Consider the following 115343-nt stretch of genomic DNA (forward strand, 5'->3'; position numbering starts at 1 on the left):
CGGGTACGGGCCACGCAGTGGACGCCTGCACGCCGGAGTCGACCTGTCGGTGCCGCGCAACACCGTCATCCTCGCCGCGGCGACCGCCCGGGTCATCTGGGCCGGCTGCGACCCGAGCACCGGCAACTGCAACATCGACGGCAGTCCGAACACGCGCGGCTGTGGCTGGTACGTCGACCTGATCCACGCCGACGGCTACGGCACCCGATACTGCCACCTGGTCCGACGCCCCGATGTCGCCGAGGGCGAAACCGTACAGGCCGGCCAGCCGATCGGCCTGGTCGGTACCAGTGGCCACTCGTCCGGCCCGCACCTGCACTTCCAAACCCATGAACACGCCTGCACCGCCGATGGCGGCTGCGACCTGGACAACAGCAACTCGGTCGACCCGGTCCCGTTCATGGCGACGCGTGGCGCCCCATTGGGGAGCAAGACGACCTGACCTTTCGACGTCAACAACATGGGGGACACATGTGTGAGGAAACCGGGGAGCCACGGCGACCCGTACCGCAGCCACCGCCGCGCGATCGGGGCGGACACGTCGGCCGCCGCCGTCACCGCCTGCCGATCCGTCGGCCGAGGTGGCTGCGATGAGCGCCGACACCAACCGGCGGCCCCGCCGGGTCGCCGGCGTCTACCGACCCCCGGTCAACAGGGCACCAGGGCCACCACCACGGCCAGGACCACTGGCCCAACTGGTACGCGCGGCCAACACCATCCGCGCGCAGCTCGAACGCACCGTGCTGCGCGCCGACGGCATGACCTGGACCGCCTACGACGTGCTCGTGCTCGTCTGCGCCCGCCGCGCGGTGGACACCCGCACCACCGCCGCCGAGATCGGCATCGCCAAGGCCACGCTCACCAGCGTCCTGGTGACCCTGGTCGATCGCGGTCTGGTCCGTAGGGATCTCCACGAGCACGACCGACGCCGGGTGATCCTGCGCCCGACCCAGGCCGGCATGGATCTGGCGCGTCAGATCCAGCATCGGGTCGACGCCGAGCAGGCCCGACTGTTCGGCGGGCCCGGCCTGCCCCCGGGGGACAGCCTGGCACGGGTCCTGCGCACGGTAGCGGTCCGTTCCCAACAACGCACCGCCGCCGACACACCCCCGGCCAGCTGATCCGAACGCTCCCCGGGGCGTCGATCAAATCACCATGCAGGGCACGAAGTGCCCTCTACCCGGTCGCCCAGCCGGAGGCGATCGACGCACCCATCGCTGGGCACGGGCGGAGGACCGTGACCGTCGCCGTTCGCCGGCGCCTTCGCGGCCCGCCGCTCCGCACCCGCATGCCCATTCATCGACGAGGAGTTCGCGTGTCCGCGACCGTACGATGCACCGCACCGCCACTTCCTGCCTCGCCGATAGCCGGCTGGCGGCTCGGCCTCCTGTACGGTCCGGCTGTCTACGGGGTCAGCGCCGCCGCCGTCGCGCTGCCCGCCGCCGCCCAGGGCCTCCATGTCGACCCGGCAGCAGCCGTATGGATCCTGGCCATCCACGCCTTGGGGCTCGGGGTTGGTGCTGCGGTCGCCGGCCGCGCCACCGACATCTGGGGTACGCGCAGCGTGCTCGCGGTCGGCGCGGCACTCCTCGTCATCGGTACGGCGGTCTGTGCCGTCGCGCCCGCGCTGCTCGTGGTGATCAGCGGGCGGGCACTGTTGGCCATAGGTTCCGGGGCAATGACCGCGACCGCGCTCGCCCTTGCCGCCGGGGCACCAGACGCCATCCGGCCGAGGGTGCTCACCCACCTCGGTACGGTGATGACGCTGTTCTCCGCCACCGCCCCGCTCGCCGGGTCACTCGCCTTGGTCGCCGGATGGCGCGTCGCCCTGGTGCTACCAGCGCTGTCGGTGGTGGCGATTCCAATGTGCTGGATCCTCACCCGGTCAGGGGGGCCGCAGGGATCGGGTGACGTGGACTGGACGGGCGCGCTGCTGTTGGCGCTCGTCGCCTCTGGACTGCTGCTGGTGCTGGAGTCGACGACCGCTCCGATGGCCCGTCCGGTCATACCTATCCTGCTGGCGGCAACGTGCGCTGGCGGGTTGCTGCTCGTCGTCCACACCAAGCGGCATCCCACAGGGTTCCTCCCGGCGGTGGTGATCCGTGACCGGCGGTTCTGGCGCAGCGGGTTCGTCGGCGCGGGGGTGTACGGCGGCCTGTTCGCGGCCGTCTACGCGGTCCCGCAGCTACTGACCGGACTTGGACACACCGCGCAGGCCGTGGGTGTGCTGCTCCTACCCGGGGCTGTCGTGGGGGTGGTTGTCGCTCGTCTGGCCGCTGCGGTAGGCCGCCGCTTGCCGCCGCAGCAGGTTCTGGCTGCGGTAGCAGCTCTGTTCGGTGCCGCAGTACTGCTCGCGGCGACGGACCGGCGGCCGTTGACACTGGTCGGTGCCGCGAGCGTGGGCTTCGCGGCGTTCGCGGTCGCCCAGATGACCCTGACCACCGCCATCTCCCAGGTAGCCGACGTCAGTGTGCGTGGTGCTGCCCTGGGCTTGGCGAACCTGACCTTCTTCCTTGGTGGTGCACTCGGATCTGCGACCTGCGCAGCGCTCTGGGCCCCGTGGGGCCTGCCTGCCGCGTTCGCCGCGACCGCCGCCCTGCCGGCCTTGGCTGCCCTCGCCGCGTGGCAACTGCGCCCCTGAATTCTGACCGCCCGGCGAGCGGCCTGCTCATTGCGTTCTGCCGGCTCATCGAGGTTGCCGACCGAGAAGCACGGAACCTGGCCAAGCCCACTGGGTTGTGTCTGCGCCACCGGGAGTCCACCGTCTTCGACCAGCTCGCGTTCGACCCATCTCCACAGGGATCCGGACGGCCGGTCCGTCGGCTACAGGTCGTTCACAGCCTGCTCAATCTTCGTTGAGGCGGATGGCTTCACCTTCCCCGACACCCGCACCAGCACTCGCCCCTCGTCCGTCCGATAGTGGTACTCGGTGCCGAGGATTGGCATCGACTTCAACGACTCCTGAATGAACTGCGACCGCCGGTCGGCGTCGTCCTTCGTCGGGAAGACCTCGATAACCAGGCCCCGGTCGATGTCGAACCTTTCGCCGTCACGGTTGCCGCCCGGCAGATCGGCGGAGGCTCGGGAGGTGTAGCCGTTGGGGCGACCGAGCAGGTCGTTCGGGTCGGTGTCCTCGTTCTGCACAGCGCCACCGGTGAGGCCAATACTTGCCTCGGTCAGCTTGTCGAGGATCACCTTGGCGTCCTTCGGGGTGGCTGGTGGCGGAGGACTCGTGGACACGGCGGACTGGGGCGCGGGTGCACTGGTGGGCGCGTTGTCGCTGCTGCTACCGCTGCAGCCGGCGATAGCAAGGGTTGCGGCAGTGGCGGCCAACATGAGAACGCTGGTTCGGGTACGCATCCGAAAGATGATGCAGGCACGCGTAAGCGCAGGGCTGCAGCCGTTGCCGAGTGGCGGTGTCGCATGAACGACAGACGCGCCTCCGATCCACCGGTTCGCGTGGTCTGGCGCGGCGGTGATCGGCCTAGTCATAGCCGCGTGGTAGCCGCACCAGTAACAGAACTGAGATCTTGATCATCCAGCTTCGACGTTGTCATGGCAGGTCAGCAGGATGGAACGATCGATAACGAAATCCGGGGCTCCTGGGGTAGGCGTGTTGGACGGTCGGTCGATTTGTCTGCATGGGTTGCCTTGCCTGGGCCGGTGTCTGCCCTCACAAACTTACGGCCGGTGGGATCTAACTTCGAAAGCTCTTCCGAGCAGAACGGAGAACGATCATGGGTCCGACCACGAATGTCCCGCCTCCTGCGCCAGCCTCTTCGACGGCACCGTGCCCACCGCCGCGTTCGGTCTGGATCGCCTTGATCCTGCTCGCCGCAGTGAACGTTGGTGCGGGTGCCGCTCTGCTCGCATCTGTAGGAGGAGCTAACATCTCCACGGCTGTGCTCACTGGTGGCGGGGCTTTCGGGGGCGCGACACTGCTGCTGCTTGCTCTGCTGAACTTTGGCTTAAGTAAGCCATCGTAGCTGGGGCGCCGAGTCAGTCAGCGTCGGAGCAGACGTCACTGCTCGTGGAGGGCTGCCCCGCCCTCCTTCTCGTGTCCAGGGTCGCGTCGTCGCACCCGGGAAGGTAGACGGCTAAAAAATCTTGGCTGGCTTGCTCACATCCGCCGGCTCTGCGGGATCTATGTGGCAGCGCCGGCAGCAGGGTCTTCCGGCAACACTAGACGGATCGGAGGTGGCGCCCGAGTGGACGCCGACAATCCCCCATCACAACCGAGGGGCACTGCGTCGCCAGAGCTGGTCACATTTCTCAGAGGGAGTTACCGCCCGCTGATGAAGGTCGCGATGTATGCCGGTGCTAGCAAGGACGAGGCGCACGACGCGGTGCAGGATGCGTTTCTCAAGCTCGTAAAGCGCTGGGGCGCGATCAGCGACCCTATGCCCTACGCGCGAATGGTAATGATCAACAATCTAAAAAAGACCTGGCTATCGAGGCAACGCCGTGCGAATCGGCAGAAGGAGTATCAGGCGAAGAACTTCGAACGCCCGCGGGACGCGCCGAGTATCTGGGACAATCGCGCAGCGGTCGAGAAGATATTGAGCGAGCTTACCCCCAGTCAGCGGGACATTGCGTGCTGTCTTATGGAAGACCTTAGCCAGATCCAGATTGCAGCCCGGCTCGGACGCTCGTACGACGCTGTACGCACCGCGTTGACCGAGATACGAAAACGCCTGATAGCGGCCGGGTTGGCACCCACACCACCAGCCGAGAATTCCGATGACGCCGGTAGGTGCAGCAGCGAACCTTCAGAGAGGGAGGAGGACCGATGACCACCAACCAACCCGATCCGCCGCGGGACGAGCCCGATTCGCTCAGTAGCCTTTTGCGGGAGACGTTCGACTTGGTCGACGAGGTCGTCGCCGGCATCACCGACGAGGAGATCGACGACCGGCTGCGGATCATGCTCCGTAGCGCGGGTTACACCGACGTGGACGCCCCCGACGCTGAACAGCCACTGTCAGTGCCCGCGCAGCCCAAGGATCAACATGCGGATCCGAGGGGCGTTAGCGCCGGGAGTGGCAGCATAACTGAGCTGACCCTTGACGAAGTGGCGGCGTTGGCGACCAAGGCCCATGCTGGTCAGCTCGAGATGTACGGCGGACCGTACGACGGGCACCTTAGGACAGTAGCGAAGGCAATGAGACCCTTCGGTCGCCACATGGAGATGGCCGGTTGGTTGCATGACATCCTGGAGATGACTGACTGGACCGCCGATAAACTGCGGAGGGCCGGTGTCCCGGGCCCGGTGGTGAGTATCGTCGAGCGGGTGACCCCGATGCCTGACAGTGACTACCTGGACTCGATCCGCCGTATTGCTCAGGACCCAGAAGCCAGACTGGTGAAGATTGCCGACAACGCGGACAGCATCTATCCGGAGCGCACCGCCGTTCACCAGGATGCGGACAAACTGCTTGCGGAATTCGAACAGGCCCGCCCCATCCTCTGGTCGGCCGCGTCACGAGAGGACGTCATCGACATCGTCAGCCGAGTCAATCCACCTCTGCTTAGGCACTTGCCTGCTGCATGAGGGCGAGCAAGGTGAACTCCGAGCGACCCAAAGCCGTGAGGCATGTCAGCCAACGTCCGTCTCGACGTCGGGATGGGTGGTGATGCGCTGCTGCGCGTCGTGCGCGTGCTGACGGAGGTAGTCCGGCGCGGGCTTGCTGTGAGGCGCTGGACGGGTGTCGTGGACGGCCTGGACGCGGACCGTGGTGGCGGCTACTGCATCCGCGAGGTGACTGTTGCGGATGGCGGTACGCCGGGCTTGCTCAGTAGCGGCAGCAAGCCCGGCATACCGTGTCGGGAGGGCCGCGTCGTACCAGCGTTTCCATACGGAGCGGTCAGCCTCGACGCTGGCTACCCATCGGCTGAGGTCCAGGATCGGACGATCGGTAGCGGCAAGCTCCGCTTGCAGGTGACCTACCTGGATGGCGACCGTGGTGGCGTAGGCGCTCAGACTCCGCTGGGCCACCAGTCTTCGAGCACGCGGTGCGCCACGATGCCACCAGCGCGGCTGTAACCGCTGGAGGTGGCCGCCAGCGATGCGGTTGTCCTGCTCAGCGGTGACGAGGCGCTGCGCGAGGTCGTAGCGGTGGCGTTGGGCATCGATGAGCGCGCGGTGACTGGCCCGCAGTTCATCCCCGACGTAGGCCGGCGCCGCGCGGTCAGCGGCGTGCAGCGCCGTGACGAGACGGGCGAGTTCAGCGTCGGGCGCGGTGGTGAGTCGTCCGGCGAGGGTGGCGGCACCGAGGACGAGTCGGGCGCGGTGCCAGGCGTTCCATCGGGTGATGTCGTTGCTGGGCGGTTCGGGGCCGATGGGATGCGTGCAGCTGAGTCGGTAGGTGTCGCGGTAGGCGACGACGACGCCCACCCGGGTCAGCCATTGGCGTCGGCCGGCGTCGTCGGCGGGGATCTCGCCGAGGGCGCGACTCCAGGCGGGCCGGGTCTCGGCGGTGAGGTGGGCGAGAGCCTCAGCGCGGCGATCGCAGATCGCGGCCACCTGGCGTAGCGCATCGCCGACGTCGCCGGTGAGACCCTCCGGAAGCCGTTCGGTGTAGGTACGCCACTGGTCGGCGTGCTCGGCGATGGTGGGGTCGGCGGTGGTGTGCCGCATGAGCTGGTCGAGCCGCCAGCACAGGACGGCGGCGATGTCGTCGGCGGTGTCCAGCTCGCGCACACGCAGGACACGGCGGAGCAGTTCGTGAGGCTCGTGGCCGGCGGTGGCGTAGGTGGTGAGCTTACTGATGAGCGCCGGCAGCGCGAGGTCGCGGCTGAGCCGTTCGGCGAGCGCGGGCCCGTGGAGCTGCCGGACGGTGGCGAGGTACGCGGGTATGTGGGCCCGTGCGAGCAGGTCGTCGTAGACCGGGTTCCAGCTATGCAGCGCGTCGACGTCGGCCCAGAGCTGTTGTTCGGTCTCGGTGACGGAGCGGTCCGGAAGCACCCCGCGCATGATGTCGGCGAGCACGGCGACGCAGGCGGTCGGTGGGGCTGGTGGCGTTCCCTCGCGCGGTTCATCGTCGGTGACGACGTACGCCTCGTTGAGCGTGCGGGCGCGGGTGAGCATGACGTAAACCCGGGCCAGTGAGGTGTTGTTGTCGATGAGTGCGCGGGAGGTGTCCACGGTCTGTCCCTGTGCCGAGTCGGCGGTCTGGGCGTAGGCAAGGTGGGTGTGCCGGGCGGTGTACGCGGCGGGTAGTACGGCGGCGGTTCCGGTCAGGACGTTGGTGACGTGGAGCTGCCCGCCGACGGTGATGGCGTCGATCCGCCACTGGTCCCGGTTGGTGACGTAGTCGGGGCCGGCGTCGATCCGTCGGTCGTTGCGGCGGGTGACGATGAGGTCCCCGACGCTGGCGGCGACTCCGTCGCGGAGGCGGACCGACGGGCCGGGTTGGACGCGACCGGCAGCGATGAGCAGTGCACGGGCGCGCTCCGCGACGGCGACGGCCTCGTCGTTGGTGTCCACGAGGATCATGCTGCGGTGTCCGGCGGTGACGTCGGCGAGCCAGCGGGAGAGCATCTGGTCGATGAGGTCACTGCGGTGTCCGCCGACCAGGCGTCCGCGCTCGTCGTATTCGGCGAGGACGGTGGGGTCGCCGTGGCGTAGCCGCAGGGATGCCGGGCCTTCCCAGGGGTGGGTGAACCGGTGCACGTGGGTGAGGGAGCGGGTGACGCCGAGGGTGGCCAGGTAGCGCAGGAGTCCGCCGGGGCCGACGGCCGAGGTTTGCTGGGGGTCGCCGACGAGGATGAGCTTTCCGCGTGCCTGGTCGAGTTGGACCGTGAGGCGGGCTAGGTCGTGGCTGGAGACCTGCGACGCCTCGTCGATGATGACCCACTGTCCGGGGGCGAACCGCCAGTCGCGGGCCACCGATCCGGGTGGTGGCCGACGCTGGGCGTGGAACCACCGGGCGATGTTTTCCGTACGCAGGGTGTTGCCGTCGGGTTGGCGGGTGGCGTCGGCGAGGAGGTTCGCGGCGGACTGGCTGGTGGTGAGGCCGAGCACGGGTACGTCGGCGCTGGCTGCGGCGGCGACGACGGCCCGTTGCAGATGTGTCTTTCCGGTTCCGGCGGGGCCGATGACGCCGGTGACGCGGCGGTCGTCTCCGATGAGGAAGCGCAGGCTCTCTGCCTTGTCGTCGGTCAGTTCGGTCTGGTCGATGACGGCGTCGATGACCCTGGCCGGTGCGGGGCGTGCACCTCGTTGTCGGGCGTAGGTGATGACCTGTTGCTCGGCGGCGAGGACGCTGCGGGTGGTGATGTGCAGGTCCCGGTGTCGGGTGTATTCGCTGTGTCGGTCGCTGCCGCGTTGTAGGGCTGGCCCCCACTGCACGAGTGCCGGCGGGGTGAGGACACGTAGGCCGGCGCTCTGCTCGGTGATGGCGTCGACGGCGAGGCGCTGGACCCGCCGCCAGTCCTCGGCGGGTGACCCGCCGGCTGCGATGTCGAGGACCCGGCCGATGGCCAGTTCGAGGTGGTCGAGGGTGAAGACGGCACGCTTTCGGCTGAGGGTGTGCACGGCGCGGGCGACTGCCATTCGGTCGTCGGCGCGGACGGCGGCGGCGAGAACCCGCTCGCGGTGGTCGGGCGATACGCCCAGCCGTACGGCGGCATCGTGCAGCATCGCCTCGTCGACTGCGTCCGGATCGCCCGCGTTACGTCGGGCCAGGTGGAGGACGCGGGTAGCAGTCACGGTGGTCGTGTCGCGGGCCCGGCCAGCGAGCAGTCGACGGACCTGGCCGGTGGTGTCCAGGCCGTGCCTGCGGTCTTCAGCGCGCCACCGGCGTACGGCATCGTCGGTCGACTCTGCGCCCCTGTGCGGCCGACGGGTGCGCAGGGTGGCATCCTGCGCCCGGGCCCGCCAGCGGCGCGAGGACATCAGGTGCTGCGGGTTCGCCTGCCGGTGGATCGCCTGGGTGATGGCCGCGCGGCGCTTGGCATAGTGACGGATGGACTCGTCGCTGATGCCGACGATCTCCCGGATGCCGGAGTCGGGGCGGGTCGCGAAGGTGACCCCGCGTCGTCGGCGTAGCTCGACCTCGATCGCGCGTTCGTAGGCGACACGGGCGCCGATCGCTGCCCGGTAGAAGGCGCGGCCGTCGAGCGCGAGCCATTGGGGCGTCCCGTCGGGGGAGTGGGCGAGAACCTTCGCGCTGACCACGATGTGCGCGTGTAGTTGTGGGTCGCGTTCACGGCTGAGTCGGTGGTCGAAGACCATAGCGGCCAGGCCGGCGGTGTCGAGCTGGCGTACGCCACCAGCCCCGGCGCGGGCGTAGGCGCCGTGCCGTTGCAGGTGGTCGAGCGCGACGCGGACGCCGGCGTGGTGCGCCGCCATGACGTCCCGTTTGACTTCGGCGTCGCCGAAGGCCCAGAGCAGCGACACACTGTTGACCGGTGACACGGTGACGTCGAAGGCGGACACCGCCCGGCGTTCCGGCGCGGTCATGGCGTCGTGCCAGACCTTGTCGCGTTGTTCGATCGTCGCGTCGTCCGGGAGAGCCAGGAGCGCGCGCTGGGCGGCGGCAGCCCGGGTCGCGTCGGTCTGCGGTGCGTAGGTGCGCCACCGCTGCCCCAGTTGGTAGCCGGATCGAGGGTGACGGCCCTGACCGACGAGGAACCGCATCTGTTCTTCGGTAACCGGGCCGCTCATGCCCAGCACGGCGGCGCCGTCACCGGCCCACCAGCCGGGGCTCTCGCCGCGGGCGGTCGGGTCCACGTAGTAGGGGGTCGGACCGTTGTCGGTGGGGGCGCGCATGTCGTGCCGGCCGGCCGCGACCTGCTCCATCACGTACCGGTATCCGCTGCCGGGCGAGATTCTCGTGATGGACAACATGCTGAAACTGTAGAAGATCAACTTCATTGCTGCGGGGAAGAATGCAAGAGGGTGTATCGCCTTGAGAATTGCAAAGTGCGGTTGTTTGGCTGTTGTTGCAGGTGGTGGGCGGTACGGATTGTCCGAGCGGGAATCGAAGGTGGCTTCTGGGATTGCGGCTGCATTCGAACGAACTGGCAGATTCCCGTGGTGGAGGCTGTGTCGTTGACGGTGGATGGTCGTTACGGTCGCTGTATGGCGAGTAGAACGGGGAATGACGCGGTTCGTGCTCTTCGGGCGAGGCAGGAGGTGGAGCGGCGGGCGGTGCGGGCGGTCGAGCAGGCAGGGGCGGCGTTGGCGGACGTGGTGGAGCGGCGTCGTGAGCTGGTGGCGAGGCTCGACGGGGAGGTGCGGGAGGCGAGGGCGGCGCATGAGCTGTCGGTGGTGGTGTTGGCGACGGTGCTCCGTGACGACGGGTTGGCCGCTGAGTTGGCGGGTGTCGATGTGAGTAGGGTGCGGGCGTTGCGGCGTGGCTTTGACGGGAAGGTTGTGCGGGAGCGGATCGCGCAGACGGGGGTGGCGGTGTCGCGACGTCGGGGCCGGGCTCCGACGGAGGACGCTGCACCACGCGTGGGTCCGGTCGCAGGTGGGGAGTCCTCCGCCGGTGCGGCGGTTGGTGGGTGACTGGCGTTCGGTCAGGTCATGTCGAGTCCGCATCCGGTGCACACCAGGACGGTGCGGTGGGCGAGCCAGCGGCTGGCCGTTTCGTCGGCGGTGCACTGCTCGGGGATGGCGGCGGGCCAGGGTCCTTCGATGACCTGCCTTCCCGGGTAGACCCATAGCCGTTGGTGCGTCCCGTGGTAGGCGACGGGTGCGCCGGTGAGAGGGCTCGCGACGGTAAGCGTGTGCCGGTACCGCAGGTCGGTTCCGTCGGTGTGGGCGGTGACGATCGGCGGGAATTTGCGGTGGACGGTGGCCCGGTACTTGTCGAAGTCGGTGAACCGGGGCGAGCACATTTCTGCGCGGTCGATGAGTGCGAGGGCTTCGAAGGGGAGTTCCTGGCGGTGGTGGTGGCGGGCGGCGTCGAGGTGTGCGGCGGCGCGGGCGTCGCGTTCGGCTTGGCGCTGGTCGCGTTGTTGGGCGGTGGTGCGGGGCGCGGTCAGGGTGGCGGGGTGGTCCTGGAGGTGTGCCGCGACGGCCTGCCAGATGGCCTTCCGGCCGTGCCGCGCGCTGAGGTCTTCCAGGTGTCCGTCGCTGAGGTAGCGGACGGTGTCGTTGATGGTGAGCCTCAGCGGCCCGGAGTGGTACGTGGCTGCCCAGTCCTGGCAGACGTGGGCGATGATGACGCGTTCGGCGGGGCGGAGAGCGCTCACGGCGATGTCCTTTGCGTGTGAGGGAGAGCGGGATCGGCGGTGTCCGGCGCGGTGGCGCTGATCCGCGTTGCCCGGCCACATCGCGCGGCCGGGCAACGTCGGGTCGGCGGCTTATCGGAAGCGCCGCCGGTCGTTGTCGGTGCGCCTGCTGAGGTCGGTCAGGTCTGGGTGGTATTCGCGGACGCCTCCGCCTGCCTGCTTGGCCGCGTACATGGCGGCGTCTGCCTGTGCCAGGAGTTCGGTCGGGGTCCGGTGGCCGGGGCCGGTGGTGGCGAGGCCGATGCTGGCGTGGCAGTGGAATGGCTGCCAGCGCAGTGTGATCGTTGCGTTGGCGAGCGCGTTCGTGGCGGCCTGGGCGCACTTGCGGGCGGTGTCGGCGTCACCGTCGACGATGATGAGGAATTCGTCTCCGCTCATCCGGCCGACAACGGTCCGGAGTGGTGCGGTGCGGGTCAGGGTGACGGCGACGTGGCGGAGGACGGAATCTCCGGCGGCGTGGCCGTATTCGTCGTTGACTTCCTTGAAGTGGTCGAGGTCGAGTAGGAGCACGGCGACCCGGTGGGCGGGGTCGCGGAGCATGTGGTCGAGGTGGGCGAGCATGGCGCGGCGGTTGGGAAGGCCGGTCAGTTCGTCGTGGCGGGCTTCGTGGCGGGCGGCGACCAGATGGCCGCGTAGCCGGAGGCTGTACGCGATGAGCAGGAGGCAACAGCAGCTCGTACTGAACAGGAGTGCGAGAGTGGCCGATCTCGGCATGGACTACTCCCTTGGCTGGGGTGTGTGGTGTTGGTGCGGGGTTCGCCGTCCCGCAAAAAAGGTTGTTTCTATACAGCAACCTTGGCTGGTCGTTGGGCTGGATCCCAGCGGGTCGCTCGGCGGGGCCCGCGTCGTCGACCAGGTGTCACCGCGCGGGTGCCCGCTGCCGGGCCGGTGCGGTCGGCCAGTCACCCTGGACGACCTTTGTTGGCGACGCGACGTCCTCGGTGTGGAGGTTGGTCACCTGCGGGGCCCGGCGGCCGCAGTTGGTTCGCCGCCGGGCTCCGCAGGCGGTGGCTCAGGTGGTCGGCTCTGTTATGGGCCGGACGCGAAGGACGTCGCCGGGCGCGATCCGTGCGGCCGGCTGTTGCGTGCGTAGGTCGACGATTGGGCGGTACGTCTTCGCCCAGAGCAGGTGCCACGGGTGTGCCGGGTGCCCGGCGCGGGCGCTGTCCGGGCCGCCGGAGGTGGTGGGGTCGTCTGCCTGGTCATCGCGGTATCGGGGCATCCTGCCGGCGAGCATCGGGCAGGCGGTGGCGCTGTAGGTGGCGCACTCGGCGTGCATCGGCGGTTCGGGGGCGATGAGACGGGCGATGTCGACGTCGCGCATGGCGAACACGAACGGCGAGTGAGTCGGCCGACCGCAGATCTGGCAGCGTTGGTCGTGCAGGCATGCCATGAGGCGGTGGGTGTCGATTGCGCCGAACCGGTAGCGGCCGTCCGGCATCTGGACGGTGATCCACGGTACGACGAGTCCGCCGATCGTGGGCCTGTGCAGCAGGGCGAGCGGTTGCCGGGCGTCGGTGCCCTCGTGTGGGCTCGGTTCTGGCCGTTCGGGCAGGTTGCCGTGTTGCTGCGTCGGGCAGCGCGGCGGCGGGGCGGTGCTGGTGTCCTCCGGGGTGGCGAAGAAGACGTAGTGGTTCGAGTGTCCCAGGCCCTCCCGGTCGCGATCCGCCTGCAACGTGGCGTGCAGGTCGTCGGGGATGTGGGCGTACGGGCGGACGGCTTCGATGATCACAGCCGGGTCGGTGACCTGTTCGGCCGCTCCGAGGTGCAGGGGCGTTGCGCCTTCGGCGGTCTCGTCGTCGATGTCGGGGTCCGTGACGATGGCGAAGTACGTGCGCAGCGGCCGGTCCCAGCCGACGGCCACTTCGTGGCGCGCGAACTGCGGTAGGGGTGTGAGGTCGTGCCTGCTCATGAGCCCTCTTTCCTTGAGTTTGTGTGGTGTCCGGAGGGGGTTCGCCGTCCCCTCCTGAACAACTATTACTATACACCATTACGGGTTGGCTCGCCTCTGCCGGCGGGCTTTTTCAGACGGTCATGATGTGCGGGCCCGCCGGTTGCGCCTCGGACGGTGCGGGGGCCGGCAGCTGATGCACCCCCCACTTCTTTCGGCGGTGGGGGCGAGCTTGCTCGACCGTGGCGCGCGCAGGGGAGGTCAAGTTCGGGCGCGGGGTTTCGAGGAAAGATCATGCGGGGTGTGCATGATGTTTCCGAGCCGCGCCCGGACTTGACCGGAGCGAGCACGCCGCTAGCCTGTCCCGGCCCCACCGTTGGAAGGAGGGGTTTCGAACAGTGCGGCCGCAGGCCGCTTCCGGTTATGCGGCCCGCCAGGGCCGTGGCGGTGAGGCCGGATGGCTGCGGCGCGTACCGGCGGATGGGTTTGTGACGGCGGTGTGCTCAGGCGCCGCGTTCGTCGAGCATGGTCCACAGGGTTTTCCGCCGCCAGCGGAGCCGGCGGCGTCCACTCGGCCCGGTGCTCTGCTCGTCGGCGCGGTCCAAGGCCTGCGGTGGGAGGGCGTTGGGGTGGCTGTAGCCGAGCACCCGGGCGGCTTCGGCTCGTCCGACGAGTTCGTCCGGGTCGCCGGAGCGATCGGGGTGCCCGGCGGGGGTGCCGGTCGGACGGCCCGCAGTCGCTCTGGTGCCTCCTCTACCGATGCGGCTCTCGGCGATGGTCCAGACGGTGCTGCGCTTCCAGCGCCTGCGGCTGCGCCCTCCGGGGGTCAGCGAAACGTCGTCGGCGCATTCCTTCAGCCGCAGCCACACCGGGTTGTTGCCGTGCAGGGCGCTGCGTTCCCGGTAGCCGAGGATCTGGGCTGCCGTGGCGGCGTCCACCAGTTCGTCGGGGTCACCGGAGCGGTCGATGCTGGCCTGGGCGCTTCGGGTGACCTGCTCCGCCGGGGGCCGGTACCGGGTGATGTCGCTGCGGTGCCACGAGTGGCCGTCGTCCGCGCGGGACGGGAAGCCGGTGGTGGAGCGATCGTGGTACAGCCGGTCGAGGCGGCTGACGGAGATGCCGAGGATCGCTGCTGCTTCGGCCCGGTTGACGAGATCGGGGTCGGGGGAGCGGGTGGGCATGAGGTGATGATGCCGCACGCGCCGCGTGGTGGACCGGATGGCCGGGTGCCGGGTGGGTTGGCGGGTCACATTGAGCAAGCGTGTGCAGACGCTGTCGTACGATGGCGGGCACGTGTCCGGCGGTGATGGCTCTTGGGGCCTGTGTGGCGTCGGACGCCAGGCGGCCGGGGGGAGTTCGCCAAACTAACCCCCCGGTCGCCGCCTGGATCGTCGCTGTGTGACTTCACCTGTCCTACTCGCCGGACCTCGTGGGATGCCGCGCGTTCGGTAGGCACCGGCGAGCGGCGCGAGCCAGGACCCCGTACTGGGTGTCGCCGCTGGCGATCACCGTGCCGGCGGGCAGTCGGCGGGCGACGTACTCCTGGCGTTGGGTGTCCCAACCGCCGAGGCAGATCGGCGAGGGTTCGCCGACCAGTTCCCATCGTTCGCCGCTGGCGGTGGTGGCCCGGGTGTAGTGCTCCCGGGTGAGGCTCCATTGGCTTCCGTGGGCATCGAGCCGGAGGCCGTGCGGGTTGTTGTCTCGGAAGAGCCGCCAGCGGCCGTCGCGATCGAGTATCCGCGCGAGGTCGTCATCCGAGTCGAGCGGACATGGGGTTGCCGGTGCGGGTCTGATGTTCGGGCGGGTCGGCATGTGAACTCCTGTGTGGTTTGCTGCCGCCGGGGGTTCGCCATCCCCGTTAACGCAATTATTATACATCATTTTGTTGGCGGTGGGCGGAACGTGCATGGTCTGGTGGGCGCGGAGTTGGCAGGGCGGGCCGGCTGCGGGGAGTGCCGTGGCACCAGGCCGGCCGGCCCGGCCGATGACCGCGGGAGCAGCGGTCCGGAGTGCGACGAACCGAGGACAGCAGTGTCTTCCGGGTTGAGTGCGGTGCCCAGAGCGCAAGTCCGTGCCGGCGTGCGGGTGGGCCACCAGGAGCGGACCCGGATGGCTGTGGTGTCGCTACCGGCTGCGTTCTTGCGGCCCCCACCACGGTAGGAGTGGCGGTAGGTCCATCAGTGGTCGGGACGGCGGTTGCGGCGGTGACGATTCGCCGTCGTCGGCGTTCCAACGCCGCCCGTACTGATCGGGAAGGTCACCCCAGCCGAAGTACGGTATCGGTTCGGCGGGCAGGCCGCCGAACGTCTCCAGCGGGTCGATGCGGGACTCGGCGACCGTACACAGGTGCGCCCAGTCGTCACCGAAGTCGAAGACGTACGCGAACTGCTCGCCGTGACCCAGTCGACTCAACTTGGTCCTGGTGCTGTCGATGCTGTGCTCCGGGGCCTCGCCGTCCCACAGCTCAAGGGGAATGATGGAGGTCCCGTCGGCCAGCGTGAACATGTGCAGGTGTGCGAGGTCCCAGCGGGCGAACGCCATGTCGATCGCCTCGGCGAACTGAGCGAAGGTGTGCGATCGGCTCACCGCGAAAACCCTGCCGGGTCGAGGCCACAGGTCGATGCTACGCCCAGAGACCAACTCCACCCGTACGGACAGCCAGGTGCGCGCCACCGTTCCCCCTTCTATCGCCAGCCCCTCGTCGCTCCCTCCGAAGACTTCGCAACGTCAACGATGCCTCCCGGTCCAGGCCACGCTATGGACGAGTCGGGACGTGCCTGACTGGGCACCCCGGTCGAAAGCCCTCCGTACGTGGTCTACCCCGAACTGGCCACCGCCGGTAGGCGCACGGGATCACCATCCGCCAGCCGATCAACCCGTATGCGCGGGGAGCAGAGACCGGAAGGACATCGGGACACGCCCGGCCCGGGACCACCCCCGCGTGCGCGGGGAGCAGACGGGGATCGGGGCCCCGAACCACTCGATGCCGGGATCACCCCCGCATGCGCGGGGAGCAGTACGGCCACGCGCCCCCGACCCTCGACGACCTGGGATCACCCCCGCATGCGCGGGGAGCAGTCGTTGCGTCAACCACACGAATGGATGACCCAGGATTACCCCCGCATGCGCGGAGAGCAGCGGTCGCGCAGTGCGTCCACGAACCGCGGATCACCCCCGCATGCGCGGGGAGCAGGGCCTCCACGGGTAGTCGGATCAGACGGTGATGGGATCACCCCCGCATGCGCGGGGAGCAGAAGGTGCCGACCGGGAAGGAATTCGCGATCGGCGGATCACCCCCGCATGCGCGGGGAGCAGGGCAGGGGCACGGCCAGCGACCCCGACCCGTTGGGATCACCCCCGCATGCGCGGGGAGCAGGCCGCGCCGTCCTTGATCCCGGTCCACGCCCACGGATCACCCCCGCATGCGCGGGGAGCAGTGTCGGAGATGATGCGCGCCGAAGCTGATCCGGGGATCACCCCCGCATGCGCGGGGAGCAGGACGAGCACGCCCTGGAGCTGACGGTCCGGGCGGGATCACCCCCGCATGCGCGGGGAGCAGCCGGCCGTCGACGTACGCGGCCTGTACCGGGTGGGATCACCCCCGCATGCGCGGGGAGCAGCCCGTGACGGCGAGGGGTCGGACCCGCTGTGCAGGATCACCCCCGCATGCGCGGGGAGCAGGATTGGGACGACGACCGGTGAGCGGCGGCCGGGGGATCACCCCCGCATGCGCGGGGAGCAGGACCAGCTCCACGGCCGGGACGTGATCGGCCAGGGATCACCCCCGCATGCGCGGGGAGCAGCCCTTGCGGTGAGGCTGCGTCTGCGCGGCCATCGGATCACCCCCGCATGCGCGGGGAGCAGACCTGGACCAGGTCGGCGTACCGGGTGCGCTGGGGATCACCCCCGCATGCGCGGGGAGCAGTTGGTGAGCCGGGCGTGAGCCCGGGTGAGCCGCGGATCACCCCCGCATGCGCGGGGAGCAGGGCTACCAGGAAGCCGTCGACCAACTCGTCGACGGATCACCCCCGCATGCGCGGGGAGCAGTCCCGGCTCGGGCGGGTTGCGGGCGGGTTCGGGGGATCACCCCCGCATGCGCGGGGAGCAGTGGAGCCCGACGTACCTCATCACCACGCGGCTGGGATCACCCCCGCATGCGCGGGGAGCAGGTACGTCCACGAGGTGCCGAGGTTCGCGCCGAGGGATCACCCCCGCATGCGCGGGGAGCAGGTGGTGGAGGCGGCGCAGGCGTGGCGGGCGCAGGGATCACCCCCGCATGCGCGGGGAGCAGGCGTTCGCGGAGCCGGCGACCGGCGGGGAGGCGGGATCACCCCCGCATGCGCGGGGAGCAGCGCCGTGCTTCGGGTCGGACACCAACATGGATGGGATCACCCCGCATGCGCGGGGAGCAGGTTCGGGCAGCTCGGCGCTCTGCCCGAACGTGGGGATCACCCCCGCATGCGCGGGGAGCAGATCGTCAGCGAGACGTGCTCCGTGCCGGCCGCGGGATCACCCCCGCATGCGCGGGGAGCAGCCAGTCGGCGGGCGTGCCGGGCATGCGGTGCACGGATCACCCCCGCATGCGCGGGGAGCAGTTTGCGCCATTTGCCTGTCGGTACCAGTGCACCGGATCACCCCCGCATGCGCGGGGAGCAGCCGAATCGCGCCGTGAAGTGCGGAGACGTCGTCGGATCACCCCCGCATGCGCGGGGAGCAGACTTCTTGACCTGGGGCGCTAAAGATCAACTTTGCTGTTTTTGTTCACTTTGGCTGAGGGCTCGTTCATGTGGTCGGTCCTGCCTCCGCTGGTTGAGGTCCCCGCTGACGTACAGCATGGTAGTCAATGTGGACCCGCTGATGGCGTCGGTGCGGCGGGGCCAGCCGGGCCGAAGCCTGGCTGACCCCTGACCGACAGGATCAGACGACGGGAGCGGCGACGGGAGCCGAACCGACAGGCGCATCCGCATCGGCCCCAGGCGAGTCGTCGACCGTTGCGCTGCGTTCGACGGTGTCCGTCTTGGGCGTGCCCGGACGCGGCGCGGACTGCGATACGACGGCCGTGACGTCAGCGTGCTGCCCTGCGCGCCCGTCGACGGTGTCGAGGATGAGCTGTTCGACCTCGCTGAGTTGGAAGCCGTGGGTGACGCACCACCGCAGCCAGTTCGCGACTCCTGGGTCGGCCACCCGCCACGAGCTTCTGCTGATGCCGCTTTCGTTCGCGGCGGCGATGGCGGCGAGGGAGATCACCGCGTACCGTCCGTCGTTGCCTCGAGCGGGAACCCGCTTCATGCCGGCCCGCTTGGTCTTGCCCGGGTAGAGGAGTTCGTCGAGCATCTTCCGGCCGCCGTTGATCCACGTGGAGAGGATGTATCCGGAGTCGGCGAGGGCTTCGGCGAGTAGCTTCGCGGTGCCCTTGGGTGGGGTCTTGGCCGTCAGGAACGTGGTTAGCCACTCGCGACGTACCGTGTTGGCGATGTCCATGGCCTTGTTGTTCTCGATCACGCGGCGTCGTTCTGCCTTCTCCTGTTCGCTCATGGGTCCGCTGCGGGCCGATGGCGTGAGGTAGGCGGGCAGGGTGTGGCCGTTGGCGTGCCAGTTGGTGCAGTAGGCGGTTTCGGTCAGCTTGTCATGCTGGATCGACAGGAGGACGGCGTGACCGGGACATTCGAGGTGAGTTTCGGTGTCGATGCGCTGCCCATCGGCGTCGCGTAGATCGGTGACCTCCTTGACTGTGCTGTCGGTGTAGGTGGGGCAGGTGGCGAGGGTGGTGATCCCGGCTTCGGTGAGTGCGGTGTGGCGGCAGGACTGGGCGTCGAGGGCGGCGCGGGTACGGCGGGTGCGTTCCACTGCACGGGCGAAGGCGAAGGGGCCTTCTTCGGCTTGCTCCAGAAGGTGCTCGATCCAGTCGGACCGGTCGGCGAACTGGGCGAGGGCTGCCACCTGGGTCAGGTCGAGGCCGAGGGCATGGGTGCGGTCGGTGGTGTTCTTGTTCAGGGTGGCGACTTGCCGTCCGGCGCGTACCTGTTCGCGGTCGTAGCCGGTGCGGCGGGCGATGTCGTTGTCGTCCATGCCGTCGAGGGCGAGTTGTTGGATGCCCCGGGCCTGCTGAGTTGCCGTGGGGTCCTTGCGGTGGACCTGCCGCAGCATGCTGATGAGCTGCTCGCGGTTCTCCGCCAGGTCGTCGCGGATGATGGCGGGTACGTATTCCTGGTGGGCTTCGATGGCGGACCAGTAGCGCTGTTCACCGTCGACGATCAGGTAGGGGCCTTCGGGGTCCCCACCGATGGGTGTCACGGTGAGTGCGGACACCAGGCCGCGTACGCCGTCTTCTCGAAGGTTCTCGACGATGCCGGGCAGCGCCTGTGCGTCGTCGCGGACGTTGTCCGGGTTGGGGCGGAGGTCCGTCATCTTGACGAGGCGGTACCGGCCTGGCAGGGCCGGTGCGTTCTCGCCAGATTCATCGGCGGCGGTCACGGCCGGTTGGTCGGTGGGGCGGCCGTCCGCCTCGGCTGGGCCGTGATCCGGCGGGGTGGTCTGCGGTGCGGGTGTCGTTTCGGTCTGCACGGTTCGTGCCTTTCGTGTGGGTGTTGGTTCCGGTCGCGGCTGGGTTGCCGTCCAGCCCGCGCCGGTAGTCGTGGGGTTCACCGCCAGGTGCGGCCTGGCGGCGGTACGGCGTGGGGTGCCGTGGGGTTGCCGGTGCTGGTCAGGCTGCGGTGACGACGGCCGTGAGGTGGGGTCGGATCACCGGTGCCGGCATGGCGCAGTTGGTGCAGGCGTTGTCGCCCCAGCTGTGCGGTGTTTCGCCGTCGCCGGCTGGGCACGGCCGGCGTTGCAGCTCGGCGAGGTCTGCGCTGTTGAGGCAGACCGGGCAGAGTCCCCACGTTGCGGTGGGTGGGCCGGTGACTGGCGAGTCGCATTCGGCGCAGCGGAGCCCGGCCTGTCGTAGGGCCTGGCCGATGGTGTCGGCTGCGGTGACCGCACGGCGGGCGGTGCTCGCGAGGTTTCGCCAGGCGGCGGTCTGCCGGATGCGTTGCCAGTCTGCGTCGGTAAGCGTCAGGGTTGACGGATTGTCGGGGTGGTCATGCTGATCGTGCAGGTAAGCCTCCACTTCCGCCCGGCCGAAGAGGGGGCCGGTCCATTGGTAGGTGCGGGCGAGAACGGTGACGAGGTGCCGGGCGTCGGGTTCCGCGAGATTGCGGGGCAGCGATACGCCGTGGGGCAGCCCGATGAACATGGGCATGGTTACTCCAACGTGCGGGAGCGTGATGGTCTTGCTCGCGGAGCCGCGAGATGTGGGACTGATGAGTGACCGGAGTCGGTGCCTGCCGGGTGCCACCGTTGGTGGCTGGTGGCACCCGGCAGGTAGGTCACGCCGTGGCGGCGATCTCCAGTGCGCGTATCCCGACGCTTTCCATGTCGTACGCGGCGTCGGGGTCGGTGAGGGTCTGCGCGACGCTGGTCACCGCGTGCAGGATCCCTCCGGCGGTACGGTCCCCGCCGTCGATGAAGTGGTTCAGGATGAGCCGCTGCTCGTCTTCGGTGAAGCGCAGTCGCTGGCCGATGACCTTGATGGTGTGATCCGGGTCGGGGATGCGTCGCCCGGCCTTCTCCTCGATCTCTTCGATCTTGCGTTGCACATACCGGACGTCGAGGAAGCGGTGTACGGCGTCGCGAGCCTGCTTGCCGATGAGAGTCAGGTTGGCCTGCTGGGTGTCGTTGCTCCAGCGGATCGCGCCCTCGTCCATCTTGGCCCCGAGGTGCACGGCGCGAAGCGCGTCCCTGGTGATGGTGACGCCGTTGTTGCAGACCTGCACGACGATCCGGGGTACGACGCTGAACGCGCCGCCGCCCGTTTCGCTGTTGGTGAAGACGAGGCCGGCGAAGACGGTCGGGTTGTCGGCGCCGGTCGCCCCGGTGAAGGGGCTGCGGTAGTTGCCCAGGAGGGCAGGGGCCAGCGACTTGATGGCCTCGGAGTGCACGCGGACGACCATGCGGCGTTCGCTGAGGTCACACGAGAAGTGCACCTGCAGTCCGGAGTCCCGAATGCCCGACAGCACTGCCATGAGGACGTCGAGATTGTCGATGATTTTGTAACCGTCGCTGAGGAAGGCGCGCAGGATGCCACTGCCGTTGCCATCAGAGAGGCACCGTGCCAGGTAGCGCTTGCCCTGGTGCAGGTCGAGCCAGCCGTTGACGTTGGTGTCCCAGAGACTGGGTGCCTGGGTGCGGGTCTTGCGCAGGTAGCTGGCGGGGATTCCGAGCTTGTCGCCGATTCCCGCGTCACCGATCTCTGTGGGCAGGTAGAGGCCGTCTGCGGGGGTGACGCCGTACTCGCTGATCATGGGTTCTGCGCCGGTGATGCGCAGGTGGCATCCTTCGGCCTGGAGCATGGCGGTGCCGGCGACGATGTCCAGCTTGCATGCGTGTTGTTGTTGGAGAATGGCGTTTAGGTCGTGCAGATTGGCGTTTCGGGTGGTGAGTGGGATCGAATTGAGAGCGGTGGTCACGGGTGATTCCCTTCGGCTGGGTGTTGGTTGCGAGATTGGGGGTTGCCGTCCCCTCTCTCATGTATTTAATGATACAGCATTGTTCTTGTGGTCGCCGACCCGCCGACGGGCTGTTTTGAACGACTTTACGTACTTGCTGGACTGCGAAGAGTGGTGATGGTCGTCGTTTCATCTCATGGCGGGAGACTTCCCGGCGGCCTGATCATCGATCGATCATGGGGTGGGCTGGTTGTCCAGCTTGGGGTGTGGCTGGACAACCAGCCCACCCCATGATTGCCCTTGCGGCAGGTTGCCGGGAAGGCGCACGTCTCCCTTCCCGGAGCCTGCCTCGCCGGCGAGGCGCCGCGGTGCAGCGGCGGGACGCTGCCCTGGCCGGAGGCCATCGGCCGAAGGTCGATGCAGCTCGGGAGGTGGTATGCGCCAAGCGTCGACACCTGGGCTGAGGGGGTCGGACGAGGCGGCAGTTGCTACGCGCTGCCGTCGGGGGAGTGGGTGGGCGATTCCGGCGTGGCCAGGCCGGAGACTTTTCCCGGCCGGGAGTTGATCCATTCCTGCACGCGGCGACGACGCCAGTAGCGAACAACGCCCTGCACGGGCGCTGGCTCCTGCTTGTCCGGCATCGGGAGGTAGCCGTCTTCGCCGCGTTCCCAGGCGGCCTTGCTGAGCTCGACGTACTTTCCCCAACCCCAGTTCTGCTGGTCGATGATCCCCCGGAATTCGGTGGCGGAGACGAGCGCCTCTGGGTCGCCCTCGAGTGATACGTGGTGAACGCGGGCGCGGTGCAGCTCAGCGAGCCGGGGAATCACCACATCCCGGACGTGCTCCAGGTCGTCAACGGCAAACCATGCCTTCTTGCCCTGAAGGGTCGGCGCAGGCCAGCCGGAACCCTGGGCGCGAGCTTTGGGGGAGGTCTTGAGTCGTACGGTCTGCTGCGACCTGCCGGTCAGCTCTGCTGCCCCCGCGATGTCGGTGTGGGGGCGGCCGTCGATGTCGCGGATCTCCACGCCAACCCCCGCCTGCTGGTCACGGTTGACGGTTGAGGCGGCCGGGACATCGACGGCAAGCCGGCGATGCGGCAACCCCGGCCGCCGTTCTTCAACCAACACCTCACTCGCGCTGTACACCCCGATATGGCTTCGGGCGCGACCGAAGTTTCGGCGATCCTACCAGCGCAAGAGCGATGGGCCGTTCTCCGCTCACGGCAAGTCGCTGTTGAGTTGATCTCAACAGGGTTGCGAGGGGTGGTGGTGCTGAGTCATGGGATAGGCGGTGCGAAGTGAAGATCAGCGGTGACGAGGCGGTGGTCGGAAGGGTAGGGCTGGTGTAGCGGTACGTGGACGCGGTAGGTGTGGGGGACGACGTGAGCGAGCATGGCGCTGTTGACGAGGAGCCAGTCGATCAGGAGGCCTCCACCGGCGTCAACGTCATCGTTGACAGTGGGTAGGAGGGCGGCTGCGGGGTCGGCCCGCCAGGCGAGTTCAGCAACGGAGTGGAAGCCGCATCCGTCGGTGCGGGTTCGGGCATGGGGGTTCCAGCGGCCGACGAGATGGTCGACGGCGTCGGTATCGGCGACCCAGGTGCCCTCGGGCATCCGCTGGCCCTTCTGCCGGCGGGCGCGGTAGTTGGCGATGGTCCAGTCGCGCTGGGGCAGGTGGGGACCGGATGCGGTGGCGTTGAGGTCGCCTCCGCCTATGACGGGTAGAAGTGCATCGCCGTAGCGGTCGAGGAGTGCGGCCTGCTGCCGGCGGCGGATGCCACAGTGGACGTCCCAGTGCGCTATGAATGCGAGGAACTCGCTCCGGCTGTCATGGTGCTCGCCGGAGGATCGGATGGCGAAGCGGGCCACGTTGCGCTTGTCGTCGAAGGCGTTGCGGTCCGCTGGGTCGTACCAACTGCGGAGGGTGAGCAGAGTCGGGTCGTAGAGGATCGCCGGGGGCATGGGGCCGCGTGGGTCGTGGCCGAGAAGGCCGACGTACGGCGTGGCGAAACGATCGGCGAGTAGCTCCGCCGCATGGTGCAAGGGTTGGTTGCCGTTGGCCTGCCACTGTTTCGCTTCACAGAGCAGAATCAGAGCGGGAGGAGTGGTGACCTCGCGGAATGCGTCCACGAGTGGGTTTAGGTAGTGGTGGCCGCCGTGCAGCCCGCCGTTCTCGAAGTTGAAGAGCGCGATGCCGATCCTTGTCACGACTTCTCCTTGGGGTGGTTTGTCCAGTCCCACTGCATGCCGATGGTGTTGAGGGCGTGGATGCGGTCGGGTGGCATGCGGCCACTGCGGTGGACGCGGCGCTGTTCGATGAGCCACTGGGTGAGTTTGACGCCGTCCTCGATGTGACGCGGTGGTGGTCTGAGGTGCCCTTCCCGCTGGTAGAAGGCGGTAGCGGCGGCGTATTTCCGGGGCCACGGTTTCTCCGGGGCGTCCCATTGCATACCCATGGCGGTGAGGGTCTGGAACCGTTCGGGGGTGAGTCGTCCTTTCTGGTGGTCGACTCGTCGGGAAACGACCCAGAGGTAGACGTCGACGCCGTCGATGGTGGTGCCGGAGGGCACGCGGAGGTGTCCGTGGGTGTGGTGGAACTTGAGGACGGCTTGCCAGCATTCGTCGGGGGTGCGGGTTTTGCGTTTCCAGCTGATGCCGAGCTGGGTCAGGACTGCTGTGCGGTCGGTGGGGAGGCGTCCTTTTTGGTGGAGGTGGCGTTGGGTGGACAGCCAGGTGGTGAGGTTGACGCCGTCGACGGTGTGCCGGTGGGGCGGATTGAGGTGGCCGTGTTCGGCGTGGAACGCGGTGGCGGCGGCCAAGCCCCGTTCCCATGCGCTGGCCACGGGTGCCCAGTCGAAGCCGAGACGGTTGAGTGCGTCGACGCGGTCTTGGGATAGTCGTCCGGTCTTGTAGGTGAAGCGTTGTTGGCGGACCCAGTTGTCGAGGCGGATGCCATTGGTGGTGTGTCGGGGGGTGATCCTCAGGTGGCCGTGTTCACGGGCGTAGGTCTTGAGGGCCCCGTATCCGGCCCACCAGTCAGAGGTGGTTTCCTCCAGGACGCGGATGGTGATGTGGCGGAGCAGGTCGTCGGTGGCGTAGCCGTCGGGGAGTCGGATGATGACCCGCTGCGGCAAACCGCCACCACTCTCGCCTCCGCTGCTGGTGGTGAGGGTGGTGCGTCGGGTGTCGAGGTCGGTGGCGAGGTCGCCGTCGTGGGCACGCAGCGCCCGTAGCACTTTTAGCAGGGTGTCCCACTCGGCCAGATCGGTGGGCGCATCGTCAGGGTCGTCGGGAAGGAGCACCGGGACGAGGACGGTGGCGATCCCGGACCCGTCGGGGTTGCGGCGTAGCGCCCGGCCGACGGCTTGGGCGACGTCGACTTCGGATTCTTTAGGTGAGGTGAACACGACGGCGTCGACGGCGGGGACGTCGACGCCTTCGGACAGGCACCGCGCGTTGGAGATCACCGTCCACCCGTCCTGCGGTGGGTGAGCGAGACGTGCCAGGTGGATGTCACGTTGGGCCGCGTTCTGGGTGCCGTCGACATGCCCCGTCGTCAACAGCCCCTTCGGCCGAAGGTGTTCGGGGGTGGCAGCAAAAGTGCGGGGCAGGGTGGTGGCGAACGCCCGGGATTGGGCGATCCTGGACGTGAACACCAGGATCCGGCGGAGGCCGAATTCGGTGGCGGCGCGGATGAGGGCGGTCTGGATCGCGGTGGTCCGCAGCGGCGCGCCGTGCAGGTCGGTGACGGCGTGGGTGTCGGTGTCCCGCAGGAGCGCCAGGGCCTCGTGGGAGGTGACGCCGATGACGAGGATGCGGTAGTCATCGAGCCAGCCGTCGGCGATGGCGCGGGCGAACGGGTATTGGTAGCGCACCGGCCCGAACACCTGCGGGTCGTCCATCGACAGCAGGTCGTCGTCGCCGGGGCGGCGTCGGGTGAGCACCCGTGGGGTCGCGGACAGGTAGAGCCGCCGGCGGGCGGGTAGCCGGTCGTCGTCATGCAGGAGGCTGTTGTGTTTCCCGCCCCATCCGGCGGTGTGGTGGGCCTCGTCGACGATCAGCAGATCCGCGACAACCCCAGCCTGGGTGAGGCCGTCGCCGAGTAGCCCGGCGGAGGCGTGCGTGACCAGGATCAACCGTGGTTGTCCGGTCGGGGTGTCACGTAGCCACGCGCTGATCTCCGCCGGACGGGTCGTGACCGGACACGCCAGGGCACCGTCACCGCTGGTGGGGACGATCGAGTCGTCGCCGCAGACCGCGAGGATCCGGTTCACGGTGCCGGTCGCCGCCCACACCGTCAGCGTCTGCGCGAGCAGTGGCAGCGACGGGCACGCCACCACGACGAGGCCGTCGGGGCACAGCCGCCGGGCCGCGTGCAGGGACACGATCGTCTTGCCGGTGCCGCATGCCGCGCGGACCTGCCCGCGTCCGCCGTCGGCCTGGCCCTGCACGATCGCGTCGACCGCTTCCCGCTGGTACCCCCGCAGCGCCGGCAGCCCCCCGGTCGACGGGGACTCCGGTCCCGTGGTCTCCCGCCGCGACTCCGACGGCACCCGGCCCTCATCCGTCTCCGGGGCCGTCATGCCCGACGCCCAGTGGCAAACCCGACCAGGGTCGGGGAGGAAGCAGTCTGTAGGTGCCGCAGACGGTCGAGGTGGTCGACCATGCGGGCGGTGGCGGGATGCCCGGGGTGGGCGTGGCGGTGACGGCTGATGACGTCGACGAGCAGCGTCCGGGCCGCCTCGTGATGGCCCAGATCGTGCAGGACGAGGGCGCTGGTGGCCCGCACGGCGAGAGTCTGGTGGGCATCGGCTCCGACGGTGTCGGTCAGGTGGTCGGCGAGCTGCCGGTAGAGGCCGTATGCCCGCTGGTGGTGGCCGGCTTGGCGGTGGGCGGTGGCGAGGGTGTGTGCGGCGGTCAGTGTGGGCGGGGCGGTAGGGCCGTGGAGGTGGGTGAGGCTGCGATGGGCGTAGTCCGCCCAACGGACCGCCGTAATGCCGTGCAGGAGGGTGGCGAGCAGGTGGGCGGCTTCGGCGTGGAGGGTGCTGATGGCGGTGGTGGCGGGATCGACGCCGGCGAGGATGCTCTGCAGGAGGCGGTGAGCGCGCGCCGGGTCGGTGGTGGCGAGGTGGCGGGCGAGGCGAACCTCCTCGGTCAGGGCATGGCTGGGTCGGGCGGTGGCAGGCCAGGTGATACGCAGGTCGGCGGGATGCCCGCCGGCGGTGATCCGGGCGATGAGCCGGTGGGCGTGTAGAGCGGCGATAACCGCGCGCTTGGGGTGAGTGAGGGCGGGCACGAGACGGGCGGCGTGCTGCAGCACCACTTGCCCGACGGCCTCGGCGACGGCCACTGCGTTCAGTGGGGGACGGCGGCATGGTGGCGGGCAGTCGTAGACGAGCCCGACGGTGGTGAAGGTTGCGGTCATGGGGTGCTGGCAGAACAGGCAGTGGAGCAGGCCGTCCGGCAGCACAACCAGGTCATTGTCGACATCGGCGCGCGGCGTGGTGGGCGGTACCGCGGTGGCTGCTTGGGCGCGGGCTTTGGTCACCCAGCTTTGGAGTAGTCGGCGGTCGATGTGGAGTTCCCGGGCGACGGTGCTGATGGGGCCGCGTCGTCCCGTCGCGCGGGCAGCCTCAACCTGGCGTACTGCGTCGGCGATGACGTCGGAGGTGTACTTGCGGGGCTTGGCCACAGGAGGTTGGTCCTCGACAGGCTGGGGATCGGGGGGCGATGAGGTGTTGGCCCGCCAGAGCGATCGTCGGGGCGGTCGGAAGGGTTGCGGTGCCTCAGGTGTCGATCTCGGCGGTGGCGAGGTGACGGTCAGAGGCGTGCGGCGGCCCGTCGGGGATGCGAGGAGTCGCCAGCGGCTGAGGATCGGCCTGGCGCCTGTTACCGCTCACCGCGGCGAGGTGTTGCTCTGCGTCGGCCGGAGGGTGGGCCTGCTGGCAGCCAGCTGCCGGTGTGTGGGCGTTCGGGGTGCGGCGGCTGTCGACGTAGAGCCGGTAGTTGGCTGCCTCGGCGACGATCAGCGTCGGGAAGTCGGGTCCCAGGCGCGGATCCTGGGGCGGGATGGGGCCGGTGATAACGCTGCGGGCGGCGAGCAGGACGCCGCTGCGTGCGTCGATGGTGAGGATGTCGCGTCGCGGCACACCGGAGCGGTCGGTGTACGGGAGGATGAGGTCCGTGCCGGGCCGCTGGATGCGGTCGGTGACGCCGGCCTGCGCCAGGAGACCGGGCTGCTGCGCGAGGAGCCGCAGGACCGCGGCCCGGACCGGACGGGTGAGCGCGTGGCGTTCGTAGAGCATCGCGATCCCGCCGACGATGTCCTGCGGACGGTTTTCCCCAGGGCCGCCTGCGATGAGCAGGTGGGTGCGCAGGGCGTCGGGTTTTCTCGGTGGGGGTTGGTCGAACCGGTCCCCGGTCCGGCCAGCCCAGCTGCCGCTTTCGCCGTCGTCGGGGATGCAGCCGTGGGTTTCGAGGTGCACGCTGACCAGCCGGCCCTTGGCGGCATCGTCGGTGCGCCACAGTTGGTCGACGCGGATCCGTTCGGGCCACCCGGTGGGGCCGGGTGGTCCGATGAGGTCCCGATACCAGGTGCGGCGCTCGACGTACTGGTAACCACCACGGGTGGTGTCGGCGGGCGCGTCGGTGAGGGTGGCGGCCAGGCGGGTCAGGACCGGTCCTGCTGGCACCGGCGGTGCGGTACTCGGAGACGATGTCGGCGGCGGAGGGCCGGGGTTCTCGTCGGCAGACGGTCCGGTGCAGGCCGCGAGGAGAAGCGATGCGGCGAGCAGCGTCGTGCCGGTGCGGGTTCGGATCATCGTCGTCCGCGTCGTGTCATTCGTGGACCCCGGGGAGTAGCGGACGGTGTGGGTGGGTGAGCGCTGGTGTGGGGTTTCCTTGTTCAGGCTGGGCGGTGAGCCGGGGCAGTTGGTCTCGCGGGTGGGGAACCGGACCGTAGAGGCGGTGGGGATGAGGGGCATGGGTTGTCCAAGCGTCGCGTGGCACGTGTGGGCGGAAAGGAGGGATGAGGTGGTTGTGGAGCAGCGTCAGCGGGAGGCCTGACCTCGCTTGGTGTCGTGGTGGCAGGCGGCAGCCGCTGGGCCGATCAGGTGAGGAGGCTCAGGATGGTGGGGTGGGTTCGGGTTCTGGGCGTGCACGGTGGCGAACTGGTAGCTGGAGATGACGACGTAGGGGTCGGCCATCAGCTCGGTGAACCGGGCGAGGTCTTCGACGGTGAGGCCGGTGTCGATGAGCTGGTCGTGGAGCTGGTGGGCGTTGTTGGCGTAGAGGGCACAGCCCGGCCCGCCGCCGGTCCAGGTTTCGGTGAGGCCGCGGGCGTGAACGTGGTTCATGCCGGCGGCGAGCAGCAGCGCGGGAGTGTTCTCGCCCCAGTGCAGGTCGACGCCGCGATCGGCGAGGGTATCGAGGACGCCGTGTACGGCCCTGGTGATCAGGCTTGCGTCGGGTTCGGTGGGGGCGCGGTGAACCACGATCCGGGAGTAGACGATCTCTCCCAGGACCAGCCATCCGCCGGGGCGCAGCAGGTCGATCATCTGCCGGAGCAGGTCGACCCGGTTCGGTAGGTGTTCGAGTAGGCAGCGGGCGTTGATGACGTCGTAGCCGTCGGGGGTGGTGGGGATGGGCTGGGTGCGTAGGTCGCGCTGGTAGACGTCGATGATGCTGGTGGGGTTCAGGAGTTGGGTGTCGAGGTCGACGGCGGTGACGTTGCCGTCGGGTCCGACGAGGCCGGCGAGGTGGCGGGTGATGGAGCCGGCGCCGGCACCGAGGTCGAGGGCCCGCATGCCGGGTTTCACCCCGACCCGGGCCAACCCTCGGATGGTGTGCGGGTCGAGGACATCCTGGAGGGGGTGGAGTTGGTGGGGGCTGTTGCGGAACTGGTAACGCTGGCCGGTGGTGGTCATCGTGGGTTCGCTTCCGTGGTTAGGCAGGGCGGCATGGTGGTGCCATCCGTGGGATTGGGGGGGGCGTTGCTGGGCTAGCGGTCGCCGGCTTGGTGGTGTTCCCGCCGGGGATGGTCGGCGAAAGCACGACGGGCTGGGGAGGGGTGCGCATGGTGGCTACTCCCGGTGGGCGGTGCTGGGGGTGAGGTGGTCGCCCACCAGTAGGTCGACCTGCCCGTCGGGCGGGTCACTGAGCTGTCCGGCGTTCAGGGCGTAGACGCGGTCGGCGACGGCGGTCGCGGTGTGGGCTTGTGGGAGTGCGACGAGCACGGTGACGCCCCGGTCGGGAAGGCCCCGGAGGACGCAGGTGACCTGGCCGGCGATGCGGGGCGAGAGTCCTTCGGTGGGTTCGTCGGCCAGCAGCAGCTGCGGGTTGGTGCGGAGGGCGCGGGCGATGGTGAGCATCTGCTGCTCGCCACCGGAGAGTTGATGGCCGTGTTGGCGTCGTCGAGCGGCCAGTGGTGGGAACAGGTCGAACAGGTCGTCGACGCTGAAGCCGCCGCCGGTGGCAGGGCGGGTGACGGTGAGGTGGTCGCGGACGGTCAGTGACGGCCATAGGCGGCGTCCCTGTGGGGCGAGTGCGACGCCGGCGCGGGCGAGGTGGTGGGGGAGTAGTCCGGTGAGGTCTCGCCCGTCGAGCACGATCTGCCCGGTGGTGGCGCGCAGGTGGCCGGCGAGGGTGTGCAGCAGGGTGGTTTTTCCCGCGCCGTTGGGGCCGACGATCGCGTACACGCCGGGGGTGGGTAGGTGGAACGACACCGATCGGACGACCGGGGTGTCCGGGCGGTGGCCGGCGGTCAGGTCACGGACGTGCAGCATGGCCGGCCTCCGCGCTGGCGAGGTGGAGGGTGCGCACGGTGGGGTCGGCGCGGACGTGGTCTGCGGGGCCGTCGAGGTGTCGGCGGCCGTGGTGCAGCACGGTGATCCAGTCGGCGAGGGCGGCGACGACGTCCATGTGGTGTTCGACGAGGATCACCGCCATCCATCCGGGCAGGGTGCCGAGGATGTCGAGGAGTCGGGTGAGGTCGGTGTCGGTGAGGCCGGCGGCGGGTTCGTCGAGGAGCAGCACCCGGGGTTGTCCGGCGAGGGCGACGGCGAGGTCGAGCATGCGGCGGTGTCCGTGCGACAGGGTGGTGGCCGGGTGGTCGGCGTGGCCGGTGAGGCCGACGAGTTCGAGGAGTTCCAGGGGGATCCGGTCGGGGTTGCGTCGGTGGTGCCAGCCGCCCATGCGTACGCAGTCCAGGACGGTCAGGTCGGGGTAGACGGTGGGGTGTTGGAAGGTACGGCCGATGCCGGCGCGGGCCCGCCAGGCGCAGCCTCGGCGGGTGATGGTCTGCCCCTGGTAGGTGATGGTGCCGGTCTGTGCCCGGGTGCTGCCGGCGAGGAGGTTGAGCAGGGTGGACTTGCCGGCGCCGTTGGGGCCGATGACCGCGTGCCGGTCGCCTGGTGCGATGGCGAAGGAGTCGAGATCGAGGACGGTCAGCCGTTGGTGGGCGTGGTGCAGGCCGGTGGCGACCAGACCGGTGTCGTGAGCGCGTTGGATGTCGGCGGGGTCGCGGCGGGAGGGGATGTGGTCGACGGCGTCGACATGTCGAGTGGTCACGGGGTTCTCCCGGAGGCAGCGGGCAGCGGCTCGGGTCGCCGGGTCGCCTGGAGCCGGCGGATCTCGGCGCGGAGGCGGGTGGGGGCGGCGGTCAGGCCACCGGGGAGCAGGTAGACCGCGGCGACGAATAGGGCACCGAGGAGCAGTGGGGCGTGGCCGGGCCAGTCGGTGGCGGCCACGTCTCGCACGCCGAGGACGAGCACCGCGGCGACGGCGGCTCCGGGCGGGGAGTGTGTGCCGCCGATGACGGCGGCGAGCAGGGCCAGGGCGGCGGTGTCGAAGCCGACGTCGGCGGGGGTGATCCACCGGTGGGTGTGGATGAGCAGTGCCCCGGCGGTTCCGGCGATGGCCCCCGCGCCGGTGTGCACGAGCCACAGGTAGGTGGTGACGGGGTGTCCGCTGGCGGCGGCGCGGGATTCGTTGCCGCGTACGGCGGTGAGGAGCAGGTGGTGCCGGTGCAGCAGCAGCATCGTGGCGGCGGTAGCGGCGACGGTGACGGCGGTGGCGTAGAGCAGCACGGGCCGGTCGGCGGCCAGGGGTGGGGTGCCGGGTAGTAGGTGTGGGGCGGGGATGCCGGCGAGGCCGTCGGTGCCACCGCTGACCGTGCGCCACTGGGCGGCGGTGATCGTGGTCAGTTCCGCCACGGCGAGGCTGAGCATCAACACCACCGTGCCCCGGTGGCGGACCAGCAGCATGCCGAGCAGCCCGGCGGTGACCGCGCCGACCAGCGCGGCGGCGACGAGGTGCACGGGGGCGAGGGTGTGGCCGGCCAGGGCGAGGCGGGCGGTGGTGTAGGCACCGGCGGCGTAGGGGGCGACCTGCCCGAGGGTGGGCAGCCCGGCCGCGCCGGTGACGGTGGCGACGCTGACCGCGAGCAGTGCCAGAGGCAGCATCCGGGCGACGGTGGCGGGCCAGTAACCGTCCGACGCCGCAGCGAGGGTGGTGGCCGCGCCGAGGGGAAGCAGCCAGGGCACACCACGCCGCAGGTCGTCCCAGCTGTGGGGAAGCGGGAGGCGGGCGGTCATCCGGGCACTCCGGGCAGGGGCCGGCGGCGGGTGAGCAGGAGCAGGGCCATCGCGCCGAGCAGCAGGTACGGGGCGAGCGCGGGGATGGTGATCACGCCGATGGTCTGGACCAGGCCGACGCCGATCGCGGCGACCACCGCGCCGGGGACTGATCCGAGGCCGCCGCAGACGACGATGACCAGGGACAGCAGCAGTGTCGTGGGTGCGGTGGCGGGTCCGACGCCGAGGATCGGCGTGCAGAGGGCACCGGCGAGGCCGGCGAGGGCACCGGAGGCGACGAGGACGGTGGTGTCGACGGCGCGGGGGTCGACGCCGATGCCGGCGACCATGTGCCGGTCGTCGACGGTGGCACGGATGAGCCGCCCGGCGCGGGTGCGGTGCAGCACCGCGTACCCGATGGTGGTGATGATGACGGCGGCGGTGAGGGCCGCGAGTCGGTCGGCGGGGTAGGGGTGGCCGGCGATGGTCAGGGTGGTGTCCAGGGCGGCGGGTAGTCGGGGGCGTCGGATGTCCGCGCCGAAGACGGTGGTGAGCAGGTCTGCGCCGATGAGTGCGATACCGAAGGTGAGCAGCGCCTGGTCGAGGTGGCCTCGGCCGCGCAGCCGGGCGGTGGCGGCGGCGAGTACGCCGCCGCCGGCCGCGCCGAGGGCCGTGGCGGCGGTGACGGCGGCGGCGAGGCTGGGCCAGGTGCCGCTGCTGGTGGTGGCGGCGACGTAGCCGCCGGCGGCGATGAGGGTGCCGTGGGCGAGGTTGAGTACGCCGCCTGCGCCGAAGGCGAGGGTCAGTCCGGCGGCGGCGATGGCCAGGAGCAGCCCGTAGGCGATGCCGTCGAGGCCGGGGATCAGGTAGGTGTCCATGCGAACCATTGCCCTCAGGTGGCGGGCAGGGTGGTGAGGTCCTGCACGAGCACGTTGGACAGCACCGGGCCGTCGGCGCGGACCTCGCGCAGGTACCAGCGCTGCACCGGCCGGTGTTCGGTCGGTTCGAACTGCCAGTCCCCGCGTGGGCTGGTGACTCGTCCGACCTTCCCGATCGCCTCGTTGAGTTTCGGGCCGGTCACGTTCCCGGCGACTGCGGCGAGGGCGCGGTCGAGGACGGCGGCGGCGTCGTAGGAGGCCATCGCGAAGGTGGTCGGTGGGTTGGAGTTGCCGGCGGCGGACCAGGCGGCGATGAACGCCTGGTTGGCGGCGTTGGAGAGGGTGGGGCTGTAGTTGAGGACGTTGCGGATGCCGGTGGCGGCTGGGCCCTGGGCGGTGAGGACCGATCCTTCGGTGAGGAACCCGGCGGCGTAGAGCGGCACGTCCTTGAGGTCGGACTGGGCGTACTGCTTGACTAAGGCCACCGCCGCCGCCCCGGCGTAGAAGGTGTAAACGGCTTCCGGGTTCGTCTCGGCGGCCTTGTTGAGGTAGGGCAGGAAGTTCTCCGTGGCCGGGAACGGCGTGAACAGTGCCTTCCCGTCGGGGTTGGCGAGTTTCCCACCGAGGCGGGTGAACGTGTCGGTGAAGCCGCGCAGCTCGTCCCAGCCGCCCTGGTAGTCGGGGCCGATCGCGTAGACGGCACCGTCGCCGACCTGGGATTTGACGTGCTCGGCGATGGCGATGCCCGGCTCGTCGGAGTTGTAGGAGGTGTGCCAGGTGTAGGTCAGATCCCGGGGCTTGCTGCCTTCGGCGGTGAAGGCGGGGCGGGCATTCGCGCCGAGCAGGGGGATCTTCCGGGCGGTGGTGAGAACCTGCACCTTGTCGACGGTCGCCCCGCCCACGAGGCCGGTCAGGGCGACCACCCGGTCGCGTTCGAGGAGTTTTTGCGCGGCCGGGACGGCGGTGGCCGGGCCGTCACCCTCGTCGCCCACCACCAGGTCAATCTTCCGACCGCCGAGCCGACCACCGTGGGAGTCGAGGTAGAGGCGGAAGCCGGCCTGCATGTCCTGCCCGACGGTGGCGTAGGTGCCCGACAGCGACACCAGCAGTCCGATGCGCACGGCGCCCGGGTCGGTAGGGGTGCTGGCACAGGCGGTGGCGGTCAGCAGAGCGGCGGCGGCGGTCGCCGAGGCGAGTCCGCGTCGTAGCCGGCTACGGAGTCGGGTCATCGTGGTGCTCCTTGGGAAAGGACGGGCCGGGCGCGGGTCAGGATGTGTTCGATGAGGGTGATGAGCAGCCGGCGGACGCTGTCGCGGTCCCGGGCGTCGATGTCGACGATCGGCACATCCGGCCCGAGGGTCAGCGCCTCGCGGAGGGCGGCGGGCGGGTAGGTGTCGGCGTCGGTGAAGTCGTTGACGGCCACCACGAACGGCAGCCGGGCGTGTTCGAGGTAGTCGAGGTGGCGGAACGAGTCGGCCAGCCGGCGGGTGTCGACCAGGACCACCGACCCGGCGGCGCCTCGGACGATGGCGTCCCACATGAACCAGAACCGCTCCTGGCCGGGGGCGCCGTAGACGTAGACGGTCACCCCGTTGACGTCGAGGCGGCCGAAGTCCATCGCCACCGTCGTGGTGGTCTTGGCCGGGGTGTGGGAGACGTCCTCGGCGGCGGCTGCCGACATGCGGACCTCGGTGGTGACCGGGGCGATGTCGGACACCGCGCCGACCAGCGTCGTCTTGCCCACCCCGAACGGGCCGGTCAGCACGATCTTCACCCCCTGCGGCCGTGCTACCGCAGGGGCAGGGCGGGGGAGGGTGGGTGCGGGTGTCATCGGCGTCCCGCCCCGACCAGGGTGGTGTGGAAGCCGGGGTTGAGCTGGTCGCCGACCTGGTCGGCGAACCGGTGCAGCTCCTCGGTCACGAACGCCAGGTCCGCCTCGCGGGTGACCAGGGTCAGCAGCGACGCCCCGCCGCTGAGCGCGGTCAACAGCAGGTAGCCGTCGGCCAGGTCGACGATGGTGCCCTGCACCCCGCCCGCCCCGAAGTCCCGGGCCGCCCCGTTGAGCAGGCTACGCAGCCCGGCGGCCACCGCCGCGAGCCGTTCGGCGGCTGCCCGGTTGAGGCCCTCGGTGCAGGCCAGCAACAACCCGTCGACGGACACCGCCACGGCCTGGCTGACCCCGGGCACCCGGGGCAGGTTGTTCGACAACAGATAACTCAGATCACTCATCACTGGCCTTCCTTCGGCTGAGGAAATCGGTGGCCCAGGCCCCGCTGGTAGGCCCGCGCGGTACCCGCCAACCCGTCGGGGCGGCGACCCGGCGGCCCGACGGACACCGGGGGCGGGGCGAGGGGGGTGCGCATCGGCTGCCGCCTGGGCAACCCGTTCGCAGTCGTCGTGGCACCGCCGTAGGGGGCCGGCCCGGCGGGCGGGAGATGAACGGTGGCGCCCTCGACGAACCACGGCGACACGGGTGACTGCCGGGTCGTCTCCTCGTAGACCGGGGTCGACTGCCGATCCAGCGGCGGGCGCGGGGCCGGGATCAGCGGCAGCGCCTGCGTCGGGGCGTCCACGGCGTGGCCGCGCGGGCGGCGGGCCGGCAACGCCGGCACCACCACCGGTGGCGGTGCGGCGATCAGGACCGCGCTGGTGGGGATCTCCACCACCGCGACCGTCCCCTGCGGTTGGCCCGCCACCAGCCGCACCCGCAGCCCGTGTACGGCGGCCAGCATCGCCACCGTCGCCACGCCCTGCCGACGAATGTGCTCCACGGCGATCATCGGGGCCGGCGCGGCCAGCTCCGCGTTCAACCGGACCATCAGATCGGCGGTGATGCCCGCACCGGTGTCGATGACCTGCACGACCACCTGGTCACCCAGCAGATGCCCACTGATGACCGTCTCGCCGGGGCTGTAGCGGGTGGCGTTGTCCAGCAGCGACGCGAGCAAATGCACGAGGTCGTCAATCAACGCCGGTGGCACCGACACCCGCCCGTCGACCGACCCCACCACCACCCGCCGGTACTCCCGGATGCGGCTCAACGCGGCCTGCGCCACCGTCACCAACGCCACCGACTCCGGGTGCACCGAGCCGAGGGCGCGACCCGACAGCACCAGCAGGCTCTGCGTCGCGTGCAGCAACTGCGCGGCCAGGTTGTCCACCGCGAACAACGTCGCCAACGTCTTCTCATCGGCCTCGTTGCGTTCCGCCCGGTCGAGTTCCCGCATCAGCAGGTGTGCCATCCCCTGACAGCGGCGCCCCACCGCCTCCACTGCACCTGCGGCGACCAGCCGCTGCCGTGCCAGGTCGGTGGCCGTCTTGTACACGGTCAGGGCGAGGGCGTCGAACGCGGCGGTGACCTCGTCGATCTCGTCGCGGCTGCGACCGGTCGGGGCGAGTGCGGGCGGAGCCGCCGGCATCGCCGACGGGTCACCCGGATCGGTGGCGGAGATCCGCTGCACCAGGTCGGGCAGGTCACGCGACGCCACCCGGGTGACCGCGTCGCGTACCCGCCGCAACCGCCGTGCCAACGCCCGTCCCTGCCACAGCGTCAACACCCCCGCCACGACCACCAACGCCAGCGCGGCCCCGGTCAGCACCGCCGTCGTCGCCCACTGCGCGGCCCGCCGCCGGGCCACCTCGGCGGCGATGTCGGCGTCCACCCGGGTCTGCACACCGTGCAGCCGGTCCCGCCGCTGCACGGTGGCCCGCATCCAGTCGGCGGCGTCGACCCGCAACCGCGACCCCACCCGCGCCCGGGAAACCTCGTCGTCGAACCGCTGGGCAGCGAGTACGCCCGGCCCGGTCAACGCCTGGTCCAGCCACGACCGCCACCGCCCCGACGCCCCGTCGGCAACCGTCAGCAACGCTTCCTCGTAACCAGCACGGGCGGCGGCAAGCTCCCGCTGCGCCGCCTGCGTCACCACCACTCCATCGCCGGCCAGGACCGCGGTCTGCTGGACACCCGCGTACTCCGCCGCCCGCGACAACGCTGCCGCCACCCGGAGCTGCTCGGCGATCTGCGCGTCCGCGCCACCGACCTGTCCCACGGCCTCCCGTACGGCCAACCCCTGCGAGGCCGCCACCCGGTAGCGCACCAGCACCGTCGACAACGACACCGAACGGCCCCGCACCTGGTCCCGCAATGCCGGCAACTGCCCGAGCTGCCCATCGAAGGCCGCGAACAACCGGCTCGCCTCGACATCACCGGCACCGAACCGGCCACGCCGCTGCCGATAGTCGGCGACCACCCGATCGGTACGGGCCACCTGCGCCAACAGCGGATCGACGCTGGCGGACGAACCCGTGAGGAGTTGCGTCGCCACCAGGCGCTCCCGGCTCAGCTCATCGACCACCTCACCCGACACGGCCGACACCGCCACCAGCGCCTGAAGCCGATCAGCGGCACGTGCCCGCTGCCCGGTCGATGCCACCCCCCACGCCGCGAACAGGACGGTCGCCACAAGCGGCACCACCAGCAGCAACGCAAGCCGCCTGACAACGGGCACAGCGAATCCTCTCCAATCGTCTTGCGAAGCGATCCGTCGAAAACTCCAGCCGCCTCTGGGTCCATTTCAGGAAAGCGCCGGCCCAAGTAATTCCTGGTTACACATCTCGTTATGCCATCGGCATATACAGGTGCGCTGCATCTTGAACCTCGAAACGATTCCATTTTGCTGGTTACTGCAAGATGGAGTATCTCGTCGACTCCAGCGGAGCCCACCGAAACTCTCGTTGACGTCGTGTCGACCCAACCAGCATGATGGTCGAAAGGGATCATCGGCAGGCGTGCAGTGTGTGCACACCTGGCTGCACACACCATCGGGAGGCATAGTGGAGTCCTTCGGGCAGACGCTCAGGCGGCATCGGACGGCAGCAGGCTTATCCCTGAGAGATCTAGCCGCCCTTGTGAATTTTCAGTACAGCCACATCTCTCAGGTTGAACGCGGAGGCCGGCGTCCCACCAGGACGATGGCGGAAGCATGTGAACGTGCCTTGCATTCTGGAGGAGCGCTAACCGAAGCCTTCCTACGTGAACAGGCGGGAGACAGGGACATGCGTAGACGAACCGTCCTCCAAGCTATGGGCGCCCTGGCGGCCACGTCCACCGCTGATGGCCTTGTCGGCCTGGAAGCAATACGCCACGGGCTCGGTGCCGCTGTCGATGTCGATCACGACGAGTGGGACAGCATCGTTGCCGCCTACGGGCGCTGCTACTACCAACAATCACACGACCAGATCATGTCGCAGCTGGGTCGGGACATGATGGTCTTGCAGCATCAAGTTGCCGCCGATCGCGGAGACCGCCGCCCAGTACTCCTACAGGCCGCCGGACGGCTGTCAGTCATGATTGCGCTCGGCCTAGTGTCCTCCGGGCAGGGGTTGGCGGCCCGTCGCTGGTGGCAAACCGCACGCCGTGTTGCGGACGAATCTGCCGACTCGGATACGAAGGTGCTGGTGAGAGCATGGGACGTAGTTAATGGGTGCTACGACGGTCGCCCAGCTGATGAGGTGGTGAGGCTATCCGACGAGGTGCTTCCACTGGTGGAAGGAAAAGCAACCGCCGCCACATGTGGGCTGCTGGCTGGGCGGGCACAAGCTCTCTCGCTCACTGGACGACACCGGGAGGCGATCAGCACCGTAGAGCAACTCGCGAGACTGGCGGAGCAGCTACCGGATGAGGTGGCCAACAACGTCGAGAGTTTATGGGGGTGGCCCGAACATCGTCTGCGGCATACCGAGTCGTGGGTGTACACCCACGCGGGCAAGTACCGGAGGGCAGCCCAGGCCCAGGATCGAGCACTCACTCTTTACCCCCTCTCGCAGAAGCGGCTCCGCACACAGGTTCAGTTACATCGGGCGGCAGCATTGATTCGTGATGGGCATGTACCTGAAGGGCTAAGGCTGGCGGCTGATCTATTGGATGGCCTTCCAGTTGACCAACACAACGAGCTGGTCCGCAGCGTCACTAAGCAGGTTGCCTCGTCGGTTCCTGAAGGTGAGAAGAGTCGGTCAGCATATGGTGATCTGGTCGATCGATTGCGCTCGTAGTTCATAGTGCTTATACCCGCAGTCTGTCGTGATCGGTCCTTGCACGTAACATCCGGTCATGCTTGTCTACACCGCCGCGGTTGGCTCCTCGGCTGAGCGCTTCTTCACGGCTCTCGTCGACCTGTACGCCGTCGTGTATGCCGAGCTGCCCTACCGGGAGGGTCCGGAGCAGGTGGCGGGATTTCGCGAGAGTCTCCCTGGCGAGGCTGGCCGGCCCGGCTTCGGGATGATCGCTGCTGAGGACGACGGTCTGTTGGTCGGCGCCACGTATGGCTGGACCATGTCGGCCGGTACCTGGTGGTCGCGTAGTGATCAGGAGCCGCCGTCGGAGATCCGCGAGGTGGACAAGTTCGCGGTGTTGGAGTGGATGGTGCATCCACATTGGAGAGGACTCGGGATCGGTGCTGAGCTGTTGCGCCGCCTGCTGTCCCACCGACCGGAGCGATACGCAACCCTCGCAGCCAACCCCGCCTCGAACGCGCGACGGATCTACCGACGGACAGGTTGGCGGCAGGTCGCCACGTCCACGCTGCCATGGGGACCGCCCATGGATCTGCTCGTCACCCCAATGTCGGCGACCGACGAGCAGTGATGCGAAATCATGCGGAACGCATCCACCCTGCCCCTCGCCGCCGACGTGAGCGATGCAAAGTCCACGCTAGGCACCGCACTCGGGGCTGCCGGTTGGGGACTGGAGTGGTGGGCGCCCAACAGGGCATCCCATCAAGTCATTTAGGGAAATTGTCTAAATTTTGGCCGCTTTGAAGTGTATATTTGGAAAGCCCGAAATGCGCTATTTCGCGGCTTGTGTATAGGAGGCAAGAACCTGATAGGGATGACCTTTCGGGGGTTCGCACGTAAACCTACCTGGATTGCCTCCCTCTCTTCGGCAAGTACGGAGGCTGGCGACCAGTCGACCTCACTTACGGTGACGACCAGTTCGCCGTAGGTGAGCATGTTGAGCAAGTCAAGGGTAGTCCTCCATGCATGCGGGCAAGGTGCGATGAGCCAAGTTGACCGCCTCTTCGGTATCCTGAGCACCAACAACCACGGACTAAAGAAGGCGACTGAGTGTCAGAAACCGGAGTGGCCGCAACGGATGCCCTCGCGGCCTACGCAAGCAGGACTGATCTCCAAGTATTCGCGCCGAATGCACTGCTACTCTTTGCACTTGAGCTTCGGTTCGACATTGATGACATTGCTGCGGTCGCTGCTACTGCTATAACGGATGGCAAAAAGGACCGCAAGTGCGATCTCATGTATATCGACGAAGACAGCCGAGTAGCTGTAATCGCTCAGGGCTACGAAGCCGCTGACCCTAATAAGGCCGCCGCTCCCTCGAACAAGGCGTCCGACCTGGCGACAGCTGCCACTTGGATTATCGGCAACGAACGCCCGGCGGATTTGGAAGCGAGCCTCCAGACTGCTGCACAGGAGCTCCATGACGCAATTCAAGGGGGCGAGATTGACGCCATTGAGCTTTGGTTCAGTCACAACCTGGCGCCGTCGAAGAACGTAGAGGATGAGCTGGAGCGGGTTGCTAAGGCCGCAAAAGACATCTTAAGGTCTCGGTACGGCGACCCGGATATAGACGTTCGCGCCCAGGAGATCAGCCGGAAAACGCTCGACACGTGGTACCAAAGCGCTCGAAGCCCAATTCTCGTTACGGATTCAATCTCTGTTCCAGCGACGGATTGGTTCCATGAGGCCGGTGACGCCTGGGAAGCGGTGTGCACATCGGTTCCAGCGACCTGGCTTCATCAGCTCTACGAGATGTATGGCGACAGGCTCTTCTCGGCAAACGTGCGTGGCTATATGCCTTTGCGCCGCAGTGCTCAGAACATCAACTACGGTATCGAGCAGACCGCCAAGAGTAGCCCAAGGCGATTCTGGGCCTTCAATAATGGAGTAACCGCCTTGGTGCACGATATTCGTGCTGACCGGGACGCGCCAGAACTACAGCTCGGCGGTATCGCTGTTGTCAATGGCGCACAGACGACGGGCTCTCTAGGGCGGGTCGACCCGAATGCGCTGAGCGACGTTCGAGTTCTGATTCGATTTGTGAAAGCTACGAACTCTGAACTGATTCAGGACATTATTCGCTACAATAATAGCCAGAATCAAATTAAGCCGTCAGACTTCCGAAGTGGCGACATTCATCAATCGAGGCTTCGGAACGAGTTCAAGGGCATACCTGATTCCCTTTACTTGGGGGCGCGCAGAGGCGGCCCGGAAGACCGCGCCCGCAAACCCTCCAACCTCATACCATCGGACACTGCGGCGCAGGCATTAGCGGCCTTTCACCAAGAACCCGGAATTGCATACCACGATCTGCGCAGTATTTGGGAAAACAACGACGTCTATGCGCGCTTTTTCGGGGAACATACCACTGCCGAGCATGTCGTATTCTGCTATTCGCTTTGGCTGGCCGTGGCGTACGCCAAGTCATCATTGACTGCTACTCCGCAGGAGGATCAAACACAAGACATCCGCGATGCGCTAGAGTTCTTGCGCAAGCGAGGATCGCTATATCTGCTGGTTTCTGCCATCGCCGGGTCAGCGGAGATCTATCTGTCGAAAGCGTTGACGGATACCTTCGCTCTGTCGTTTGGTGCCAAGGTTAGCCCGGCTCAGGCCGTCGCGCTCTGGGAGCCCCTGGTCGATGCGCTTCTTCCGTTGGCGCCCGGACAGTTGAGTTCTGTATTCGGCAACGGCGGCCTCCGCCGTAAGGAGATTGTCGACAGTGCGTTGAAATCGTTTAGAGCGGTCGTCGCGGCAACAAAGAGGGGCAACGCCGAACTTTTTGAAGAATTTCGAAGTCACGTTGTTTAAACTCTCTCGTCCGAACCCGGTCGGGCTCACCGTCATCGGCAGATCCGGGCCGAGGACTGGCCGGGCTCGGCGAAACCCGTCACGCAAAGTTGCGGCCTATGACTACGGACAGCTGAGGGCCAGTCGCCGGGTCGAAGCCGATTTCGGCACCGGTGTGCAACTTGGAGCCGTACATACCTCTGTACTCTTACCTGTACGCCGACATGAGCTGTGCTGTCGGGCATCCAGGCGCAGGAGTTGGGGAGTTGGGCCGGTTCCGCAACCGTCCCAGGCGGAGCCGACACACCACCGCATGCGCTGGGAGTGGTCCGCCACCGCCTCGCTGGCCAGCGCGTACGGAGGGATCACTCCCGCGTGCGCGAGGAGCAGATGTCCCGCCGGCCGCACGCCGGGCACGCCGCCGGATCACCCCCGCGTGCGCGGGGAGCAGCCCTCTTGCACGTCGAGGATCATTGCGGCGACGGGATCACCCCCGCGTGCGCGGGGAGCAGAACAGGCCGCCGAACTCGGTGGAGTGCTTACCCGGATCACCCCCGCGTGCGCGGGGAGCAGCTTGAGGTGCCCGGTGTCGACCGGGCAGAACAGGGATCACCCCCGCGTGCGCGGGGAGCAGGCTTCTTGACCTGGGGCGCTAAAGATCAACTGTGCTGTTTCGTTCACTTTGGCTGGCGGCTCGTTCATGGGGTCGGTCCTGCTTCCGCTGCTTGGGGCCGACGGTTGACGTACAGCGGATGGTAGTCAATGCGGGTCCGGCGTCGGTGTCTCACGGGCCAGTCGGTTTCCAGGCCGGCTGGCCCGTGAGCGAGCCTTTGTTTCGTGGCGTTTGAGAGCGGTCCAGCGGCCGTCGTGGCCAGCACACATCGGAAGAGGCGGTGGGCAGCTTCGTCTGGCTCGCCGTACTCCGACCGTCGGCCCCGCCGCGCCGTGGTGGTCGCTCAGCGGCCTCAACGGGTGAGTTTTTCTGCGGATGCTGGTGTGGCACCGCACCGCCGGAGGGGGTCACCGACGGCGCTTCATGGAAGGACGTCGTCGAGGCCGTAGTTGTTCCACCAGGAGGACCGGTGCTTGTGGAGTGTTCCGGCTTTGCGGGTGAGTAGTAGCCAGTTGCCGTCCAGGGTCAGCGCGGCGTCTTCTGGTCGGTCGGCGAGGAGGTGGGTCACGGCGGTGACCATGTGAGGTGTCGCCATGCGGGACGGGTCGTCCTTCGGTAGGTGGAAGACGATGTTGACGAAGGTGTCGGGTTCCCACTCCCACTGTGAGCCGTCGTCGTCTTCGGCGTCGAAGTAGCCGTTGCTGCCGCCGTAGATGCTCAGCGTGTACCCGAGACTGTCTCGTAGGTCTGTGCTGAGCAGCCGGGGGTATCCGGGCAGTGCCGACTCCTGGACGCCTTCCGGCGCGACGAGTGCGGCGACGTGCTCCAGCGGGATGTCGCCCGCTAGAGTCAATCGGTACTCGATAGCCACCTGCTGCCTGCCCTCTCAGTCTCGCCGTACGATCTGAATGATCTCACCGCTGCGGGTCACCGCCGCGAGTTCTTTGAGCTGGTGGATTGGCCAGTCATCGAACTGCTTCTGTAGGGCACCGAGATCACCGCGCCAGTCCTGCAGATTCAGCACCACTCGTTGAGTTTGCTGACTGGCCACCTTGCCCGATACCTCCGTCCAGACTCCACGCACGGCCTTGCCGGCCGTGGGCGAGTAGCAGTCGAAGACGTGACGCTCGATAAGGTAGTCCGGTTCCTTGTCCGGGTTGCCGACGTCACCGCTGGTCCGCCGCGCCTCGGCAATCTCCTGCTTCGTCGGGTTCTGATGGACCCGATAGCCCCTGCTGGCGACCGTGTCGGCACACGCGTTCTCCAACTGCAGTGACCGCTGCACGCCGTCGTCCTCGCTCGCTGGAATCCGGGTTCGCCGGCCGGTCGGAGACCCGCCGAGAACACCGGACGGCTCTCTGGACCACGGGGTGAGGCCATGTCCCCCTGCGATGCCACCTTCGCAGACAGGAGTTGGTGTGGTTGAATCGCCGGCTTCGGAACGGGTCGGGCTGGCCGGCACATGACCGCCAGCCCCGATCAGTTTCCCGACGACCCCAACTGTCGAGCCTCGATGATCGCCGCTTCGATCTGCTGCCGGGTGGCGCCGGTACGCTGAATCATCAGCACCAGAACCTGCTTGATGCTCTCCAGCGCCTGCAACAGCGGTCCAGGCTGCCCACCGTGCAGGACCACGGTGACCAGTTGCTGTGCCTCGCCGACCTGACTGGCAATCCCGGTCGCTGCATCGCGGATGGTGTCAACGGCAGCTTGCACGGGTGCCAGCCCGGAGGTCGTCTCCTGTGGGGTCGCTCGGTCCGGGACGACCGCGGTGGCCTTCTTCGCCTCACCGATCGAGCCGGAAAGGCTACCGAGACCGCCCTGAACGCCCGTGATAGCGCTGCGGACCCGGACCATTCCCGCTGACACTGCGGCAAAGCCAGCCCCAGCAGCGCGTAGGGCGACCTCTTGCGCCTGGCGGTCCGCGGCGCCGGCCAGTCCCTGAGCGCGTTCGACCCCCGCCATCAGCGCACTCAGTTCACCGGTGATCCTCTCGATGTACGACATCTGGCCGACTTTCCGATCGAAGGTAGGTAGGCGAACTGAAGCTTGTGACGCGACTGCTGGACGAGCCGTCCGCAGGCCCGAACGGATACAGCTTGGGTGTCGCCTGCGTACCTGTCTGCTGGTAATCGAGCGGCAGCCTCGGCAATGCTGCCGATGACATTGGAGGGTTCGACACGATGTCTCGACTGTCGTGGATGATACTCGCGCTCAGAAGGGATGACTTTTCCGCGCCACACCTGCTTCAGTTCCATTAGTGCTGGCTCCGCCTCGATCAGCAGGACCGCCGCGTGGCCGAGAAGCAGGTCAGACGGGCTCACCCCCGCACGTGCGCGGGGAGCAGATCCGGCTGACCGCCGCCTCGGCCTGCGCGGTGGGATCACCCCCGCATGCGCGGGGAGCAGCTCATGGTCGGCCTGGCCGTGTGGACAGGGGACGGATCACCCCCGCATGCGCGGGGAGCAGAGCCGGTCACCACGGTCGAATGGCGCAGGGGTGGGATCACCCCCGCATGCGCGGGGAGCAGTTCCGGACGGCGGACTCCGCCCGGGAGGCGGCGGGATCACCCCCGCATGCGCGGGGAGCAGGCCGCAAGCGTCAACTCCGACGGCTACGGCACGGGATCACCCCCGCATGCGCGGGGAGCAGGGCTCGTCCGGACTCTACCGGCCGGCGGTCCGGGGATCACCCCCGCATGCGCGGGGAGCAGACTTCTTGACCTGGGGCGTTAAAGATCAACTGCGCTGTTTTTATTCACTTTGGCTGACAGCCCGTTCATGAGGGCCTCCCCTTCTGCTGGTGGGGGCTGCAGTTGATGTCACACAGCATGGTAGCCAACACGTACCCCGGCGATGGCGTCGTGAGCCACTGCTTCACGCGTGGAGTTCGGTCATGGTCCATCAAACCCGGTGCGGAACAGTCTGTTGAACGAGGAGATGGAACTGCGCGGTCTGGTGTTGAGGAGTTCGAGGGCGGTGGTGGCCTGGCGTTGGATCGCGTCGAGGGTCTCAGTGCTGGGGTTGTCGGTGGTGAGGGTGGTCTGGTGGAGCAGGGTTTCTGCTGCCCAAATTCGGTGCCAGGCGAGTGCCCAGGTTTCGGCGGGTAGGCCGGCGCGGTCGCGGAGGGCGTGCGGGTGGCCGCCGGCGTGGACGTAGTGGTTGAGGAGGCGGCGTAGTCGGGGTGGGTCGGGTGGGTTGCGGGTGCCGTGCCAGGTGGCGAGGTCGAGGATGCCGGGGCCGTTGAAGGCCTTGGCGACGTCGAGGAGGTGCCAGCCGTGGCGGGTGATGTGCAGCGAGGTGGGGTGTAGTTCGGAGTGGCAGATGCCGAACGGTGGGATTTCAGCATCTGCTGTTCGCTGTGCAGTGGCGTGGTCGAGGGCCTGGAACAGCGGGGCGAGGTGGTGTTTGTCGGTGAGTCGGCCGGTAGCAGTGAGGCGTTCTACGTGCGCCAGGCTTCGTGCTGGTAGGGCGCGTAGTGCGGTGTCGTCGAGGGTCGTGAGTCCTGGTGCGGGATCGAGGGTGTGCAGTCTGGCGGCGGCGATGGCGGCGTCGTTCTCGTTGGCGTCGCGGGTGGCCGGGCCGAGGTCCTTGATGAGCATGCCGAGGGTGTCGTCGATGGTGACGGAGTTGTGGACCTGCGGCACGGGGATGCTGTGGGCGGCCAGGTGTCGCAGTGTGTGGTCTTCGTTGGTGAACGGGCTGGTGGCGTACTTGAAGACGATGGTGGTGTCGTCGGCCAGGTGGAGGCGTTCGACGCCGCTGAGCTGCCAGATCCGTATCGGTTCGCGGCGGACGACCTCGATGCCGGCGGCATGGGTAAGGGCGGCCAGGAGCGCGCTGGTGACCTGATCGGTGATCACGGGCCGGGCTCCTGGAGCCGAGTCCGGGCGGTGGCCGTGTCTTGGTGGAGCAGGTCCAGGACGTGTCCGAGTTGGTCGGTCATGCTGGCGGGCACCCGTCCGGCTGCGGCCTGGTGAAGGTCCTGGAAGTGCGGCAGGAGCCGGAGGAGGCCGGGTCGGGCGGTGAAGAAGGCGTCCGGGTCGCCGCTGGAGTGGGCGCGTCGTCGTAGCGAGGCGAGGGCGACGATCTTGTCAGCGGTGGAGGCGAGCAGGACGGGTAGGTCGTCGGTGGTGATCGGTGGGTCGGGCTGGTCGAGGGCGTGGTGTTCGATCTGTAACGCGCGGATGATTCGTGGCACTTCTGGCCCGTATCTGGCGGTGAGGATGCCGTCGAGGTCCACGTCGGGCGGGGCGAATTCCGGGGCGTCGTGCAGGAGCGCGGCGGCGGTCAGCTCCGGGGATGCGTCCGGTAGGTGTCGGGTGAGGGTGACCGCGACCCGGACGGCGTGGACGAGGGCCGGTCGTTCGTCGATGGTCTGCCCGGCGCACCAGGTGCGGGCGTCGGTGAGGGCGTGGCGGACGAGTGGGTGCCGTGGCGCGGCGAGAGCGTTCACTGTCGGTGCCCTTCCTGGTCATAGCATGGATGGGTGGATGGTCCGCTGCCCGAGTGGTGTGAGCGCACCTGTGTGGTGTGTCCGGCGCAGGAGTTGGGTCCGGGCCGGTTCGACGTGGTCGACCGGCCGGGCCCTGATTTCGCGTACGACCGGGCGGTGGGTTGGCGGGTCGACCCGGACGGGCATCCGGTGTGTGTGCACCCGTATCGCGTCGGTATGCCGCCGGGCAGGTACGCCTCGGCCGGTGTGCCGTTGCCGGAGCCGAACGTGGCGGTCCCGACGCCGACCCCGGCGGCGTTGGAGTTGCCGACCGAGGTGGATGACCTGGAGGGCTGGTTGGTCGCCACGCTGCGGGTCGCGGCACCCGAGCAGCTGTTCACGGCGGTCGCGCGGGCGGAACGGCAGGCCGGGGAACGGTTCGCACCCGGCGTGGTCGTGCAGACCCTACGCCGGGTGCTCTCCATCGAACTCGCCAACCGGTAGCCGGCGGTCAGACCGCCGCAGGGAAGGGCTCGGTGTCGAAGGTGATGGTGTGGCTTCGCCCGCCCCGGCCGAACCCGGCGGGTCCGTAGTGGGCGTCGAGGATGCCCAGCCGTCGGGCGACCTCGGCCACGTCGAGCCAGTACCGCAGCGGCTGCTCACCCCACCCGGCCGCCGCGTAGTAGTCGTCAGTCACACATCCCCGGGTGTAGCCGAAGTCCTCCAGCTCGGTGGCGTGGGGGAACACCACCTGGAGGTCGGCCTGCATCCGGCTCATCAGGGTGAACTGCGCGAGCACGGCGTGGACCATCTCGTCCACCGGCGCCGCAACCAGCAGCTCCGCCTTCTCCTCGTCACCTCCGGTCAGCTCGTACACCGCCGCCTTCAGCGCGAGGACCCGCAGCGCCTCCACCAGCAGCGGCCCCGCGTCCCGCTCCAGCGACCACTCGCTCACCGTCGGGTAGCCGGTGAACGTGGCCCAGCAGGACGAGTACCGCATCGAGGAACCGTTGAGCCGCTCCCAGCCGGGGTGCTCCCGCATCGTGTCCAGGATCTGCGCCGCCCGTCGCCCGACCGCCTCCGGAGCCGGCATCCGCGTCGTCGTCACCGTCATGGCCTGTCCCTTCCCGTACGTTGGGGGTGAAGGGCGCGGGGGCCGAGCACTGCTTTGCGTCGACCCCCGCACCCGTTACCCACGACGGTATGGGCGCTGACGGGCGTCGATGGAGAGTGTGTTGTCGGGCGTAGACGCGCCGCGTTCACACCCCGTGTGAACGCGGCGAAACACTTCGATCGTCACCCGGTTGGCCATAGGCTGGCGGGGTGGCCGAGGCGAACATCCTGCTCGATGCCCTCCTCGAACGCGCCGGCCTGTCCCACGCCGGCCTGGCCAAGCAACTCAACACCCTCGACGGCCGACTGCGCTACGACCACGCATCCGTCGCCCGGTGGATCCGGGACCATGCGATCCCCCGGGACCCGGCGCCGGTGATGATCTGCCGCATCGTCGGCGGCCGGCTCGGCATCCCCCTGACCCTGGCCGACATCGGCATGACCCGAGGTGGCGACCATGCCGATCCGCCCCGCCTCCCGCAGGTGGTGGACCGGGCTGCCGCCCTGTGGCGCAGCGACCAGAAGGGTCACACACGAAGGTCGACCGTCACCGGGTCGCAGGCGATAGCGCCGGTATGGGAGTGGGAGAACCCACCCGAAGACGACGACGTGTCGCACCTCGGGCACCGGCGGATCGACCCCACCGACATCACCGGACTACGAAACGCGCGAGCCCGCTACCAGGAGATGTACCGGCGGGTCGGCGGCGTACCGGTCAAGGCCCGCGTCGTGGCAACCCTCACCGCCCAGGCCACACCCTTGCTGCGCGCGTCCTACGACAACGCCCGGGGGCGCGAGCTGTACCGGGCCGTGGGCGGACTCGCCGCCCTGGCCGGCGTCTGCGCCTACGATGCCGACCAACAACCCCTGGCACAACGGCACCTGCTGACCGCGCTGCGGCTGGCCAAAGCCTCCGGCGACCGGGCGTTCGGCGCCTACGTCGTGGCACTGATGGCCAACCAAGCGCTCTACCTGGACGAACATCGGCTCGTCGTGCAGTACGCCCAAGCAGCCCTCCGAGCGGCCGGCACCACCATCTCCCCGGCCCTGACCGCAGACCTGCACGCCCTCGCCGGCAAGGCCTACGCACGCATGGGCAACGCGACCGGCAGCCACCCACACCTCCGGCACGCCGAAACCCTCGCCGACCGCATCCCCCACGCAGGAAGCCCAGCCGAGGTGTCGTACGTGCAACCCGGCCTGGTCGAAACCCAGATCGCCGAGGCCCTCCGCCGGCTCGGCGACCTCACCGCCGCGCAGACCTACGCCGAGGAATCCGTTCGGACCAGTACCGCCACCCACCTACGCGGACAGGCCCACCGGTACGCGGGACTGTCACTCATCCTGACCGCGCGAGGCGACCTCGACCGCAGCGCGCACACCGCCGCCCACATGCTTGACCGGGTCACCGGCATGGAATCCGGACGCCTGCACGACCGGGTAACCCAGGTCATCACCGCCCTACGACCCCACGCCGCCCACCCTGCCGTAGCCGACCTCCTCGACCGTGCACACCCGCACCTACCACCGATAGGAACCTGATGCGCTGGACAGTTCACTCCGAACGCGACCTCTACCGCGACCAGTGGGTCCACGTCGCCAGCGCCGACGTCGAGCTACCCGACGGCCGGCACCTCGACCACCGGATCATCCGCACCGCAGCACCCGGAGCCGGCCTCGCCGTCGTCACCGACAACAAGGTGCTCCTCATCTGGCGGCACCGGTTCATCACCGACACCTGGGGCTGGGAAATCCCCCACGGCAGCATCCGCCCCGGAGAAGACCCCGCCGACGCGGCCGCCCGGGAAGCCGAGGAGGAAACCGGCTGGCGCCCCGAGCGACCGATCCGCCCACTCGTCTACAGCCAACCCTCACCCGGCCTCATGACCAGCGAACACCACATCTTCACCGCCAACACCGCAACCCACGTTGGCCCACCCAAGGACAGCTTCGAAAGCGACAAGGTGGAATGGGTTCCACTTGGCGACATCCCAGAACTCATCAACAAACGGCAGATCGTCGCGGGAACGACCCTCGTCGCACTGCTCTACCTGCTCGCTGGCCACCCCGCCACGGGCTGACACCGGCAACTTTGTGCGCGCAGGCAAAGGGGGGCGGCGTCAGCCGGGCCACCACCGTGCATGCGGGCGGGGGAAGCACTCCGGTGCTGGCCGCCACATTCCCACGAAATTACCCCGCATGTGCGAGGAGCAGCGGAAGCCGAGTCGGGTCGAGACGTCGCCCGTGGGATCACCCCCGCATGCGCGGGGAGCAGCCGGCACCGGCGGGCGTGCTGCCCGATGGGCCGGGATCACCCCCGCATGCGCGGGGAGCAGAGCGCCAGATCATCCGCCCACGCGGCGAGCGCGGGATCACCCCCGCATGCGCGGGGAGCAGACCGACCTCACCCCGTTCGGCACCCCGGCCGTCGGATCACCCCCGCATGCGCGGGGAGCAGGAGGGGCGAACGGTGCTCGCCGCGTGCCAGCCGGGATCACCCCCGCATGCGCGGGGAGCAGGGCACGCACTTGCGCAAGTCGGAGGTCTTGACGGGATCACCCCCGCATGCGCGGGGAGCAGAGCGTCAACACCAACGGCACGTTCCTGATGCTGGGATCACCCCCGCATGCGCGGGGAGCAGAGCGGGATGTAGCCAGGCTCGGTCCATGACGCCGGATCACCCCCGCATGCGCGGGGAGCAGAGCTGGATGCCCTGGACGCGGCGACCGGGCGGGGATCACCCCCGCATGCGCGGGGAGCAGATACTCGTGCTTGCGCAATTCCTGAATTCCCAAGGATCACCCCCGCATGCGCGGGGAGCAGACTTCTTGACCTGGGGCGCTAAAGATCAACTACGCTGTTTTTCTTCACTTTGACTGGCGGCCTATTCATGTGGTCGGTCCTTGTTCCGCTGGTTGAGGCTCGCGGCTCATGCACAGGGGATGGTAGCCAACGCGAAGTCGGCGGTGGCGGTGGCTATCGTGGACATACCGGTCAGAGTCCGTAGGGGCGTACGCGTTGTGATTTAGCTTTGCGGCTCTTCACGGGCATGCCATCCCACCGTCACTTCCATCGAAGATGATGGTTGTATCTGCTGTCGATGGTGACCTGGAGGCATGGCATGTCAGGACTGACCACGAAGACGTCCGGGCTGGCCCGACCCCGGGTGCGCGCCGTGACGCTGGCGCTCGCCACGTTCGTCGGCGCGGCCCTCTCGGTGGGCATCGCGGGGACGGCGGCGGCGACGCCGCCGGGGATCCCGTCGAAGGCGACGGCGCAGGCGCAGCTCAACGCCCTCACCGTCGCCGCCGAGGGTTCCACCAGTGGCTACTCCCGGGATCTGTTCCCGCACTGGATCACCGTCAGCGGCAGCTGCGACACCCGTGAACAGGTCCTCAAGCGTGACGGCACCTCGGTCGTGGTCAACTCTTCGTGCCAGGCCACGTCGGGGCGGTGGTACAGCCCGTACGACGGGGCGACCTGGACCGCTGCGTCGGACGTCGACATCGACCACGTGGTTCCCCTGGCGGAGGCGTGGCGCTCCGGGGCGAGTTCCTGGACGACCAGCCGGCGGCAGAGCTTCGCCAACGACCTGTCCGGCCCGCAGTTGATCGCGGTGACCGATAACGTCAACCAGTCCAAGGGCGACCAGGACCCGTCGACGTGGCAGCCGCCGCTGTCGTCGTACCGGTGCACCTACGGCAAGATGTGGATCACCGTGAAGTACACCTGGGGCCTACGGCTGCAGTCATCGGAGAAGTCCGCCCTGCAGAGCATGCTCAACACCTGCTCCTGAGTCTGCCAGCTGGATCGGCCGACCAAAGCTCGGCGGGCGTCAGCTGGCACCGGCCTGCCAGCGGGCACGTGGGCCGGCGGCCAGTTGACTCCGCAGATCTCCGGAATTTGTCCAACTCCATGGTGCTTACCCTGCGCGGGCCCGCATAGATGCCTCTGGTCGCGTCCAGGTGGAGCGGCGTGTGGGGATTGCTTCCTTGGTTTCGACGTCGAGGTCGAGGATGTCCAGTTCTGCAGAGTCGCCGAGTTTGAGCAGGGTCAAGATCCGGGTGATCAGGAATCGGCGAACCGCCCGTCGTCGGGGCGTGCCGTCGTGTGCGCGGAGGTGCTCACGCATTGTTTGCCAGGCGTCCGACTCGCTGCCGGGAGTGGCGACGCGGGCCGTGGCGACGAACCGTCGCCAGCGCTGTCGGGGCTGGGTCTCGACGGCGGCGATCTCTGTGACGATGTGCTGCAACAGCCGCATCTGCCTCTCGACCTCGGCGCGCTGCCGCGCAAGATCGTCGACCTCGTGCCGGGCGGCGTCGATGATCACCTTGACGTCGGCGCGGGCTTGGCGGAGCAGTGCGTTGGCCTGGCGTCGGGCGCTGCTGATGATCTCGTCGGTGCTCTCGACGCCGGCGGCGTGTTCGACTGCGGGGCAACAGTCGGCGGTCAGCGGTGACAGGGGAGCGGGGTCGCCGTCGTCGTGGGGGCGATAGCCGGCCTTCGCGGCGACTTGGTACCACCGGCGGGCCAGGGCCAGGTCGTCGTCGGGCCTCGGGGTGGTGTCGATGCTGGTGTTGGCGGTGAGCACGGAGCGGTATTCGAGCAGCATCGCCAGGCGTACGGCGGCGTCGGCGACATCGCGGACCGCGGCGATGTGGAGCCAGTGCTCGGCGAGGTCTCGTTGCCCATGGATTTGGTAGTGCACATCGAGCAGGTAGGCGGCATAGCCGAGTTCGACGTCGGCGATGGTGTCGTCCATCTGTCGGCGCTGCTTCGGGTTGGCCGCCCGGCGGGCGTGCAGATGCAGGACCCGCCGGGCCTCGATCGAGGTGTTGCGGGTTGACCGGGGACCCAGGCAGGTGTCTGCGGCATTTCTTAGGTCGTCGGCGATGCTCACGTGAGGTTCCCTCCGTCGAGGTCGGCTCTCGCGCCGGCCAGTCGTCCAGCCAGCCGCTCGTGCAGGGTGCGCAGTCCTCGGGCCTTATGGGTCATGAGGGCCGACACGCTGATACCGAGGATTTCCGCGGCGGTGGACTGGTCGAGGTCACAGACTTCAGTCAGCACCACGGCTTCCCGTTGTCGGGTCGGCAACCGACGCAACGCGGCGAGCAGGTCCAGCTGCTGATCAGGTCCCGGCCAGGACCAGCGGCGTGTTCCTCGGTGTCGTGGTGTTGTTCCAGTGAGTCCATCTGCACCGGTACGGCCTTGCGCCGGGCGAGCTGCTGGCGTGCCAACCGGTACATCAGGATCTCGGGCTGCGAGTAGCGTCCCCAGTATCATCGGCGAGTTCGTAGTGTGCGTGTCGGAGGTTTTGAGCGAAGGCATGGCCGGCGATGATCGTCTGGGCGGTGCGGTCGGAACGTAGTCCGCGCCGCCGCTCGTCGAGCCCGTGACGAGTGATTGGCAGGCTCGCGGCGGACCGCATTGCCGACGGACGGACCCCCGAGCGCTGGCCGTGGCGCTGGTTCGACATCCGCGCGAAGCTCCGGCCCACCACGCGCTTCCGCTGCACCTGCGACGGATGAGCCGTGGGAGTTCTTCGGCCTGTTTCTGGATGAGTTAGGCCAAGCATCGATACTGGGAGTGTGAATCCTAGTGGTGATCATGTGTGGATGCTCCGGCTAAGGGTGATCATGATGACCGTAGCGGTCGGGGTCGGTGCGGCCGTGATCGTCGTGGTGTTAGCAGGGCAGGGGTTGGACCGGGCGGAGAAGTGGGTGTCTGTGGTCGTGGGATCCGGGTCGGTGGTTCTTTCCGCAGCGGGGCTTGTGCTGGGCTGGCTCACCTGGCGTCAGAGCCAGACCGGGGCCGGGCTGCAGCCGGTAAACGCCAGCGGTTCCGGGGCGGTGGCGATCGGTGGCGACAGTCGTGGCGGGATAGAGGTCGATGTGTTGGATGTATCAGATGTTCCCCCAGTTGATCCGCTAGTTCCGTATGGGGTGCGCGCTAGTGGTACGGGGGCGGTGGCGATCGGCGGCGACAGCACCGCGCCGATCCGTACCTCTGTTACCGGCAGGGGCGATACCGCATGATCTTCGGCCGCCGAAAGCCCGACCAGCCCACAACGGTAAACGCCTCCGCTCCGGCCTCCATTGCCATCGGCGGCGACGCGCGCGGTCCAGTCAACGCGACGGTTCATTTCCATCAGCCACGACAGGTGACCTGGCCGCATCAGGTCGGTGTAGTACCACCGCTGGCTCACTGTCGGCAGGAACGAGCTGCTGACCAGGCTCTCGATGCTGCGGTAGTCGAGGGCGGTGTGGTGCTGTGTCAGGTGACGGCTGGGCTCGGCGGGGTCGGCAAGACACAACTCGCCGCAGCTCTGACGCACCGACTGTGGAACCGCAGGGAGCTGGATCTGCTGGTGTGGGTGTCGGCGACTTCCCGTTCGGCGGTGGTCACCGCTTTTGCTCAGGCCTCCCTGGACGTCACTGGCGTCGAGGACACCGACGCGGACCAGGCTTCCGGACGGTTCCTGGCCTGGCTCGCTACCACGACCCGACGTTGGCTGGTCGTCTTCGACGATGTGACCGACCCCAACGACCTGCAACGCCTGTGGCCGCCGGCGACTGGGACAGGGCGGACGGTGGTCACCACCCGCAGCACGGACAACGCCCTGATCGCGGGCAGGCAACGCATCAACGTAGGCGTATTCACCTCGGCCGAGTCGCTCGCCTACCTGACTGCGAAACTCGGTGGTGATCGGGACCGGCTAGACCAGGCCTCCGATCTGGCTGAGGATCTCGGGCATCTTCCTCTGGCATTGTCTCAAGCTGCCGCCTACATTCTCGACCGCGCGAACATGACATGCGCCAGCTACCGCCGCCGGTTGGCTGACCGGCGCCGGCAGCTGGCGGCCCTGGCTCCCCGGGTGCTGCCGGACGACTACCCGTACCCGGTCGCCGTGACCTGGTCGTTGTCCATCGACCGTGCCGACACGTTTCTCCCTGCGGGCTTGGCCCGGCCGGTACTGGAACTAGCCGCTCTGCTCGACCCAAACGGCATGCCTTTGACGGTGTTCACCACCCCTGCCGTCCTGTCGTACCTAGGCACCCGCACCGGCAGGCGTGTCGAAGACGACGATGTCACCGATGCACTGGACAACCTCGCCCGACTCAGTCTCGTCATCATCGACCCTGCCAGCGGCACCGTTGCGGTGCACGGCCTCCTGCAACGCGTGGTCCGGGAGGCCACTCCCACCGGCTACGCCTTCTGGCTTGCTATCACCGCCGCCGACGCACTGAACCACATCTGGCCACAGATCGAACGCGGCCAAGAACATGCCCAGGCTCTCCGCGCCAACACCGCCGTCCTGCGCTCCCATGCCGAACCACTGCTATGGAATCGCACCCTTGGTAACCACCGGGTCCTGTTCACCGCCGGTAACAGTCTCGGCGCAACCGGCCAGGTCACCGCAGCCATCGACTATTTCCACACCCTGCACACCACCGCTATCGAGCACGTCGGTCCCGACCACCCGTCCATCCTTAGTGTGGGCGACAGACTCGCCTACTGGCGTGGCGAGGCCGGGGACTACGCCGGCGCCGCTGACGCCTATGAAGAACTCCTCGTGGACGCCGTGCGAATCCTCGGCCCCGACCACCCTCAGACGCTGAGCATCCGCGGCAACCTCGCCATCTGGCGCCGCGAGGCCGGGGACGGAGCCCACACTGCCGCTGTCCTGGAGGAACTCCTCGCGGATTCGTTGGCGACCGTCGGCCTCGATGACCAAGCCCGCCTAGCCATCCGCAGCAACCTCGCCGCCGCACAGGGGGACGCCGGCGATCCGGCCGGTGCCGCCACAGCGTTCAAGGAACTCCTCGAGGACACGCAGCGGATCCTCGGCCCCGAGCACCCCCATACTCTCGGCACCCGCAACAACCTCGCCCACTGGCGCGGCGAGGCCGGGGACGTAATCGGTGCCGCCACCGCATTGAAGGACGCCCTCGGGGACATGCAGCGGATCCTCGGCCCCGAGCACCCCCTCACCCTGCAAACCCGCAACAACCTCGCCCTGCGGCGCGGCGAGGCCGGGGACGTAATCGGTGCCGCCACCGCATTGAAGGACGCCCTCGGGGACATTGAGCGGATCCTTGGCCCCGAGCACCCCGTTACTCTGCAAACCCGCAGCAACCTCGCCCACTGGCGCGATGAGGCCGGGGACATCCTGGCTACCCGTAGCAAAATTGCCCGCCGGCGCGGCGAGGCCGGCGATCCGGCCGGTGCCGCTGCCGCCTACGAAGAGCTCCTCGCGGACGCAGTGCGGATCCTCGGCCCCGACCACCGGAACACCTTGGGCACCCGCAACAATCTCGCCGTTTGGCGCGGCCTAGCCGGCGATCCGGCCGGTGCCGCTGCCGCCTGCGAGGAACTCCTCGTGGACTGTCTGCGGATCCTCGGTTCCGACCACCCGATCACTGCGGCCACCCGAATCAGTCTCGCCCATTGGCGGGGCGAGAGTAGGCGTCGTTCACGCTGATGCTCCTCGACGTCCGGGGCACAGCAGCGGTTTAACCTCTCGTACCGAGATGTGAAGGAACTGCTGGTCGAACGAAGTGTGGGCCGATCATGTGGTGGGTTACCAGTGTTCCTGTCTCACGGTCGGCGGTCACGGAAGATCCTGGCTCCTCGCCCTCCGCCGGGAGATAGGGGGTCGCTCCCGGCGCCGTCATCTACGCCAGGGCCCAGGCGGGCTGCGTCGAGTGAGGTGGCGGTCCTGAAGCGCGATGCGGTGACGGGCGCGTGGAGTGGTGCGTAGCGTCGGCGTCATGAGGGTGCTGCTGCGCGGTGGGCCCGGTGACGGGCAGGTAATGCCCGGCGGTGGAGAGACCGTGGTGTGGCAGGCTTGCCTGTACGAGCTGACGACCGAGCGTTCCTACCGGCAGGGGGCGGACCTGCGGGTGTACCGGCACCGCGCCGACTGCTGCGAGGTTCACGGCCGTGGCGCTGAGGATCGTTGCGAATGATCGGTTCTCCTGCTTCAAGGTTCAGCACGATTGGACGTGCTTACGACTCCGGTCGTGAACGAGGTGGTTGGGTGGTGGAACGGCGTCTGGGGGCACCTGGCGCGTCGCGACGTCTGGCTGGTTCGCAGACCCGCTGGAAGGTGGTCGCCCGGGTCGGCGGCGACAGCGACGCCGGCCGAGTCCTCCGCGGGGAGTTCGACTCTCGGTCTCAGGCTCAGGCGATGGTTGACCGTCTCCTCCGGGCACCCTCGCCCGGATGATGGCGCGAGCACTCGTCTCGTGATTGATGTTGGCTGCTTCTCGGTTTGTGTGCGGAGTGCCGTCCTCCGTGTCCAGCCTGGTGCCGGGTGGGGCTGCTGTGTAGTCGGCAAAGCGGCTACTCGTCGAGGCGAGGGAAGTGCCGTGGGTTGCTGTGTTGGCACATTCAGTCACTGGATGATTTCCAGTGGGTCATCGCTGCTGCGCGTGCACCTCTGTCATTCTTCTTGCGCCGCGTTCGCCTACGTTCGGTCATGGTGATGCGTCGCAGTGCGCACTGGAAGGCCAAAACGACACTTTATGGTTGATAGCCGACTATGCGCGGCAATAGGTTCGGCGTGATGTCGATACGTCGGGGAGGTGTCGCCATGCGCAAGGGCATCGAGTGGAACTGAATGATCGTTCTGGGCTGCTACTGTGGTCGATCTCTTCGGAAGGGCTGGAGCCGATGACAGCGGGGGCCTGATCAATGCCGATCCAGCGTGACAAATGGGCGCTGGGCCTGTTGACCTCCGTGATCTTCGCTGCGGCGCTGGCATGCCTGGTGTGGGCCGTGGTCCATGTCGGGCAGCCGGCGCCTCTCCACCCCGTGTATCCGTTGATGGGCGTGGCGCTCATGGCGCTGGGCGCAGTGCTTCCGGCGCCGCTGCCCTCTCGCATGCCGGTGCGGATCACGTTGACACCCACCGCCTGCCTGGTCTGCGCCTCCGCGTTGCCGGTGCCCTGGTTGATCCTCTGCACGGCGGTCGGAGTCACCCTGGCGCGGCTCGTGACGCGCTATCCACGCTCCTCGGGCCTACACAAGGCCGTTCACAACACGAGCATGGATGTCGTCACCTCGGCGGTGGCGGGGCTGGTGATGTTCGCGTTCGGTCTCCGGCCCGTCCTGACCGAGCCCGACCTGGACGGTCCGGGTCTGCTCCGACAGTTGGTCGCCTTCCTCCTGGCCGCGGTGACGGTGCTGGTTCTGGAGGAGTTGACGACCGCTGCAGCGGTGACCCTGGAGACGCGGCGACCGTTCAGCGTCGTAGCGCGATACCTGTGGCGTATCCGCCTGATCGTCGCTGGCGGGGAGATCGTCACTGCCGGAATCGTCGCGGTCATTGCCGTGATCGACAGGCGGGCGCTGATCGCCCTGCCCGTGGTGATGCTCATCCTGTACTTCACGGTGACGCACCGGTTGCGGATTCGGGAGGAACGGCGTGCCTGGGAGCACCTGGCAGCGCTCAGCGATGCCCTGTCCGCCCGCGACCTGGATGTAGTCCTGCGTACCGCTGCCGCCGGCGCGGTCGACCTGTTCAGTGCCCGCGCGGCGGACATCGAGATCGATGGTGGAAGGCGACTGGTGCGCGCAGTCGGCGCCGTCGGCGATACCCGGGTCGTCTACGACGGGCCGGCCGACGGTGTCGGCGATGCTGCCGGATCGCGGAGCGTGGTACGGCACGAGATCGGGGGAGACGCGGCCGGCCTGCAAGGCGTCATGCGGCTACACCTGGCCGGGAGGAGCGACGTCCTATCGGTACGGGAGCAGGCCACCTTACGGGCCTTTGCGGCGACGCTGTCGACGAGCGTCGACAACGCCCGCGCGTACGACCTGCTGGCGCAGGAGGCGCGGCGGCATCAGCTGGCGGCCACCCAGGACCCCGAGACCGGCCTGCGCAACCGACCCGCGCTGCTCTCGCACATCGTCGAGACGAACGACGACACGGTGTGCCACGTGGTCGCCATCCGCCTGGAGAACTACCACCTCGTAGCCGACTCCATCGGCCGGGACCACGCCCTGCTGCTGATCAACGAGCTCGCCGCCCGGCTCTGCCATGCCGCGAGGGACCGGGCCTCGGTGGTCGGACGCGTCGGCGACGCCGAATTCACCCTCGTCCTGCGGGGAGTCCTGAAGGAAACCGCCTATCAGCGGGCGTGCTGGGCGGTGGCGGCGCTACGCCGGCCGGTCACCGTCAACGGACAGGCTCTGGGCGTGCGGGCGAGCGCCGGAATGACCTCCGGAAGCGCTGACGACGTCGCGAATCTGCTCGCTGCTGCGGAGCGGGTGATGTGGCAGGCCATCCGGGGCGGTCACGACCGTCTGGTCTCCTACCGGCCCGCCCCCGTGCAGAGCAGCTCACTCGTCGACGAGCTGGTGGAAGCGCGGATGTCGATCTCGGTCGAGCCGATCGTGGACCTGACCACCGGCCAGATCATGATGATGCAGTCCGTCCCGCGCGTGCTGTACTCCCGACATGACGTGCTGGTTGCCGACGAGCATGTCTACCAGCTCGTGGCCGACCAGGGTGGCCTGGAGGCCCTCGCCCACAAGATCATTTCCCGATCATTGACGGCTGCGGCAACCTGGCGGGATGTGCTTCCCCGGGCCGGGCTGATCGTGCCGGTGCCCGGCCGCGCCATCACACCCGACTTCGTCGCGGCACTGCAGGACCTGCTGCGTACGCACGGGGTGCCAGGCTCGTCGTTGGTGCTGGGGATTGCAGAACCCACCGGCCTGCCCAGCCGGGGAACCACGGACGTGCTCCAGCAGCACGGCATACGCCTGCTACTGGACAACTACGGCAGCATCCAGGGCAGTATCGAATCGCTCAACGCCGCCAACTGGAGCTTCCTGCGCCTGCATCCGGCCTACGCGCTGGACGCGGGATGGCGACCGGCGCGATCGGTCATCCGCGCGGCGATCGACCTCGCCATCGACCTGGAGCTGTCGGTCATCGCCCCGGGCATCACCGTCGAGGACGAGCGACGGGAGTTGGCAGCCCTCGGCTGCGCGCTGGGTAGCGGCCCGCTGTTCGGCGGAGAGATGTTCCCCAGCCAGGTCCGTGGCCACGCCACGCTGTGGCAGCCGCACGCGCTGCCCACCCGGGCGCCGGTCCCGCGGTTACACCGCGCCGGCACGACTGCCGGCCCGCCCCGCTGATGACACGGTGGGCGGGCCACGGCAAGCCCTGCTGGCGGACGGGCTACCTGGTGTCGCCCACGACAGTGACGGGGACCCAGCGGGCGACCTCGGCGCGGACGAGGGGCGAGTCGTGGAGGGCACGGGAGATCCGGGCGAGGCGGCGGGTCTCTGCGCGCACGTCCGGCAGATCGGGGGACTGGGCTGCGTGTGGCGTCTCCTCCTCGGCGTGGAACAGGTTGGCCTGGCGGCGGCGTAGGGCGACGGCGACAGCGGCGGCCTCAGCGACGGCAGCCACCGAACCAGGATCGAGCCGATAGCGCACGGCCCGCTGCTCCGCGCTGGCGTACACCGGCTCGCTGTACCAGGGGCGTAACCGCCGCAGCGCATCGTGGACCTCGACGACCCGGCGGTGCCGGTGCCGGCGGCCACCGACCTCCACCGGCACCTGACCTCCGGCGTTGATGCTGACGATCTTCGCGTCGGGCATTCCCTCCCGCAGGGTCAGCCACAGCTGGTTGACGTGCCAGTCGGCGCTGCGATCCCTCCACCACATGTCCGACCGCCAGGTCGCCCTCGCCTCGGGTGCACCGCGGCTGGCGGAGGAGCCGCCGGCGGCGGCACGGTTCATCTGCTCGTACAGCAGGTCGGCGGCGAGCTCGGCCTCCGCCTCGATCGCGGCATCGACCTCGACGTCCTGGTGCAGCACGTCGCCGCTGTGATCGAGCACCAGGTGCGCGACCTCGTGCAGCACCGCCTGCGTGCGCGCCAGCGTCGGCAGGGCGGCGTCGACCATGATGAAGTCGGCCCACTCAGCCCGGACGAGCAGGCTGGGCGGCATCTCTGCCTCGAGCTGCACGTCGCGGATCTCCAGGGGAGTGCCTCGGCGTCGGCCGATCACGTCGCACCAGGCGTCTACGGTGTAGGGAGCGGGCGGCGGCGGCACACCGAGCTTGCGGAGCCGTCGCGCGAGACGAAGCCGAGCCCAGGGCATCCCCACCTCCGCGACACTACGGTCAGTGCCCAACCAAAGATCAGAGTGTAGCGTCCGAATGGTCAGCCGTGGATGCCCGAAATCCTGAATGGGCGTCCTGGCCGGCCTTGCGCGGATGCCGCGGGATCATAGGTGGGAGCGGTTGGCCTTGGACGAGTACGCCTTGTCAGCCAGCACGGTGTCGGGACGGTTCCGTGGCCGGCCGCCACCGAGGGGACGCGGATCCTGGCCAGTACCGGGATGACTGTCGCCGCGTTGTCCGGCGGTTACCACCCAGGCCATCAGGTTGCGGGGCCCTGCTCGCAGGCCAGACGGGGTGCTTCTGCCACCAGGCAGGCAGCCGCTCCACGAACAGTTGCGCCGCCAGACGTTCCCGTCGTCGCCGACAACCTCGTGGCGACCGAGGCTCAGCTGATCCGCTCCAGTTGGGCTACGTACCAGCTACTCGAGAGCACCATCGTGTTGTCGATGCATGTGTATCTTTCGACGCTGCTCAGTATCGGGAGTGCCGGATCGGTCATGGGTCTACCGTCGACGGCGACAGTCGTCGTAGCGCTCGCTCTCGGTTCCGCGTAGAGCAGGTACCCGCTGGCGGTGCGATATGTACGCCAGACAGAACCGGACGTGGTGAGCTCGATCCGGTGCCCGAAGTCAACGACCGCCTGATCGTCCGCTGATGTGACGAGGCCCCGCCCTGACGCGTGCACTCCGATGCCTTCGGTCCCGACGAAGGCGGTGGTCACCCTCCCCTCGGCGGAGAAGGTGTGCAGAGTTTGGCTGCTGTCGACCTCCAGCATGCCTACGTTCACCAGTGTGAGCCAGCTGCGTCGGGAGGTCTCGTGCCAGACCCCGGTGACGCAGGGGTCGAGGGCCGCGCCGTCCGTTGCCGCCCAAGTCGGTGGAGCATCGGCGTCAGGGCGCTCGGACGCGACCGGGTCCGCCCAACCTTGTAGTACCGTGGCGGCCTGCGCGATCGTCACCGCGCAGGCCACGGCGACCAACCCGCCGAGCACGAGCCGGAGCGACCATGGTGTCCGCACCGGTTCGGGCGATGCCGAGAACCGGGGTAGGCGGTACCGATGCGGCAGGGCGGCCCGCATCGCCGCAGCGACCAGCGCCGTGGGCACGGCCAGTACGGTGCCGGCAGTTAACGGTGCCACCAGGCCGGTCAGGGACGGGAGCGTCGGGGTCGGCGCGGGGCGCGGCGCGGCGACGAACAGATTGACCAGGATGGCGAACGGGACGGCCAGGAGATCCGCCGCCAGTTCGGCGAGCAGCACCGCCGCGAACACGGTGAGCGGCACGAGGACGGGTCGGTGACGGGGTGCGAGAACCGCCACCACCACAGCAGCCAGGACCCCACCGACCAGGACCGTGGCGGGCTTGATACCTGCACCGATCGCCATCAGGAACGGATGCCCAGCCCGGATGGTCGGGGGCACCGTGGCCCGGGCCACGGCCATGGCCACCAGCACGAGTACCACGGAGAACACGCCGCCAGCGACGGCGGCGAGCAGCGCGACCTTCAGCGGGTACCTGTGCGCCGCGACGGACGCATTTGACCCGCCGCTCGGTGCCTCGGACCCCGTCAATGGCGGCCCCTGCCGGTCGACCGGTCTGCTCGGTCGGCGTGGTCTTCGCGTGATGAGGAGTGGACCGAGCCACGGCAGTACCACGCCAATCATGACCAGCGGGTTCTTGTCGACCAGGACGGCCAGCGGCGCGTATTCGATTTGGGTCCAGTGCGCCACCGTCGTGTACCAACCCAGCGGAGCGTGCAGGTAGGGGCCAGGGCCAGAGTAGCGCTCGTCGAGGAACCACAGTTTAGCCAACGCCGGGGGAATGGCGTAGGCGGCGCCGATCCAGGCCGCGAGCCACGGAGCGACCACCAGGATGCCGACCACGATCGCCGTGGCCGGTGCCCCGGCGTTCCGTGGGCGGGCCTGCGGGCCGTCCTCGGCCTCCTGCGCCAGCCGGGTGCGGGCCGTGCTCGCGGACCACGCCGCGACGAGTAGCCCGCCGACGGCGAGCAGCCCCACTGCGAGCAGGGCCATCCGGTCCCCGGTCAGCACCGCGAGCAGCAACGGCGCGTGCCCGGAGACGCTGGCGACGAACGATGCTAGGTCACCGATCAGGAACCCGACCGTCAACAGCGCCGGGACACGGCTTACGGCGAGCCACACCCGAAGAGTGCCGGTTCGGCAGCCCGGTTCGGCCGCCGCAGCAACCGCCTGCCAGACCCCGACCGTCAGCGCGCCACCGAGCCAGACCGCGCCGATGAGGCCCGCCATGGTGCTCACCAGGGCAGTGCCGCCGATACTCTGCAACGGAATGACGTGCAGCACGGTCACCGAGGTCATCGCCGCAGCGATTCCCGCGACGAGCAGATGCCAGACCCGAATCGGGAATCCCGCTTCGGGCGCCCGGATCGCATCGCGCCGCTGCCGTGGTGTGGGGTGACTGGAGAGCCAGGAACGCCAGCCGGCAGGCCGGTGCACCGAGAGCTTCTCGACGATACTGCCCAACGCCCCGTCCGGCCCGTCCCACGCGGCTGCGCGCGCATCGGCGTTCAGCTCCCTGCTCCGCAGGACCGCGGCGCGGACGAGGTACATCAGGGCGGTAAGTACGAGCAGGCCAGCAGCGGTCCGGGCACGTTCGCCCGGGTTCACCGTGACGATGTCGGAAAGCTGGACCGACCGCGGTGGCACGTAGAAGCTGAACAGCGTCGGAACGGCGAGCACCACAGCAGCCGGCGTGACCACGAGCACGCCGAACGCTTTCCACAACGCGATCGTCAGGTACGTGGGATCAACATCACGGTTGTGCAGATGGGCCAGCTCGTGCAGCACCACCGCACGGAACCGGCGCCGATCAGTGGTGAACCAGGTGACCAGGCCGGCATCGAGGCACACCCAGCGCTGACCGAGGTGCCCGAAGGCGCGACCCGTGGTTGTGTCGGCAAACGGATCGAGGAGAAACCCTGGAGGGGAGCGCAGCCTAGCCGTGGTGCACATCTCGTTCAGATACGTCCACAGCGCCGGATCGTCCTGCGGTGACAAGGGCTCGAGCCGGTGTCGGCGAATCGTCCACGTCGGGTACAGCCAGTACAGGGCCAGCGTGAGCCCCAGTAGCGCCCCGAAGCCGGTGACGAGCGCGACCGAGGCCTGCTGGATGAGCAACCTGCTCGCGCAGGCGATGGCACGCTCGTGTGCCGCCTTGACGACCTGCGGCTGGGTCACGGAGGTGACGTCGTCGGCGGGTAACCCCTCGGCGGCGTCACACGCCTGCCCGGCGACGGCGATCCGGTCGCCGGCGATCACCGCTGTCCAGATGTTGCCGAACACCGCCATCCCCATCGCGAGCACGGTGATCAGAAGGAGCGCGAACAGCGCAGCCGGACCGGCTCTCGCGGGAGCGGGCGGGTAACGGGCCGGCGGCTCGCACGACCCCCGCTCAAGCGCCGACGCAGGGACCCTCACCCCTCGTCCTGCTCTCGGCGGCCGGTGCCGACCACGGCGTCTGCGAGCAGCTGCGCCACGTCCTCGGTGTAGCCGGCACGGAGGACGACGCCGGCGACGAGTTCACTGATGTGGTTCCATTGTGCCGCGCTGAGCGTCAGCGCCGGTTCAGCATCCGGGCCTGACCGTTCCTCGATACCGAACAAGCGCCGGACGGCACGGGCGGCCGCCGCCCCGCCACGTGCCAGACCTCGACCGATGACGTCGCCCATCACGTACTGCACCAGTTCCTTGGCCACGCTGATCGCGATCGGAGTGAGCAGGAGGACTGCGGTTTCCGTACCGCCGAGCCCCAAGGGCTCGCCATCGGCGCGCTGGCGGCGTGCCCGGTTCGGATCGGCGAGGCAGGCGGCGCTCACCACTCGGAAGGTCGGCAGCTCCGCAGGAGCGACACTGGCCACCAAGACTCTCGCGACGTCGCTGACCAACGACTCGTCGACTGGCGGTCCCGCCGGTCCACCTCGTACCATCGAGTCCCCCCATCAACACGGCTCGCCACAGGTACGGCAACCCTACGTAGCTGCGTTGATGGACAGCCCTTTGTGTCACATACTTCTCAGACGTCGATCTCGGGCACCACGTCGATGATGCCTAGGTCGCGCGCGAGGTTGTCAGGTGAACCGTGGCGTCGAGCAGGTGACCGACCGCTCGCGGCTTCGGAAAGACTTAATCGAACTCGATGAATACCTGACCACTGTGGTCCCGCAGGACGGCCGAGGCTCGTGCACCACTGCCGACTCGTCCGCGACTACGAAACCCGCCCCGACAACTCCGCCTGCATGACCACCCTCGCCATGATCGACAACCTCACCGAACGCCTCACCATCGAAACCACCCCAACCCGGCGAGAAAACCTAAAACCACAAGATGCACAAGATATGTGAATCAGGCGTCCTCTTGAGGGCACCGTCGAAATGCCTGATCGATTAAGCTGCTTCTCTTCAATCGCTGGCAGTGCATCCACCGGGACGGGGGAGCAATGGTTGACCAGAAGCACGATCGGGACGGCGCAGGTGGAGGGCGCGCTACCGTCGCCCGGATCTATGACTACCTCCTCGGCGGCAAGCAGAACTTCCCCGCCGACCGCGAGGCCGCCCGGCAGCTCCTCCAGGTCGTGCCGGACGCCGCCAACGTGGCCTTGTCAAACCGCCTGTTCCTGCGTCGGGTGGTCCGAGTGCTCGCCGAAGCGGGCATCACGCAGTTCCTCGACCTCGGCTCCGGCATCCCCACCCAGGGCAACGTCCACGAGATCGCGCAGGCCATCAATCCCGCCACCAGGGTGCTCTACGTCGACATCGACCCCGTGGCGGTCGTCGCCTCCAACGAGATTCTCATGGGCAGCCCGGGGTGCCGGGCCATCGAGGGGGACTTCACCCGTCCCACGCAGATCCTCAGCGCGCTCGATGACAGCGACCTCGCCACGGTGATCGATCTCGACCAGCCCACCGCCCTGCTGTACTGCTCCGTCCTGCAACAGGTCCCCGACGAGCAGATCGACGCCGTCATCGCCCCCATCCGCGACCGACTCGCCCCCGGTAGCGCGATGGTCATCTCGCACCTGAGCACGACGGTCACCGAGGCCTACGGCGCGACCGGTGTTGCGAAGGCCAAGAACGTCTACCGCACCCAGGCCGCCACCGAGATCATCCCTCGCACCAGCGACCAGCTCACCGCCCTGTTCGGTGACCTCACACTGCTGCCACCGGGCCTCGTGCCGCTCACCCACTGGCGCGCGGAACTCAGCGAACCCGACCCTTACGCCATCGCCGGGACCAGCTCCCCGATGCTCGGCGGCGTGGCCACCCGTTGACGACGGCCGCAGCCCCGCGCACCCTGCCTCCGGTGGTTCGTGCCGGCGACCAGCTACACCGCGCGTCCCTATGGGCTGAGGACCTCCCGATCCCGGAGCGGAGCAGCAGCATCCTGCGCTTCGTCTGGCTGGCGCCTACCGCCGGCCTGCTGGTGATTCCCTGGCTGCCAGGTCTGCAGAGGGTTGCGGTACGACGGTTCTGGTAGATCCTGCTGAGGCGCAGCGGAGGCCACCGAGGCGGCCGAGGGTTGACGGCGTGCGCGGTTCGTCGTGTTCTGCGGGTCGTACTCATGGATGCCTGGCAGGACCCTGATGCCGGCCTCACGGGCGATCCTGCCTGCACTGCGACGTAGCTGGCTGGTGGCACTGAGAAGCTGAACGCCTCGGGGGCTGCCGGTGGTGGCCCTGATCCATCGTGACCGCCCGACGGCCGCGCTGGCATCGGCGAGTCGGTGGGACGTGGGCTCAAGGAGATCACCGCGGTGCAGGGCGGTCCTCGCGGCACGATGCACCAGAGTGACGAGATCCGGCAACCGTCCGGCAAGTTCGGCACCGATGCCCCGCCAGCGGTCGGCATCGGCGCTGATACGGAGTTGATGGGGATCACGCCAGCCGCCGTCGGGCCGGAGTTGGTCGCGGAGCCAGACTTCGGCCGCAGCGAGCACAGCCGGGCCCACCCCCGGTGCGGACGTGGTGAGGCTCTGCAGGTGGGTTGCTGCTCGCGAGGCGATCCGCCACCCTGCGGCGAGGGAATCGATCGCGCCGGCTGGCACATTCCGGCCGGCTGTCTGGGTGAGCAGGTATCCGGTCTCATAGGTCAGCGCCAGGCTGGTGCGGGTGAGCATCTTGAGATCTGTGGCGGTGAGGTCGCCTGGGTGTTGCACGAGCCAGGTGCGCGTGACGTCCAGGGCGATGACGCAGTCGATGGGTGAACTGATGGTGGTCCAGCGACCGGCACGGTCAGTGAGCGGCGGCGGCTCAAGATCATGCAGGGGGTTCTGCGCAAGCGGCCCGGCACTGACAGCACGCACGGCGGGATAGAGAACGGCGCGAGCGGTGCGCGCGTCCTCGATCGTCGTACGGACGACGGACTGCTGGCTGCCTTCGCTATATCCGACTGCCAGCCACCGGGCGAGCGGACGATCAACCTCGCCAGCCGCGCGGGCGAGCCGGGCGAGTTGCATGAGGTTCTGGGACCGGTCGACTCCGGCGAGGATCGCGTAACCCTGCGACGACCGGGGACGTCCGCTTGACGGGTCGAACTGGCTGTCCACGATCTCACCGGCAGCGCGGAGCGCATCGGCGGCCCGTCGTAACGCCACGGCGACGGTGTGGTGGGACGGTGGCGGCAGCGGAAGATCAGACGTGGTCTTCTCAGTGGCGCGTCCGAGCAGCCGATCCCACTCCTGATCGCTTCCACCGCCGAGCCGCGCCACCTGCCGCTGAAGTGCCCGGTAGAGATGCGTGCGCGCCACTGCCGCTGCAGCATGGTCGGTGATCCTGCCCGCCTCGGGCTGGCGGAGCGCGAGGTGCGCGGCGGCGAGCGCGGTAGCCGCCCGGGTGAGGTGGCGACCATAGGTCACGGCAGCTCCCGCAGGGCACGGTCCAGATGCTGTGTGACGGCAGCCCAAGCCAGTTGCCGCCACGGCGGCCCCCCGGGACGATCGGCGGCGGTGGCATAGAGGGCGGAAAGGCTCGTGAGAAGCGCCCGGAGCGGTTCGCGGACGGTAGCTTCGGTGACCTCCGCCAGATCCGGTGGGTCGGTGTCGGGTAACGGTTCGTCCGGAAGGCCCTCGGTGAGGCGGTCGATGCCCTCGGCGATGCTCACGCTGGCGAAGGTCCATCGGTCCTGATCAGCCGTCGCGTCATCGGCGGCGGCATCCGCCGTACGACAGGCGAGACGCAGAGCCGTACGGGCCTCGACGCCGTCCGGATCCGACTCCAGCGAGATGACCCGATGAGCGGCACGAAGAATGTCGTCGATCATGGCGGTTACCCTGCCTCGTCTTCAGCGGGCGGATCGGTCAACGGGCAGCGGCTGTGGACGTCGAACCGCTATCCACAGGCGGCTGTCAGGCTGGTGCGCTCAGTAGGGCAGCGGTTGACGCGCTGGGTCGCCTCAATCTCGCTGCCTCCAGAAGTCGCGCAGCGGCTCCCACGAGGAGCCCAGACCGTCGGACCAGTAGGCCAGGAATACCCCGGCGACAGGCTGGACGGGATCGCTATACCAGATGGCAGCGACGACCTGACCGGCCCGCTGACCACTCGGAACCACGTAGGCGTACTCCACATAGTGCCTACCAGCGGAGGCACCCGAGGCTTCCCCGTCGGGGGATGAGCCGGCTCCGGGCGTCAATCGCCATGCCGCGGCAGACTGCTGCCGGTAGCGAGCCAACGCGTGCTCGCGATCGGCGATGCTGCGGTACGAGATCCAGTAGGTGGTGATGATGCCGGCTGAGCAGCGGGTGCGGCTCGCCTCGCCCGCCCCGGGTCGCGGCCCGCCGACACCGGTGTCGGCGGTGCAGTCGCCGACGCGGCTTAACCAGGGCCCGGCGAACTCGCTGGCCGCCTGATCCCGGAACCGGGACCGGTTGGCGGCAGCCTGGCGCTGCCCGAACGCCCCGCCGGCCTTGGCGATGTGCTGTGTATTCGAAGAGATCGGAGCGGGTTCCGTCCGACGGGACGCTGAATCGCCCGGCCACGAGGCTCTGACGATCGCAGCACCAGCTGCGAGCGCGACAATCGCCGCCAGCGCAACGCCGAGGTAGGCCAAGCGAGGCCGTAGCCCCAACCTCCCCGCAACTCGCCCCGCACCGGATGAGAGCCCAGCAGGAGCCGACGACATCGGAGGCGCGGGTGCAACGGCGGGTACCCCGCCAGGTGGCACAGCCGGAACGTCGCCGCTCGTGATCGGCCATATCGCCTGGTTGGGGCGCTGCGTGGTCACTGGCAACTCCTCTGGCCCTTCAGTCCCGGTCCCTCCTCGGGTCAGCTGTCGCGCCGCCGTGCGATGCGCACCATGACGACGCCGATGAGCAATGCCGCAGAGCCCGCGACCAGCAGCGACCTGGGGGCTGTCTCACCGGTCACCGGCAGCCCCAGAGCCGAATGACCGGAGTCGCTGCCGCCGGTCGCGGAGTCGGTGCTGCTTCCGGCTGCTGACGACGATGGCCTGGGCGACGGTGTCGGCCGGCTGGACGGGGGCCTTGTCGACGGCGTTACCGGGGCAGGAGGCGGCGGTGCGGTGGTGGGTTCCGGCTCGGGTGGGCCCGTCGTCGGCTCTGGCTCAGGAGGCGGGTCGGTCGGCTCGGGCTGCGACGTCGCTGTGGGTTCCGGCTCGGGCGGATCGGTTTCGACCGTGGGTCGGTGCGGCACAGCCGTGAATGTCCTTCCCGGGTCCGCTACCGGGGTGGGGTCCGCCCCTGCCGAGGGCACTCCGACGACAACGGCCGCAGTCACGCTGGATGCCGACAGCGCCAGTATGCGCAATGTACGTGTGGAATAGCGGTGCACGAGTAATCCTCCCGCGATGATGGGAATCCGGCGCCGTGAAGTGGTTCCACTTCTGCCGTGCTGATTCGCGGCGACGCTATCCGCCCTCCCGATCCTGCGCTACAGGGTCGATCACAACTGCTACGCCAGATGGCCGCATCTGAGCAGCTCGAAGGCCATCTGAGGCCTTCAGGGGAAGTCGGAAGATGCGGCCAGGTGTGGTTGTACACGTAGACGACACACCTCTTCTGATGCTTAATCAATCAAGCCGATCGCGGGCCGGAAAAGGGAAGCATCGGCACTCGCGACTCGCCGAAGCCACTTACCTCGATATCGCCTTCTGCTTCCCAGATTGGTTCTCACGTGATGCGTAAGCTGGGCAACCTGTTGTATCAGTACCACCGGACTGCGGCCGGTGCGCGGCCGACGAGACATCGGTACCTGAGGGCCCTGGCCACGGCAGCCACGTGCGCTGCCCTGACGTTCGCGGCAGGCTGCTCCCACCCCGCAGACGGCCCGGACACCGTTGCTGAGTCGCCGGGTAGCTCGACAGCAACCCCGATCAGCACCCCACCCCCGACACCCGCAGCCACCTACCTGAAGGCCGACAAGCTGTGCGGAACGCTGGACCTCCGCCCTGCTGCGGAGACGTTCGGCCCTGCGGGTCTGCAGGAGGACGAAAAGCGGCGCTCCGCCGACAGCCTCCACCTGCAGTGCACCATCACCGTCGGTGACCTGCCCAACGGTGCGATTCTGTTGGTACAGGCCGACATCGGCGAACCCGACTCGGGGCGCACGATGTACGAAGGGCTGCGCCGGGTCCAGCGGAAGCTCGGACCCATCACCGAGATCGCCGAACTCGGCTCGGGCGCCTACAGCTACGTCGACGAGCAGGTCGGCACGAGCGTCGTGGCCTACGACGCCAACCTCTACCTCACGGTCACCGCCAGCCCGCTGCGCCTCGGCACCACGCTGCCAACCGATCTGCCGTCGCGCCTAGCTGGTATCGCCGCTTCGGCCATGCGCGGCCTACGCGCCTGACCAGCGTGTCGTCCACGGGAGTCACCCCACCAACCCGCGTCGATCACCACAACGGGAGCCCGATCGTGTCCACCAACATGCTTCCTGCCGTACTGCCCGGCACCGGGGCCACCGACTACGCCCGCTATCTGCGCACCGACGAACTTCTCGCCCTGCAACGCACCCCAGACCAGTGGGTCCACCCCGACGAACTCGTGTTTCAGATCGTCCACCAGAGCAGCGAGCTATGGCTCAAACTGGCCCGCGTCCACCTGGCACGAGCACGGGACCACATCACCACCGACCAGCCCAGCGCGGCCGAGCTGCTACTGCAGCGAGCAACACTGAGCCTGCACCTGATCACCGAGCAGCTACGCATTCTGCGCCAACTACACCCCGGACAGTTCGCGCTCATCCGCACCGTACTGGGCAACGGGTCCGGCTTCGAATCACCCGGCTGGCAGGACCTGCGTACGGCGACCACCGAACTCGACATCGCCTTCAGCCGCCTCCTGGCATCGCTGGACACCACCGCCCTGTCCGTGTATCAGGGGCCGCCGGCGAACCCACTCCATCGACTCGCCGAAGCTTTGGTCGGGCTGGACGAGCAGATCGCGCTGTGGCGGACCGAGCACTACAGCATCGCCACCCGACTCATCGGCCACGGCGTCCTCGGTACCCGCAACACCCCCGTCGACAGCCTCGCCAAACTGATCTCACACCGCCGGTTTCCCACCCTGTGGGAGGCGCGAACAGCGCTCACCGAGACCAGCACGCGGGGCCGCGCCACCCGCCGGACCAACCCATGACCGCCACGATGACTCGACCGACCGGGCTCCGGAGTCGGATGCCCGAACTGGCGCACACCATTCACTTGGCCGCCTGCAGCATCAGCCCACGCAGCCTCGACATGGACCACGCCCTGGCGGCCATGCTTGACGACCTTGCCCGACCGGGATTCTGGGCCGCCTGCGAGGAAAAGGTGCTGCAGGCACGACGACTCTTCGCCGATCTGATCGGCGCCGACGTCGACCAGATCACCGTCGTACCGAACGCACGCACCGCGGCGCACCAGGCCATCGCCGGCCGACGCTGGCGATGGAAACGGACCCTGCTGAGCAGCACTGCCGAGTTTCCCGGTGTCGCTCACGCCTGGCTCGGGGGGCAACAGGGCGGCGCCCGGGTCCGCTGGTGCGGCACGGACACGGGACAGGTCACCACCGCTGACTACCTGCGGGGGATCACCTCCCGGACCGCACTGGTATCGGTGCCCGCCGTGACCTACCGCGACGCGATCCGCCTGGACGTCACCCGGATAGCCGAGGCCGCGCATGCCGCCGGCGCGACAGTCTTCGTCGACGCCTACCAGGCCGCCGGAGTGCTGCCCGTCAACGTCGACGCCATGGGCTGCGACTACCTCGTCAGCGGCACCGGAAAGTACCTGCTGGGGTTACCCGGCATGGCGTTCCTCTACGAACGCCACCCCCACCCCGGACCCAGCCTCGCCGGCAGGCTCGACCGCACACACCCACACACCCTCGACCCGGAGCCTCCGCAGCGCGCAAGTTGGATGGGGACCGGCACCCCCGCCGTTGCTGCGGCCTACGCCGCCGTCGCCGGAATGTCTCTGATCGCAGTCCTCGACCTCAACGAGGTACGCCAACACACCCAGCGGCTACTCGACCACGCGACCGATTGTTTCGAGCAGATGGGGGAGACCGCCCGGGTGCACGCCGAACCCGACGAGCGCGGCGCGCACCTGGCCCTGATGGAGCCGCGCGCCGAGGACCTGGCGGCCTGGCTCGGACACCGGGGCATCATCGTGGCCCCACGCGGCGACGTCGTCCGCGTCGCCGTGCACGCCTACTCGACCGTCGACGACATCAACGCGCTCTGCGAAGCGATCAGGAAGTACCGGGCCCGCTCCACTCCCCGAGCACATGCCGGGGGATCGCGATGACCAGTCCTGAACTCCTGCAACAGTGGCTGCTCCAACGCCGGCCCACCGCAGCGCAGTTTCCCTACGCTGCCGTCGTCGATGCCTACCAGCACCACGGAAAGCACATGGTTCCTGACCAGTGGACCGGGCTGGTCGCCACGGCGCGGGATCGCCTGCCGGGAGTGCGAGACGTCCGGAACAGTCCTCTTGCCGCCTTCCTGACCAATGCCCTCGATAAGGTCGAGGGCCGGTACGACTACCGCACCTACCTGGGCTTGAACCTGCTGCCACTCGCCCACATCGACGGCTATCCGGCGTCAGCCGCCAGGCTCCTGGCCCGCCGCGACCGACTCCACGTCCAGCTGCTGACCGACATCATCCGCTTCGAGTTGCGTGCCCTTGACGGCACGACCGCGCCCCTGCCGCAGCTGCGTCCAGAGCCCCGACGCGTGGCCAAACGGATCCGCCATGCCCTCCGCGCTGCCCAGCCGGCGCTGCACCGGCTGAGACTCATCAAGGAAATGCCCCACGGCGACCATCAAGAGGTTGCCCGGCAGGTACTGGTCGCCGTCGCCCGCGATCTGACGACCGAGGAGCAACTCGTACTCACCCTTAGCATGCTGCCGGTCTGGACCGTCCACGACGAGTGGATGTTCATCCGCATCCTGCAGACCTTCGAAGCGACCTTCGCCCTGCTGGCGGTGGACCTACGCTCCATCATCGCGGCCGTGGACGCTGTCCTCCCACAACAGGCGGCAGCTCGGTTGTCCGCAGCGGCGACGCTGCTGCGCGAGAGCGCTCCGCTGTGGTCGCTGATGGCTACGTTGCAGCCCGAGGCATTCCAACGGTTTCGTCCCTACACCGAAGGGGCCAGCGCGATCCAGTCACGCAACTACAAACTCGTGGAGGCCCTGTGCCGTAGGCCGAGTGTCGATCGGCTCGACTCATCCGCGTACCTGTCCGTACCCGAGGTACGTGACCGCATCATCGACGGTCAACCCAGCCTCGACGACGCACTGGCCGCCGCACGAAACTGCAGCCGCACCGCCGGCACGTCGGCACTGACGATCGCGATGAAGGAGTTCGCCGGCGCGTTGCACCAGTGGCGGCACACCCACTACCGACTCGCCGTACGAATGCTGGGCAGCGGGAAAGCTGGTACCGGGTACACCGAAGGGACTCCCTATCTCGCGCGGACCCGTGTTCAACCCGTCTTCGAGGCAGGCGGACGCCCTCTTGCGAAGGGGATGTTAGTGGCTGACTGACGTCGAGAAGCGGCGAGGACCGCCTCGAACGGCACACCGAGTCCAGACGGGCAGGCAACTCGACGGATCGACGATGCAATCTGGTGTGAGAAGCCGAGACCGGTGAACTCCGGGCCAGAGATTCGGCAATGAATGGGGGTGGGGGCGTGGAATTTCGGGGAGGGGAGGAGGGCCCTCCTGTGGCGGATCGATGTAGCTGTGGCCGGAGGGTTTCGAGGCACGGATTGCCGCTGCCGCAGTTCGGGCAGAAGCTGCAGTCGGAGATGGCGATCGGCGCTATCACACCGCTGGACGTCAATGGCCGCCTGGCCGACCGGGCGCCTCTGCGAGCGCTCGGTTGGACGGCGGGTGACGCCTTGACCCTCGAGTATCGGAACGGGGTGGTTGTGGTGGAGAGGCAGCGCGGTGGGCAGCGGAGGCTCACACGCCAAGGCCACCTGCTGCTGCCGGTCCCGATACGGCGACGCTGTTGGTTGGCCCCTGGCGACCGCGTTCTCGTCTTGGCGTACCCCGACCGCGATTCACTGCTGGTGATCACGATGGAGGTGCTGGAGGCGATAGTTACCCGGCATGCCGATGAGCAACGACCTGGCGGGTGAGATGGGCTGGCGGGGGACCGAGGGTGAAGATATTCAGGCGGCGCGCATCCTCCTCGCTCGGTTAGGGGTGACCCCCGAGCAGCTGGTCACGGCGAAAAGCGAGATCAAAGGGATGCCTACCTTCGACGAGTACATCTGTCGGGTCCCGGAAGCTGTGTCGGCGGGTACCCGCCGCGTCTACGGCACCTACTGGAGGCGGGTACAAGATGTCTGGGGTGGTAGGCGGCTGGACGAAATAAGCCCACTCGACATCAGGCAGCTCGCCGAGCGGATGAAGGAACAGCGGGTGGTGCGGAGGAACTCGCGTGGTGGGCGGACGGCCGCTGAACACCTGATCTCTTCGCTGAGGTGCCTCTACCACCATGCGGTGGCCGACGGCATCATCGCTGAGAGCGGCAATCCGGCCAAGCGGGTGCCGAAGCCACGACGACTATCCAGCACGCGTCGTGCCCTGTCGGAGAGCCAGCTTGCCTCGATCAACGAGGCCGCAGCCTGCACGGGAAACGACCCCGAGTTGGACACTCTCCTGCTTCGGCTGCACATCGAGACCGCTTGCAGGCGTGGCGGCGGCCTCGCACTGCGTCGAGCAGACCTTGATACAGAGCAGTTCATGATCCAACTACGCGAGAAGGGAGAGGTGCGGTGGCAGCCCATCTCTCCGACGCTGACTCACCATCTCGCTCAGCATGTCGAGGACCGACCAGATGTTGAACCGAACCCCAGGCTACTCAGATACCGCACGGGCAGGCCTATCACCAACCGCCGCTACGACCATCTGTGGCAGCGCCTCGGACGGCACCTGTCCTGGGTGGAGACTCAGCAGATCAGCACGCATTGGTTACGCCACACGACCCTGACCTGGGTAGAGCGCAACTTCGGATACGCAGTAGCGCGCGCATATGCAGGCCACAACGGCAGAGCCGATGCGGGTACGACGAGCACCTACGTGCGAGCAGACGTCTACGAGGTCGCCCGGGCGCTGTCGATGTTGACCGGTGAGCAGCACCCGCTGTTGACGGTCTCAGCAACCACTGCTACCCCGCCGTGGCTGTCTTTCGACAATTCGGAGGCCGCCGGAGACCGTCTCGATGATGCCCGCCGAGGGCGTCCCGGGCCCGGCTCGGCGAGCTACCCGGTCGAGGAATCGAACCTCTGATCGGGCGCATCGAGCCAAGGAGGTTACCGCAGGCCAAGGGGCCATTGACGCATCTGATCACGATCCAGTACGGTGCGTGTTCGCGAAAGAGCCGAGCGTTCATCGGGGGAACATGAGCGGCCTCTCCGCAGACCCGGTCGGTTTGAACGGGCTGTGCAATGTGCTGCACCGGGCGTCAGGCGATGTTGCTGACATCCTCGGCTACGTCGAGCGGCACTGCGACCTCAGCTTTGGTGAGGAAGGTCTGCTGGTCATCTTCGCTAGCCCGCACAAGCTGGTCTACGACCGGATGACGCAGGGTCTGCACCGGTTGCAGGCAGTCGCCCAGGGTGCCGCTACCCAGGTCAACCTGGCTCAGCGTGCCTACACCAGCGCGGATGCGGAATCGGCAGGTCGGCTCGACCGGACCTACCCGGGTGCGAAGGACCCGGCTGCGATGTGGTCGACCCTCAGCACCGGTCGTCCTGACCTCTGGCCTACCGTGCCGCGGTCTGCCTTCGCCGACGTGGCGGAGCCGACCAACAAGCTGGTGTCGCCCAACTACGCGACTGCGGTGGAGATGTGGAAGATCAACCCGCTTGCGGATCTGATCAGTCCCGCCGCCTGGTTGCGTCAGGTGAGCGTGTGGCTGTTCGGGTACGACCCGTTCGAGGACTGGAGCAAGCAGCTCAGCGGTGACTGGGATGCCTACGTCCACTGCGCTGCGGCGTGGCGGATCATCGGTGACGCGCTGTTCGACGTGGGCCGGAACCTGGTCGCGGCCGCAGGGGACGTGCCGGAGGTATGGCGCGGCAACGCCGCCGAGGCCGAGCAGGAGTTCCAACTCAAGCTCGGCACTGCAGCCATGGCCCTGCAGCCGATCTGTGACCAGTACGCCGAGCTCTACACCAAGGCCGCCGAGGCGGCCAAGCAGCTCTTCGACGTGGTCAGCGGGTTGATCGCCAAACTGATCGATGTCCTGATCGTCATCAACCTAGCCTCCGCCGTGGGCACCGCGACGATCGAAACCGGGGTGGGACCGGTCATCGGCTACGGAGTGGCCGCCTACTACGCCTGGCAGGCGTACGACCTCTACGACGAGATCTCCACCTTCTACGGCAACGCCGAGGCCACCTTCAAGGGCATCGCCGGCACGATTGGCATGATTCAGGCGGGAGCCGCCGTCGCCGCCCTCCCCGACCTGAAGCCCTACCATCACCCCGGACAGCAGGGATAGGCCATGACCGACGAAGTCCACCGCCAGGCCCTGGCCCGGGCAGTCCTCACGACGGTCGCCAGGAGCCGCGGCAACGACGACCCCCTGGGCTCCCTGGCCGGCACCGTCCTCCGCGGTGAGGCGGACCTGCGCACGGCTCTCGGGGTCTCATGGCATGGCCGGGCCTTGGAGGATGCTTTCACCGCTTCGCTGGCCGAGCGCGATGCCATGAGCGCTGATGAGCGGGCCGAGTGGCAGCGGCAAGCGCAACGTCTCCGCGACTCGGGCCCTGCGTTGACCGCCGACGTCGATCCCTGCGACGGCAGCACGAACGATGGCAGGGAGGAGTGGCGGTGAACGCGGGCACACGATGGAAGCTGGCCGTCCCGCTCATCAGTCTGAGCCTGCTGATGACGGTCCCCGCCGTCTACGGCACCTGGGTGTTCTGGTCCGACTTCGGCAACATGTACCGGGCGCTCAGCGTCGTCATCTGCCTTGTGCTGCTGGGACAGCTTGGGTTGGCGGTCTCGATCGGCGTACGGCCGACCCGACACGTGCCCTGGTTCCGTATCGGATTGATGGCAGCCGCCTTCTTGATGGCTTGCGGTGTCGCAGCCGTACGGAGGTCGGTGTGAATCGCTGCAACGGTAGTTGCAGAACACAGAACTAGCCCTCGGGCCCTTGACATCCAGAGTGTCTGGCTGAAATTCTGTGCGGCTTTGCGCCGTCGCGGGGTCCGTCGACGCGCAGAGTGCCTTTCGACGAGTCTCGGAGGAGAGAACCTAGTGGCGGAACCCGCAATCGTCCGGCCGGATACCTTGGCGTCCCGGTCTCGGAGGGCACCCCGGCCCATGCCGGTGATCGTGTTGGCGGACATCAGCGGCAGCATGGAGGGCGACAAGATTATCCAGCTCAACCGGAGCATCGCGGCGATGTTCAACGCATTCGGCGCAGAGGATTCAGTCCGGGGTGAGATCCACGTGGCGGTGGTCGCCTTCGGCGGCGATGAGGCCATGCTGCACCAAGCGATGGTTCGCGCGTCGCGAGCTGTGTGGGTCGATCTGACTCCTCGCGGCCGCACGCCAATGGGCAGCGCCTTCACCAGGGTCCGCGAGTTGCTCGATGACGCCGAGGCGGTGCCGGAACGGGCGTTCCCGCCGGCCCTCGTGCTGGTCTCAGATGGCATGCCGACCGACGACTGGGAAGCGCCGTTGGATGACCTGTTGTCCTCGCGCTGGGGGAGCCGCGCGCTACGGGTGGCCGTCGGTATCGGCACCGACCGGACGGCCGAAGCTGACGAGGTATTGAGCACGTTCAGCATGCCCGGCGTGGACGTCCTACGGACCGACCAGATTCACGACATCAGCGGGCTGTTTCGGTGGGTGACGGCTACCGTCACGACCACTCTGCACGAGCGCACGGGTCAACAGGCGGTGCGGCTGGAGGAGTTCGACTAATGGTCGGTCAGCCAGCGGAAGACTGGCCATCGAGCGTGCGGACCGCGCGTAGCGGTCGACACCTGGAATTGGTTCTCGATCCACCGCTCGGCCAAGGCGGCGAGGGCGTGGTGTTCCGCACCCACCACGGCGGCCTGGCGGTGAAGATCTGCACCGGCGGCTCGGCGATGCGCCTGGAGGACCGCCTGGGCCGGCTGCGCTGGCTACCGCTTCACGGTGTTCCGATCTGCCGCCCGCTGGAGCCACTGGCCGCGCCCCACGTCGGTTACGTGATGGAGCTTCTGCAGGACATGGTCGCGTTCAGCGCGGTCTGCGGGCCTACAAGCGACGATGTTGCGGGCTGGTACGCGCAGGGTGGCGGGCTGCGCCGTCGGCTGCGGCTGCTCGCCCGGTGTGCCGCGATTCTCGGAACGCTGCACGATCGGGGCATTGTCTACGGCGACGTCTCGCCCGGCAATGTGCTCGTTTCCGCCCAGCCGGAGCACGATGAGGTATGGCTCGTTGATGCGGACAACCTTCAGACGGAGAGCGCTCCCGGTCCATACCGCCTCATCACGGCCTACTACGTGGCACCGGAGGTACTGCGGAACACATCCGGCAACACTGTATTTAGCGACGTTTACTCGTTCGCGGTCCTAGCTTACGAGACCCTCACTACGAATCACCCGCTTCTCGGGGATTATGTCGACCAGGGACCGGCTGAACTGGAAGATGACGCCCAGCGCGGCCTTCTGCCTTGGATCGAGCACAGCACAGACGACCGGAACCGGACCCCGTACGGCTACCCGGCCGAGCGGGTCCTGACCCGGCAGTTGATGGCCCTGTTCCGGCGGACCTTCGAAGAGGGAATGCACGACCCCCGCGCCCGGCCGGGCGCGGGCGAGTGGGCCGCCGCCCTCGACGGCGCGGCCGACCGGTGTGTGCAGTGTTCGAACTGCCCACACAGCTACATCGTCGCGAAGGACCGGTGCCCGTGGTGCGGCACCGTCCGCCCGGCGGTCGTCCCGGTGCTGCTACGAGAGCAGTTCCCGTGGCTCGGTGACCGGCGTCCGCTGACGCTGGAGGATAAGAGCCTGACCTTATTTGTCCAGGCGGACCGGCCGCTGCTCGTTACCGCCCGAACCGTGTATCGCGGGGCCGAGAATCCTTTAAGGGTGGTTGCTGAGGTTGGCTGGGACGGTGGGGATGCCCTGGTCGTGCGGAACCGGGGCACTGGTGTGATCCGCCGGGTGCCGCCGAAGGGCGGTCTGGGCCGGGCTCTGTTGCCAGGCGGCCGAGCCGACGAGCCGCTGTCCGCGGCCTGGACGTGGCATTTCGGCGACGACAGTCGACCGCACCGGATGCTGGTGCCGCAGTTGGCGGAGGTCACGTGTTTGCTGAGCAGTTGACGCCGGGCGAGATTCGCATCGTGTCGCTTCCCACCGGCCCGGCCACATCAGTCCCGCGGTGGCTAACTAAGCTCGCCGACAAATACACCAAGAACCGGGAGGTCGTGCTCCGTCATCGGACCGGCCGCGCGGAGTTCGAGGTGGCACCCGCAGTCGGCGGCGGCCAGCCGATCCGACTTTCGGTCACGGACCAGGAAACGGTGGACTGGCTCACCGCAGCTGGGCGAACGGTCGTGTCGTGGGTCGTTGACGTCACCGCGCAGCAGATCGGCTTGCAGTGCCATGCATTCGCCACTGCGGATATCGGAGCGAGTATGACCGTCGGCATCGATGACGGCGTCGCGGAGCAAGTGCGGATCGCCACTCAGCGGGCGGTGACGGGTTTCGACCCGATCCGGGACTGGCTGTGCGAGGAGTTCGCGCTTCCGGTGCTGCCGAGCCAGAACGCGGAGCGGTTCGTCCATAGCGGAGGCGCTAGCGGCGAGTTGGGGTCCGGCGTCCGCGCCCTCACCCTGCATGGTCGTCGATGGGTTGCCGACATTGCCCTCACCGACGACGCCCTACGCCTCGTGCGTCTCACCGACGCGTCCTCTCGGCAGTACGCTCGCTGGTTCCGGCTTAGCCCAATCGACCTGCGGTTCGTCGACCGGGGCGACGAAGCCACCGCCAGTGAGGTGATCCGGGCCGCGTTGCAGGGGCTCACCTCGGACGGGCGGACATACCTCGACCTTTGGCAGGCGTATAACGAGATCGAGCGCGAGTCCCTGGCCGACGAAGCCCGGCGTATGGGTTCTGGCCGGTACCGGTCGTGTCAGGTCACTGCGGATGGGCTCTGGCGCTTCGAGCTGCAGCCGGACGACCGCGCTGCAGCCTTCCTCCGGACGGCGGCGTCGTTCAGCGGAGTGCTGCAGCTAGAGGCGTCCGTCAATCTCCCGCCCGAGCTGCACGGCGGGCGCGGCCGGCCGGGTGCCGGCGTGCATGGCGAGGTGCGGTACGTGGTCAGGAGCAATTGGACCGTCGACCTCGCTGTTGACGGAGACGACGCGCCTCCGCCGACCGGCCACTTGTTCCGGTCGCTCTCCGGGGATCGGGTCCGCCTGCGCCGCCGAGACCTGGCCCGTGAACGAATTGAGACTGACCAGGCTGAGATGCCCGGGCTGCGGCTGCTTATCGAGGGGGTGCCGCGGCCGGGAGCGCATCCGCGCGCTGAGAGGGCCCACGAGAGGGCCATCGCCAAGGCTATCAATAGCTCTGACGGCCCGGCGCCCACCGACGTCCAGCGGGCTGCGCTGCGCATGGCGCTGCGAACCCCGGATGTCTTGCTCGTGCAAGGACCGCCGGGCACCGGCAAGACCCGCTTCATCGCGGACCTGCTGCGTTGCCTGGACGAGCTGGGCGAGCGCACAGTGTCGATGCAGCGGATCCTGCTTTCCAGCGTGCAGCACGACGCGGTCGACAACGTCGCCCGCAAGGCGCGCCGGCACGGCCTGCCACCGACCCGGGTCGGGGCGCGGCCGGGCCGCGACTGGGAGAGCTCACGCGAATGGCGCGACGGCGTGGTCGCGACGGTCGAGCGGTACTTGCAGGAGCACCGGCCTGCGTCCGCCCGCCACGACGCTGCGCGAAAGCTGCGGGAGCTCGCGTCGGCCTATGAGCGACACCCGATGAGCGGTCCAGACCTGATCGCGCTCCTCGGCACCGTCAAGGAGCTGGCGGGTACCCGATTGCCCGGGATGCTGCGGGACGAGGTCGACCACCTGCTGGCCGACCGGGCCGTGGTCGACCGGGTCGCCGTAACGCTGGCGAGCGACGAGCGGGAACGGCTGGCGCGGGAGGCGCGGTCGCTGCGCGTCACTGCGGAGGCGTTCGCCGACGATGGTCCGCAGCGCGCCGTCCGCGCGTTGCGCGAGCTGGACCGGCTGCTCGACAAGCCGGCCCGGCAGTTGCTGGAGGCCGCTGCAGAGGTCGGCGACAGCGGTGACGGACTGCTGGCCGACCTCGCCGCGCTACGCGTCGAGCTGCTCGGTCGGCTCGCTGCCGACACCGCCTTGCTCCACGCGCCGATGCACGATCCCGAAGTGGAGGCGCTGCTGCACCTCGTCGCGGACGCGGTGGCGGAGGAGGCCGCCGAGACTGCCGATAGCGCCGACGAAGTCCTGCTGGGCTACCGCGACGACCTGCGGGAAGACTTGGCCCTCGTGGAGTCGACGCTGGCTCGGTATAACGCTGTGCTCGCCTCGACCGTCCAGCAGTCGAACTCGGAGGAGATGTCGCGGTTGCTCGACGCGCCCCTGCCCATGTTCGATACCGTCGTCGTTGACGAGGCGGCGCGGGCGAACCCGCTCGACCTGATGATCCCGATGGCGTTCGCCCGCCGGCGAATCGTCCTCGTCGGCGACCATAAGCAGCTGCCGCACGTCTTGGAACAGAAGGTAGAGCGGGAGCTGCGGCGCAACCGTTCGCTCGACGGCTCGGAGCTGTCGCAAAGCCTGTTCGAGCGCTGGTTTGACCTGTTCGCCAACGAGAAGCCCGCAGCGCGAACGATCGTTCTGGACACGCAGTTCCGCATGCATCCCGCGCTCGGCAGGTTCGTGAGCGAGGTCTTCTACGGCGGGCCCGAAGTGATCAAGCCCGACCCGTCGACAGTGCGGCTGACCCACGAGCTGTCGACTTACGCCGGCAAGGTGGCGGCCTGGATCGACGTGCCGCGACGTGACGGAGACGAGAAGCGGTCCGGGACGAGCTGGACACGGCCCGCCGAGGCACGTCGACTTGTCCGGGAGCTGTCCGAGCTGTCCGAGCTGGACCGGGAGCGGCGACTGTCGTTCGGTGTAATCACGTTCTATAAGGCCCAGCAAGAGCTGCTGGAGGTTGAGTTGCAGCAGGCCGGCCTGGCCGTCGTCGACGATGACGGCACGTTAATGCCCGTGCCGGCGATGCAGTTCACGGACGAGGAGCGCCCGCGGCCGAGACTGCGGGTAGGCACCGTGGACGCTTTTCAGGGCATGGAGTTCGACGTCGTGCTGCTGTCGGTGACTCGCAGCAGTGAGGCCCCGCGGCACGTGGGCGGTCCGGCCGAGGCCGTGCAGAGGTACGGGCACCTGCTCAGCGACAGCCGCATGTGCGTGGCGATGAGCCGCCAACGCCGGTTGCTTATAGCCGTCGGAGACGTTGCCATGGCCGACCGGGTGGCCACGCCGGAGTTGCCAGGCCGGCCGGGCCGTTCCGTCGCCGAGGGTATTGTCGCGTTTCGCGAGTTCTGCGAGGGGGTGCACGGTGCCGGGATTCGGACCTGAGTGCCCGGTCGTCCGGCCCGAGTTCGCCGAGTTCCGGGGCCGGCGGCGGTGGCTGCTCTGGCCGGCGCTGCGGTACCGCGTCGTGTCGCCGCTGGTGCACGAGGACCGGCTCAACGTGTTTCAGACAGCGGTGCTAGGCCTGGCCCGCGCCGGCCTGCGTGAGGCGGCCGATATCGGCCGGCTCCTTGGACTCCAGGACGACCTCGTCGAGTTGGTCCGCTCCGACCTGCGCGCGCTGAAGTACCTCGACCAGTATGGCGTTATCACGACTAACGGCCGCCACGTCCTGCAGGGCGGATTCCCTGACCCCACGAGGGCCATCACGACCTACGTCTACCAGGACGTGACAACCGGTACGCTCTGGCCGGCCTCGACCGTGGAACCGAGTCACTGCCAATGCGACTGGCAGAGTCGGACGGGGGCGACGCTGCAGCTGCGCACCACGGGTGCGCCGCTGCGGGTGCACGCGTTCGCTGTTTATCCCGGCGGCTGGAATAGTACCGAGCCGCCGGCTCACGAGCAGGTCGTGGAAGCCGTTTCCCGCGGCGAAACCGCCAAACGGCAGGGCAGCGGACGGACGCGGCGGTGGCAGGCTGGCCCGCCCGAGCGGGTAGTTTCGCGCGTGTCGGTGATGACCGATGGGCAGCCGGTGTGGATCCCACTGCCACTGCTCGCCCGGACGCGCGACGAGGGTGGCGAAACCACGGTCACGTGGGACGCGATGAGCCCGTTCGGCGGCCACGCCAGCCCTTACCTTCGGCGGCTGGTGGCGACCCAAATCCAGCGATCGGCCCGGCTGCGCGATCACATCCAACAGTTCATTGGCCGCCGGACGGAGGGCCTCCTGGCCGAGTCCGACCTCATCGAGGTCAAGCTACGGCGCAGTATCGCCGAGACGCTCGAGCACCGGTTCACCGCCCGGGTACGCGACCACGATGCCGTGTTTGAACTGCTCACGCTGCTCGAGCGAGAGATCGACCGGGCCCGTCGGCGCGGCGACGGCAGCCCCGAGGTGGGCGACGTAGCGCGGTACTCTTGGCGGTTGCACGAGCTCGTGCTACGTGACCTCGTGGCTCGGCATCGGCCACCGCCGCGGGTCGTCGAACAGCTGCGGGATCCACTGGCCCGCCAGCTCGGCACATACTGCCAGCAGCTCGGGATGTCATTCGGCGAACACGCGCGGCTTGGCGTGGTGGAGGCCGAGAAGCTGCGGCGGGGAATCCGACAGCCGGACCGGACGACGACCCCCGTGCTGCTGGCCGCCTCACTCGTCAGCGCCGCCAACGGCACGCCCGACCATCCGTTCCGTCAGGTGGCCGCGGCCTGGCCGACGCTGCTCAGCGACCTCACGAATGTATCGAGGGACCGGAACACGGGCGGTGCGCACGCCGCCGCAGTGCCATTGAACCTCGACTACGGCGAGACCGCCTGGCGGCTCGCGCAAGACACCGCGGCGGCCTACATCGGCGTGCCGTTGCCCGATCTCCAGACGCCTAGCGAAAGGGACCGCTCCACCAATGGGTAGGCAAAGAAAGAAGCCGAACTGGGCACCGAATCAGCGCCGCTCGGCTCAGCAGGCCGCTGCTGACAAGATTGCCGACTTGGCGATGGCCGTAAAGCGGGCCGACGACGACACGGAGGTTACCGCTGCCCTCGCCGAGCAGGGGCTGGAGCCGACCACGAACGACGACGCGGTGCTGTCCGCATACGACGCCCTGCTACGCCAAGCCGCCGACTACGAGCGCGCATCGAATGCGGCTCGGGAACGGACGCAGGGGGCCTCGGATGCCGAGGCCGCCGCGCACGCCGCACGCCAGCGTCTCGACGCGGATCTCGCTGAGGCCGCCGCAGCCCGCGCCGCCGCCGAGGCGCTCCGGGCCGAGGCCACCACCGAACTGGCGCAGCTGCGCCTCCGGAGTGAGGAGGTGAGCGCCCGTGAGCAGGAGGCCCGGGACGGATTTACCGCACAAGCCCAGGCTGCCCACGCCGAGCTCGACGCCGAGCTGGAACGCCGCAGGCAGACGGCACAGATCGAAGAGGAGGAGCGTCGGCGCGGGCTCGCCGAGGAGCATGCGGAACAGGTCGCCCGGCTGCAGGAGGACAAAGCGGCGCTCCGCCGGTCCGAGGAGGAGCTGAATGACCAACTCAGGGCGGTACTGGGACAGCAGTTCCAGTTGCAGCGCAAGCTCAACGACTTGGAGGCGGAGATTGAGGCACGCGCCGCAGCGGACGTCGCCGCCCTCGACCGCGAGCTGCAGGTCCTACGGATCAAGTCCGACGCCCGGATCAAGACAATCGACGAGCTGCGCAAGCAGTTGGCCGAGCGGGAGCAGCAACTCCTGCGGATCGGCGGCACCGATCCGCAGTACCTTATCGACGAACGCGACCGGCTAGCCGCGGACAACGCCGAACTGCGCGGCAAGCTCGCCGAGCGGCTGGCCGACGACGACCTGCACCGGCTGCGCTGGCTGGAGCAGCAGCACCGGGAGGTGACGGGAGAGCGCGACCGCCTCGCCTATCGTGTACAGGAGCTGGAGGGTGCTGCTCTCGCGAGCCGCATCAACAACCTTCAGTTAAAGCAGCTTAGCGATGCCGAACGGCACTTCGAGGTAGTTACCCGCGGCTACGCGAGTCGGATCGCCGAGCTACATGGCGCCGTCGAGCAATTGACCCGAGACCGTCCCGACGCCGGCACGCCGATCTTCCCCCGCTGCATCGAAATGGACGACGACCCGCAGCTGAACGAACCCGGAGCCATCAGCGCCGAGCGGCCCAACCTCTCACAGTTGGCCCGGTCATTGCAGACGGTCATGTTCGCCGACAGCCGACGGGCCTACCGACTCAACGATGTGTGCGTCCTCCTCGGCGGACTTGCGATGAGCCGCCTCCACCTGCTGGAGGGCATGAGTGGAATCGGCAAGACGTCGTTGCCGGTAGCTCTCGCCAAGGCGCTCGGCACTGAGTGCACCGTCGTCGAGGTGCAAGCCGGCTGGCGCGATCGCACGGACCTCTTCGGACACCACAACACCTTTGAGCGTCGCTTCGAGGAGTCTGAGTTCCTCCAAGCCCTCTATCTGGCGCAGACGCCGAGGTACCGCGAGCGGCCGTTCTTCATCGTTCTCGACGAAATGAACCTGGCCCGACCGGAACAGTACTTCTCGATCCTGCTGTCGAAGCTCGAGCACGAGGGCGAGCCGATCCAGCTGGTCACTCGCGGCAACGGTCGGGCACCCCAGTGGTTTGTGGACGGCTGCCGGATCCGTCTGCCTAGCAACGTCTGGTTCATCGGCACCGCGAACCAGGACGAGTCTACGCTGGAATTTGCCGACAAGACCTACAATCGAGCGCATCTGATGGAGCTGCCAGCCCAGCGTCCCTGGCTGCCGCTTTCGGCAACGGTCCTGGAAATCGAGCCCTACGGAGTTGTCGCGCTGCGCAAGTCGTTCGAGCAGGCCAAGCAGGCGCACCGGACAGACACGACCGAGGTGCGCGGGTTCATAGAGGAGGTAGCCGACGATCTGCGTGAACACGGCCGGGTGGTTATGGGGCCGCGGCTCGAGCGCCAGATGGAGGCGTTCGTACCCGTCGTCGTCGCAGCCCACGCCGGCGACCCGGTCGCCGAACGGCCGGAGGGCGAAGACAACGGACAGGACGGCCGGTCGCTCGCCGCCGACCACTTTCTGGCCCGAAAGATCCTTCGTTCCCTGCACGGTCGGTATGACATTACCCCCGGTGGCCTCAACAAGATTCGGGACACCATCTGCGCTGCGTGGGAGCTGCGCGGGTTGCGCGGAGCCCCGGTTCGGTGCATGCGCCTCCTCGACGACGAGCAGCGGCGAAGGGAAGGGTGATGGCCGACCGGCCCGGAGCACCGGACCCGCTCGTCGTCAGCACCGTCATCGACGTCGCCCGTGCGCTGACCAGGAACACAACCCTCAGCGGGTGGTTAGCCGACAACATGTTCGTGCCCGACGCGTCGCATCACGCCGAGTTGAGCCGGTTCGAGCGAGCCATTCTTGACGGGCTCGGCGTCCTCGCCGACGTCTGCCTCCGACCCCACGACCGGCTCGACCGGGTGGACGAGTTGGTGCGAGCGGACCTGGCGCGTAGGGTGCCACCTGCCGGCCTCGCCCGCCTAGCCGGACACACCGAGGACTGGGCGGGCATGGAGCACGGGCGTATCCTTCCGCTGCGTGTGCTGTCGCAGCGGTTCGCCGAAGACGTCGACTTCTACGAAAACCGGGTGGCCGCGCAGCTCGTGGACCGGCTCGGCGAGCACCTAACCCGACGCATCCGCGAGCTGACCACGCTCGCCGACGGCCTGACCGACCTCGACGAGTACAACCGGGTGCTGAGACATGCGCGGTCGTGGCGCCGGCTCGACCGGGTCGCCCGCCTCGTCGCCAAGGTGCTCTCTGACACCACCGCGTCGACGTTTGCGGTCGCCGAGACCCTCGACGTATTCCGCCGCGCCCGGGCACGGCTCGCGGCGCTGCACGGATCGCCTGTGCTACGGCGGGCCAACCGCCGGGTGCCCGTGCCAATCCGGCTCATGCGCACAAACTTGTTTCTCGGCGACGGGCGGTACCGGCAGGTCGGTGCGCTCTGGGAGCTGTGGGCAGTCCACGAGTCCTCCGTTCTAGCCGGCGTGAGGTCGGCGGAGCGTACGTTCCCCGATGCGTATGCGCACTACGTCGCCGCGCTCTCCCTGCGTGCGCTGGCGATCCTCGGCTATCAGCCGGACGATCCCATCGATGCACTACCGGTCATCGATTCGACCGTGCGCCTGAGCGGTCCAGCCGGCAGTGTCACGTGGTCGGTGGCGGACGACGGAGCCCTGAATATCGCCGCCGACGGAAAGCACCTAGCTCGGCTGGTACCGATCGCCGACGACCTCGGCCAACCCGCCGCCGAACGGGCGCGCGCTGCCGCGCTCGGCATGCAGGCCAACCGCACAATCGTCGTGTATCCGGGCCTCCGCGGTGCCCGGACGGCATTGCCGTCCGCAGCCGGGTACCTCGTGCACCCGGCTGGCTTCGGCGCGCTGCCCTGTCTGGTTCCAGTGACACCGCTAGAGATCGAGGGAGAGGAGCGACTCGCCCGGGCGCTTCGGTGGGTGCTGCAAGGCCGCCGGTTCGTCGAAGAGTATCCGCCCGGTGTGGAGCTGTCCGCGAGTGTGCCGCAAGGCAGCGATGGCTGGTGGTACTCGGCTGCTCCGGGGAAGATCTCGGTGACCCGCCGACCGTCAATGGACGAGGTAGAGGCACTGGTTCGTGCAACAGCCGGACGTGAACCGGACTCGCGGTCGATGGAGTCGTCGCTGGCACGGACTATGGCGGCGTCCCGGTTGTTCGACCTGTTCGAGGCGTGCCCCATCTGTCACGCCACTAAGAGCGAATTCGAGCCTCGGGACCGGAACACATTCCAATGCCGCTGTGATGCGTGCTCGACGGTCTGGGGCACCCGGATCTGCGGAGCATGCGGCGAGGTATATCCCGTTTTATGGATGCACAACGTTCTGCCTGACGGGAGTGGCGGCGATCGCCTGGACGTGACGGCGGGCGCTGACCTACTCGCCGTGCCTTGCGTTGACGACAGTCTCGCGCCAGGAGCTCGGTTCCGGTGTTCCTGGTGTAAGTCCTGCCCGGGCTGGCCTGGATGCGGTTGTCCGGCGGTACCTTCTACTGGCTAATGCAGGCCGGACTGCGCACTGTGGCTGCATCGTCGACGCAGCAAGCGACTGAGGTGCTTCTGTAACTATCACGGGTCGTTGCAGCCGCGTGGGCGACGAACGCGGCCTCGGAGGGGATGCGTCGGGACAGCCGGATGTGCTCGGCTCGGGGGACGGCCAAGGGCCCTGCGGTGAGCTGCTCGGTGAAGGCGGCTCCGTAGGGTCCGGCACCGCCGATGACGATCAGCGTTGTCGTGTCCTGGGTGTGACGCTGAATCCAGGGGGTGGCGCAGCCCGGCCGGGCTGGTTCGAGCTGGGCCTGCTGCTCGACCGCGCCGGTGCTCGAGTTAATCAGCGCGAGGGTGTATGAGGCGGCATGGGTGTCCACGCCGATGACGTAGTCGTAGTGATCTGCGCCGATGGTCATGGTGGCGTCCTGCCTTCCGGGAGAGGCGTCGTGGCGGTGCCTGGGCTGGACCAAGCCTCCACGGCTCCTTTTCTGTGAGTGCTCAGTGGGTGATCCGAGAGCTTTTGTCCACTGTGGGTATGTAGACGGTCTGAGGGCCCTCGCCGGCGGGTCGTGGGTGGAGTACGTGAAAGCTGAGTCCGTGTCGTAACCGGTGAGGTTCGTCGGCGTTGTGTTGGTCGTGGGCGGACGAGCGGCGTACCCGAGTGATCTCACCGATGAGCAGTGGGCGGTGGTCGGGCCGTTCCTGCAGGCGTGGAAGGCCCGGCATCCGTCGGTGTCGGGCCATCGGGGCCGTTACGAGTTGCGGGAGATCGTGAACGCGATCTTCTACCAGAATCGGACGGGCTGTCAGTGGGCGTATCTGCCGCATGACCTGCCGCCGAGGTCCGCGACGTACTACTACTTCGCCGTGTGGCGTGACGACGGGACCGACCAGGTAATCCATGACCTGCTGCGCTGTCAGGCGCGGGAGCGTGCCGGTCGGTCGGAGGACCCGAGCGCGGTGGTGTTGGACACCCAGTCGATCCGGGCCGCCAACCACGTCCCGGCGGTGACGACCGGCAAGGACGCGGCGAAGAAGGTGCCGGGTCGTAAGCGGGGCCTGGCCGTGGACGCTCTGGGGTTGATCATCGCGGTGGTGGTCACCGCGGCGTCGGTCACCGACAACGCCATCGGTGTGCAGCTCTTGGACAGAGTCCTGGCGCACACCCCGTCGGTGACCAAGGCATGGGTCGACGCCGGGTTCAAAGACGACGTGGCGATCCACGGCGCGGTACGCGGTGTCGATGTGGAGCAGGTCAAACGCTCCGACAGCAGAGCCGGGTTCGTGCCGGTGAAGCGGCGGTGGGTGGTGGAGCAGACCAACGGCACGCTGATGCTGCACCGCCGGCCGGTCCGCGAGTACGAGAGCAGGCCCGCCTCGGCGGTGTCACGCACCTGGTGGGCGTCTACGGCGAACCTCATCCGCCGGCTGACCGGCACCACCACCATGTCCTGGCGCGACCCACAACCCCGGCCATGACCACGCCGTCGCTGCTGGACCTGATCGCCGAACGGGAAGCCGCCGCCAGCGCCACCGTCGACCGGCTCCGCGAGCAGATCGCCACCCTCACCGACCAGCTCACCACAGCCGAGACCGGCCTGGCCGAACTCGCCATCACCCGCAAGACCCTGCTGAGCCTGACCGGCCACGCCAACCTGGCGGCACCCGCTGACGCGACGATCGCCAGCCCGGCCTACCAGCAGATCCTCACCGTGTTCCAATCCGCCACCACACCGATGCGCGCGAAGGACATCTGCCGCGCCCTCGGCACCGGCACCACCGCCAAGGACACCGAAAGTCTCCGCGCCAGACTCAAACGCCTCGTCGCCCGTCAGATCCTGACCGAGCCCGAACCCGGTCTCTTCACCCTCACCCCGCCACCGCCGCCCAGTTAGCCCACCGAGCAGACCCCAAAGCTCCGGCCACACTCTCGGCGGACGAAACCTCTCGAATCACCCTCTCAGCCGTCCTGTCGTCGAGAAGTCGACGACCAGCCGGCTCCGGGTCGCCGGCGGAGTCCCCGGCTTCGAGCCGGTGCTCAAGCGGACCTCCGGAACTTCACCGACACCTACTACCAGGCGCCACCGTCACCGGCATCACTCCCGCCAGTACCACGTCGCCGAGTCGCTAGTCCGGGTGGTAGCCGTACTGAGCGAGCCGGTCGCGGGCGATCTGTAGTTCCTCATGGGTGAAGAGCGCCGACCAGGGTTCGCGCAAGACGAATGCCTCAACGGTGAGGTCGAGGCGGCCCTTCTCCCAGAGGGTAGTGAATCCGCTGGAGACCGAGGACGCGTGCAGGAGTTGCCGGGCCGCGCCGAGCCCGCCTTGGACGGAGATCATGCGGATGTAGACGGTCGCGTTGTAGTTGATTTCGCGCTTCATAGTGCGGTAGCCGTTGACGAGAGCCTGGTGGAAGCGTTTCTCCAGTTCCTCGCTTTGCACCGCCGACGCGTTCGCCGGTGCTTCGGTGGTGGCGGGTGGCATGGCGTCCTCGGAAGTCATCGGCGTTTGGCCGGCTGCGTTCGGACCGAGCGCGATGTGGTCGGCGAGCCCGGTGCCGAGGTGCTGCGGACGAGGCATGCCACGCGCGTGTAGTCCACGGACCAGGGCCGTGTAGATCTCGCGTAGCGAGAGCAGGTCGTCTCCACCAGGGATGCCGTCGCGTAGGACCCGGAGCAGTTCGCCGGTGAAGGCAGTGAATCGTTCACCGGCTGGAGCGATGGCAGCCGAGTTCGCCGGTGCGGAGGTGAGGGTGTAAGTGCCGCTGATGTCGATGGCGGCGGTGACTGCTGATGAGATGGAGGTCATCGCGGTCGCCGCATGCCCGGAGAAGCAACAGTCCAGGATCAGGATCCGGTTCTTCGCCGGACTCTCGGCCAAGGCCATGCGCAGCCACTCTATGGGAACGGCGGTGTAGGCGACGCGGTATGGATCGGTGTCGGCTACGGCGAGGTGCAGTACTCCGCGAGGAGTAAGAAGCCCATGGCCTGCGTAGTAGACGATCACAGTGTCGTCAGCGGCGTTGACGGTTTCGTCGAGCGCCGTGCCGACCTCGTGCTGGGCGCGAGGATTGATCAGCTGGCGACATCGGGAAGGATCTACTACTCTGGCGGCTTGGTCGGCGAGCACCTCCGCCAGCGCGGTCACGTTGTTGGCGACGGACGGCAAGTCACTGAGCGCATCACTCGTGAATTGCGCTGTTCCGATCAGCAGGGCGTTGGAGAGCCTCGGGTCCGGCAAACGCGTACTCATGAGGGTCCGCCAGTCGTCTCATACGCTTCTCGCAGCAGCCGGGCCGCAGCCTCCGCATTCGCGGAGTCGATCTCGATGCGCCGGCTACTGTCGCCGTCGATGATCTCGACGCTGATCCTGGTGCGGCGGGCCGACAACCAGGCACTCAGTGTGCCGGCCAGCACGGCCACCGCCCCGCCGCTTCCGAGCGCCACGGTCAAGGTCTCCGTGACACCGCCCATGTCACCCGACTTCAACTCTGCGGCAACCGATCGGACTCGGCCACGCAACTCGTCGTCGCGTTGGAGCCAGGTGTAGAGCGACGCCAGTTGTTCGGCTGTGTCGTCAACGAGGGCGATGCTTGCGTGCACCTAACGATGATCCGCTACCTGCTGCAGGAGCGCCACATACCAGTAGTGTCGCGTAGGCGACCAATCCAGGTCCGCATTCAAAGTAGGGGTCTGCTGCACCTATAGGTGCAGCAGACCCTCTCGTGTTTTGACCGTCGGGGGGATCTGTGGTGGTGGGGGTCTAGCGGAATGGGGAGGACCCTGTCCATGATCTGGGTTCTCACACAAAGATCTCCAATGGGCAGGGTCCTCGATGAGGAGCGTAACGGCTACCGGTGTTGGTGACGGCGGGTTGGGCCGGATCTTGTTGGATGCGTGGCGGCGGGAGTTGTACGGGGGCGTCCTGGTGTCTCGGTCACGGACGTTGTTCACGCTGGTCGACGCGTTGGCCGCCGGTCAGGGCCGGTGTGGCTGTCCGGCGCATCTGTCGCTGGGCACGGTCACCGGGCACGCCGCGGCGTACCGGGCGTTGCGTGACGGCGAGGTGGACACCCGTCGGGCGTTGCGGGCGGCGTGCCGGATCGCCGCTCGGTCCGGCCTGCCCCGGGTGTATGCCGTCGACACCACCGCGTGGCCACGGCCGCACGCAGCTACCAGCCCGGACCGGCAGCCGCAGTACACCCCGGGCGGCCCGCGTGGCGCGGCGCTGATCAGGACTGGGTGGCGGTATCAGCACGTCGTCCGGTTGACGCTGACCCCGGACTCGTGGCCAGAGCGAGCATTTCATAGCGGCTATGCGAAAGATGATGCGAGCCGATCACGCCTCATCCGAGCACCGGTCATCTTCTAGTGCTTGATCAAGACGAGCAACCACTCGCGGCTCCTAGAGTTCGGGGCAATGTCGCCACCCAACCTCAAGCGTTCCTATCGCCATGCGCGACGCGGGGGTTTGCCGGTCGGTCTAGTCACCTGTAGATTAGACGCATGAGCACCCAACTGGTGCATGGATGCTGTGTCGAGGGGTTCAAGTCCCCCCTCGGACACGTACAGTTACCCCACAGTAATCAGCGTCAGGCTTAGCCTCGACGCTGATTTTGTTTTGCCCGGGGTTGTCGGTGAGGGCGAGGCGTAGCTTCCGGTAGGCGGGTGCTCTTGTCACTGCTCTGGGTGTCTCGCAGGGTGTTGCGGATGTCGTCGGAGCTGCCGACAAGGTGTCGGATGTCGTCCTCGGTGAGGCGACGGGGAATGGGTACTCGGGCTGCCGTTGCTGTGTCGCGTTGGGCGAGGGTGGCGATGCGCGGGTAGACGGCCGGAGATGTTCGTCCGGCAGGTGTCGATGACCGAGGGACAGTTGTCGCAGAAGATCACCCGGAGCGCGAAAGACCCGGTGAAGTTGCGGCGGGTGATCGTGGTACTGATGTTCACCCAGGGACAACCGGCACCGGAATCGCGCCCCTGACGCTCTGGAGCCAAATGGAGCGGGGGTACCGAGGCGACGAGGATCCCGACCCTGGACCCCCTGGGGTAGCCCGGACGAGACTGGGGATCGGCCTGGATACCATCCATTCATGGTAATGCCGGAGCGACAACAGCAGTCGATCTCACCGGCGCTGCGCCATGTACAGGACATCAGTGCCGTGGCTTTCGCCGAAAGCGACGTTATCGCGGCGCGTGACGGCACCACGCCGGTTCGGCTCAGTGGCGGTGCCTACGTAACCCGGGCGGTCGAGGGAAGGCTCCTCGAACGGCTGACCACACCCTCGATCACGGCGCTGGTGGGCGAGGCCGGTTACGGCAAAACCGCGCTGCTGAGCCAAATACACCGGCGGCTCACCGAGATCGGCCGGCTTCCCCTGCTGATCCCGGCAACCGCGCTTCTCGCCGAGGACGACACCGGCGCGGGTCTGACGACAGAAATCCTCGACGACGCCATACGCGACGCGGTACGCGCGCAGCTACCGGTCGTGCTGCTTGTCGACACCCTGGATCTGCTTCTGCAGCATCAGGGCACCCGGGGTCGGGTGAACGCGCTGCTCGGACTGGCTGCTCGACACAGCATACCGGCACTGGTGACAAGCCGACCCGTCGAGGCTCGCCAGCTGGAGGTCGACTACGGCGACAAGGAAGATGATCGTGGTCCGGAGAATTCGATATCGGGCGTCCGACTCGGACCCTTCGACCGGACCGAACAGCCCGCCGCGATTGAGGCCTACGCCCGAGCATTCTACGACGAAGAACGCGTTCCGGAGGTGGTTGCCTCGGTCAGCGACGCGTCCCTACGTGGCCTGCCCCTGCGCGAGGTGTGCCGGATTCCGCTGGCGCTGCGACTCATGTTCGAGTTGTACGCACCGGACGAGGTGCCACCTAACGACATCGACACAATCACCCTGTACGAACGGTACTGGTGGCGTCGGATCGAGGAGGATCACCGGGGTGCATCCGTACACGGCGACCAGCACGATCTGAGTCTGGAGGCAGAGGCCGTCGCTCTGGCCCTGCTGACTGCGGGGGTGGTTGAGTCGGAGACGACTCGACTGGTCGAGCGCGCACGCCAGCTCACCCAGGTTTCGGGCACCGCAACCGACGCCGCTGTTCAAGCACTGCACGCCCGCGGTGTGCTTCTCATGCCGGCGAACAGCCAGCGGGTGCGCTTCTTCCACCAGACGTTTTTCGAGCACGCCGCCGCGCGCGGCGTCGCCAGTAGAGGAACGGCGCTGCTCACGGCGCTGGCCGCCCAGGTCGTCGCCGACCCGCTCGACCTGTTCTACGGCGAGGTCGCCGCGCAGGTACTGCTCCTGGCCGGCCGTGATGCTCGGATTTCGACGGTGCTCGTCGAGCACCTCCTGCGCGACTGGCTCCGCACCGACGACACCAATCTGCTCACTCTGACGCTGCGCACGTACGCACGGATGCCGGCACCGGGTCGCTCCCTCCGTGCGGGGGCAGAGGTTGCCCTGCGTCGCGCCCCGATGGACGGGGTCCGTGACTACCTGCGACTCTTGCCGTCGGTCCACCACGTCGGATTCGAGCGGGTCGAGGCCGAACTGGCGCTGCTCTGGCACCGCGCGTGTCCGCAGGGCGACGCTCGGATCGACCAGGCGCTCGCCTTCGACGTGGTCGGGGCGCTGGCCCGGTTCTCTGCCCAGCAGCCCGAGGCGGTGCAGAGATTCCTGACGGATCACGGCTGCCTGGACTGGCTCACCGACCAGCCGCCGGACGAATGGCGCCGTCGGGACAACGTGCACCTCCAGTTGTTGGAGCCGCTGTCGCAGTACGCACCCCGTTGGTGCGCGAACCAGCTCATGCGCTGCCTCACCGCCTTCGCCTCGACTCGGAACGTAGAGGGCATGGCGGAGATACTCGAGCTGATGGGACGGCTCGCCGTTACCACTCCCCTTCCGACAGAGGTCGCGACGGAACTGGCCGAGATGGTGTGGACGGTGCAGAACGAGACCAACGCCGAACGACTGGAGTGCGCGTATTCGGTCCTGCGCGCCGGTCAGCTCACCGAGCGCAGCGGGGTGGGCCTGTTGGCGCACACCTGCTCCGCGCTCGGCCCGCGCCGAGGGGCTCCCTCGCGCTGGAGCAAGGCTGGTCGCCGAGCCGAGCTCCGCGCCTGTGCCGAGGCGGCCGGAGCGCTGGACTCTCGTGAGGCCGGTGCCTTTCTCGCCGCCCTGTTGGCCGAACGAGACCCGACGCGCCAGGAGGGCGTCTGTACGGTGCTGGGCCAGGCTTTGGCTGACGAACACCGACCGCCTTCGTCGCTGGCCGAGCACGCGCGCCGACGATGTCGGCAAGAGCTGAGCCGATTGCCTGCTGGCCGCCGTGCCGACCGCAGCCGAGCAGCGCCGACGCTCTTCGTCAACGCCTTGCACGGGGCGAATGTCCAAGGCCAGCAACTGCTGGTCGCGCTTCCCGATGAGGTGCCGGAGGAGAACTGGTACCGGCGTGACGCCCTCCTGCCGCTGCTGGTACACGCCGCCCTCGCCGGGCGACCGGACGCCATTCGAGCACTGCGGCGGGTCACCACCGTTGGAGCCGACGGGCTGCAACGCCAGGTGCTGCGAACATCCGTGCTGGCCCGCCTGCAGTACGCCGCCCGGGCTGGATCCCACGCCGCCTTCGGGTACCTGATCTCGGAGGCGGGACGCAGCGGTGACGTCGCCGACGTGTGCGCGGTGCTGCGGCGAACCACGACAGTGACCACCCAACTGCTCGCCGACCATCACGGCGAGCTTCGCCGGCTACGTGCCCGGCTCGTCGTGGCCGGCAACCATGACCAGCGGCGGCAGGGTTTCGTGCTGTGGCGGCTGTTGCTCGAACGCGGCGTCTACCGTGCCCCCGGACCTGCCCTGCTGGTCGACGTCCTGGAGCGGCGACCGAGCGCGTACCTGGTCATCTCGACCCTGGAGTTGCTCCTGGCGTCGATACGATCGGCGGACTGGGCTGGTGTGGACCCGGCGCCTTTCCTCGGCCCACTCCAGACGGTGATCGAGCGGGGTGCGACCCTTCGCAGCAGGGCGACGACGAGCCCCAGCGGGCCACGTGACCTCGGCACCGAGCAGGTGCGTACCCAGGAGATTCTTGCTCGGCGGGCCCTGCTGGCCGCGAATGCGCGGCTGGCCGCGCTGCCTCCCAGCGGGCCGCGCAGGCACTCCTTCGCCCGTCGGGTATTCGCGCTCGTCTGGGATGCCGGGTACCAACTGGATGACAAGTCCGACCGGATGGCGTTCACTGCCTGCTTCGCCGAACTCGGGCATCTGCTGAAGCGGGTCGGCCGCCCCACTTCCAGTCAGCTGGTGCTTGACACCGCCCAGCGGCTCAACAAACTGGCTCCCACCCCGACCCGATGGCGTGAGGAACTCGCCAGCTCGTGGTACAGCGCTATCGCAGACGCCATCGCGGGGATGCCCGCCGGCGAGCGGGAGCACTTCGTGACGCAACTGGTCGAGCACGACGTGGACTTGGCCGCCATCGCGGTACGCGCGTGCATCGACCGCGTCCGCCCGACCCCCCTCTGGCTGCGGGACCTGGAACCCGTCATGCCACAGAAGGTCCGCGAACATTACCAATCTGCCCTCCATCGCCAGGCTCGCGAAGGCAGCCAACGCCCGATCCCCGACCTGTTCGAGTTGGCCCTACGCCCGCCCGACCCGGCGGGCAACGAGATACCGGAGACGTCGATGCCCAACACCCGGACGGTCTTCGTCATCCAGGACCGCGACGTAGAGGCCCGCAAGGCCCTCTACGGATTTCTACGGGCTCTCGACCTGCGGCCGGTCGAATGGGAAGAGAACGTGCACAAGACGGGCAGTGCCGCGCCGTTCCTTGGCGACGTGCTCGCCCGTGCTTTCGAGGACATTCAGGCAGCGATCGTCCTGCTCACGCCGGACGACGTGGCGAGCCTGCACCCCAACCTGCACGGTGCGAACGAACCCGACTACGAAATCAGACCGACCGGGCAGCCGCGCGCGAACGTCATCTTCGAGGCGGGCATGGCGCTGGCCCTGCACCCGCAACGGACGATCATCATCGAGATCGGGCAGCTACGCCCGTTCTCCGACCTCGGGGGCCGCAACGTCATACGGTTCGACGGCTCGGTCGAGAAGTTGAAGAAGATCGCCCAGCGGCTGAAGAACGCCGGCTGCACGATCAACGACACCGGCACGGACTGGCTGGACACCACGAGGTTCACCGGGCTCGACGCGTACACCCGCCGCCCCTGACGGCGCTCCTGGCAGGTGGGGGTGCTACCGGCACCCGGCAGGCTGCTCAGAGGGAATCGAGGAACTCCTGTAGCTCCAGCCGGTCCAACTCGGCGAACTCCCCGGGAGGAACGATGATCGAGAGTTCACGGCTGATCACACGCTGCCGCGACGCAGCGACGAACGACAACAGGATCAGCTTGATCAGGGTCGGCCGTTGCACCGCGTCAACCCGGGCCAGCCCGGCCCCCACCACCGGCATGGCGATCCCGCCACGCTGCCCCCGGCGATGCGCCTCGGCCCACAGCCGGCCGAGGCTGTGCCACAACTCGTCGGGGCCGGACTGCGCCACCAGATCGGGCGACATGGCGCTGTATCCCACGCAGAAGAAGAGCCGCTGCGGGGTGCCGAGGGTGGCAACCGTGCCCACCGGATAGCGTGTCCTCTTGCCGAGCGGCTTCTCCTGACGTGTCAGGACGCCCACCGGAGAAACCCCTGCCAGGGCTGTGTCCAGATCCATGTCGAGCCGAGCGCGGTCGTCGTCGTAGATCCGGGTCAGGAACTGGCCCTGTACGCTGCCACGGTTGATGATGCGGTCGTCTCCGGTGTCAGTGTCGAACGTGTCGGTGAAACCCACCACGAGGTGCGACTGGGTCTGGTCGAACAGATCCCCTGCAATGATCCTGATGGAGCAGTCCGGGTGGGTCAGCCGCCGCCGCACCGGGCTGGGTGGCCACGCCCGCGCGACGCCGTACGCCACCGCGGCGACGACCACGACGAAGGCGACCATGAGCTCCCGCCGGGGATAGATGGAACGGTTCCAGATCGCCTGATAGGTCTGAAGCAGCAGTGCTGCGGAGGCGAACCCGGCGAACGCGTGGGCCGCGACTCGCCGCATTCCCCGCATCGTCAGTAGCCATCGCACGGCCCGATCCTTCCGAACCCGGTCAAGGATTGCCAGGGCGGTCCACTATGGCCTGGTGACCGAAGAGATCGACGGAGTTCTGCAGAAGGCATCGGCCTTCGTGGACAGTCATGATCTGCCGGCCGCCCGCCGTCTGCTCGAGCCGTTGGCAGCTCGGTCGGATCTGCCCCCGACGATCCGTGCCCGGGTGCTGCTCGACTGGGGTTGGGTGCTCAGCGCCGAGCAGCGCTACCGGGAGGCGGCCGTCGCGTACGCCGAGGTGATCAGGCTTGTCGACGTGCCCGAACTGGCTGACCTGCACAGCGAGGCACTGCTGGAAAGTGGGATCCTCGCCCGCTACCAGGGTCGGCTGGACGACGCCGACGGCCTGCTTGCCAGGGCCGGTGCGCTGGCCGCCTCGCGAGAGGACCACCTGAGAGCCGGGCAGGCCCTCGCGCAGCGGGCATCGGTGGCACACCTGCGACACCGGTTCGCCGAGGCACGCGAGCATCTGCACGCACTGGAAGAGCTGCTGCCCCGCTGCCCACTCCATCCACGGACCGAGCAGTTGCGCGCGGACCGGGCCCACATGGCAGCGGTTTCCGCACGGCTTGCCTACGACTTCGACCGGGCGCGGATTCTGCTGGCCGAGGCGAGCGACCGTTATACCGCACTGGGCCGACGGATCGGGTCGGCCAACATCGAACGCGAACTCGGTGCCGTCCTCGGTCAGCTCGGTGACACGGTGGGGGCGCGACAGGCGTTCGGCCGGGCTTTCACGCTCTACCTGCGGGCGGGTCGACGCCTCGGTGCCGCCCACGTGGCCCGCAGACTCGGCCAGATGCAGCTCCTCACCGCACGGGAGGATCCCACTGCCGAAACCTACGTCCGTCGCCGGTTCCACCAGGCGCTGCGCCTCGGTGCCGGCGAGCCCGGCAATCGACTCCTCAGTGAGCTGGGCCTGGCGCGCCTCGACCGACTCGTGGGAGATCTCGACGGGGCAGCGGCCCGGCTCGCGGCCCTGCCGTTCGGCGACGCCCCGGACGCACGGCATCTCTCCGAGGCCGCCCTCGAATGGGGGATGGTCGAGCGGGCGCGAGGCGACCGACCCGCTGCGATCGAGATGTTTCGCCAGGCACTGCTCCTACTGGAGATGGGGGGTGATCCCAGCGCGGCGTCCCTGGCGCACTACCAGTTGGCCCACGACCTGATCCTCGACGACCAGGTCACCGAGGCGAAGGAGCACGCGGTCAGGGCGTTCCATCTCAATGAGGAGGCTGGGCGGCGACTGCGTGATCCAGCCGACCGCGAGACGTTCTACCGCGAAAGCAGGCAGGCCTACATACTGGCTATGCACTGCGCCGCCCGCGACGAGGACGGGCCCACCGCGTTCACCGTCGCTACCGCGGCCCGCGCGGAGGCCGTGGCAGCGTTCATCCGAGCCGGAGCCAGGTTCTCCCCGGCGCTGCACGAGCTCGTCGCGGCGATCACCCTGGCCCGACGAGCACCCGACGAGGCCGCCCGCCTGCCCGAGCTGTACCGCCGACTCGACCGGCTCACCAACACCGAACTGCGACGCAGCGTCGTACCGGAGCCGGTCGACCTCGCCGCGACGCGGGCCGCAATGCCGGAAGGTGGGCACGCGCTGCTGGTCGACGTGCTGGAGGACGAGACCACCATCTGCAACCGGATCTGGCTGGCCCCCGACGGCACGACCAGGGTCGACGAGGTGCTGCTGCCGCCAGACGTACGCCGCTGGCTGGACCGCTACCACGCTGCGGAGGAGGGATTCGCAGCCGAGTTCCAGGACGACGCCCTGGCCGCACTGGGTGCGGCGATCATTCCCCCGGGTCTGGCCGCGGCGCTGGAGAGGGGTGAGGAACCGGCTTTGGTGATCTCCACCGGCGGGCTGCTGGGGCCGGTGCCGGTGGCCGCGATCCGGGTCGGCACGCGATACCTGGCGGAGCTGGCGCGCATCGCGGTCGTACCCGCGATCACCCTCTGGACGGCCCTGCGGTCGCGTCCGGTCCGCCGGGGGACGGGCCTGCTGGCGTACCTGGACGAGTCGGTGCCCGCCGTTCGCCGGGAACAGCCCGCCCTGAAGCTCGCGTTTCCGACGGTCACGGTGCTCACCCGCGACCAGGTGCGGTCCTCCCTGTCCGACGCGGCAGATCACGCGGCGGTCCTGCTCAGCGTGCACGGCACGGCCACCGGCGGGCTTGGCCAGGCCCTGGAGCTCGGCGACGGTGACGCCCTGACCGCTGCCGACCTGCTCGGGTGCCGCCTACCGGAGGCGGTGCTGATGCCCGCCTGCTGGGCGGGGCGGCTCGACCAGCGCGCGGCAGCCGAGCCGCTCGGCCTTCCGACTGCGGCACTGCTCGCCGGGGCCCGCTGGGTCCTCGCCGGCACGGTCGACATCCTTACGTCTCGGACCGCCACCCTGCTCGGCGCCTTCTACGCAAAGCTGGCGCAGGCCCGTTCCCCGGTCGATGCGCTGCGCCAGGTGCAGATCGACTACGTGCGTAGCGTCGGCCCCCGGCAGATCCCCCCGCACGCCTGGGCCGGCCTCTCCATTGTGGGTGACGGGTTCGACCGCTGGAGACCGCGCCGCACCCCGCCAGGGGCTGAGCGCCTTGCCGGTGTCCCGAGCCCCGAGCAGCGGTCGTGACTACGATCGGTTCATGGCCGATCACTCCCTCCCGGTCGACGTGCTCGACGACCTCCGCAACGTGCTCGACGACATGGCTGACTGGCAGTTCGATCCCGCAGGCTGGGCCGATATCGACACGCTGCTCGAACGGGTGGCGGCCTCCCTCGCGGCCGGGGCGACCGACGAGTTCCGGGATGCCGTGGCAGACCTGGAGTGGGCCGGCCCCACCAAGGTCAAGAGCGCCGACAGCGGCGCCACCGGCAGACAACCGCCGAAGATCCGCGAGAAGGTGACCCGGCTCAGGGACACACTCGAGAGCCCCAAGCAGCCCGGTCAGGGAAAGCCGAACGGTGAGTCCGGCGGCCGCTGACAGAGAACTGGTGGTTCACCTCTTCGCCCGGGGGGACGGGCCGCACGCTGAGGCTGCCTACGGCGAACTGAGGAAGATCTGGACGCGGTGCCAAGAGGTACTCGGCATGACCGCTCCGCTCAGGCGGTCGGGGCTACCCACCACCCTCCCGGTGACGCTCGGCGACCTACCCAGGGATCTCGGTGGAGGCGAGATGGTCGTGGCCGCATGCCAGCACCCGCACATGCTGTATCAGGCGATGCTGCGCCGGTTTCCCGCAACCGTCAACCTGTCGGCCGTACTTTCTCCTGGCGCCTTGTTCGACGGCGCGCCCGGATGGGGTGAACTCGACCGGTCGTGGCGTTCGATCACGGGGCCATGGTCGGGGCTACTGCTCGGGGCGGCATATCTGTTCCTGGGAAAGGCCGAGGTTTCCGGCTCGGCCGAGCCGAGCCTGGCTGAGGAGGTCGCCGAGGACCTACCGATCACCGGCCCTCACGGTTGGTGGCATGACGGGGTGTTGACCGCAGACGGCCTGGCCTTGTGGGAGCCCCGCCTACACGGGTCCGACGACCGCGCGGAGCGCTGGTTCCTGATTCTCGCCCGACCCGAGCACGACGACCAACTCAGCGACTGGACGTGGTCGAACGGGCTGCCGGTCCTGCCGCCGTTCGGCCACCATCTCCGACATGCTGCCATTGTCCGCCATCAGCTCAGGGTATGGCAGGAAGCCGGGGGACTGCGCCGAGTCCAGCAGCGATTGGACGCCGCCGGCCCGGATGACCTGACGAAGATCCGCACCGACCTCGCCTACTGGCGGGCAGCCCTGCGCGAGATGCGGCACAACATGAAGAACGCGGAAGTCGCCATACGCGAGATCCTGGGCCCCGACGCCTCCGGCGCTGCCGGTCCGCTCGCCGACGACCTGGCGCTGACCGGGTGGCTCCGTCGCAGCCTCAGAAACGAACTGACCACATTGGCTATAGCTGACGACCGAGCCCGTGCGCTGACCGAACTCCCACCCTCTCGGCGCTCCGAACCCACAGGAGAACTTATGCCTATACCCAACCCGCGCGACGTTTTCGTGATCCACGGCCGGGATGAACAGGCCCGCCAGGCCCTCTGGACCTTCCTGCAGGCCATCGACCTGCATCCGCTCGACTGGGAGGAGATCGTGCGGCAGACCGGAGAACCCTCCCCCTACATGGGGGAGGTCCTGCAGCGGGCCTTCCAGACCAACCAGGCCGCCGTCGTCCTGATGACCCCTGACGACGGCGCCATTCTGCACGAGAGCCTGCGCAACAAGGGCGATCTCGTGCACGAGAGCGAACTGACCGGGCAGGCTCGTCCCAACGTCTTCCTGGAGGCCGGCATGGCCTTGGCCCTGCAACGCAACCGGACGGTGATCATCGAGATCGGCAAACTACGCCCGATCTCCGACCTGGCGGGCATAAACACCATCCACTTCGATGGCACGCCGGCCAGCCTGCAGAAGATCGCCCAACGGCTCAGCGCCGCCGGCTGCGCCGTGAACATGATGGGGACGGACTGGCTGGACACCAGTCGCTTCAAGGATCTGTCCGCGTATGATCGGACGTTCTGGACGACCAGGTCAGCTCCGTAGGGTGCTCGTTCCAGTTCGTCAGCGAGCCGGACCACCGCGAGATCCGGCGGTCGCGACGGCCTCAGCCCGGCGGTCAGCACCCGCTGCGCCGATCCGTCAGTGTCATGGCGGCGTCAGAACCGGCTGTGGCCGCACATGCGGCTACGCTCCGCGCGCTCTCCTATGGCGTTAATCATCAACATGCATTTGGAAATCAGCTTTCGTGGGTGTTCGGGACTTCGGGCGGTGTGCAGAGCCGGAAGTGTGGCGAGGTCGGATGCGGATCCGATCAGGCGCGTCACCGGACTTTGGGTGGTTGGCTGGATGGCTGATCTACTGGCGGGCCAGGCGCTCCAGCAGTTCGTCGAGTAGTCCGCGTTCTCCGGGGGTGAGGTCGCCCGGGTCGTCGTCGACCAGCGCACGTAGCGTCAATGCGGCGCTTGCCCGGGTCGCGGGCGCGCCGGCGGACGGTGTGTGCAGGACTCCGGCCAGCGCGGCCTCGCGGACGCGTCCGGACAGCCCGAAGTCCGGCTCCGTCTGGGTGATCAGGGTGAGCGTGATGCCGACGTTGGCGGCGAACACCTGTTCGGCGGCGTCCGCCGCCGGCACCCTGAGCATGCCCTGGGTGGCTGCGGCGGTGAACCGCTCCCGCAACGCGGCGTGCGCGGGAGCGGTGACGGCGCAGGCTTTTCCCGGCTCGGCGCGGCCGTAGAGCAACCCGTAGAACGACGGGTGCTCCAGCCCGAACTGCACGTGCCGGTCCCAGCCCTTGCGTAGGTCGTCCAGCGGGTCGCCCGAGTTCTCGACCGCCGTGTACTGGGTGAAGCCGTGGTTGGCCACGGCGTCGATCAGGCCCTGCTTGCTGCCGAAGTGGTGGTAGAGCGTGGGGGCCTGCACCCCGGCGCGTTCGCACACCGCCCGCGTGGACACCGTGGCGCCGCTCTCCAGCATCTCCGCCGTGGCGAGCAGGAGACGATCCCGTGCGTTGGTCACGCTTGCTATGGTAGCCCATGTAGCGCTACATTGCGCTCTATAGCGAAAGGAGAAGCCCTTGAGAACCTGGTTCATCACCGGTGGGACCCCCGGAGGGTTCGGCCTGGTCTACGCCGAGGCAGCGCTGGCCCAGGGGGACCAGGTGGCGGTGACCACACGTCGACCCTCTGAACTGCGGGAATGGGCTGAGCCGTACGGCGACCGGGTCCTGGTCCTCCAGCTCGACGTCACCGATTCCGGCCAGGTGCGCAGAGCGGTCAGGGCGGCAGAGGACCGGTTCGGCGGAATCGACGTGCTCGTCAACAGCGCGGGCCGTGGCTGGTACGGCTCGATCGAGGGGGCTCCCGACGAGACGATCCGCCGCACGTTCGACCTCAACCTGTTCGCCGTCGTCGAGGTGATCCGCGCGGTCCTCCCGGGTATGCGGGCACGCGGCGACGGCTGGATCGTCAACATGTCCTCGGTGGCCGGCCTCGTCGGCGCACAGGGGTTCGGCTACTACACGGCAGCGAAGTTCGCGATCGAAGGACTCACCGCGACGCTGCGCCAGGAGGTCGAGCCGTTCGGTGTGCGCGTGCTCGCCGTAGCGCCGGGGGCCTTCCGTACCAGCGCCTTCTCCTACTTCCAGAACGAGCCCGTCACCGAGACCGTCGACGCCTACGTGCCGATGGTCGAGGCCGTCAAAGCGGCGTTCGTGGACGCCGACGGCAAGCAGGCCGGAGACCCTGTTCGTGGTGTGCAAGCCGTGATCAGCGCGATGAACGCACCCGTTCCACCGCACCGGATCGTGCTCGGCAACTCCGGCTACGACGCCGTGGTCGCGATGCACGAGAACGCACTCGCGGAGCTGCGCGCGAACGAGAAGCTGTCCCGCAGCGCGGACTTCTGAGCCTGCCGTCCCCGAGAAACCGGAGAGTGGACATGAACGACATCACGCTGCCCGACGTCGTCAAGAACTTCATCGCCGCCACCAACGCGCACGACGCGAACGCACTGGCCGCGGTCTTCGGCGACGGGGCCACCGTACGCGACGACGGAAGAACCTGGGCCGGCCGGACCGAGATCCGCGAGTGGATCCAGGGGCACCTGATCACCCCCAGGATCGTGCTCACGCCGACCTCGTTCACGGACGACCGGCTGGTGGCCTCCGGGGACGGCGACTTCCCCGGCGGACCGCTGTCCTTCTCGTTCGTCTTCACCATCGAGGACGACGAGGTCACCGACCTCACGATCGCCCCTGTCTGATCCGTCGCCGGCCGTGCCAGCCCAGGGGAGGCCGGCCTCCCGATCATCGGGAGCCGGCCACGCTGAGGTGCCGAGGTGCGACCGCGGCACGGTGACGGGCCCACCCGGCAGCCCGGCGCGACCGGACGAGGAAAGCCGCACCCGAGCCGTCTACCGCAGCCGGGTCACCGCGGGGCGCGCGAGGAGGGATCGTCCATCAGCTCTTGGACCACCGTCCACATGTGGCCGGCACCGGAGAACAGCGCGGGGTCGAGCACCTCGTCGCCGAAGTCGACACCGAACTCCTTCTCCAGGTCCGCCAGGAGCGCTGTCGCCCGCAACGAGTCCAGGCCCAGGTCGACGAGCGGCTCCGCCGGGATGTCCTCGTCCACGGAGAGCGCCGCCAGGTAACGGCGCAGGACCGCCTCGAACGACGCCGGCCAGGTGGTGGGTGACGACATCTAGGTCTCCGTTCCGGGCGGGGCCGCGTCGGCATGGTCGAGGAACCGTCGGGTCAGCGCCGGATAGTCGACCTTGCCGTTGCTGTTCGTGTCGATCGCCTCCACCGCAAGCCACCGCGTCGGCAGCATGTACGGGGGCAACGTCCGGGCCAGTGCGGACCGTACCGACGCGTGGTCCGGCGGACGGTCGCCGGCGGCCACGTAGGCGAGGCCGATCTCGCGCCCGGCGGCCTCGGGGGAGTCCACCGCTACGATCGCCACGTCGGCGAATTCCGGCAGCTGCCGCGCCACCCGGGCGATCTCGTCCAGTTCGATGCGGTACCCGCGGGACTTGATCTGCCGGTCACCGCGACCGTGGAAGTGGGCGAGCCCCTGCTCGTCGATGCTGGCCCGGTCCCCGGTGCGGTACCAGCGGGTGGTGTCGTCTCCCTCGACGGCGCCGAACGCCGCCGCCGTCTCCGCCGGGCTCCGCCAGTACCCCGGGCTGAGCCCGACCCCGGCGATGTGCAGGTCACCGACCACGCCGGTCGGCACCGGCCGCCGGTGTTCGTCGAACACCCCCAGGCGCTCACCGGGCAGCGCGGTGCCGATCGGCACCCCGGCACCCGACGCCGGCATCGACCCGACGTCGTGGTAGCTGCTCGCGACGGTGGTCTCGGTGGGCCCGTAGAGGTTGGTGAACCGGACGTGCGGCAGGTTCGCCATCCAGTGGCGCAGGCCGTCGACCGGAAAGACGTCCCCGCACCAGACCACCCGGCGCAGGTCCGGCATCTCCCGCACCACACCACGGTTGGCCATCGCCATGAGGACCGACGGCACGGACGACCACTGGGTCAGCCGCTGGTCACGGATGAACCGCGCCAGCAGGTCAGGTACGAGGTTGTAGTGCACCGGCACCAGGTGCAGCGACGCGCCGGCCGCCACCGCCGAATAGATGTCGAGCACGGAGAAGTCGAACGACAACGCCGAGTGGCAGGAGAACCGGTCCGTGCTGGTCAGTCGGAAGTGGTCCCGCGCCCAGGAGGCGAGACTCAGTACGCTCCCGTGGGTGATCGGCACTCCCTTCGGCGTCCCTGTCGAACCCGAGGTGAAGAGCAGGTACGCGAGGTCGGCGCGGTCCGGTTCGGTGGCCGGTGGCGTGGCCGGTGCGGCGGAGACCTCGGCCGCCAGGACGTCCTGTGGTCGCCGCGCGTCCGGCGGTGGGTCGGTGAGCCAGACCGTCACGGCCGACGGACCGTCCCAGCACTGCCGGAGCAGACGGCGGGTGGTGGCATCCCCGATCAGGAACCGGGGCTCGGCCGCGACGATCCGGGGCCGCAGCCGGGCCGGCGGGCTGGCGGTGTCCAGCGGAACGTAGACGCCACGGCATTTCAGGACCGCGAAGATGGCGCAGATCGCCGCGGCGGACCGGGGGAGCAGGAGGACGACCCGGTCGCCCGGCCGGAGCCCACGGGCCGCCAGGACGTGGGCGAGGCGGCTGCTCTCCCGCTCCAGGTCGCCGTAGGTCAGCACACCGCCCTCGTCGACCACCGCCACGCTCGACGCGTCACGGTCGGCCTGTTCCCGGACGAGATCGACGAGGCTGCCAGGTGCCACGGCCCGTATCCCCATGTCGGGCTTCCCCTCCGAAACCTCGTAGTCGGTGCCCCCCGACGAAAATTCCTGCCTTTCTACCACACGATCATTGCCGCGAGCGGACACAGTTTCACGGTGCAGGGGCACCGAACCCGGCGCTTACGCTCCTGTTCGGACGGTGCCCCATGCCGGCCGTTGCCGCCGGCACCACGGGGCCCGGGAACCCTGCTTGACACCCGGCACCCGCTCGCCGATTCTCTAGGTGATCACTGGTCGATGCCGTTCCTCCGGTCGATCCCACTACCGGCTGCCACCGGTGCGGCCCCGTGACGCAGGGCCGCCACGGGAAAGGAGTCCCACGGTGACGGCCATTCTCGACGAACAGCTCATCGACGACCGGGAAACCACTCCCGAGAGCCTGTACCTGCGCTGGGAGCGGCAGAACTGGTCCACCCAGGACCTGGCGATGGCCGCCGACCGACCGGCGTGGCAGGCGCTGCGGCCCTTCCTCTACCAGGAACTCAAGGCCGCCCTCGTCGAACTCGCCGTCGGCGAGGTCGCCGTCGCCCGGCTGCTGACCCCCCTGGTGTACGCGGCCCCCACCCAGGCCGCCCAGTTCTACCTCTCCAGCCAGCTCGTGGACGAGAGCCGACACAGCATCTTCTTCCTCGGCTACCTCCGGGCGGTGGAGGGGGCCACCGAACCACCCCACGCGTACGCGCTGCGGTGCCGCGCGGAGGCCTCCGCCGCCACCGTGGAACTGTTCGACGCGTACCTGCTGGAACAGACCGAACGGGTGCGGCGCGACCCGGACGACCGCGACGCCTGGTACGCCGCGGTGACCACCTACCACGTGGTGGCCGAGGGGGCGCTCGCGCTGGTCGTGCTCCGCTCGGTCGCCGAGGCGGTCCGCCGCTGCGGCCAGCTGCCCGTGCTGGCCGAGGGACTGCGCAACGTGATCCGCGACGAGTCCCGGCACGTCGGTTTCGGCGTGTGGGCGATGCGCCACGCCGTGGACAACGGCCGCCGGCAGCTCGTCGGCGACCAGGTCCTCGACGCCATCCCGTACGTGGTGCACGTGCTGGTCGGACCGGAGCGACGCAACCCGTCGGCGCTGCCGATGGTGGTCCGGGCCCGCGGCCGGCAACTGCGCGACCAGTGGGACACCGCCCGGGACGCGCTGCTGCGCCGCGTGCGCGCCGCCGGTCTCGACGACGTCGACGCACAGGTCACCGAGGTGTGGCGGGCCGCCGAGGAGCGGGCCGTCGCCGACTACGAGAACCGGCACGGCGTGCCACATCCGATCCGGAGCCTGAACTGAGGATACCGGAGCCCGAGCTGAGGAAACCGGAGCCCGAACTCAGGAAACCGGAGCCTGAACTGAGGAAGAAGGAGAAAGTCCGATGGCAGAGCCCGTCGAGGTGACGGTCCGCCAACTGGTGGCCAGCATGGCACCCCACCCGGCCGGGGACGTCACCGACGGCCAGCGACTCGTCGAGGACCTGCACTTCGACTCGCTCACGCTCATCGAACTGGCCGTCGCGTTGGAGCGGCGGTTCGACCTGCCACCGATCTCCGACGACGAGGCGATGGACGTCGTCACGGTCGCCGACGTGGTGGCGCTGGTCAGCCAGGCCGCCGGATGACGACGCCATGAGCCTGACCGGCTGGCTCACCGAGCCGCGCACCGGCCACGGGCTACGGGTGGCCACCGACGACGCCGGTTGGGCCCGGCACGACTTCCCCTCGCTCGCCGCCGCCGCACTGGACGTGGCCGGACTGCTGCGCGGCACGGGACTGCGCCGGGGTGAGGTGGTCTCGCTCCTGCTGGTGTCACCGGAGACGTTCCTGGCCGGCTTCTTCGGAACGCTGGCGGCCGGCGGGGTGGTCAACCCGATGCCGCCGCCCGCCGGGCTCGGCGCGGGTGCGGCGTACCCGGAGCAGTTGACCCACCTGATGCGGGTCGCCGGCACCCGTACCGTGCTCGTCGACCCGCACCTGGCCGGGACCGCCCGCAGCGCCGCAGCCGCCGCCGGTCTGGCGGTGACCGTGCTGACCGTCGCGGGCCCGGACCAGCCGGGCGACGCGGGGCCGGGCCAGCCCGTCGCGCCTGCCGCCGACGATCGGCGGCCGCCGGCTGGGGGCGAGGTGGCGCTGGTCCAGTTCACCTCCGGATCGTCGGGCCACCCCCGGGCGGTCGCCCTCCGCGCCGACAACCTCCTGGCCAACGTCACCGCCATCCGCCGCTGGCTCGACATGGGTGCAGCCGACGTGACCGCCACCTGGCTGCCGACCTACCACGACATGGGGCTGATCGGCTGCACCCTCGCTCCGGTGCTCAACCAGAGCGACATTCTCGCCATGCGGCCGGACCAGTTCATCCGCTCACCCCGACGCTGGCTGTCCTGCTTCGGCGAGCAGGGTGCGACGCTGACCGCCGCACCCACCTTCGGCTACGCCTACGCCGCCCGGCGGATCGGCCCGGACGAGCTGACCGGGATGGACTTCAGCGGCTGGCGGGCCGCGATCGTCGGAGCCGAACGGGTCAGCCGGCGCACCCTGGAGTCGTTCGCGGCGCTGCTCGGCCCGTACGGGTTCCGCACCCGCACCTTCCTCCCCGCGTACGGGCTGGCCGAGAACACCCTCGTGGCGACCGGCCTGCACCTGGCCCCACCACCGGTGGCGCTCCGGTTCGCCGGCGAGCTGCGCCCCGGGGAGCCGGTCGAGGTGACCGCCGTCGAGGAGGTCGGGACGGACCCGTCGGCCGACGACGACTGGTTGGTCGGCTGCGGCGATGCCCGCGACGGTGTCGCGGTGACCGTCGTCGACGACGAGGGCCGACCGCTGCCGCCCGACGTCGTCGGGGAGATCGCACTGACCGGCCGGTCGGTGGCCGCCGGATACCACGGGCCCGCCGCACCCGACGCCGCCTTCGCTGAGGGCCGGCTGCGCACCGGCGACCACGGCTTCCTCCACGACGGCCAACTGTTCGTCCTCGGCCGGGCCGGCGACAGCCTCAAGGTACGCGGACGCAACCTCTACGCGGAGGACCTGGAGGCCCGTCTCGCCGGCGTCGACGGCCTCTCCCCGGAACGGGTCGTGGTCCTGGCCGGGTCCGCCGGCCACACACCCGTACTGCATGCGCTGATCCGGCAGCGGCCGGGTCCGTGGGCCGCGGAGGTGGCGCGGATACTCGGCCGGGAGGGCGGCCCCGGCGTACGGATCCGGGTGCTCAGCGTGCCCGCGCCCGCGGTGGCGCGTACCACCAGCGGCAAACCACGACGGCGGCCCATGTTCCGGGCCGCCACGGACGGCTCCCTCCCCGGCGAGGTGCTCTACGACTCCGCCGAGCCCGCAGCGTGGCCGCGATGAGCGCCGTCACCGCGGCGCAGACCGACAGGTGGCTCGCCGCGCTGCGCCGGATCACCCTCGTCCCGCCGGCCCACCGCGAGGCCACCGTCGACCGGGCGGGCGCGCTGGGGCTGCTACGCTGCCCCGCCGAGACGCTGGAGCTACTGGTCGAGGCCGGGCTGCCGGTCACCGGCGCGGGCGACGAACGGCGATTCTGCCACTACGACCTCATCAATCTGGGTCTCTACTCGGGCACCGGGAACAGCCTGCCGGAGATCGGCTGGGAGTTCGCGTTCCGGTTCTCCCTGAAGCCCGCCGCCACCTGGACGGAACCGAGATCCTGGCGGATGACCGCGACGCTGCGGTGTCCGGACGGCGGATGCGGCACCGACCCCGGCTGGCTGCTGCACCGACCGGTGCCGGAGCTGACCGGTGGTGCGGCCTCCGGCTGGACCAGCGCCGCCGGTCCGGTGACCGTGACCGACGACGAGGTGCGGCTGCCGGCCGTACCCGACCTGGCCGCCGTCGAACTGGACCTGGTCACCGCGGGCCGGGCGGACCGGATCGTCTCCCCCCGGCTGGCCCGGCTCTTCGCCGGCATCCGGCACGGCGGGCCGCGTTTCCAGATGCTGCCGTCGAGTTGGCAGGTCGACCCGGACGACACCCTCGCCAACGGGGTGGTCAACTGCGTCTCCGCCAGCCTGTATCTCGAACGGGAGTGCCGGGCGATGGGGTACGAGGCGTACGCCCGAGGGGGTTGGCTGATCGGCATGATGGACCTCGACCACGCCTGGCTGGAGGTGCGCGACGACGACGGCCGGATCAAGGCGGTGGACCCGGTGATGGCGCTGCTGGCCCGGCTGCTTCCCGGCGACCGGACCGCCTTCGAGGAGTTCTGCATCGGCTCCAGCCTCAACCGGGTGTTGCCCTGCGCGTGCCGGGCGGAGGGTCCGATGGCGGTACACCACTGCGGGGGCCAAACCCGTCCGCTCACGGTGGGCACCACCATCAAACCGCTGCGGCCCGGCCGACCCCGGGCTGATGGACCACTGCCGTGACCGTCGGGTCCAGGGTGTACCGCACGGGCACCGAGGCCCGCTATCCGGCCATCACCCAACGGGGCACCCTGAAACCGACCCAGCTGGTGCACCTCCTCGACGAGGTCTCCGCCGGCTGGTGGCGAGAGACGGCCGGACTCGACCGCTGGTCCTACTTCGAACGGCACCGGGTCCGCGCCGTGGTGCGGTACGTGCAGGCGTACACCCCGCCGGTGCGGGTGCTGCCCGGAGCGCCGCTCGACGCCGAACTGGCCGTCACCCTCGGCGTCGACCGGCGTGGCTGGTACGGCGGGCACGACGAGCTGACCCTGCGCGACGCCGACGGCACCGTGGTGGCGGTGTGGACCAGCCGGTGGACCTGGTTGGACGCCGGCGCCGGGGCACGACCCACACCGCGCACCGAGGCGCCCCCGGGCTTCGGCGGCGACTCGCCGCTGCTGCCGGAGCTGCCGCGACGACCCCGCAGCGGCGGAACCGAGACGGCGGCTTTCACCTTCAGCGACCGGGAGACGGATCTGAACGACCACGTCTTCTTCGCGTGCTACCTGGAGCGCGGCGAGAACGCGCTGGCCGACGCGGGGGTGCCGCCCGGCCGCACCGACACCAGCCGGTGCTGGTACCTGCGACCGGCGCAGGCCGGTCAGTCGATCACACCGGCGGTCACCGAGACCGCCCATGGGCACGTCGTCGAGCTGCGCTTCGGCGCGGGCGGCTTCCCGGCGGCGGTCTGCGAGTACGCCAGCATCGAGCGGTGACCGACCCGAGCCGGGGGAGGCCGGTCGGGATCGGACCGATGTCAGCCGCTCACCGCCGCCGGGATCGCCGCCGCGCTCACTCGCGGAACGCCTCGGTCGCGGCGGTCCGCCGGTTCCACATCGCGACGGCCACCGGATCGCCCCAGCGCACGCAGAAGTCACGACACCGCAGGCACATCCGGACCATGGCCGCCTGCCGCTCGCCCCAGCCCGGACGCTCGCCGTAGCCGGTGAAGAGGTGATCGAGGTGATCGACCGCCAGGGGATGGTGCATCCGTACGATCCACTCGGTCCACGCGAGGTCCTCGACCGCCGGGCCGAGATGGCACAGCTCCCAGTCGATGACCGCCAGCACCTCGTCGACCGCCTCGTTCACCAGGATGTTCTGCGGGCCGAAGTCGCCGTGCACGATCACCTCGCCGGTGCCGGGAAGACCCGGCACCGTCGCGGGGTCGACGTCGGACAGCCGTCGCCGGGCCTGGCCGCACAGCCGCAGGACTGCAGCGGCGTGACCACCGTCCAGGGCGTCCTGCGCATGCCAACCGGCGACCTCCGCGACGGCAAGCTCGCCGTCGGGGGCCGCCCGGACCTCCGGGACGGGAAAGCTGCCGGCCAGCCCGGACAGTGCGGCCCGCTCGACCGTGAAGCGCTGTCCGGCATCGGGCCCCAGGTAGGACTTGCGCACCGTGCCGGCCACCCGGCTGGTCGCGTTGGTGTATCCGTGCGGCAGCCTCAGCTCCTCGTCGCCGGCCGTCTCGGTCATGCCGTTCTCCCTCTCCGTCGTTCGACGCGCCCGGACCGGACGGACCTCGCCGGCACCGGCTCGTACGGTCGCCGCGCCGCCGTCGCGGACCACGACATCACGTCCCGAAGCCACGGTCTCGAACACCGTGTCGCTGCGCAACGGGTCCGGCACCTCGACCCCGACGTGCTCCTCCCGCCGCACGGGAGTCCAGCGACCGAAGCGCGCCTCGTCGTAGGCCTGGCAGCCGGCCACCTCGGCGAGGACGTCGCACACCCCGGCGTCCACGTGGACGCCGGAACACGGGGACCCGCTGCGTGTGCTGTCGGGTCGGGCCGTGGCCGGCCGGCGTCGGTGGTGCGGGTTAGCATCGGCGACGGCATGATCGTGCGAGGTGCCCCGCGCATGCGGGGAGAATCGGGAAGCCGGTGTGATTCCGGCACGGGCCCGCCGCGGTGACCGGGGAGCGACCGTCCAGGCGCGAGGAGCGCAGCCACTGGCCCAAGGGCTGGGAAGGCGGACGGGTAGGCGTTGATCCGGGAGTCCGAAGACCGGCCTCGCGTCGAGCGCCCACCCGTCGGGGGTGGGCCGAGCGCAGCGGGAGCCTGCCTGTGGAACTCTACGACGCCATCCACCGCCGCCGGGACGTCCGGGCCGAGTTCACCGGGGAGCCGGTGCCGGCCGACACCCTGCACCGGATTCTCGACGCCGCGCACGCCGCGCCCAGCGTCGGCAACTCGCAGCCGTGGGATTTCGTCCTGGTCCGGGACCCGGCCGTCCGTCGCCGGTTCCATCGGCACGTGCAGGCCGAGCGGGCGACGTTCGCCGCCACTCTGGACGGTGCGGCGGCCGAGCGGTTCGCGCGTATCAAGATCGACGGGGTGCTGGAGTCGACGCTGTCGGTGGTCGTCACCTACGACCCGCAGCGCGGCGGCCCGGCGGTGCTCGGGCGGCACGCCATCGCCGACGCGGGCCTCTACTCGGTCTGCCTGGCCATCCAGAACCTCTGGCTCGCCGCCACCGCCGAAGGGCTGGGCGTCGGGTGGGTGTCCTTCTACCGGGAGCCGTTCCTGGCCGAGCTGCTGGGTGTGCCGGCCGGCATCCGGCCGGTGGCCTGGCTCTGCGTCGGGCCGGTCACCCACCTGGAGGCCGTGCCCGATCTGGAGCGGCACGGGTGGCGGCGGCGCAGGCCCCTCACCGAGGCGATCCACCACGACCGGTGGCTACGGCGGGGGACCGACCAACCGAACAGCTAATTCGGGTACGTCGATGCGACAGCTAGGCTGGCGTCGCACTGAGTCATCGCTCGGCTACGTTGGGAGGAGTTTCATGCGTACCACCGTCAAGGTGTTGGCGGCGTCCGCGCTCGCCGCCCTGAGCCTCGCCGCCGCCGGCGCCACGCCGGCTCTCGCCGCCGCCCCGGCT

At 68.7% G+C, this 115343-nt stretch carries 96 protein-coding genes, 1 pseudogene, 4 CRISPR repeat arrays and 1 riboswitch (2 of these 102 running past the window's edge); of the genes and pseudogenes, 49 read left to right on the plus strand and 48 right to left on the minus strand.

Going from position 1 to position 115343, the window contains the following annotated elements:
- From ACN265_RS09025 to ACN265_RS09035, 3 genes are all read left to right on the plus strand, one after another.
- Window positions 1-442 carry the final stretch of a M23 family metallopeptidase gene (locus ACN265_RS09025; protein ID WP_421406730.1) on the plus strand. 644 nt of this gene lie to the left of the window's left edge, so 442 of the gene's 1086 nt are visible here — the last part of the coding sequence; its start codon lies beyond the left edge, outside the window; its stop codon occupies window positions 440-442.
- A 148-nt stretch (window positions 443-590) separates the two neighbouring features.
- On the plus strand, window positions 591-1121 hold the full coding sequence (locus tag ACN265_RS09030) for a MarR family winged helix-turn-helix transcriptional regulator (protein WP_421406731.1): 531 nt from the start codon (window positions 591-593) through the stop codon (window positions 1119-1121).
- Window positions 1122-1315: 194 nt separating this feature from the next.
- Entirely contained in the window at window positions 1316-2641 is a 1326-nt protein-coding gene (locus tag ACN265_RS09035) for an MFS transporter (protein ID WP_421406732.1), read from the plus strand.
- Window positions 2642-2823: 182 nt separating this feature from the next.
- Here ACN265_RS09035 and ACN265_RS09040 read toward each other — a convergent pair whose 3' ends face one another.
- A complete protein-coding gene (locus ACN265_RS09040) occupies window positions 2824-3195 on the minus strand; it encodes a hypothetical protein (protein WP_421406733.1) in 372 nt (123 codons plus the stop codon).
- A gap of 1013 nt (window positions 3196-4208) precedes the next feature.
- On the opposite strand from ACN265_RS09040, the gene ACN265_RS09045 reads away from it, so the two are divergent.
- Together ACN265_RS09045 and ACN265_RS09050 are read left to right on the plus strand one after the other, a co-directional pair.
- Window positions 4209-4793 (plus strand): RNA polymerase sigma factor, encoded by a 585-nt coding sequence (locus tag ACN265_RS09045; protein ID WP_421406734.1) that lies wholly within the window; start codon window positions 4209-4211, stop codon window positions 4791-4793.
- Window positions 4790-5551 carry a hypothetical protein gene (locus tag ACN265_RS09050; protein ID WP_421406735.1) on the plus strand — a complete coding sequence of 254 codons (762 nt, stop codon included), beginning with the start codon at window positions 4790-4792 and terminating at the stop codon, window positions 5549-5551. The genes ACN265_RS09045 and ACN265_RS09050 overlap by 4 nt, the downstream gene beginning before the upstream one ends.
- A gap of 45 nt (window positions 5552-5596) precedes the next feature.
- On the opposite strand, the gene mobF is transcribed toward ACN265_RS09050, so the two are convergent.
- Window positions 5597-9850: a MobF family relaxase gene (gene mobF / locus ACN265_RS09055; protein ID WP_421406736.1), complete on the minus strand. Its 4254-nt coding sequence runs from the start codon at window positions 9848-9850 to the stop codon at window positions 5597-5599.
- 234 nt (window positions 9851-10084) lie between these two features.
- Here mobF and ACN265_RS09060 point away from each other — a divergent pair, with 234 nt between their 5' ends.
- Window positions 10085-10513 carry a hypothetical protein gene (locus ACN265_RS09060; RefSeq protein WP_421406737.1) on the plus strand — a complete coding sequence of 143 codons (429 nt, stop codon included), beginning with the start codon at window positions 10085-10087 and terminating at the stop codon, window positions 10511-10513.
- A gap of 11 nt (window positions 10514-10524) precedes the next feature.
- Here the strand turns inward: ACN265_RS09060 and ACN265_RS09065 are convergent, their stop codons facing one another.
- From ACN265_RS09065 to ACN265_RS09175, 23 genes are all read right to left on the minus strand, one after another.
- The gene (locus ACN265_RS09065; protein ID WP_421406738.1) at window positions 10525-11202 is read right to left on the minus strand and encodes a hypothetical protein; all 678 of its coding nucleotides are present in this window, start codon (window positions 11200-11202) and stop codon (window positions 10525-10527) included.
- A 111-nt stretch (window positions 11203-11313) separates the two neighbouring features.
- A complete protein-coding gene (locus ACN265_RS09070) occupies window positions 11314-11955 on the minus strand; it encodes a GGDEF domain-containing protein (RefSeq protein ID WP_421406739.1) in 642 nt (213 codons plus the stop codon).
- A gap of 298 nt (window positions 11956-12253) precedes the next feature.
- A complete protein-coding gene (locus ACN265_RS09075; protein WP_421406740.1) occupies window positions 12254-13153 on the minus strand; it encodes a hypothetical protein in 900 nt (299 codons plus the stop codon).
- Window positions 13154-13635: 482 nt separating this feature from the next.
- Window positions 13636-14313 (minus strand): hypothetical protein, encoded by a 678-nt coding sequence (locus tag ACN265_RS09080; RefSeq protein ID WP_421406741.1) that lies wholly within the window; start codon window positions 14311-14313, stop codon window positions 13636-13638.
- 232 nt (window positions 14314-14545) lie between these two features.
- Window positions 14546-14944, minus strand: coding sequence for a hypothetical protein (locus ACN265_RS09085; RefSeq protein WP_421406742.1), 399 nt, complete (start codon window positions 14942-14944; stop codon window positions 14546-14548).
- A gap of 312 nt (window positions 14945-15256) precedes the next feature.
- The gene (locus tag ACN265_RS09090; protein WP_421406743.1) at window positions 15257-15718 is read right to left on the minus strand and encodes an IS1096 element passenger TnpR family protein; all 462 of its coding nucleotides are present in this window, start codon (window positions 15716-15718) and stop codon (window positions 15257-15259) included.
- Window positions 15719-16060: 342 nt separating this feature from the next.
- Window positions 16061-17849: a CRISPR direct-repeat array (repeat unit 28 nt; unit sequence GGATCACCCCCGCATGCGCGGGGAGCAG).
- 200 nt (window positions 17850-18049) lie between these two features.
- On the minus strand, window positions 18050-19696 hold the full coding sequence (locus ACN265_RS09095; protein ID WP_421406744.1) for a ParB/RepB/Spo0J family partition protein: 1647 nt from the start codon (window positions 19694-19696) through the stop codon (window positions 18050-18052).
- Window positions 19697-19835: 139 nt separating this feature from the next.
- Window positions 19836-20372 carry a hypothetical protein gene (locus tag ACN265_RS09100; protein WP_421406746.1) on the minus strand — a complete coding sequence of 179 codons (537 nt, stop codon included), beginning with the start codon at window positions 20370-20372 and terminating at the stop codon, window positions 19836-19838.
- Window positions 20373-20499: 127 nt separating this feature from the next.
- On the minus strand, window positions 20500-21639 hold the full coding sequence (locus tag ACN265_RS09105) for a DUF932 domain-containing protein (protein WP_421406747.1): 1140 nt from the start codon (window positions 21637-21639) through the stop codon (window positions 20500-20502).
- Between the two features lie 467 nt (window positions 21640-22106).
- Window positions 22107-22745, minus strand: coding sequence for a hypothetical protein (locus tag ACN265_RS09110; protein ID WP_421406748.1), 639 nt, complete (start codon window positions 22743-22745; stop codon window positions 22107-22109).
- Between the two features lie 149 nt (window positions 22746-22894).
- Complete coding sequence (locus tag ACN265_RS09115; RefSeq protein ID WP_421406749.1) at window positions 22895-23824, minus strand: hypothetical protein; 930 nt, start codon at window positions 23822-23824, stop codon at window positions 22895-22897.
- A complete protein-coding gene (locus tag ACN265_RS09120) occupies window positions 23821-26199 on the minus strand; it encodes a Helicase associated domain protein (protein ID WP_421406750.1) in 2379 nt (792 codons plus the stop codon). The genes ACN265_RS09115 and ACN265_RS09120 overlap by 4 nt, the downstream gene beginning before the upstream one ends.
- Entirely contained in the window at window positions 26196-27308 is a 1113-nt protein-coding gene (locus tag ACN265_RS09125; protein ID WP_421406752.1) for a transposase, read from the minus strand. The genes ACN265_RS09120 and ACN265_RS09125 overlap by 4 nt, the downstream gene beginning before the upstream one ends.
- Window positions 27309-27402: 94 nt before the next feature.
- Window positions 27403-28437 (minus strand): hypothetical protein, encoded by a 1035-nt coding sequence (locus ACN265_RS09130; RefSeq protein ID WP_421406753.1) that lies wholly within the window; start codon window positions 28435-28437, stop codon window positions 27403-27405.
- Window positions 28438-28665: 228 nt separating this feature from the next.
- Entirely contained in the window at window positions 28666-29541 is an 876-nt protein-coding gene (locus tag ACN265_RS09135; RefSeq protein WP_421406755.1) for a class I SAM-dependent methyltransferase, read from the minus strand.
- A 156-nt stretch (window positions 29542-29697) separates the two neighbouring features.
- On the minus strand, window positions 29698-30399 hold the full coding sequence (locus tag ACN265_RS09140; protein ID WP_421406756.1) for an ABC transporter ATP-binding protein: 702 nt from the start codon (window positions 30397-30399) through the stop codon (window positions 29698-29700).
- Window positions 30383-31183, minus strand: a complete 801-nt coding sequence (locus ACN265_RS09145; protein WP_421406757.1) for an ABC transporter ATP-binding protein — start codon at window positions 31181-31183, stop codon at window positions 30383-30385. The genes ACN265_RS09140 and ACN265_RS09145 overlap by 17 nt, the downstream gene beginning before the upstream one ends.
- The gene (locus ACN265_RS09150; protein ID WP_421406758.1) at window positions 31180-32208 is read right to left on the minus strand and encodes a branched-chain amino acid ABC transporter permease; all 1029 of its coding nucleotides are present in this window, start codon (window positions 32206-32208) and stop codon (window positions 31180-31182) included. The genes ACN265_RS09145 and ACN265_RS09150 overlap by 4 nt, the downstream gene beginning before the upstream one ends.
- Complete coding sequence (locus tag ACN265_RS09155; protein ID WP_421406760.1) at window positions 32205-33065, minus strand: branched-chain amino acid ABC transporter permease; 861 nt, start codon at window positions 33063-33065, stop codon at window positions 32205-32207. Before ACN265_RS09155 ends, ACN265_RS09150 begins: the two co-directional genes overlap by 4 nt.
- A gap of 14 nt (window positions 33066-33079) precedes the next feature.
- Entirely contained in the window at window positions 33080-34294 is a 1215-nt protein-coding gene (locus ACN265_RS09160; RefSeq protein ID WP_421406762.1) for an ABC transporter substrate-binding protein, read from the minus strand.
- Window positions 34291-34896, minus strand: a complete 606-nt coding sequence (locus ACN265_RS09165) for a GTP-binding protein (protein WP_421406764.1) — start codon at window positions 34894-34896, stop codon at window positions 34291-34293. The genes ACN265_RS09160 and ACN265_RS09165 overlap by 4 nt, the downstream gene beginning before the upstream one ends.
- A complete protein-coding gene (locus ACN265_RS09170; RefSeq protein ID WP_421406766.1) occupies window positions 34893-35294 on the minus strand; it encodes a roadblock/LC7 domain-containing protein in 402 nt (133 codons plus the stop codon). The genes ACN265_RS09165 and ACN265_RS09170 overlap by 4 nt, the downstream gene beginning before the upstream one ends.
- Window positions 35294-37573 (minus strand): nitrate- and nitrite sensing domain-containing protein, encoded by a 2280-nt coding sequence (locus ACN265_RS09175; RefSeq protein ID WP_421406767.1) that lies wholly within the window; start codon window positions 37571-37573, stop codon window positions 35294-35296. The genes ACN265_RS09170 and ACN265_RS09175 overlap by 1 nt, the downstream gene beginning before the upstream one ends.
- A 325-nt stretch (window positions 37574-37898) precedes the next feature.
- Here ACN265_RS09175 and ACN265_RS09180 point away from each other — a divergent pair, with 325 nt between their 5' ends.
- The 3 genes from ACN265_RS09180 to ACN265_RS09190 all read left to right on the plus strand — a co-directional run bounded on the left by ACN265_RS09180 (window position 37899) and on the right by ACN265_RS09190 (window position 41948).
- Window positions 37899-39116, plus strand: a complete 1218-nt coding sequence (locus tag ACN265_RS09180) for a helix-turn-helix domain-containing protein (protein WP_421406769.1) — start codon at window positions 37899-37901, stop codon at window positions 39114-39116.
- A 58-nt stretch (window positions 39117-39174) separates the two neighbouring features.
- Window positions 39175-39708 (plus strand): GNAT family N-acetyltransferase, encoded by a 534-nt coding sequence (locus ACN265_RS09185; RefSeq protein WP_421406771.1) that lies wholly within the window; start codon window positions 39175-39177, stop codon window positions 39706-39708.
- 479 nt (window positions 39709-40187) lie between these two features.
- Window positions 40188-41948 carry an AIPR family protein gene (locus ACN265_RS09190; protein WP_421406772.1) on the plus strand — a complete coding sequence of 587 codons (1761 nt, stop codon included), beginning with the start codon at window positions 40188-40190 and terminating at the stop codon, window positions 41946-41948.
- A gap of 341 nt (window positions 41949-42289) precedes the next feature.
- Window positions 42290-42561: direct repeats of the CRISPR family, unit length 28 nt; unit sequence GGATCACCCCCGCGTGCGCGGGGAGCAG.
- Window positions 42562-42961: 400 nt separating this feature from the next.
- Here ACN265_RS09190 and ACN265_RS09195 read toward each other — a convergent pair.
- From ACN265_RS09195 to ACN265_RS09215, 5 genes are all read right to left on the minus strand, one after another.
- Complete coding sequence (locus tag ACN265_RS09195) at window positions 42962-43411, minus strand: SitI3 family protein (RefSeq protein ID WP_421406774.1); 450 nt, start codon at window positions 43409-43411, stop codon at window positions 42962-42964.
- 15 nt (window positions 43412-43426) lie between these two features.
- Window positions 43427-43825: a hypothetical protein gene (locus tag ACN265_RS09200; RefSeq protein ID WP_421406776.1), complete on the minus strand. Its 399-nt coding sequence runs from the start codon at window positions 43823-43825 to the stop codon at window positions 43427-43429.
- Window positions 43826-44019: 194 nt separating this feature from the next.
- Complete coding sequence (locus tag ACN265_RS09205) at window positions 44020-44547, minus strand: DUF6244 family protein (protein ID WP_421406777.1); 528 nt, start codon at window positions 44545-44547, stop codon at window positions 44020-44022.
- Between the two features lie 373 nt (window positions 44548-44920).
- Window positions 44921-45253: direct repeats of the CRISPR family, unit length 28 nt; unit sequence GGATCACCCCCGCATGCGCGGGGAGCAG.
- 180 nt (window positions 45254-45433) lie between these two features.
- Window positions 45434-46402 (minus strand): hypothetical protein, encoded by a 969-nt coding sequence (locus ACN265_RS09210; protein ID WP_421406779.1) that lies wholly within the window; start codon window positions 46400-46402, stop codon window positions 45434-45436.
- Window positions 46399-46995: a metal-dependent phosphohydrolase gene (locus tag ACN265_RS09215; RefSeq protein ID WP_421406780.1), complete on the minus strand. Its 597-nt coding sequence runs from the start codon at window positions 46993-46995 to the stop codon at window positions 46399-46401. The genes ACN265_RS09210 and ACN265_RS09215 overlap by 4 nt, the downstream gene beginning before the upstream one ends.
- A 33-nt stretch (window positions 46996-47028) precedes the next feature.
- Between ACN265_RS09215 and ACN265_RS09220 the strand changes: the two genes are divergently transcribed.
- A complete protein-coding gene (locus ACN265_RS09220; protein ID WP_421406782.1) occupies window positions 47029-47478 on the plus strand; it encodes a hypothetical protein in 450 nt (149 codons plus the stop codon).
- Between the two features lie 7 nt (window positions 47479-47485).
- Here the strand turns inward: ACN265_RS09220 and ACN265_RS09225 are convergent, their stop codons facing one another.
- Window positions 47486-48088, minus strand: coding sequence for a hypothetical protein (locus ACN265_RS09225; protein WP_421406784.1), 603 nt, complete (start codon window positions 48086-48088; stop codon window positions 47486-47488).
- A gap of 209 nt (window positions 48089-48297) precedes the next feature.
- On the opposite strand from ACN265_RS09225, the gene ACN265_RS09230 reads away from it, so the two are divergent.
- The 3 genes from ACN265_RS09230 to ACN265_RS09240 all read left to right on the plus strand — a co-directional run bounded on the left by ACN265_RS09230 (window position 48298) and on the right by ACN265_RS09240 (window position 51883).
- Window positions 48298-49629 (plus strand): hypothetical protein, encoded by a 1332-nt coding sequence (locus ACN265_RS09230; protein ID WP_421406786.1) that lies wholly within the window; start codon window positions 48298-48300, stop codon window positions 49627-49629.
- Window positions 49629-50168: an NUDIX hydrolase gene (locus tag ACN265_RS09235; protein ID WP_421406788.1), complete on the plus strand. Its 540-nt coding sequence runs from the start codon at window positions 49629-49631 to the stop codon at window positions 50166-50168. Before ACN265_RS09230 ends, ACN265_RS09235 begins: the two co-directional genes overlap by 1 nt.
- A 166-nt stretch (window positions 50169-50334) precedes the next feature.
- A CRISPR array of direct repeats spans window positions 50335-50910; the repeat unit is 28 nt; unit sequence GGATCACCCCCGCATGCGCGGGGAGCAG.
- A gap of 298 nt (window positions 50911-51208) precedes the next feature.
- On the plus strand, window positions 51209-51883 hold the full coding sequence (locus ACN265_RS09240; protein ID WP_421406790.1) for an HNH endonuclease family protein: 675 nt from the start codon (window positions 51209-51211) through the stop codon (window positions 51881-51883).
- 126 nt (window positions 51884-52009) lie between these two features.
- On the opposite strand, the gene ACN265_RS09245 is transcribed toward ACN265_RS09240, so the two are convergent.
- Window positions 52010-52987 (minus strand): hypothetical protein, encoded by a 978-nt coding sequence (locus tag ACN265_RS09245; protein ID WP_421406792.1) that lies wholly within the window; start codon window positions 52985-52987, stop codon window positions 52010-52012.
- Entirely contained in the window at window positions 52984-53415 is a 432-nt protein-coding gene (locus ACN265_RS09250) for an RNA polymerase sigma factor (RefSeq protein ID WP_421406794.1), read from the minus strand. Before ACN265_RS09250 ends, ACN265_RS09245 begins: the two co-directional genes overlap by 4 nt.
- Window positions 53416-53717: 302 nt before the next feature.
- On the opposite strand from ACN265_RS09250, the gene ACN265_RS09255 reads away from it, so the two are divergent.
- The 4 genes from ACN265_RS09255 (at window position 53718) to ACN265_RS09270 (ending at window position 60237) form a co-directional block, all read left to right on the plus strand.
- Window positions 53718-54122: a hypothetical protein gene (locus ACN265_RS09255; RefSeq protein WP_421406796.1), complete on the plus strand. Its 405-nt coding sequence runs from the start codon at window positions 53718-53720 to the stop codon at window positions 54120-54122.
- On the plus strand, window positions 54119-56569 hold the full coding sequence (locus ACN265_RS09260; protein ID WP_421406798.1) for a tetratricopeptide repeat protein: 2451 nt from the start codon (window positions 54119-54121) through the stop codon (window positions 56567-56569). The genes ACN265_RS09255 and ACN265_RS09260 overlap by 4 nt, the downstream gene beginning before the upstream one ends.
- Window positions 56570-56858: 289 nt before the next feature.
- Entirely contained in the window at window positions 56859-57056 is a 198-nt protein-coding gene (locus tag ACN265_RS09265; RefSeq protein WP_421406799.1) for a hypothetical protein, read from the plus strand.
- A gap of 727 nt (window positions 57057-57783) precedes the next feature.
- Window positions 57784-60237, plus strand: coding sequence for an EAL domain-containing protein (locus ACN265_RS09270; RefSeq protein ID WP_421406801.1), 2454 nt, complete (start codon window positions 57784-57786; stop codon window positions 60235-60237).
- 43 nt (window positions 60238-60280) lie between these two features.
- Here the strand turns inward: ACN265_RS09270 and ACN265_RS09275 are convergent, their stop codons facing one another.
- The 4 genes and pseudogenes from ACN265_RS09275 to ACN265_RS09290 form a co-directional block, all read right to left on the minus strand.
- Complete coding sequence (locus ACN265_RS09275; RefSeq protein WP_421406802.1) at window positions 60281-61075, minus strand: DUF6545 domain-containing protein; 795 nt, start codon at window positions 61073-61075, stop codon at window positions 60281-60283.
- A 264-nt stretch (window positions 61076-61339) separates the two neighbouring features.
- Window positions 61340-61489 (minus strand): annotated as a pseudogene (locus tag ACN265_RS09280) (IS5/IS1182 family transposase); the annotation flags it as partial.
- A gap of 128 nt (window positions 61490-61617) precedes the next feature.
- A complete protein-coding gene (locus tag ACN265_RS09285; protein ID WP_421406803.1) occupies window positions 61618-64689 on the minus strand; it encodes a M48 family metalloprotease in 3072 nt (1023 codons plus the stop codon).
- Entirely contained in the window at window positions 64686-65087 is a 402-nt protein-coding gene (locus tag ACN265_RS09290) for a hypothetical protein (protein WP_421406804.1), read from the minus strand. The genes ACN265_RS09285 and ACN265_RS09290 overlap by 4 nt, the downstream gene beginning before the upstream one ends.
- A 620-nt stretch (window positions 65088-65707) precedes the next feature.
- Here ACN265_RS09290 and ACN265_RS09295 point away from each other — a divergent pair.
- Entirely contained in the window at window positions 65708-66538 is an 831-nt protein-coding gene (locus tag ACN265_RS09295) for an SAM-dependent methyltransferase (protein WP_421406806.1), read from the plus strand.
- Between the two features lie 68 nt (window positions 66539-66606).
- Here the strand turns inward: ACN265_RS09295 and ACN265_RS09300 are convergent, their stop codons facing one another.
- From ACN265_RS09300 to ACN265_RS09310, 3 genes are all read right to left on the minus strand, one after another.
- Window positions 66607-68121, minus strand: coding sequence for a hypothetical protein (locus ACN265_RS09300; protein WP_421406808.1), 1515 nt, complete (start codon window positions 68119-68121; stop codon window positions 66607-66609).
- The gene (locus tag ACN265_RS09305; protein WP_421406810.1) at window positions 68118-68525 is read right to left on the minus strand and encodes a hypothetical protein; all 408 of its coding nucleotides are present in this window, start codon (window positions 68523-68525) and stop codon (window positions 68118-68120) included. The genes ACN265_RS09300 and ACN265_RS09305 overlap by 4 nt, the downstream gene beginning before the upstream one ends.
- Window positions 68526-68657: 132 nt before the next feature.
- Complete coding sequence (locus ACN265_RS09310; RefSeq protein WP_421406812.1) at window positions 68658-69311, minus strand: hypothetical protein; 654 nt, start codon at window positions 69309-69311, stop codon at window positions 68658-68660.
- Between the two features lie 1085 nt (window positions 69312-70396).
- Between ACN265_RS09310 and ACN265_RS09315 the strand changes: the two genes are divergently transcribed.
- From ACN265_RS09315 to ACN265_RS09380, 14 genes are all read left to right on the plus strand, one after another.
- Window positions 70397-71071 carry a hypothetical protein gene (locus ACN265_RS09315; RefSeq protein ID WP_421406814.1) on the plus strand — a complete coding sequence of 225 codons (675 nt, stop codon included), beginning with the start codon at window positions 70397-70399 and terminating at the stop codon, window positions 71069-71071.
- 65 nt (window positions 71072-71136) lie between these two features.
- Complete coding sequence (locus ACN265_RS09320) at window positions 71137-71859, plus strand: tryptophan 2,3-dioxygenase family protein (RefSeq protein WP_421406816.1); 723 nt, start codon at window positions 71137-71139, stop codon at window positions 71857-71859.
- A gap of 38 nt (window positions 71860-71897) precedes the next feature.
- Window positions 71898-73010, plus strand: a complete 1113-nt coding sequence (locus tag ACN265_RS09325) for an aminotransferase class V-fold PLP-dependent enzyme (RefSeq protein ID WP_421406818.1) — start codon at window positions 71898-71900, stop codon at window positions 73008-73010.
- Complete coding sequence (locus ACN265_RS09330) at window positions 73007-74254, plus strand: hypothetical protein (protein WP_421406820.1); 1248 nt, start codon at window positions 73007-73009, stop codon at window positions 74252-74254. The genes ACN265_RS09325 and ACN265_RS09330 overlap by 4 nt, the downstream gene beginning before the upstream one ends.
- A gap of 576 nt (window positions 74255-74830) precedes the next feature.
- Window positions 74831-76009 (plus strand): tyrosine-type recombinase/integrase, encoded by a 1179-nt coding sequence (locus ACN265_RS09335; RefSeq protein WP_421406822.1) that lies wholly within the window; start codon window positions 74831-74833, stop codon window positions 76007-76009.
- 76 nt (window positions 76010-76085) lie between these two features.
- Entirely contained in the window at window positions 76086-77225 is a 1140-nt protein-coding gene (locus ACN265_RS09340) for a hypothetical protein (protein ID WP_421406824.1), read from the plus strand.
- Window positions 77226-77228: 3 nt separating this feature from the next.
- Window positions 77229-77561, plus strand: a complete 333-nt coding sequence (locus ACN265_RS09345; protein WP_421406826.1) for a hypothetical protein — start codon at window positions 77229-77231, stop codon at window positions 77559-77561.
- Window positions 77558-77839 (plus strand): hypothetical protein, encoded by a 282-nt coding sequence (locus ACN265_RS09350; RefSeq protein ID WP_421406828.1) that lies wholly within the window; start codon window positions 77558-77560, stop codon window positions 77837-77839. The genes ACN265_RS09345 and ACN265_RS09350 overlap by 4 nt, the downstream gene beginning before the upstream one ends.
- A 216-nt stretch (window positions 77840-78055) precedes the next feature.
- Complete coding sequence (locus tag ACN265_RS09355) at window positions 78056-78661, plus strand: vWA domain-containing protein (RefSeq protein ID WP_421406830.1); 606 nt, start codon at window positions 78056-78058, stop codon at window positions 78659-78661.
- Window positions 78661-80049, plus strand: coding sequence for a protein kinase domain-containing protein (locus ACN265_RS09360; protein WP_421406832.1), 1389 nt, complete (start codon window positions 78661-78663; stop codon window positions 80047-80049). The genes ACN265_RS09355 and ACN265_RS09360 overlap by 1 nt, the downstream gene beginning before the upstream one ends.
- Window positions 80031-83345, plus strand: a complete 3315-nt coding sequence (locus ACN265_RS09365; RefSeq protein ID WP_421406834.1) for a DEAD/DEAH box helicase — start codon at window positions 80031-80033, stop codon at window positions 83343-83345. The genes ACN265_RS09360 and ACN265_RS09365 overlap by 19 nt, the downstream gene beginning before the upstream one ends.
- Window positions 83326-84870, plus strand: coding sequence for a hypothetical protein (locus ACN265_RS09370; protein ID WP_421406836.1), 1545 nt, complete (start codon window positions 83326-83328; stop codon window positions 84868-84870). Before ACN265_RS09365 ends, ACN265_RS09370 begins: the two co-directional genes overlap by 20 nt.
- Window positions 84871-84952: 82 nt before the next feature.
- Window positions 84953-87196 carry an AAA family ATPase gene (locus tag ACN265_RS09375; protein WP_421411435.1) on the plus strand — a complete coding sequence of 748 codons (2244 nt, stop codon included), beginning with the start codon at window positions 84953-84955 and terminating at the stop codon, window positions 87194-87196.
- Window positions 87196-89037: a DUF2357 domain-containing protein gene (locus ACN265_RS09380; RefSeq protein WP_421406838.1), complete on the plus strand. Its 1842-nt coding sequence runs from the start codon at window positions 87196-87198 to the stop codon at window positions 89035-89037. Before ACN265_RS09375 ends, ACN265_RS09380 begins: the two co-directional genes overlap by 1 nt.
- Here the strand turns inward: ACN265_RS09380 and ACN265_RS09385 are convergent.
- A complete protein-coding gene (locus tag ACN265_RS09385; protein WP_421406840.1) occupies window positions 89027-89443 on the minus strand; it encodes a hypothetical protein in 417 nt (138 codons plus the stop codon). The genes ACN265_RS09380 and ACN265_RS09385 overlap by 11 nt on opposite strands.
- A 220-nt stretch (window positions 89444-89663) precedes the next feature.
- On the opposite strand from ACN265_RS09385, the gene ACN265_RS09390 reads away from it, so the two are divergent.
- Both ACN265_RS09390 and ACN265_RS09395 read left to right on the plus strand, forming a co-directional pair.
- Complete coding sequence (locus ACN265_RS09390; protein WP_421406842.1) at window positions 89664-90506, plus strand: IS5 family transposase; 843 nt, start codon at window positions 89664-89666, stop codon at window positions 90504-90506.
- Window positions 90503-90922 carry a hypothetical protein gene (locus ACN265_RS09395; RefSeq protein ID WP_421406844.1) on the plus strand — a complete coding sequence of 140 codons (420 nt, stop codon included), beginning with the start codon at window positions 90503-90505 and terminating at the stop codon, window positions 90920-90922. Before ACN265_RS09390 ends, ACN265_RS09395 begins: the two co-directional genes overlap by 4 nt.
- A 232-nt stretch (window positions 90923-91154) precedes the next feature.
- Here the strand turns inward: ACN265_RS09395 and ACN265_RS09400 are convergent, their stop codons facing one another.
- Window positions 91155-92279: a caspase family protein gene (locus tag ACN265_RS09400; RefSeq protein ID WP_421406846.1), complete on the minus strand. Its 1125-nt coding sequence runs from the start codon at window positions 92277-92279 to the stop codon at window positions 91155-91157.
- Window positions 92276-92629 (minus strand): effector-associated constant component EACC1, encoded by a 354-nt coding sequence (locus tag ACN265_RS09405; protein WP_421406848.1) that lies wholly within the window; start codon window positions 92627-92629, stop codon window positions 92276-92278. Before ACN265_RS09405 ends, ACN265_RS09400 begins: the two co-directional genes overlap by 4 nt.
- Window positions 92630-92861: 232 nt before the next feature.
- Between ACN265_RS09405 and ACN265_RS09410 the strand changes: the two genes are divergently transcribed.
- The 3 genes from ACN265_RS09410 (at window position 92862) to ACN265_RS09420 (ending at window position 98274) form a co-directional block, all read left to right on the plus strand.
- Window positions 92862-93398, plus strand: a complete 537-nt coding sequence (locus tag ACN265_RS09410; RefSeq protein WP_421406850.1) for a transposase — start codon at window positions 92862-92864, stop codon at window positions 93396-93398.
- Between the two features lie 465 nt (window positions 93399-93863).
- Complete coding sequence (locus tag ACN265_RS09415) at window positions 93864-94007, plus strand: hypothetical protein (RefSeq protein WP_420119742.1); 144 nt, start codon at window positions 93864-93866, stop codon at window positions 94005-94007.
- 109 nt (window positions 94008-94116) lie between these two features.
- Window positions 94117-98274: a TIR domain-containing protein gene (locus ACN265_RS09420; RefSeq protein ID WP_421406853.1), complete on the plus strand. Its 4158-nt coding sequence runs from the start codon at window positions 94117-94119 to the stop codon at window positions 98272-98274.
- Between the two features lie 46 nt (window positions 98275-98320).
- On the opposite strand, the gene ACN265_RS09425 is transcribed toward ACN265_RS09420, so the two are convergent.
- Window positions 98321-99178, minus strand: a complete 858-nt coding sequence (locus tag ACN265_RS09425) for a macro domain-containing protein (RefSeq protein ID WP_421406855.1) — start codon at window positions 99176-99178, stop codon at window positions 98321-98323.
- A 55-nt stretch (window positions 99179-99233) separates the two neighbouring features.
- Between ACN265_RS09425 and ACN265_RS09430 the strand changes: the two genes are divergently transcribed.
- Genes ACN265_RS09430 through ACN265_RS09440 form a run of 3 tightly spaced genes read left to right on the plus strand, consistent with a single transcriptional unit; the run spans window position 99234 to window position 103780 of the window.
- Window positions 99234-101825 (plus strand): CHAT domain-containing protein, encoded by a 2592-nt coding sequence (locus ACN265_RS09430; RefSeq protein WP_421406857.1) that lies wholly within the window; start codon window positions 99234-99236, stop codon window positions 101823-101825.
- A gap of 13 nt (window positions 101826-101838) precedes the next feature.
- Complete coding sequence (locus tag ACN265_RS09435) at window positions 101839-102177, plus strand: CATRA system-associated protein (RefSeq protein ID WP_420119746.1); 339 nt, start codon at window positions 101839-101841, stop codon at window positions 102175-102177.
- Between the two features lie 10 nt (window positions 102178-102187).
- Complete coding sequence (locus tag ACN265_RS09440; protein WP_421406859.1) at window positions 102188-103780, plus strand: CATRA conflict system CASPASE/TPR repeat-associated protein; 1593 nt, start codon at window positions 102188-102190, stop codon at window positions 103778-103780.
- Window positions 103781-104092: 312 nt separating this feature from the next.
- On the opposite strand, the gene ACN265_RS09445 is transcribed toward ACN265_RS09440, so the two are convergent.
- Window positions 104093-104752, minus strand: coding sequence for a TetR/AcrR family transcriptional regulator (locus ACN265_RS09445; RefSeq protein WP_420119748.1), 660 nt, complete (start codon window positions 104750-104752; stop codon window positions 104093-104095).
- A gap of 58 nt (window positions 104753-104810) precedes the next feature.
- On the opposite strand from ACN265_RS09445, the gene ACN265_RS09450 reads away from it, so the two are divergent.
- Together ACN265_RS09450 and ACN265_RS09455 are read left to right on the plus strand one after the other, a co-directional pair.
- On the plus strand, window positions 104811-105641 hold the full coding sequence (locus ACN265_RS09450; RefSeq protein WP_421406861.1) for an SDR family NAD(P)-dependent oxidoreductase: 831 nt from the start codon (window positions 104811-104813) through the stop codon (window positions 105639-105641).
- Window positions 105642-105673: 32 nt separating this feature from the next.
- Window positions 105674-105997, plus strand: a complete 324-nt coding sequence (locus ACN265_RS09455) for a nuclear transport factor 2 family protein (RefSeq protein WP_421406862.1) — start codon at window positions 105674-105676, stop codon at window positions 105995-105997.
- A 164-nt stretch (window positions 105998-106161) separates the two neighbouring features.
- Here ACN265_RS09455 and ACN265_RS09460 read toward each other — a convergent pair whose 3' ends face one another.
- Together ACN265_RS09460 and ACN265_RS09465 are read right to left on the minus strand one after the other, a co-directional pair.
- Window positions 106162-106437 (minus strand): acyl carrier protein, encoded by a 276-nt coding sequence (locus ACN265_RS09460; RefSeq protein ID WP_421406864.1) that lies wholly within the window; start codon window positions 106435-106437, stop codon window positions 106162-106164.
- Entirely contained in the window at window positions 106438-108033 is a 1596-nt protein-coding gene (locus tag ACN265_RS09465; RefSeq protein ID WP_421406865.1) for an amino acid adenylation domain-containing protein, read from the minus strand.
- 340 nt (window positions 108034-108373) lie between these two features.
- Here ACN265_RS09465 and ACN265_RS09470 point away from each other — a divergent pair, with 340 nt between their 5' ends.
- From ACN265_RS09470 to ACN265_RS09490, 5 genes are all read left to right on the plus strand, one after another.
- The gene (locus tag ACN265_RS09470; protein WP_421406867.1) at window positions 108374-109333 is read left to right on the plus strand and encodes a hypothetical protein; all 960 of its coding nucleotides are present in this window, start codon (window positions 108374-108376) and stop codon (window positions 109331-109333) included.
- An 82-nt stretch (window positions 109334-109415) separates the two neighbouring features.
- Window positions 109416-109658, plus strand: coding sequence for an acyl carrier protein (locus tag ACN265_RS09475; protein WP_204923467.1), 243 nt, complete (start codon window positions 109416-109418; stop codon window positions 109656-109658).
- A gap of 7 nt (window positions 109659-109665) precedes the next feature.
- Window positions 109666-111384: an AMP-binding protein gene (locus ACN265_RS09480; protein ID WP_421406869.1), complete on the plus strand. Its 1719-nt coding sequence runs from the start codon at window positions 109666-109668 to the stop codon at window positions 111382-111384.
- Window positions 111381-112421: a hypothetical protein gene (locus ACN265_RS09485; protein ID WP_421406870.1), complete on the plus strand. Its 1041-nt coding sequence runs from the start codon at window positions 111381-111383 to the stop codon at window positions 112419-112421. Before ACN265_RS09480 ends, ACN265_RS09485 begins: the two co-directional genes overlap by 4 nt.
- Window positions 112418-113176 (plus strand): hypothetical protein, encoded by a 759-nt coding sequence (locus ACN265_RS09490; RefSeq protein ID WP_421406871.1) that lies wholly within the window; start codon window positions 112418-112420, stop codon window positions 113174-113176. The genes ACN265_RS09485 and ACN265_RS09490 overlap by 4 nt, the downstream gene beginning before the upstream one ends.
- 76 nt (window positions 113177-113252) lie before the next feature.
- Here ACN265_RS09490 and ACN265_RS09495 read toward each other — a convergent pair whose 3' ends face one another.
- Window positions 113253-114206 carry a phosphotransferase gene (locus ACN265_RS09495; protein WP_421406873.1) on the minus strand — a complete coding sequence of 318 codons (954 nt, stop codon included), beginning with the start codon at window positions 114204-114206 and terminating at the stop codon, window positions 113253-113255.
- A gap of 88 nt (window positions 114207-114294) precedes the next feature.
- Window positions 114295-114492: riboswitch (cobalamin riboswitch) on the plus strand.
- A gap of 37 nt (window positions 114493-114529) precedes the next feature.
- Between ACN265_RS09495 and bluB the strand changes: the two genes are divergently transcribed.
- Both bluB and ACN265_RS09505 read left to right on the plus strand, forming a co-directional pair.
- Complete coding sequence (gene bluB, locus ACN265_RS09500) at window positions 114530-115174, plus strand: 5,6-dimethylbenzimidazole synthase (RefSeq protein WP_420119778.1); 645 nt, start codon at window positions 114530-114532, stop codon at window positions 115172-115174.
- Between the two features lie 73 nt (window positions 115175-115247).
- On the plus strand, window positions 115248-115343 hold the 5' end (the start) of the coding sequence (locus ACN265_RS09505; RefSeq protein ID WP_421406875.1) for a hypothetical protein. 249 nt of this gene lie beyond the right edge of the window; 96 of the gene's 345 nt are visible here — the first part of the coding sequence; its start codon is at window positions 115248-115250; its stop codon lies off the right edge, out of view.

It is taken from the genome of Micromonospora sp. WMMD730 (assembly GCF_049178955.1).
Classification (GTDB): Bacteria; Actinomycetota; Actinomycetes; order Mycobacteriales; family Micromonosporaceae; genus Micromonospora; species Micromonospora wenchangensis.

Coding starts and splice junctions, on each gene's coding strand:
- ACN265_RS09030 (WP_421406731.1), top strand. CDS start 591: ATGAGCGCCGACACCAACCGGCGGCCCCGCCGGGTCGCCGGCGTCTAC.
- ACN265_RS09050 (WP_421406735.1), top strand. CDS start 4,790: ATGACCACCAACCAACCCGATCCGCCGCGGGACGAGCCCGATTCGCTC.
- mobF (WP_421406736.1), bottom strand. CDS start 9,850: ATGTTGTCCATCACGAGAATCTCGCCCGGCAGCGGATACCGGTACGTG.
- ACN265_RS09060 (WP_421406737.1), top strand. CDS start 10,085: ATGGCGAGTAGAACGGGGAATGACGCGGTTCGTGCTCTTCGGGCGAGG.
- ACN265_RS09070 (WP_421406739.1), bottom strand. CDS start 11,955: ATGCCGAGATCGGCCACTCTCGCACTCCTGTTCAGTACGAGCTGCTGT.
- ACN265_RS09075 (WP_421406740.1), bottom strand. CDS start 13,153: ATGAGCAGGCACGACCTCACACCCCTACCGCAGTTCGCGCGCCACGAA.
- ACN265_RS09080 (WP_421406741.1), bottom strand. CDS start 14,313: ATGCCCACCCGCTCCCCCGACCCCGATCTCGTCAACCGGGCCGAAGCA.
- ACN265_RS09085 (WP_421406742.1), bottom strand. CDS start 14,944: ATGCCGACCCGCCCGAACATCAGACCCGCACCGGCAACCCCATGTCCG.
- ACN265_RS09100 (WP_421406746.1), bottom strand. CDS start 20,372: ATGCCCATGTTCATCGGGCTGCCCCACGGCGTATCGCTGCCCCGCAAT.
- ACN265_RS09120 (WP_421406750.1), bottom strand. CDS start 26,199: ATGACGGCCCCGGAGACGGATGAGGGCCGGGTGCCGTCGGAGTCGCGG.
- ACN265_RS09130 (WP_421406753.1), bottom strand. CDS start 28,437: ATGATCCGAACCCGCACCGGCACGACGCTGCTCGCCGCATCGCTTCTC.
- ACN265_RS09135 (WP_421406755.1), bottom strand. CDS start 29,541: ATGACCACCACCGGCCAGCGTTACCAGTTCCGCAACAGCCCCCACCAA.
- ACN265_RS09140 (WP_421406756.1), bottom strand. CDS start 30,399: ATGCTGCACGTCCGTGACCTGACCGCCGGCCACCGCCCGGACACCCCG.
- ACN265_RS09150 (WP_421406758.1), bottom strand. CDS start 32,208: ATGACCGCCCGCCTCCCGCTTCCCCACAGCTGGGACGACCTGCGGCGT.
- ACN265_RS09155 (WP_421406760.1), bottom strand. CDS start 33,065: ATGGACACCTACCTGATCCCCGGCCTCGACGGCATCGCCTACGGGCTG.
- ACN265_RS09160 (WP_421406762.1), bottom strand. CDS start 34,294: ATGACCCGACTCCGTAGCCGGCTACGACGCGGACTCGCCTCGGCGACC.
- ACN265_RS09165 (WP_421406764.1), bottom strand. CDS start 34,896: ATGACACCCGCACCCACCCTCCCCCGCCCTGCCCCTGCGGTAGCACGG.
- ACN265_RS09170 (WP_421406766.1), bottom strand. CDS start 35,294: ATGAGTGATCTGAGTTATCTGTTGTCGAACAACCTGCCCCGGGTGCCC.
- ACN265_RS09185 (WP_421406771.1), top strand. CDS start 39,175: ATGCTTGTCTACACCGCCGCGGTTGGCTCCTCGGCTGAGCGCTTCTTC.
- ACN265_RS09205 (WP_421406777.1), bottom strand. CDS start 44,547: ATGTCGTACATCGAGAGGATCACCGGTGAACTGAGTGCGCTGATGGCG.
- ACN265_RS09225 (WP_421406784.1), bottom strand. CDS start 48,088: ATGACGGTGACGACGACGCGGATGCCGGCTCCGGAGGCGGTCGGGCGA.
- ACN265_RS09235 (WP_421406788.1), top strand. CDS start 49,629: ATGCGCTGGACAGTTCACTCCGAACGCGACCTCTACCGCGACCAGTGG.
- ACN265_RS09240 (WP_421406790.1), top strand. CDS start 51,209: ATGTCAGGACTGACCACGAAGACGTCCGGGCTGGCCCGACCCCGGGTG.
- ACN265_RS09250 (WP_421406794.1), bottom strand. CDS start 53,415: ATGCCTTCGCTCAAAACCTCCGACACGCACACTACGAACTCGCCGATG.
- ACN265_RS09260 (WP_421406798.1), top strand. CDS start 54,119: ATGATCTTCGGCCGCCGAAAGCCCGACCAGCCCACAACGGTAAACGCC.
- ACN265_RS09265 (WP_421406799.1), top strand. CDS start 56,859: ATGAGGGTGCTGCTGCGCGGTGGGCCCGGTGACGGGCAGGTAATGCCC.
- ACN265_RS09270 (WP_421406801.1), top strand. CDS start 57,784: ATGCCGATCCAGCGTGACAAATGGGCGCTGGGCCTGTTGACCTCCGTG.
- ACN265_RS09295 (WP_421406806.1), top strand. CDS start 65,708: ATGGTTGACCAGAAGCACGATCGGGACGGCGCAGGTGGAGGGCGCGCT.
- ACN265_RS09305 (WP_421406810.1), bottom strand. CDS start 68,525: ATGATCGACGACATTCTTCGTGCCGCTCATCGGGTCATCTCGCTGGAG.
- ACN265_RS09315 (WP_421406814.1), top strand. CDS start 70,397: ATGCGTAAGCTGGGCAACCTGTTGTATCAGTACCACCGGACTGCGGCC.
- ACN265_RS09325 (WP_421406818.1), top strand. CDS start 71,898: ATGCCCGAACTGGCGCACACCATTCACTTGGCCGCCTGCAGCATCAGC.
- ACN265_RS09330 (WP_421406820.1), top strand. CDS start 73,007: ATGACCAGTCCTGAACTCCTGCAACAGTGGCTGCTCCAACGCCGGCCC.
- ACN265_RS09335 (WP_421406822.1), top strand. CDS start 74,831: ATGAGCAACGACCTGGCGGGTGAGATGGGCTGGCGGGGGACCGAGGGT.
- ACN265_RS09345 (WP_421406826.1), top strand. CDS start 77,229: ATGACCGACGAAGTCCACCGCCAGGCCCTGGCCCGGGCAGTCCTCACG.
- ACN265_RS09355 (WP_421406830.1), top strand. CDS start 78,056: ATGCCGGTGATCGTGTTGGCGGACATCAGCGGCAGCATGGAGGGCGAC.
- ACN265_RS09360 (WP_421406832.1), top strand. CDS start 78,661: ATGGTCGGTCAGCCAGCGGAAGACTGGCCATCGAGCGTGCGGACCGCG.
- ACN265_RS09375 (WP_421411435.1), top strand. CDS start 84,953: ATGGCCGTAAAGCGGGCCGACGACGACACGGAGGTTACCGCTGCCCTC.
- ACN265_RS09380 (WP_421406838.1), top strand. CDS start 87,196: ATGGCCGACCGGCCCGGAGCACCGGACCCGCTCGTCGTCAGCACCGTC.
- ACN265_RS09385 (WP_421406840.1), bottom strand. CDS start 89,443: ATGACCATCGGCGCAGATCACTACGACTACGTCATCGGCGTGGACACC.
- ACN265_RS09395 (WP_421406844.1), top strand. CDS start 90,503: ATGACCACGCCGTCGCTGCTGGACCTGATCGCCGAACGGGAAGCCGCC.
- ACN265_RS09400 (WP_421406846.1), bottom strand. CDS start 92,279: ATGAGTACGCGTTTGCCGGACCCGAGGCTCTCCAACGCCCTGCTGATC.
- ACN265_RS09410 (WP_421406850.1), top strand. CDS start 92,862: ATGAGGAGCGTAACGGCTACCGGTGTTGGTGACGGCGGGTTGGGCCGG.
- ACN265_RS09415 (WP_420119742.1), top strand. CDS start 93,864: ATGTTCGTCCGGCAGGTGTCGATGACCGAGGGACAGTTGTCGCAGAAG.
- ACN265_RS09420 (WP_421406853.1), top strand. CDS start 94,117: ATGGTAATGCCGGAGCGACAACAGCAGTCGATCTCACCGGCGCTGCGC.
- ACN265_RS09435 (WP_420119746.1), top strand. CDS start 101,839: ATGGCCGATCACTCCCTCCCGGTCGACGTGCTCGACGACCTCCGCAAC.
- ACN265_RS09455 (WP_421406862.1), top strand. CDS start 105,674: ATGAACGACATCACGCTGCCCGACGTCGTCAAGAACTTCATCGCCGCC.
- ACN265_RS09460 (WP_421406864.1), bottom strand. CDS start 106,437: ATGTCGTCACCCACCACCTGGCCGGCGTCGTTCGAGGCGGTCCTGCGC.
- ACN265_RS09475 (WP_204923467.1), top strand. CDS start 109,416: ATGGCAGAGCCCGTCGAGGTGACGGTCCGCCAACTGGTGGCCAGCATG.
- ACN265_RS09480 (WP_421406869.1), top strand. CDS start 109,666: ATGAGCCTGACCGGCTGGCTCACCGAGCCGCGCACCGGCCACGGGCTA.
- ACN265_RS09485 (WP_421406870.1), top strand. CDS start 111,381: ATGAGCGCCGTCACCGCGGCGCAGACCGACAGGTGGCTCGCCGCGCTG.